At 56.6% G+C, this 115343-nt stretch carries 106 protein-coding genes and 1 pseudogene (1 of these 107 only partly in view); 56 read left to right on the forward strand and 51 right to left on the reverse strand.

Annotated elements, in window-relative coordinates:
- Positions 1 to 76: 76 nt before the first annotated feature.
- The 5 genes from SH410x_RS00985 (at position 77) to SH410x_RS01005 (ending at position 7041) form a co-directional block, all read left to right on the forward strand.
- The gene (locus tag SH410x_RS00985) at positions 77 to 2587 is read left to right on the forward strand and encodes an efflux RND transporter permease subunit (RefSeq protein ID WP_473673843.1); all 2511 of its coding nucleotides are present in this window, start codon (positions 77 to 79) and stop codon (positions 2585 to 2587) included.
- Positions 2565 to 3329: a C39 family peptidase gene (locus tag SH410x_RS00990; RefSeq protein ID WP_473673845.1), complete on the forward strand. Its 765-nt coding sequence runs from the start codon at positions 2565 to 2567 to the stop codon at positions 3327 to 3329. The genes SH410x_RS00985 and SH410x_RS00990 overlap by 23 nt, the downstream gene beginning before the upstream one ends.
- Before the next feature lie 124 nt (positions 3330 to 3453).
- On the forward strand, positions 3454 to 4926 hold the full coding sequence (locus SH410x_RS00995; RefSeq protein ID WP_473673847.1) for a RimK family ATP-grasp domain-containing protein: 1473 nt from the start codon (positions 3454 to 3456) through the stop codon (positions 4924 to 4926).
- A 4-nt stretch (positions 4927 to 4930) separates the two neighbouring features.
- Positions 4931 to 6238, forward strand: a complete 1308-nt coding sequence (locus tag SH410x_RS01000; protein ID WP_473673849.1) for a carboxylate-amine ligase — start codon at positions 4931 to 4933, stop codon at positions 6236 to 6238.
- Positions 6235 to 7041, forward strand: coding sequence for an N-formylglutamate amidohydrolase (locus SH410x_RS01005; RefSeq protein ID WP_473673850.1), 807 nt, complete (start codon positions 6235 to 6237; stop codon positions 7039 to 7041). Before SH410x_RS01000 ends, SH410x_RS01005 begins: the two co-directional genes overlap by 4 nt.
- Here SH410x_RS01005 and SH410x_RS01010 read toward each other — a convergent pair.
- From SH410x_RS01010 to nrdR, 8 genes and pseudogenes are all read right to left on the reverse strand, one after another.
- Positions 6934 to 7326 carry a Uma2 family endonuclease gene (locus tag SH410x_RS01010; RefSeq protein ID WP_473673852.1) on the reverse strand — a complete coding sequence of 131 codons (393 nt, stop codon included), beginning with the start codon at positions 7324 to 7326 and terminating at the stop codon, positions 6934 to 6936. The two genes, SH410x_RS01005 and SH410x_RS01010, sit on opposite strands and share 108 nt — an antisense overlap.
- 222 nt (positions 7327 to 7548) lie before the next feature.
- Positions 7549 to 7695, reverse strand: a complete 147-nt coding sequence (locus SH410x_RS01015; protein ID WP_473673854.1) for a hypothetical protein — start codon at positions 7693 to 7695, stop codon at positions 7549 to 7551.
- A gap of 31 nt (positions 7696 to 7726) precedes the next feature.
- Positions 7727 to 8473: a Bax inhibitor-1/YccA family protein gene (locus SH410x_RS01020; protein ID WP_473673856.1), complete on the reverse strand. Its 747-nt coding sequence runs from the start codon at positions 8471 to 8473 to the stop codon at positions 7727 to 7729.
- A gap of 387 nt (positions 8474 to 8860) precedes the next feature.
- Positions 8861 to 9244 (reverse strand): group I truncated hemoglobin, encoded by a 384-nt coding sequence (locus SH410x_RS01025; RefSeq protein ID WP_473673858.1) that lies wholly within the window; start codon positions 9242 to 9244, stop codon positions 8861 to 8863.
- A gap of 225 nt (positions 9245 to 9469) precedes the next feature.
- Positions 9470 to 15373: a DUF11 domain-containing protein gene (locus SH410x_RS01030; protein WP_473673860.1), complete on the reverse strand. Its 5904-nt coding sequence runs from the start codon at positions 15371 to 15373 to the stop codon at positions 9470 to 9472.
- A 185-nt stretch (positions 15374 to 15558) separates the two neighbouring features.
- Positions 15559 to 16689 carry an AAA family ATPase gene (locus SH410x_RS01035; RefSeq protein WP_473673862.1) on the reverse strand — a complete coding sequence of 377 codons (1131 nt, stop codon included), beginning with the start codon at positions 16687 to 16689 and terminating at the stop codon, positions 15559 to 15561.
- A gap of 215 nt (positions 16690 to 16904) precedes the next feature.
- Positions 16905 to 18071: an FtsX-like permease family protein gene (locus tag SH410x_RS01040; protein WP_473673864.1), complete on the reverse strand. Its 1167-nt coding sequence runs from the start codon at positions 18069 to 18071 to the stop codon at positions 16905 to 16907.
- Positions 18072 to 18178: 107 nt separating this feature from the next.
- Positions 18179 to 18625 (reverse strand): annotated as a pseudogene (gene nrdR / locus SH410x_RS01045) (transcriptional regulator NrdR); the annotation flags it as partial.
- Between the two features lie 143 nt (positions 18626 to 18768).
- Here nrdR and SH410x_RS01050 point away from each other — a divergent pair.
- From SH410x_RS01050 to SH410x_RS01090, 9 genes are all read left to right on the forward strand, one after another.
- Positions 18769 to 19452, forward strand: coding sequence for a PH domain-containing protein (locus SH410x_RS01050; RefSeq protein ID WP_473673866.1), 684 nt, complete (start codon positions 18769 to 18771; stop codon positions 19450 to 19452).
- A 40-nt stretch (positions 19453 to 19492) separates the two neighbouring features.
- Positions 19493 to 19894 carry a DUF4339 domain-containing protein gene (locus SH410x_RS01055; protein ID WP_473673868.1) on the forward strand — a complete coding sequence of 134 codons (402 nt, stop codon included), beginning with the start codon at positions 19493 to 19495 and terminating at the stop codon, positions 19892 to 19894.
- Positions 19895 to 20051: 157 nt separating this feature from the next.
- Positions 20052 to 20612, forward strand: a complete 561-nt coding sequence (locus SH410x_RS01060; RefSeq protein ID WP_473673870.1) for a hypothetical protein — start codon at positions 20052 to 20054, stop codon at positions 20610 to 20612.
- A complete protein-coding gene (locus tag SH410x_RS01065; RefSeq protein WP_473673872.1) occupies positions 20609 to 21508 on the forward strand; it encodes an HTTM domain-containing protein in 900 nt (299 codons plus the stop codon). Before SH410x_RS01060 ends, SH410x_RS01065 begins: the two co-directional genes overlap by 4 nt.
- Before the next feature lie 467 nt (positions 21509 to 21975).
- Positions 21976 to 23271 carry an aminotransferase class I/II-fold pyridoxal phosphate-dependent enzyme gene (locus SH410x_RS01070; RefSeq protein ID WP_473673873.1) on the forward strand — a complete coding sequence of 432 codons (1296 nt, stop codon included), beginning with the start codon at positions 21976 to 21978 and terminating at the stop codon, positions 23269 to 23271.
- 196 nt (positions 23272 to 23467) lie between these two features.
- Entirely contained in the window at positions 23468 to 24019 is a 552-nt protein-coding gene (locus SH410x_RS01075) for a DUF2760 domain-containing protein (protein ID WP_473673875.1), read from the forward strand.
- Between the two features lie 187 nt (positions 24020 to 24206).
- The gene (locus SH410x_RS01080; protein ID WP_473673877.1) at positions 24207 to 30290 is read left to right on the forward strand and encodes a hypothetical protein; all 6084 of its coding nucleotides are present in this window, start codon (positions 24207 to 24209) and stop codon (positions 30288 to 30290) included.
- Between the two features lie 245 nt (positions 30291 to 30535).
- Positions 30536 to 31183 (forward strand): hypothetical protein, encoded by a 648-nt coding sequence (locus SH410x_RS01085; RefSeq protein WP_473673879.1) that lies wholly within the window; start codon positions 30536 to 30538, stop codon positions 31181 to 31183.
- A gap of 643 nt (positions 31184 to 31826) precedes the next feature.
- Complete coding sequence (locus tag SH410x_RS01090) at positions 31827 to 32465, forward strand: hypothetical protein (RefSeq protein ID WP_473673881.1); 639 nt, start codon at positions 31827 to 31829, stop codon at positions 32463 to 32465.
- A gap of 73 nt (positions 32466 to 32538) precedes the next feature.
- Here the strand turns inward: SH410x_RS01090 and SH410x_RS01095 are convergent, their stop codons facing one another.
- The 16 genes from SH410x_RS01095 to SH410x_RS01170 form a co-directional block, all read right to left on the reverse strand.
- On the reverse strand, positions 32539 to 32766 hold the full coding sequence (locus tag SH410x_RS01095) for a hypothetical protein (protein WP_473673883.1): 228 nt from the start codon (positions 32764 to 32766) through the stop codon (positions 32539 to 32541).
- Positions 32767 to 32826: 60 nt separating this feature from the next.
- Complete coding sequence (locus SH410x_RS01100) at positions 32827 to 33093, reverse strand: hypothetical protein (RefSeq protein ID WP_473673885.1); 267 nt, start codon at positions 33091 to 33093, stop codon at positions 32827 to 32829.
- Positions 33094 to 33174: 81 nt separating this feature from the next.
- On the reverse strand, positions 33175 to 34314 hold the full coding sequence (locus SH410x_RS01105) for a helix-turn-helix domain-containing protein (RefSeq protein ID WP_473673887.1): 1140 nt from the start codon (positions 34312 to 34314) through the stop codon (positions 33175 to 33177).
- A gap of 85 nt (positions 34315 to 34399) precedes the next feature.
- Positions 34400 to 34807, reverse strand: coding sequence for a MerR family transcriptional regulator (locus tag SH410x_RS01110; protein ID WP_473673889.1), 408 nt, complete (start codon positions 34805 to 34807; stop codon positions 34400 to 34402).
- A 250-nt stretch (positions 34808 to 35057) separates the two neighbouring features.
- Complete coding sequence (locus SH410x_RS01115) at positions 35058 to 35333, reverse strand: hypothetical protein (protein ID WP_473673890.1); 276 nt, start codon at positions 35331 to 35333, stop codon at positions 35058 to 35060.
- Between the two features lie 1364 nt (positions 35334 to 36697).
- Positions 36698 to 36922: a hypothetical protein gene (locus tag SH410x_RS01120; RefSeq protein ID WP_473673892.1), complete on the reverse strand. Its 225-nt coding sequence runs from the start codon at positions 36920 to 36922 to the stop codon at positions 36698 to 36700.
- 1 nt (position 36923) lies between these two features.
- On the reverse strand, positions 36924 to 39119 hold the full coding sequence (locus tag SH410x_RS01125) for a tape measure protein (protein WP_473673894.1): 2196 nt from the start codon (positions 39117 to 39119) through the stop codon (positions 36924 to 36926).
- Between the two features lie 83 nt (positions 39120 to 39202).
- Positions 39203 to 39943, reverse strand: coding sequence for a head maturation protease, ClpP-related (locus SH410x_RS01130; RefSeq protein WP_473673896.1), 741 nt, complete (start codon positions 39941 to 39943; stop codon positions 39203 to 39205).
- A 2-nt stretch (positions 39944 to 39945) separates the two neighbouring features.
- On the reverse strand, positions 39946 to 40938 hold the full coding sequence (locus SH410x_RS01135) for a phage major capsid protein (RefSeq protein ID WP_473673898.1): 993 nt from the start codon (positions 40936 to 40938) through the stop codon (positions 39946 to 39948).
- Positions 40939 to 41290: 352 nt separating this feature from the next.
- The gene (locus SH410x_RS01140; protein ID WP_473673900.1) at positions 41291 to 41602 is read right to left on the reverse strand and encodes a hypothetical protein; all 312 of its coding nucleotides are present in this window, start codon (positions 41600 to 41602) and stop codon (positions 41291 to 41293) included.
- Positions 41603 to 41816: 214 nt separating this feature from the next.
- Positions 41817 to 42044: a hypothetical protein gene (locus tag SH410x_RS01145; protein ID WP_473673902.1), complete on the reverse strand. Its 228-nt coding sequence runs from the start codon at positions 42042 to 42044 to the stop codon at positions 41817 to 41819.
- A 40-nt stretch (positions 42045 to 42084) separates the two neighbouring features.
- Entirely contained in the window at positions 42085 to 42348 is a 264-nt protein-coding gene (locus SH410x_RS01150; RefSeq protein ID WP_473673904.1) for a hypothetical protein, read from the reverse strand.
- A gap of 776 nt (positions 42349 to 43124) precedes the next feature.
- A complete protein-coding gene (locus tag SH410x_RS01155; RefSeq protein WP_473673906.1) occupies positions 43125 to 44570 on the reverse strand; it encodes a DNA primase family protein in 1446 nt (481 codons plus the stop codon).
- On the reverse strand, positions 44567 to 45481 hold the full coding sequence (locus SH410x_RS01160; protein WP_473673908.1) for a hypothetical protein: 915 nt from the start codon (positions 45479 to 45481) through the stop codon (positions 44567 to 44569). Before SH410x_RS01160 ends, SH410x_RS01155 begins: the two co-directional genes overlap by 4 nt.
- Before the next feature lie 158 nt (positions 45482 to 45639).
- Entirely contained in the window at positions 45640 to 45942 is a 303-nt protein-coding gene (locus tag SH410x_RS01165; RefSeq protein ID WP_473673910.1) for a DUF1580 domain-containing protein, read from the reverse strand.
- 365 nt (positions 45943 to 46307) lie between these two features.
- Positions 46308 to 47534: a tyrosine-type recombinase/integrase gene (locus SH410x_RS01170; protein ID WP_473673912.1), complete on the reverse strand. Its 1227-nt coding sequence runs from the start codon at positions 47532 to 47534 to the stop codon at positions 46308 to 46310.
- A gap of 407 nt (positions 47535 to 47941) precedes the next feature.
- Here SH410x_RS01170 and SH410x_RS01175 point away from each other — a divergent pair, with 407 nt between their 5' ends.
- Positions 47942 to 48073, forward strand: coding sequence for a hypothetical protein (locus tag SH410x_RS01175; RefSeq protein ID WP_473673914.1), 132 nt, complete (start codon positions 47942 to 47944; stop codon positions 48071 to 48073).
- Positions 48074 to 48347: 274 nt separating this feature from the next.
- Here SH410x_RS01175 and SH410x_RS01180 read toward each other — a convergent pair whose 3' ends face one another.
- On the reverse strand, positions 48348 to 48635 hold the full coding sequence (locus SH410x_RS01180) for a hypothetical protein (RefSeq protein ID WP_473670512.1): 288 nt from the start codon (positions 48633 to 48635) through the stop codon (positions 48348 to 48350).
- A gap of 29 nt (positions 48636 to 48664) precedes the next feature.
- Between SH410x_RS01180 and SH410x_RS01185 the strand changes: the two genes are divergently transcribed.
- From SH410x_RS01185 to SH410x_RS01205, 5 genes are all read left to right on the forward strand, one after another.
- Positions 48665 to 48817, forward strand: coding sequence for a hypothetical protein (locus SH410x_RS01185; protein WP_473673916.1), 153 nt, complete (start codon positions 48665 to 48667; stop codon positions 48815 to 48817).
- A 96-nt stretch (positions 48818 to 48913) separates the two neighbouring features.
- Positions 48914 to 49120 carry a hypothetical protein gene (locus SH410x_RS01190; protein WP_473673917.1) on the forward strand — a complete coding sequence of 69 codons (207 nt, stop codon included), beginning with the start codon at positions 48914 to 48916 and terminating at the stop codon, positions 49118 to 49120.
- 679 nt (positions 49121 to 49799) lie between these two features.
- On the forward strand, positions 49800 to 49925 hold the full coding sequence (locus SH410x_RS01195; protein ID WP_473670516.1) for a hypothetical protein: 126 nt from the start codon (positions 49800 to 49802) through the stop codon (positions 49923 to 49925).
- Positions 49926 to 50571: 646 nt separating this feature from the next.
- Positions 50572 to 51810: a di-heme oxidoredictase family protein gene (locus SH410x_RS01200; RefSeq protein ID WP_473673919.1), complete on the forward strand. Its 1239-nt coding sequence runs from the start codon at positions 50572 to 50574 to the stop codon at positions 51808 to 51810.
- 168 nt (positions 51811 to 51978) lie between these two features.
- Complete coding sequence (locus SH410x_RS01205) at positions 51979 to 52554, forward strand: phosphatase PAP2 family protein (protein WP_473673921.1); 576 nt, start codon at positions 51979 to 51981, stop codon at positions 52552 to 52554.
- 1363 nt (positions 52555 to 53917) lie between these two features.
- Here SH410x_RS01205 and SH410x_RS01210 read toward each other — a convergent pair.
- Both SH410x_RS01210 and SH410x_RS01215 read right to left on the reverse strand, forming a co-directional pair.
- Complete coding sequence (locus tag SH410x_RS01210; protein ID WP_473673923.1) at positions 53918 to 54094, reverse strand: hypothetical protein; 177 nt, start codon at positions 54092 to 54094, stop codon at positions 53918 to 53920.
- 33 nt (positions 54095 to 54127) lie between these two features.
- Positions 54128 to 54811: a site-specific integrase gene (locus SH410x_RS01215; RefSeq protein WP_473673925.1), complete on the reverse strand. Its 684-nt coding sequence runs from the start codon at positions 54809 to 54811 to the stop codon at positions 54128 to 54130.
- A 201-nt stretch (positions 54812 to 55012) separates the two neighbouring features.
- Between SH410x_RS01215 and SH410x_RS01220 the strand changes: the two genes are divergently transcribed.
- The 6 genes from SH410x_RS01220 (at position 55013) to SH410x_RS01245 (ending at position 59851) form a co-directional block, all read left to right on the forward strand.
- Positions 55013 to 55651, forward strand: coding sequence for a hypothetical protein (locus SH410x_RS01220; RefSeq protein ID WP_473673927.1), 639 nt, complete (start codon positions 55013 to 55015; stop codon positions 55649 to 55651).
- An 86-nt stretch (positions 55652 to 55737) separates the two neighbouring features.
- On the forward strand, positions 55738 to 56220 hold the full coding sequence (locus SH410x_RS01225) for a hypothetical protein (protein WP_473673929.1): 483 nt from the start codon (positions 55738 to 55740) through the stop codon (positions 56218 to 56220).
- Between the two features lie 41 nt (positions 56221 to 56261).
- A complete protein-coding gene (locus SH410x_RS01230; protein ID WP_473673931.1) occupies positions 56262 to 56984 on the forward strand; it encodes a hypothetical protein in 723 nt (240 codons plus the stop codon).
- Positions 56985 to 57351: 367 nt separating this feature from the next.
- Entirely contained in the window at positions 57352 to 58542 is a 1191-nt protein-coding gene (locus SH410x_RS01235; protein ID WP_473673933.1) for an IS91 family transposase, read from the forward strand.
- Positions 58539 to 58670: a hypothetical protein gene (locus tag SH410x_RS01240; protein ID WP_473673935.1), complete on the forward strand. Its 132-nt coding sequence runs from the start codon at positions 58539 to 58541 to the stop codon at positions 58668 to 58670. The genes SH410x_RS01235 and SH410x_RS01240 overlap by 4 nt, the downstream gene beginning before the upstream one ends.
- A 197-nt stretch (positions 58671 to 58867) precedes the next feature.
- Positions 58868 to 59851, forward strand: a complete 984-nt coding sequence (locus SH410x_RS01245; protein WP_473673937.1) for a DUF1559 domain-containing protein — start codon at positions 58868 to 58870, stop codon at positions 59849 to 59851.
- Between the two features lie 86 nt (positions 59852 to 59937).
- On the opposite strand, the gene ltrA (SH410x_RS01250) is transcribed toward SH410x_RS01245, so the two are convergent.
- A complete protein-coding gene (gene ltrA / locus SH410x_RS01250; RefSeq protein WP_473673939.1) occupies positions 59938 to 61341 on the reverse strand; it encodes a group II intron reverse transcriptase/maturase in 1404 nt (467 codons plus the stop codon).
- A 1369-nt stretch (positions 61342 to 62710) separates the two neighbouring features.
- Complete coding sequence (locus SH410x_RS01255; RefSeq protein WP_473668591.1) at positions 62711 to 64075, reverse strand: IS110 family RNA-guided transposase; 1365 nt, start codon at positions 64073 to 64075, stop codon at positions 62711 to 62713.
- Positions 64076 to 64252: 177 nt separating this feature from the next.
- Between SH410x_RS01255 and SH410x_RS01260 the strand changes: the two genes are divergently transcribed.
- From SH410x_RS01260 to SH410x_RS01300, 9 genes are all read left to right on the forward strand, one after another.
- The gene (locus SH410x_RS01260; protein WP_473673941.1) at positions 64253 to 64681 is read left to right on the forward strand and encodes a hypothetical protein; all 429 of its coding nucleotides are present in this window, start codon (positions 64253 to 64255) and stop codon (positions 64679 to 64681) included.
- A gap of 939 nt (positions 64682 to 65620) precedes the next feature.
- Positions 65621 to 67105, forward strand: coding sequence for a group II intron reverse transcriptase/maturase (gene ltrA, locus SH410x_RS01265; protein ID WP_473673943.1), 1485 nt, complete (start codon positions 65621 to 65623; stop codon positions 67103 to 67105).
- 254 nt (positions 67106 to 67359) lie between these two features.
- Entirely contained in the window at positions 67360 to 67878 is a 519-nt protein-coding gene (locus SH410x_RS01270) for an Imm42 family immunity protein (RefSeq protein WP_473673945.1), read from the forward strand.
- A 122-nt stretch (positions 67879 to 68000) separates the two neighbouring features.
- Positions 68001 to 68510, forward strand: coding sequence for an SMI1/KNR4 family protein (locus tag SH410x_RS01275; RefSeq protein ID WP_473673947.1), 510 nt, complete (start codon positions 68001 to 68003; stop codon positions 68508 to 68510).
- Between the two features lie 460 nt (positions 68511 to 68970).
- Positions 68971 to 69387: a hypothetical protein gene (locus tag SH410x_RS01280; protein ID WP_473673949.1), complete on the forward strand. Its 417-nt coding sequence runs from the start codon at positions 68971 to 68973 to the stop codon at positions 69385 to 69387.
- 113 nt (positions 69388 to 69500) lie between these two features.
- A complete protein-coding gene (locus tag SH410x_RS01285; protein ID WP_473673951.1) occupies positions 69501 to 70094 on the forward strand; it encodes a hypothetical protein in 594 nt (197 codons plus the stop codon).
- A gap of 115 nt (positions 70095 to 70209) precedes the next feature.
- Positions 70210 to 71136: a hypothetical protein gene (locus tag SH410x_RS01290; RefSeq protein ID WP_473673953.1), complete on the forward strand. Its 927-nt coding sequence runs from the start codon at positions 70210 to 70212 to the stop codon at positions 71134 to 71136.
- A gap of 870 nt (positions 71137 to 72006) precedes the next feature.
- Positions 72007 to 72999 (forward strand): tyrosine-type recombinase/integrase, encoded by a 993-nt coding sequence (locus SH410x_RS01295; RefSeq protein WP_473673955.1) that lies wholly within the window; start codon positions 72007 to 72009, stop codon positions 72997 to 72999.
- A gap of 35 nt (positions 73000 to 73034) precedes the next feature.
- Positions 73035 to 74465 carry an IS91 family transposase gene (locus SH410x_RS01300; protein ID WP_473677446.1) on the forward strand — a complete coding sequence of 477 codons (1431 nt, stop codon included), beginning with the start codon at positions 73035 to 73037 and terminating at the stop codon, positions 74463 to 74465.
- 652 nt (positions 74466 to 75117) lie between these two features.
- On the opposite strand, the gene SH410x_RS01305 is transcribed toward SH410x_RS01300, so the two are convergent.
- The 10 genes from SH410x_RS01305 to SH410x_RS01350 form a co-directional block, all read right to left on the reverse strand.
- Complete coding sequence (locus tag SH410x_RS01305) at positions 75118 to 75519, reverse strand: hypothetical protein (protein ID WP_473673957.1); 402 nt, start codon at positions 75517 to 75519, stop codon at positions 75118 to 75120.
- A gap of 161 nt (positions 75520 to 75680) precedes the next feature.
- Positions 75681 to 76985: a phage major capsid protein gene (locus SH410x_RS01310; RefSeq protein ID WP_473673959.1), complete on the reverse strand. Its 1305-nt coding sequence runs from the start codon at positions 76983 to 76985 to the stop codon at positions 75681 to 75683.
- 11 nt (positions 76986 to 76996) lie between these two features.
- Complete coding sequence (locus tag SH410x_RS01315; protein ID WP_473673960.1) at positions 76997 to 77200, reverse strand: helix-turn-helix transcriptional regulator; 204 nt, start codon at positions 77198 to 77200, stop codon at positions 76997 to 76999.
- On the reverse strand, positions 77197 to 77574 hold the full coding sequence (locus SH410x_RS01320) for a hypothetical protein (RefSeq protein WP_473673962.1): 378 nt from the start codon (positions 77572 to 77574) through the stop codon (positions 77197 to 77199). The genes SH410x_RS01315 and SH410x_RS01320 overlap by 4 nt, the downstream gene beginning before the upstream one ends.
- Before the next feature lie 483 nt (positions 77575 to 78057).
- Positions 78058 to 80520 (reverse strand): AAA family ATPase, encoded by a 2463-nt coding sequence (locus tag SH410x_RS01325; RefSeq protein WP_473673964.1) that lies wholly within the window; start codon positions 80518 to 80520, stop codon positions 78058 to 78060.
- Complete coding sequence (locus SH410x_RS01330) at positions 80517 to 81047, reverse strand: hypothetical protein (protein WP_473673966.1); 531 nt, start codon at positions 81045 to 81047, stop codon at positions 80517 to 80519. Before SH410x_RS01330 ends, SH410x_RS01325 begins: the two co-directional genes overlap by 4 nt.
- On the reverse strand, positions 81044 to 81316 hold the full coding sequence (locus SH410x_RS01335) for a helix-turn-helix domain-containing protein (protein ID WP_473673968.1): 273 nt from the start codon (positions 81314 to 81316) through the stop codon (positions 81044 to 81046). Before SH410x_RS01335 ends, SH410x_RS01330 begins: the two co-directional genes overlap by 4 nt.
- 73 nt (positions 81317 to 81389) lie before the next feature.
- Positions 81390 to 81995 (reverse strand): hypothetical protein, encoded by a 606-nt coding sequence (locus tag SH410x_RS01340; RefSeq protein ID WP_473673970.1) that lies wholly within the window; start codon positions 81993 to 81995, stop codon positions 81390 to 81392.
- Between the two features lie 242 nt (positions 81996 to 82237).
- Positions 82238 to 83386 (reverse strand): tyrosine-type recombinase/integrase, encoded by a 1149-nt coding sequence (locus tag SH410x_RS01345; protein WP_473673972.1) that lies wholly within the window; start codon positions 83384 to 83386, stop codon positions 82238 to 82240.
- A gap of 701 nt (positions 83387 to 84087) precedes the next feature.
- Entirely contained in the window at positions 84088 to 84795 is a 708-nt protein-coding gene (locus tag SH410x_RS01350) for an IS110 family transposase (RefSeq protein ID WP_473673974.1), read from the reverse strand.
- A 95-nt stretch (positions 84796 to 84890) separates the two neighbouring features.
- Here SH410x_RS01350 and SH410x_RS01355 point away from each other — a divergent pair, with 95 nt between their 5' ends.
- From SH410x_RS01355 to SH410x_RS01370, 4 genes are all read left to right on the forward strand, one after another.
- Positions 84891 to 85307 (forward strand): hypothetical protein, encoded by a 417-nt coding sequence (locus SH410x_RS01355; RefSeq protein WP_473673976.1) that lies wholly within the window; start codon positions 84891 to 84893, stop codon positions 85305 to 85307.
- 161 nt (positions 85308 to 85468) lie between these two features.
- Complete coding sequence (locus SH410x_RS01360; protein ID WP_473673978.1) at positions 85469 to 86176, forward strand: hypothetical protein; 708 nt, start codon at positions 85469 to 85471, stop codon at positions 86174 to 86176.
- Positions 86177 to 86278: 102 nt separating this feature from the next.
- Entirely contained in the window at positions 86279 to 86692 is a 414-nt protein-coding gene (locus tag SH410x_RS01365) for a hypothetical protein (protein WP_473673980.1), read from the forward strand.
- Between the two features lie 40 nt (positions 86693 to 86732).
- Positions 86733 to 87191 carry a hypothetical protein gene (locus SH410x_RS01370; protein ID WP_473673982.1) on the forward strand — a complete coding sequence of 153 codons (459 nt, stop codon included), beginning with the start codon at positions 86733 to 86735 and terminating at the stop codon, positions 87189 to 87191.
- A 238-nt stretch (positions 87192 to 87429) separates the two neighbouring features.
- On the opposite strand, the gene SH410x_RS01375 is transcribed toward SH410x_RS01370, so the two are convergent.
- Together SH410x_RS01375 and SH410x_RS01380 are read right to left on the reverse strand one after the other, a co-directional pair.
- The gene (locus SH410x_RS01375) at positions 87430 to 87786 is read right to left on the reverse strand and encodes a hypothetical protein (RefSeq protein ID WP_473673984.1); all 357 of its coding nucleotides are present in this window, start codon (positions 87784 to 87786) and stop codon (positions 87430 to 87432) included.
- 79 nt (positions 87787 to 87865) lie between these two features.
- Entirely contained in the window at positions 87866 to 88153 is a 288-nt protein-coding gene (locus SH410x_RS01380; RefSeq protein WP_473673986.1) for a hypothetical protein, read from the reverse strand.
- Between the two features lie 529 nt (positions 88154 to 88682).
- Between SH410x_RS01380 and SH410x_RS01385 the strand changes: the two genes are divergently transcribed.
- The 13 genes from SH410x_RS01385 to SH410x_RS01445 all read left to right on the forward strand — a co-directional run bounded on the left by SH410x_RS01385 (position 88683) and on the right by SH410x_RS01445 (position 97818).
- Entirely contained in the window at positions 88683 to 89318 is a 636-nt protein-coding gene (locus tag SH410x_RS01385) for a hypothetical protein (protein WP_473673988.1), read from the forward strand.
- Between the two features lie 31 nt (positions 89319 to 89349).
- Positions 89350 to 89718 (forward strand): DUF1257 domain-containing protein, encoded by a 369-nt coding sequence (locus SH410x_RS01390; RefSeq protein ID WP_473673990.1) that lies wholly within the window; start codon positions 89350 to 89352, stop codon positions 89716 to 89718.
- Positions 89718 to 89909 carry a DUF2997 domain-containing protein gene (locus SH410x_RS01395; protein ID WP_473673992.1) on the forward strand — a complete coding sequence of 64 codons (192 nt, stop codon included), beginning with the start codon at positions 89718 to 89720 and terminating at the stop codon, positions 89907 to 89909. Before SH410x_RS01390 ends, SH410x_RS01395 begins: the two co-directional genes overlap by 1 nt.
- Positions 89910 to 89923: 14 nt before the next feature.
- Positions 89924 to 91408 carry an AAA family ATPase gene (locus SH410x_RS01400; protein WP_473673994.1) on the forward strand — a complete coding sequence of 495 codons (1485 nt, stop codon included), beginning with the start codon at positions 89924 to 89926 and terminating at the stop codon, positions 91406 to 91408.
- A 283-nt stretch (positions 91409 to 91691) separates the two neighbouring features.
- A complete protein-coding gene (locus SH410x_RS01405; RefSeq protein ID WP_473673269.1) occupies positions 91692 to 92636 on the forward strand; it encodes a hypothetical protein in 945 nt (314 codons plus the stop codon).
- The gene (locus tag SH410x_RS01410; protein ID WP_473673996.1) at positions 92633 to 92893 is read left to right on the forward strand and encodes a hypothetical protein; all 261 of its coding nucleotides are present in this window, start codon (positions 92633 to 92635) and stop codon (positions 92891 to 92893) included. Before SH410x_RS01405 ends, SH410x_RS01410 begins: the two co-directional genes overlap by 4 nt.
- Before the next feature lie 104 nt (positions 92894 to 92997).
- Positions 92998 to 93213, forward strand: coding sequence for a hypothetical protein (locus tag SH410x_RS01415; RefSeq protein WP_473673998.1), 216 nt, complete (start codon positions 92998 to 93000; stop codon positions 93211 to 93213).
- A 159-nt stretch (positions 93214 to 93372) separates the two neighbouring features.
- Positions 93373 to 93597 carry a MoaD/ThiS family protein gene (locus SH410x_RS01420; RefSeq protein WP_473674000.1) on the forward strand — a complete coding sequence of 75 codons (225 nt, stop codon included), beginning with the start codon at positions 93373 to 93375 and terminating at the stop codon, positions 93595 to 93597.
- Positions 93594 to 94637: a hypothetical protein gene (locus SH410x_RS01425; RefSeq protein WP_473674002.1), complete on the forward strand. Its 1044-nt coding sequence runs from the start codon at positions 93594 to 93596 to the stop codon at positions 94635 to 94637. The genes SH410x_RS01420 and SH410x_RS01425 overlap by 4 nt, the downstream gene beginning before the upstream one ends.
- A gap of 22 nt (positions 94638 to 94659) precedes the next feature.
- A complete protein-coding gene (locus SH410x_RS01430; RefSeq protein WP_473674004.1) occupies positions 94660 to 95178 on the forward strand; it encodes a hypothetical protein in 519 nt (172 codons plus the stop codon).
- Positions 95175 to 95870 (forward strand): ThiF family adenylyltransferase, encoded by a 696-nt coding sequence (locus SH410x_RS01435; RefSeq protein ID WP_473674006.1) that lies wholly within the window; start codon positions 95175 to 95177, stop codon positions 95868 to 95870. Before SH410x_RS01430 ends, SH410x_RS01435 begins: the two co-directional genes overlap by 4 nt.
- Positions 95863 to 96261: a hypothetical protein gene (locus tag SH410x_RS01440; RefSeq protein ID WP_473674008.1), complete on the forward strand. Its 399-nt coding sequence runs from the start codon at positions 95863 to 95865 to the stop codon at positions 96259 to 96261. Before SH410x_RS01435 ends, SH410x_RS01440 begins: the two co-directional genes overlap by 8 nt.
- Before the next feature lie 435 nt (positions 96262 to 96696).
- Positions 96697 to 97818, forward strand: coding sequence for a transposase (locus SH410x_RS01445; protein WP_473677447.1), 1122 nt, complete (start codon positions 96697 to 96699; stop codon positions 97816 to 97818).
- Positions 97819 to 98163: 345 nt separating this feature from the next.
- On the opposite strand, the gene SH410x_RS01450 is transcribed toward SH410x_RS01445, so the two are convergent.
- From SH410x_RS01450 to SH410x_RS01465, 4 genes are all read right to left on the reverse strand, one after another.
- Positions 98164 to 98586, reverse strand: coding sequence for a hypothetical protein (locus SH410x_RS01450; protein WP_473674010.1), 423 nt, complete (start codon positions 98584 to 98586; stop codon positions 98164 to 98166).
- The gene (locus SH410x_RS01455) at positions 98576 to 99643 is read right to left on the reverse strand and encodes an RHS repeat-associated core domain-containing protein (protein ID WP_473674012.1); all 1068 of its coding nucleotides are present in this window, start codon (positions 99641 to 99643) and stop codon (positions 98576 to 98578) included. The genes SH410x_RS01450 and SH410x_RS01455 overlap by 11 nt, the downstream gene beginning before the upstream one ends.
- Positions 99633 to 100724 (reverse strand): IS630 family transposase, encoded by a 1092-nt coding sequence (locus SH410x_RS01460; protein WP_473668492.1) that lies wholly within the window; start codon positions 100722 to 100724, stop codon positions 99633 to 99635. The genes SH410x_RS01455 and SH410x_RS01460 overlap by 11 nt, the downstream gene beginning before the upstream one ends.
- Before the next feature lie 84 nt (positions 100725 to 100808).
- Positions 100809 to 101255, reverse strand: coding sequence for a hypothetical protein (locus SH410x_RS01465; RefSeq protein ID WP_473674014.1), 447 nt, complete (start codon positions 101253 to 101255; stop codon positions 100809 to 100811).
- 460 nt (positions 101256 to 101715) lie between these two features.
- Between SH410x_RS01465 and SH410x_RS01470 the strand changes: the two genes are divergently transcribed.
- From SH410x_RS01470 to SH410x_RS01485, 4 genes are all read left to right on the forward strand, one after another.
- Positions 101716 to 102279, forward strand: a complete 564-nt coding sequence (locus tag SH410x_RS01470; protein WP_473670638.1) for a hypothetical protein — start codon at positions 101716 to 101718, stop codon at positions 102277 to 102279.
- Positions 102280 to 102527: 248 nt separating this feature from the next.
- Complete coding sequence (locus SH410x_RS01475) at positions 102528 to 103745, forward strand: DDE-type integrase/transposase/recombinase (protein WP_473670640.1); 1218 nt, start codon at positions 102528 to 102530, stop codon at positions 103743 to 103745.
- Between the two features lie 60 nt (positions 103746 to 103805).
- A complete protein-coding gene (locus tag SH410x_RS01480; protein WP_473670642.1) occupies positions 103806 to 104609 on the forward strand; it encodes an AAA family ATPase in 804 nt (267 codons plus the stop codon).
- Positions 104610 to 104655: 46 nt separating this feature from the next.
- Entirely contained in the window at positions 104656 to 104976 is a 321-nt protein-coding gene (locus tag SH410x_RS01485) for a hypothetical protein (RefSeq protein ID WP_473670643.1), read from the forward strand.
- Between the two features lie 250 nt (positions 104977 to 105226).
- Here the strand turns inward: SH410x_RS01485 and SH410x_RS01490 are convergent, their stop codons facing one another.
- The 6 genes from SH410x_RS01490 to SH410x_RS01515 all read right to left on the reverse strand — a co-directional run.
- Positions 105227 to 108151, reverse strand: coding sequence for an RHS repeat domain-containing protein (locus SH410x_RS01490; protein ID WP_473674016.1), 2925 nt, complete (start codon positions 108149 to 108151; stop codon positions 105227 to 105229).
- Complete coding sequence (locus SH410x_RS01495) at positions 108151 to 108444, reverse strand: hypothetical protein (RefSeq protein WP_473674018.1); 294 nt, start codon at positions 108442 to 108444, stop codon at positions 108151 to 108153. The genes SH410x_RS01490 and SH410x_RS01495 overlap by 1 nt, the downstream gene beginning before the upstream one ends.
- A 51-nt stretch (positions 108445 to 108495) precedes the next feature.
- Positions 108496 to 111606, reverse strand: a complete 3111-nt coding sequence (locus tag SH410x_RS01500; protein WP_473674020.1) for a type I restriction endonuclease subunit R — start codon at positions 111604 to 111606, stop codon at positions 108496 to 108498.
- Between the two features lie 149 nt (positions 111607 to 111755).
- Positions 111756 to 113441, reverse strand: a complete 1686-nt coding sequence (locus SH410x_RS01505) for an RNA/DNA-binding domain-containing protein (RefSeq protein ID WP_473674022.1) — start codon at positions 113439 to 113441, stop codon at positions 111756 to 111758.
- Entirely contained in the window at positions 113438 to 114808 is a 1371-nt protein-coding gene (locus SH410x_RS01510; protein ID WP_473674024.1) for a restriction endonuclease subunit S, read from the reverse strand. The genes SH410x_RS01505 and SH410x_RS01510 overlap by 4 nt, the downstream gene beginning before the upstream one ends.
- Positions 114805 to 115343: the end of a type I restriction-modification system subunit M gene (locus SH410x_RS01515; RefSeq protein WP_473674026.1), read on the reverse strand. 1204 nt of this gene lie beyond the right edge of the window; 539 of the gene's 1743 nt are visible here — the last part of the coding sequence; its start codon lies off the right edge, out of view — the gene reads right to left on this strand; its stop codon occupies positions 114805 to 114807. The genes SH410x_RS01510 and SH410x_RS01515 overlap by 4 nt, the downstream gene beginning before the upstream one ends.

Consider the following 115343-nt stretch of genomic DNA (forward strand, 5'->3'; position numbering starts at 1 on the left):
CGATAGGGGATCCGGTTCTGTGGGTAGGTGCCAGACTTCCATCCCATGATGGTCCATCAACACAGGTTGGAAGCCAATGCCACGTTTTTTTGTACCGACCTCGCGAAACCGCCCTGCTCTGCTGGCCCGATCGGCGGATTCATTTGCCACACGCCTCGCCGCCTGGCGGTGGTCGTTGATGGTGATCGGTTGCCTCTGTTTTATACCGCTGGCGTACCTGCAGTCCGGTTTGACGATGAATCGTTCGCTCTCGGCGATGTTCTCGCCGGAGGATCCAGCGATCTTGGATTACCAACGGATGCAGTCACGGTTCGGTGGCAATTTGGTCGTGATGTGGGTTTACGACGATGAGGAATTGATGACCGCCGCAGGGCTGGCTCGTAGTCGCCAGTGGACTGAGCGAGTCGAGTCGATCGACGGCGTCGAGGGTGTTCTGTCGATCGCCAAACTCGTCGATGCGTTTCATTATTTGCGACCATCCTTAGCGTCATCGTTTTTCGGCGAGGCAAGGTCCGAGCAGCCATCGGAGCCACTTTTTCGTCGTGATGACCCGGTCGCCACGCAGTTTCGAGAGCTCTTTGCCGGCTACACGCACAGTCCCGATGAAACGACCGCATCTATCGTCGTGATGCTGCGCGGCGATACGCTGGCCGAGCCCAGCCGAGTGAGCGAAACGATCGCTCAACTTCGCCGGCTCGCCGCTGAAATGCCGCCCTCGTCGGCGGCCCTGCTGGTGGGTGAGCCGGTGCTATTGGAGGATGCCTTCGATTTAATTCTGGCCGATGGACGGCGACTGGCCATCGGTACGATTGGGCTTTTGTGTCTCGTCATCCTGCTCACCGTACGAGACTTGCGAGTGGTCGCACTGTCGGCGATTTGCATTGCCTGGTCGACCGTCGCAACGCGAGCGTTGATGGTCTTGGGCGGCGTTGAGTTGTCGCTCGTGTCGACCATTTTGCTGGCCCTGATTTCCGTGATCGTGGTCGCTGCCATCATGCACTTGGGGACGAGAGGGAAATCGCTGTCCAAATCGATGGTCGAACGCTCCATGGCAGCCCGCGATCGAGCACCGGCCGTGTCGCTGACGAGGGTGATCGGAGCGCTGGCGATACCGATTGCCTGCACCTGCTTTACCGACGCGGCTGGATTTGCCTCACTGATGATCTCACACGTCCGGCCGGTTGCCGAGTTTGGTGCCATGACCGCGACCGCTGCATGCTGTGTCTTAATGTCGCTCGTGCTGTTCACCCCCTCGATACTGAGTCTACCGGGATGGTTGAGCGTTGGTGCACGCAAGGGCCCGCGGCGCTCCACTGAAACGGGCGTGGATGCGTCGCCGCTGCATCGGCTCCTGCTATGGCTCGCTCGCGGCAGCGTGCGATGGCGCAGGTCGCTGACGCTGACATCGCTCGTCTTCCTGATCGCCTCGACGTACTACGTGATGGGGTTGGAGACAAATTCCAGCTTCCTCGATAATTTCCGTCCCTCCAGCCCCATCGTTGGTGCCTACGAACGGGTGGAAGATCGTTTGGGGGGGGCTGGAGTTTGGGATGTTACCCTGCCCGCCCCCGCACGCATCACGCCTGAGTATCTGCAGAGCGTGCGTGATTTGGAAGAGGAGCTGCGGGCGATCGAGATCCCGCCAGACGACGATGGGGCCCGGCACGCTGGCGGCGTGCGATTGCGGAAGGTGCTCAGTCTGGCGGATGCCGACGCCGTCGCCGCGCAGGTCACGATGCTATCGTTTGCGCCTCCGGAGGTTCGCTTGGCGGGGATGCGAGCGGCGATTCCCGCGTTTGCCGAAGCGTTGTTATCCTTTCCGGCAGTCAATGAGCCGGCGCGGCCGCGCCGCATGCGAGTCATGCTACGGAGCGACGAGTCGCTGTCCGGTCGCGAGAAAACCGCATTAATGGCCGCGGTGAAACGCACCGTCGAGGCGGCGACAGCCCCCCCCTCGGGCGCCAATGAAACGCTTGCGGTGCCGACCGGTGACAATCAGGCCGGCGTTGCTGGCCAGGGCGTCGTGACGGGGTACTCGGTGTTGATGTCGCACCTGGTCGCCAGTCTGGTGCGTGATCAGTGGACGGCCCTCACACTCGCGCTGGCGGCGGTGGGGCTGTTGCTCCTCGTCGTCACCGCGAATTGGCGATTGACGATCGTTTCACTGATCGTCAACGCACTTCCCATCCTGGCGGTGTTGTCCTGCATGGGATGGTTCGGTGGGCAGCTCGATTTGGGATCGGCGATGATTGGTGCCGTTTCGATCGGTTTGTCGATCGATGGCTCGATTCACTTTCTCAGCGGCTATCAACGCCGTCGGTTCGAGGGCCACACCCCTGAGGTGGCAGCCACGCAGTCAGCGGCTGATTTAGGGGCCCCTATTTTACTGGCGAGTTTGGCGTTGGTGGTCGGTTTCGCGGTTTTGGTGACGAGTCCATTCGTGCCGACGGCCACTTTCGGGCTGCTTGTTGCCGCGACCTTGACTCTTTCAGCGATTGCGAATCTAACCTTGCTACCCGCCATGGTGGTATTTTCATCGGCGCCCCCATTGGAAGACCAGGTGAATGAAGCATTCCCTCGAACTTGAGATTCAAACTCAACCGACCAACACGAGTTGCGGGCCGACGTGTTTGGCGGCGGTCTATGACTATTGGGGCGCGGACGTTGATCTGGGGCAGTTGATTGCGGCCATCGGCGAACTCGAAAGCGGCGGGACGTTGGCGGTGCACTTGGCCTGCGACGCGTTGACGCGAGGGTATGACGTTGAAATGGTCACCTACAACCTGCAGTTGTTCGATCCAACCTGGTTTGACGCGGATGGCGAAATGTTATCGCGTGACGTGATGACCGAGAAATTGCAGGCGCAGTGGGCAGCCAAGCGAATGCGATCCGACGTGGATCAAGCGCGGTTGTTCAACGCCACCGAGGCATACCTCCAGTTCCTGAAGTTGGGTGGCCGCATCCGCATGCAACCACTCGATGAAAAGTTGATCGTCGACACGCTGGTTCGGGGGATCCCGATTTTGTGTGGGCTCAGCGCCACGTATCTGTATCACGAGCAGCGTGAGCGGACCGAGGAGATCGATGAAAACCGCGTCGAGATCCATGCCGACGATATCCAAGGCGACCCATCAGGACACTTTGTCGTGCTGCATGGCTACGATCCGTCGACCTCGGCGGTTTTGATCGCCGACCCGCTGCACCCCAACCCGATGGCGCCGACGAACAAGTACGCCGCGCCGCTCTCCCGATTGACGTCCGCCATTCTGCTTGGCATTGTGACGTACGACGCCAATATCATGACGATCGTTCCGCGGTCGGATTTTTAGAATCCTATCCGCAAAGGGGTCTGACCCTGTGGAGGCGAATCGACTTCATTGATTTCACGGCCTCACCGGAGAGGGTCAGACCCCTTTCCGGATAGGCTATTTGCTGGCAATGGTACCCTACTGAATGAACGCAATCCTGGTCGCCGAATCTGGCGATGATTGGTTGGGAAATTTTGACGGCGTCGAGACCGTCGATCCGCGAGACTATTTGGCCTCACCGGATCCAAATCTCCGCCGTGGGACGCGGGTGTATAACCTGTCTCGTTCGTACTCCTACCAGAGTATCGGCTACTACGTATCGCTATTGGCCGAAGCCCGCGGGCACCGTCCGATTCCTGACGTGCAATCGATCCAAGATTTGCATGGCACGGCTGCGGTACGAATCATCCCGCAGGCCTTGGAGGAGCTGATCGCTTCGTCGCTGAAGAACTTGACGGGCGACGAGTTCGTGCTAAGTGTCTACTTTGGGGCGAATTTGGCTAAGAAGTACGACCGATTATCGAAGGAGTTATACGGGGTATTTCAAGCCCCGCTATTGCGGTTCAAGTTCACCCGGCGAAGCAAATGGAGGCTCCGCCGAGCGTCGGCGATCTCGCTCAATGCGGTTCCCGAGAATCACCGTAGTTTCGTCGCCGAGTCGGCTCGCAAACACTTCGCCAGCCGCGCTACGAATCGCCCCAAACCCAAGTCGATGCGGTACGACATGGCGATTTTGCATAATCCCGAGGAGGGGGATCTCGCTCCATCGAGTGGTGCGGCGCTGAAGAAAATGGTCAAAGCGGCTGCCAGTGTCGGGATCTCCGCCGAGCTGATCACTCGCCAAGACGCCGGTCGATTGCTGGAGTTTGACGCACTCTTTTTGCGCGAAACCACCGCCGTGAATCATCACACCTACCGCATGGCCAGACGGGCGGAATCGGCGGGCATGATCGTGATGGATGACCCGCTGTCGATTTTGCGATGTTCCAACAAAGTCTACTTGGCCGAGTTACTCACCCGCGCCAAGTTGCCCACCCCCGAGACGTTTGTCGTTCACCGACGCAATGCCGAAACGATCGCGTCCCAACTGACCTTTCCCTGCGTTTTGAAACGGCCTGATAGTGCGTTCTCAAAAGGTGTCGTGAAAGCCAACGACGAGCAGGAACTCGCCGCCAAACTTGCCGAATTCTTTGCCGATTCCGAACTCGTGATCGCACAGCAATACATGCGGACCGATTTCGATTGGAGAATTGGCGTCTTGGATCAACGAGCAATCTTTGCTTGCAAATATCACATGGCTCGCGGTCACTGGCAGATTGCCAAACACGATGCCGCCGTGCAAGGATCACCACCGAAGTTTGGCAAGGCAGAAACATTCCCCGTTGAAACCGCACCACGCAAAGTTGTCGCCTTGGCAGTCAAAGCTGCCAATCTGATCGGCAATGGTCTCTATGGCGTCGATCTCAAGGAAGTCGATGGGAATTTTTTTGTAATCGAGGTCAACGACAACCCCAATATCGATGCGGGCGTCGAAGATGCGATTCTGCGGGATGAACTCTACCGCCGCATCATGGAGTCTTTCGTGCGACGTATCGAAGCAAACAAACAAGGCGGATGAACTGATGACTCTCGAGAAAATCAAAATGTTCGCGGCCTTTGGCATCGAGCTCGAATACATGCTCGTCGATCTGGAATCGCTCGACGTGCGCCCGGTCGCCGATGAAGTGCTCGCACAGTTGTCGTCGACGTCCGCGTTGGCGTCGGCGACGTCTGCGGGGCACGCCGGCCCAGCTGATCCGCTGCCGGTCGCCGTGGGTGCCTGTAGCGACGTCTCCTTGGGCGACGTCACGTGGTCCAATGAACTCGCTGCCCATGTGATCGAACTCAAGGTCAGCGAGCCGACGGCAAACCTCCGCGGATTGTCGTCGCGTTTCGAGTCGGCGATCAAGAACCTACGGCCAATCCTGCGCTCATCCGGCGTCCGCTTGCTACCCACGGGCATGCACCCGTGGATGAACCCACGGACGCAAACGGTCCTGTGGCAGCACGACAACCGGGAGATTTATCAAGCATTTGATCGAGTGTTCGATTGCCAAACCCACGGTTGGTCGAACGTGCAAAGTGTGCACCTCAACCTGCCCTTTGCGAGCGAAAACGAGTTCGCTCGCTTGCATGCGGCAGTTCGATTGGTCTTGCCGATCCTGCCTGGCCTGGCGGCGAGCTCGCCGGTGGTCGATGGTTCCTTGACGGGAAGCCTCGACTCGCGGTTGCAGCACTACGCTGCCCACTGCCGTGCGGTGCCTTCGCTGACGGGCGACTTGATCCCCGAACAGGTGTTTGATGAAGCATCCTATCGACGCGAAATATTTGCGCCGATCCAGCGAGATATTCAGCCACTCGATCCCGATGGCGTGTTCGATGTCGAATTCCTGAATGCCCGAGGGGCGATCGCGAGATTCGATCGTGGCTCGATTGAGATTCGCGTGATGGATGTGCAGGAGTATCCTGGCGCGGACGTGGCCATCTGCGCCGCCGTGATCGCACTGCTGAAAGAGTTGGTTGCGGAGAAATGCTCCTCGTTCGAGTCGCAGAAATCCATCACGACCGCCCTGCTCCGCAAGAGTTTCGATCGGGTCTGTATCGCTGCTGAAAACGCAACCATCGACGATCGCGTTTATCTCCGAGCGTTGGGCATCGAATCGCCATCGAGCACGGCGGGAGACGTTTGGCAGATCCTGCTCTCTCGCCTGCGCCGTAGCGACAGTGTCTTGGATGGACTCTTTGCTCCCCTGGAAATCATTCAACAACATGGAACGCTGGCGACGCGAATCACTCGTGCGCTCGGCCCCACGTTCACGCGTGAAGACATTCACGATGTCTATTCACAGTTGGCGGATTGCTTGGAAGTTTGGGAACCGTTTCAATCGTGAGCCCACCACGCCCGTTTCGGTTTGTACTCTCCTGTGAACATGGTGGTAACGATGTCCCGCAGCAGTATGCGTGTTTGTTCGATTCACCTGGCGCCAAGGCTTGGCGGAACAGTCATCGCGGCTACGACCCCGGGGCCTTAGCTGCAACGCAGCAGATCGCTAACTATCTAATCGCCCGTGACCTGCTCGATAGCGAGCCCGTCGTTGCAACGACGACGCGATTGTTGGTGGACTTGAATCGTTCGGCCGACAACCCGAGCCTATGGTCGAAGTTCACGTCAGGCCTATCGCAGTCCACCCAAGATGAGATTTTGCGAGAGTTTTATGAGCCGCATCGGCGGGCGGTCGAGCGTCTCAGCGAACGGGTCGTCGCCAATAACGAAGTCGCGATTCACCTATCCGTACATTCCTTCACACCGCGGATTCGAGGTCAGTGGCGACCACTGGAGATCGGTTTGCTGTTCGATCCGCAACGATCGCTCGAGGCAGAGTACTGCCAAAGCTGGGCGGCAAATTTTGAATCCGAGTTACCTGCTCCCCAGCGGCATCGACTGCGCTGTAACGAACCCTACGCGGGAACTGATGATGGCCTCACGACCTACCTCCGACGGATCTTTCCGGACAACGCGTACTGCGGGATTGAGATCGAAATCAATAACCGGTTCTACCGCAGGTCACCCGAGCACCAAGCGAAGTTAGTCGCCCGACTCTGCGAAGCGATGCCATTGGTTCGCATCCTCTGCACGGCTGGTATTCACTACGGCGAGACAATTGCGAGTGAAAGGTGCGGTGTCACTCAGTAAGCCCCTCGGTAACCTCCAAAATACGTTTCCGTCGAATGAGCCGCAATCATCGCAGATGCTTGCTTCTACGAATTCGCGATGGCAGCTGCTCTCGTAGCGACCGCCGGTGAGTCGATGATGAGTGACTTCAGATGAGTCGGGATCAATCACCATGTAAATCGCAACACCTTCGGATTCATACAACTCTCGCTTAGAGTGCAGATCGTTTTGCCGGGTTGATTCTGATAACACTTCGGCGATCAGTCCGGGCGGTGATTGCAAGTGCCGGAGCGGTAAGGATACCATGAACAATAAGTGACGGGTTTACCGTAGTGGATCTTGTTAAAGATCCTGTTCTGGATGGATCTTTGACAAGATCCACTACGCCAGTTATTGATCCCGCGTTCCTAAAGCCCCGCAGACAATCACGAGATCCGGTCTGACCACTGTGCACTCGTTGACAACCCAATCGAGTTCGGCAATCGCTTCGGCAATGTAATTTTGTTTCTCGATCCCCGAGCTGAACGCCTATGCCAAGCGGGTCGCTATCGTCTGATGACGCCCGAACGGGCTTGGGCTCATGGCGATCGCAAACCCGTTCCACAGTTCCCAATCACCTTGCCAGTGCTGGTCGTCGGCCGCGGTATCGTGAGCCAGTGATTTTTCGGCGGTCAAAGTGGAACTCCCTTTTACATGATTTTGCGGATCAATCGTTGCTGGAAAAACTCATCAAAATTCGCAGCACGTACCAGAACAGCAGTACGACGGATGCGAAAAGTGCCAGCGATGCGGCCACGTACTGGTCGGTGCGGTACTGATGGATGATGTTGGATGTATCGTAGAGAATGTAACCCGACGCCAGTGCGACCATCGCGGCGCTGAAGAACAGCCCCAGCGAGAACCCGAACAAGATTCCCACGACAATCACGCCCATCGCGACAAATCCCGCAATCGCCAAGTACTTGCCCCAGCTCGACAAGTCGGCACCGGTGAGGAACACAAATGCGGTCAATCCCAGGAAGCAGGTTGCGGTGATCGCGCCGGCCTTGATCGGCAAGCTGGGGTCACCGAGGACACGGATGCAAAGATAGAGCATCGGCAGCAAGATCACCGCTTGGGCGACCACATACAGGCTCAGTCCCAAGTACTGCATCGGTTTCGACGTATCGCTATTGGCCCACGTCCGCGCGACCCAGGACACGGCCATGAACGCGCCGAGCACCAACAGCCATCCCATCCCACCCATCATCCGGGCCACCATCGCCTCCATGGTGGCAGCGGGAACAACGGAAAACAGGACCGTTTCGATCGCGATCAGACCCAGAATCGCGACAGTCAAGTGTGCGTAAGTCCGACGGATAAAACCTACCCGGGCCTCGTCGAGCCCAAGTCCCACGTCGACAGCCTGATTCACGCTGTGAACGGAATACGGATTTGATTGATCGTATGACATCGGTGTCAGCTCTCTGGAAAGTCAAAAGCGGTCGTGCAAAACACTGGCCTCACACACGAGGCACAGTCAAGTTGCCCCCATGATAAGCTATTCTCAAAAGTCATAGCGACCCATTCTTTGTTCGAGGACAAAGATCCATGGGCCGAGCGGCAGCAGTGCGATATTGCCAAGATCGATGCGATCAGGGAACGGCGCAAACGCTTCGCCACTTCCTCCGCTCGTCGTGAGATGCGATCTAAAACAGATTCACAGGCCCTGCCCGGACCCGTTTACGGAGGGCCAGCAGACCACTGAACAAACACACCGACATCATCAGAACGAGGACGGAGGCCCGAGTGGGCGTCAAGTGTCCAGAACCTGATCAATCCAGAACTTTGCCTCGCGAACTCAACCGTCCGTGTTCGTGGTTCCTACGACTTTGTCCTTGGCCATGGAGAGCCGTGACAAAACCAGGTGAACATCAGCGTTCGCGACGCCTTTGGCTTCGAGCGCGTCGGCAAAGTGACCGCAGAATTTCGCGAAGTGCTGGCCCGTGATCCCGCGTCCTTTGTGAACCGCTGTCAGCTCAGCGCCGGAGTAGGATACCGGCCCATCCAAAGCCGCCACCAAAAACTCGTACTGCATTGTCTGCAACCGCTCCATCGACGTGTGTTCGAAGAACGGTGCCAACTCGGGATCCGCTAACACGCGGTCGTATAACTCCTTGACGAGAGCGGCCACCGCGGCTGGCCCGCCGAGTCGCTCCAGAAGGTCTTGTTCTGTCTCAGACATGCGTTTTCTTGAGTGTTCATTTTGATCGTTGACGGAGAACATCAGTTTAGCCCCGAGAGATCGCTTGTGAAATCCCATGGGCCGGCCACGATGTCGTCCGCAGTCGTCAGCCGCTGTCGCCTGCCGCAGGCGGCTGATCGCAAATCTCACGTAGGGGATCGGCAGTCCAGGGCTGCAGGATTTTTAACAAAATCCACTACCCTACGATTCCACTGTGAGAAAACACTAGCGGGCCAGGAACAGGCGTTTGGATAGCGTGGCCGGGGGCCGGATCGTGACGCTCGTTTGATCGTCTTCGTCGGGATCGTGGTTCCCTGAGGTGCTATCGATATCGAACTCGTTGGTTTCGAGCACTTCCACGTCGAACGTTTTCACCGTTTGGGTGTCAACGCGGAACGTCAGCGTGAGCTGTTGGCTGGTGTCGGGGGTGATCGTGCCGACTTGCCATTGCTGTGTCGCTGCGTCATAGACGCCCGCTGGGGACGCATCGAGCAGCGTCAGGCCCTCGGGAATCGTCACTCCGATCACCACGCCCGTGGCGTCGGAGATTTCTTGACCCGCAGCGGCGGCCAGCGGTGATATCGAGAGCGGCGCGGACGCTGTGGATCCGTTGTGCACGGTGACGGTGAGCTGCACGGTGTCACCGAGTTCGATTACCTCGGGGATTGCCGATGCCGAGACGCTGAGGTCGATCACTCGCGGGGTGACCTGGGCGCTCGCCATGTCGTCTTCACTCGGGTCGCCGTTGCCGGGCGTGCTGTTCGGATCGAGTTGATCAGCGGCGATGATCTCGGCGACGTTGGTCACGATGTTCGGCGTCGCCACACGGGCGCGGATTTGCAGCACGGCGGAACTGCCGGAGTCGAGTTGGCTGATCGTCCAGTGATTCGTGGAGGCGTCGAAATCGCCGGTCAGGGCGGTGATCTGTACGTCGGCTAAACCAACGGGCAGAGCGTCGTTGACGACGATGTTGGTGGCGGCATCGGGACCGGAGTTGTTGACTGTGACGAGAAACGTGATGATTTCGTTCTGGTCTGGGGTGGCGTTGTCGACGGTCTTGGTCAGCGACAGGTTGGCCTGTGCGATCGCGACGGTGACGGATTGATAGTCATCTTCGCCGGGACCGTTGCCGGGGGTGCTGTCGCGGTCCGGTTGGTCGGCAGCGACAACCTCAGCGATATTGATGATGCCATCGGCCAGGATCGCATCGACGTTGCTGGGGTCTGGAGTGACTGTCCCCCACAGCATCAGCTCGCGGGTTTCACCAGCGGGGATTTGGGGGATCGACCATGTTCCCGATTGCGGGTTGTACGTTCCACCATCGGACGGTGTCGCCGAAACGAAAGAGAGGCCGGCGGGCAATGGATCGGACACGACGACGCCGGTCGCGTCGGTGGGGCCATCGTTGCTAACGGTGACGCGGTACTCGACCGTATCACCCACGTTGGCGAGCTCGGTGTCACTGGTCTTGGTCAATGCGAGATCGATTAATTGCGGGATAAACGACACCGAGGCGTCGTCGTCCTCATCATCGCTGCCGTTGCCCGGAGTGCTGTCGGGGTCGAACTGGGAGCTTGCAACGATCTCGGCGTAGTTGGTCCGCGTGATCGCTGTCGGGCTGTCGTTGGCGTCACGGTCCACCGTGGCGGTGAGCGTCAGCGTGGCGGTGCCACCGGCGGCCAATTCATCAATGCGCCATGTTTGGTCGTCAGAGTCGTACGCACCCGTTTCTGTTTCGGCGCGAATGTTCGTCAAGCCGGGCGGTAGGGTGTCGAGCACGGCGATGCCGCTCGCAGCATCGGGTCCATCGTTTTGAACCGTCAGTGTAAACGTGACGTCGTCGCCGACATTCGGCGTGTCATCGTCGATCGTCTTCGTGAGCGACAAATCGGCGCTAGCGGGAGTGACCGTGACACTCGCTGTGTCGTCCTCGCCGTTGTCGAACCCGTTGTTCGGTGTGCTGTCACTATCGAACTGGTCCGCCGCGATGACTTGGGTCAGGTTTTCAAAGGGATCTGTAGCGATCACCGTGCCACGAATTTCCAAGCTCGCTGACTCTCCGCTGGCTAATGCCCCCACATCCCACTGGCCCGTTGTCGGCGAGTAGGCGATTGGTTGACTCGACGAAATGAACTGGAAACCATCGGGCAGGTTGTCGGCAACGACGACGCCGGTGGCATCATCGGGGCCGTCGTTTTGAACTTCGAGCGTGAAGGTCACTTCGCTGCCGACGGCCGGACGCAGCGGCGCGCTTGTCTTTTGCAACGAGAGATCAATCACTGGCGTGGACAGCGACGAGCTGGATTGGTCGTCTTCGTCGGGCAGCTGATTATTCGCAGTCGAATCGGGATCATCTTGATCGACGGCGATCAGTTCGGCGGTGTTCGTGAAGGTTCCCGCAGCCGTGACGTCGGCATTGATTTGCAGGGTAACACTTTGTCCCACATCCAGGGTCGCAATGGTCCATAACCCGGTGTCGGGATCGTATTCATGGCTGCCGTCACTCGGGCTGTCCGAGCTGTACGTCAGGCCCGACGGAAGCATGTCAGAGACAACGAGATTGGTCGCGATATCCGGACCCGCATTGTGGACGACAATTTCAAAGCTCGCCGTCTCGCCGATATTAGGTGACGGCGTGAGCGTGGTTTTCTCCACCGAGATATCCGCGATCGGGATTCGCACACTCACCGAGTCCTGGTCGTCTTCACCCTCGACACCGTTGCCGGGCGTGCTATTGGAATCGGTTTGGTCGACCGACATGACCTCCGCCGTATTGACCAGTCCCGTGTTGATCGGATCGTCGGCAGGGAGCCCCGCGACGGAATCGATCTGCCCGTCGAGCTGCAGCGTGGTCGACTCGCCGGCAGCGAGTGAAGCGATCGTCCACGTGCGGGTGCTCGTGTCGAACGCTCCGGTGGCAGGTGAATTGCTAACCAGCGTGATTTGGTCCGGCAGTGTATCGGCGACCACGATGTTGGTCGCCGTATCGGGGCCGCTATTGGAGAGCGTGATGGTGTAGCTGAAGATTTCACCGACGCGAGGTGTTGGGTTGTCGACCTGTTTGGTCAAGGACAGATTGATCTGTTCCGCCTGCGCGGTCGCTGACGCTTGATCGTCCTCGCCCTCGACACCGTTGCCGGGTGTGCTGTCGGGATCGGGCAAGGTGGCCGCGACAATTTCGGCAATATTGTTGATCGCGCCGCTCGAGGTGGCACGGAGCACAAGGGTCAGTGTGGCCGTTTCGGTGCTGTCGAGGTTGTCCACCGTCCAACGCTGCGTTATCGGGTCGTAGGTGCCGCCATCGGCGGTCGCATCGACAAAGGTCGCACCGTCGGGAAGCGGGTCCGAGACGACGAAAGCTCCGGATGAATCGGGACCTGAATTCGTTGCCGTAATCGTGAACGTGAGATCTTCACCGACGTTGGCAAGCGGATTCTCAATCGTTTTCGTGAGTGACAAATCTGCATTTGCCGGCGTGACGGAGACGCTCGACTGGTCGTCTTCGCTGGGGTCATGATTGCCCGGCGTGCTATCGGTATCAAATTCGTTGGCGGCCGTGATCTCGGCGGTGTTGCTGATCGGGGCAAGCAGGTCCGTGCGGGATGGATCGAGCATCACGTTGATCGCGATCGTACGTGTCTCACCTGCAGGCACCGTGCCAACGTTCCACACGCCCGTGTCGTCGGAGTAGTCTTCGTCCACGGTTGCGGACTGATAAATCAGTCCGTCGGGGATCACATCGGTGACCCTCACGCCCGTCGCATCGTCGGTGCTGGTGTTGGTAACGACCAAGTCGTACGTGAAGACTTGACCGGGAACGGGGCGTTCCGACGTCGTGGTTTTACTCAGTTCCAGATCGATCGTGACGGGGGTGAGCATCACCGAATCAATGTCATCTTCCTCGCCCGCGGCCCCTGCGGACCCATTGCCGGGCGTGCTGTTGGGATCGGATTGATCGGACGCGATGATTTCAGCCGTGTTGGTTTTTGTGCCCATCGTGGTCACCGCGGCGACCAAATTGAGCGTGACGGGCGTCCCCACCGGCACGTTCGTCAGCGTCCAGATTCCGCTGACCGGATCGTACTCGCCTGCGGTAGGCGTGTCCGAAACAAACGTTAGCCCCGCCGGCAGCAGGTCTTGAACACTGACGTTGGTGGCGGGATCGGGACCCGCGTTGTTGACCGTGATCGCGAAGGTCACGTTGTCACCAATGCTGGAGACCTGCCCCACGATCGTCTTGTCGAGCGAAAGATCAGCGATCTGGGTCTGGAAGGTGACCTGATCTTGATCGTCTTCGTCGGGATCGTTGTTATTGGGGGTACTGTTGGTGTCAAACTGATCGACCGCAACGACTTCCGCGACATTTGTGTAGCTGCCTGCCGCGGTGACCGTCGAGCTCAGGGTCAGTGTTGTGGATTGACCGGCGGCGAGCGAGGGGATGGTCCACTGCGCAGTGCTCGCGTCGAACGAACCGGAGGCAGGGTCGTTCGACGAGATCGTCAAACCGGTGGGCAGCGTGTCCTGAACGACGATGTTCGTGGCGTCGTCGGCCCCCGAATTGGTCAGCGTCAGAGTATAGGAGATTGGATCACCGACATTCGGTCGCGATTCTGAGACGGTCTTGTCGAGTGCGAGGTTGATCTGCGCCGCCGCGACGACTGCAGATGCTTGATCGTCTTCGTCAGGATCGGAATTGTTCGGCGTGCTATCGGTATCAAATTGGTCGGCAGCGGTTACCTGAGCGGTGTTGGTTTGTGGCGTGTTGCTGGTCAATAGCCCAGTCAGGTCGAGCGTGGCCGTCGCGCCCGCCGCCAAGCTCGGGATCGTCCATAGCCCCGTATCGGAAACAAACGAAGAACCCGCCGAAGGTTGGTCCGCGCTGTACGTGATCCCGGCGGGCAGCAGATCGGTCACGACCACATTGGTGGCTGTGTTGTCGCCTTCGTTAACAAGCGTTAAGCGGAAGGTGACCGGCGAGTTGACGTTGGGATCCGTCGTCACCAACTCCTTCGATAGGTTCAGATCGATCGGTGTGAAATTATCGAAGTCAGCAACCGGGATCACATTGGGGCCGATCGTGCCAATCAAATCAGCGAGCGCGTCATAGTTGGGGTCCGCAATGACCTCGAACTCGATCGCACCGACGTTCGTCAAGTCGGCGGGGCCACTCGCACCCGGCGCGACCGAAAACTGGCTGAAAGGCAGGAACTCGACCGAGGTCGGCTGCGTCGTCGTCTGCGGGATACTCAGCGTCGCGGTACTGACCAGGGTCAGCGTGTCACTGTCTCCATCATTCGTGTAAATCCGTACGACGGCAGACCCAGCGGGCAGATCGGCACCGATGACGAGTCGCATCCCGGCGGCGTCCCCGCCGCTGGTCAAGTCGACCGAGCCGAGACCGTCGTCGTCCACCACCGCGGGATCATCGCCGGCCCCGTCCCAAATCACCGCGCGTTGCCCGCCACCAAACCCATCCGAGCGGACCTGGAGCAGGTCCGGGGAAGCGGGGTCATTGACGACCAAGCTGATCGAGCCAATGTCGCTGGTCTTGTTGACCAACAGATCTCGCGAGCCGCCGATCGCTTCGGGGGCCGCCGCCGTCGACGTGACCGCGATCCCATCTTGTAAATCATCCGAGACGGTTTGGGTTTCGCCATCGAACCCATCGATCGTGCGAATCAATCGCCCGGCAACCTGCTCAGTCGTGATCGTGACCGCTGGCGAGACGGTTCGCTGAAGAGATTCGCCGTCCACGTCTTGAGCGGGCTGCAGCACGAAATACTGCCCCGCCGTCAGCCGCGCGAACGTATACTGGCCATCGGTGTCGGTCGTGGCAGTGGCTACTTCGCTATCGCCCGCATCGGGCTCAAATTGACCATCACCATCATCGAGGTACAATGTCACCGACGCGCCAGCGACTTGTTCGCCCGCTGTGAATCCATCGCCACTGACATCGACGAAAACCAAACCCGAGAGATTTGCGAGGTCCGTGCCCGCGGCCAGTAACCGCCTGTTTTCGAGCGGTTCCAAATGGAGGCGGCGACGGTAGTCGCGGCTCTCCCGGCTGCGCCGCCGCTTCGCGGTTGCTTTTGCGTGGGATTGGAGTTTCCGTCGGAGTTGATCCGTCATCGTCTGGGATTCCTAGTTCTCGCGGCCTGCGTGGTTAGTCCGATTAGGCAGGATAAGAGGATAGCATCGCCCAGGAAAGATGGCGAGTCGGCAGAGGCCGGGTGGAATGTCGAGGGGTAGAGCCCGCGCGTCGACCGCGCGTCGACCACCGCGTCACGCTTGTCAGCTCGACAGCGAGTTCCCCATCAGGCTTGGAGCTGGCTGATCCAGAGTCGCAGAAAGCGATCGGTGATGACGTAGGAGGATGCTTCCCGCTCGATCACGTCGCTGGAAACGAGCGATTGAGCAGCTCGCTGGGCATTGGAGGCGGTGCGAAGACCGTACTGGCGAGTGAAATCGGACGAGAACGGTTTGGGGGGTGCTTCGCTGCTGGCCAGCCCCCTCAGAAAACGCTGCTCGTTCTTGGTCAACGTCTCCCATAGGGTGACGTAGGCATGACTCTCCCGCCGCAATAGTTCGCTGACGGCTTGATCCAGGTGCGCCGCCTCGACGCTGCCGCCTGAATCGATCATCGACCAGAGCACGTGACATAAGTGTTGGGTGTAGAAGGGGTGCCCCTGCGTGCGATCACAAAGCTGAGCGATCAGCGGTTTGGGAAATGACTTCCTCGCATCGACGAACCGCTTGGTGATGAAGGGTTGCCAGTGCTTGGTCTCGATCGGTCCGATCGGATAATGCATCGCTGATCGGTACAATGGCCGCGATTGCTCCAAGAACATCGACTGCAAAAGGTGCTTGCGACTTCCCAGAAACAGATATGCCACATTTTTGTGATGCTGGATCGAGCTGCGAATTTGCCGCTCGGGAAGATCGCTATCGTACTCGGCAATCTGCTGAAACTCGTCGAAGACCATGACCACCCTTTTGCCACTCCGCACGGCCAGAGCTTCGGGAGCTGCCAGCACTTCCGTCAAGTCAGACTTCGTTGCGGTTCGTCCATCGATGCCAAACTCCACTTTGGGTTGGCCGGAGTTATCGAGCGAGACGCTCGGTCGCAGACGCCCGAAGAGTGCCTTGCCCAGCTCCAATATTTTTGTGGTGTTGGTTTCAGCGGCCATCGTGACGGCGCGGGCGGTCGCGGTTGCGAACGCAGCCGAACCATCGGTCGGCCATAGATCGACGTAAACGGGGATAAAATCCTTCTTCGCGAGCTTATCGAGTGCCCGCATCACCAGTGACGTTTTCCCCATCCGCCGCTCGGCGTAAACAAAGCACCGACCACTGGATTTCATCGTCTCGGTAAGGTCGGCAAGCTCCTCAACGCGATTGCAGAACTCACCATTGCCGACGACGCCACCATAAGTAAAAGGGTTCACCGCACCAGTCTCCTGTTGGAATTACGCAAACTGCGTTACGCATTATGCGTAATCTAGGCGTGGATTGCAAGCTGGCTGTCGATTCGGTGTCAATCGTTTGCTCAGGCGAGCAGCGGAAAAAGGGGCGTCTGCGATGAGTAGCCGAGTCTCTCCGAGACTCGGACGCAAGACTCGGGTGTAAGACTTAGACGCGAGTCTCGGAGAGACTCGCCTACTCAAAACAAGCTTGCCGGATCGGCTCGGACGAGTTTCCGCAGGGCCAACAGACCACTGATCAAGCACATCGAGGTAGTCAAGACGAGCACGGAGACGGCGCGATCCATCGTCAGCCGCATCGGTAGTCCGGAATAGTTTTCGAGTGCCCAGAACAAACTCAGCGTCACGATCACGGCGGGGACGAAGCCGAACCAGGACAAGAAAATCGCTTGTCGAACGACCACGCCGACAAAGTAGGAATTGGGGTACCCCATTGCCTTGAGCGTGGCAAACTCGGGCATCGCGTCTTGCAGGCTCGTGTACAGGATCTGGTAACAGATGATCACGCCGACGACGAATCCCATCACGGTACCGATGAAGAAGATCGCGCCCACGGGCGTTTGCTCGCTCCAGAACTGTTTCTCTTTCTGCGCGAGATCGGCGCGGCGAACCACCTTCCAGACATCGGGTGCTAAACTCGTCAAACGCTCGGCAACGGCAACCGGATCGGCTGCCTGATCAATCTGAAACATACCGACATCCACCACCTCCAGTGGTCGACCATTCCCGCGGACGGGAAAATACCTGGCGAACTCGCTTTCTCGAATCAGTAGCGAGCCTTCGTTGGCAAAGTCCGTCCCGATCGTCGCGCTGCCGACCAGGTCGATCCGTTTCCCCGCGAGCTCGACGGTTTGCGGCAATGGGTTGCTATCGCGGTCGAATTGGAATCCATACTGCGAGCGGGTTTTGCGGTCGATCAGAGCGGTTCCGGGCGGCTGCAGTTTCTGCCGCTGCTCGTGCAACCCGGGGATCGCCAACCAGCTAGGTTGGTTCGGCACCGAGATGACGCGAATCGGGCGAGCCCGCTGACCGGCGACGCGAACACGAGCCATCAAGCGTTCAATCAGCAGCGGCTCGGCGGCGGTCACGGCGGGATCGGACATGGCGCGGCGGAGCAAATCGCGTGGAAACCGCTGGTTCACCGGCAGCATGTACCGCGCCGTGCTGGTCGCCACGAGATCGCAATCCATCCACTCGATCAACTGCACGGGGCTGTCCAACAACGCGTTTCGAAACCCGTTTTGCGTGAACATCAGTACGGCGGCAAACCCGACGCCGGCCGACGCCAACAGCAACCGACGGGGTTCGTGGACGAGGTTTTTCCAGGCCAGTGGTGTGCGGCTCATGAGCCGTTTCGCTCGGCACGTGACTTGCGTCTGAATTTCTCTCTCACGAGCGAATCGTCCTCAGGGTCTGGATTGGCAGGTTCATATTCACTGCTGATACCCATTTTTTTTTCCAAACCGGAGATGATTTTCAAAAAGTCCGTGGCTCCCGAAAACTCACGGTACACGCTGGCGAAACGAATGTAGGCGACTTCGTCAACGTCCGCCAGAAATCGCAATACCACCTCACCAATCTTCTGAGCGGGAATCTCGAAGTCGAACTCGGAATAGATCGCCGCCTCGATTTGCTGCACGGTCGCTTCGATCGTTTCGCTCGCCACGGAGCGTTTCGAACAGGCCCGTTCGATCCCGCGGCGGATTTTTTCGCGATCAAAGGGCTCTCTCGTTTCGTCGCTCTTGACCACCCGCACGTTCAACGCCTCGATATGCTCCATCGTCACAAATCGTCGACCGCATTCTTGGCACACCCGCTTTCGACGCACCCGGTAGCCGGCTTGAGCGGATCGGGAGTCGAGAACCTTGTCGTTATCGGAATGGCAGAACGGGCAACGCATGGCGGCGGGGGCTAGAGTGGGAGAGGGGAAACGACAATTACAGGGAAAAATGGGAGGCTCACGATTTTCACCGCCCTGTGTTATATTCGATCCTGCCGTATTTCCCCATGGCAACACCGACCAATCAGGAAAAGCGACCTACCATGAGCGAATCAGAGCACCTTGACCCACCCGCTGGCGATCAACCTTTTGGCAGCGAATCACGCGACGCGGCGATGAAGTCCTCGTCTGCGGGCAGTCCGGCTGAATCTCCGTCGGCGGACGCGGCACGGCCCACCAAACCCGAATCACCCCGTGATCGGTTCGAGCGGCACGTCGCCAATAGCCGCGATTCGCTCGATGACCACGATCCGGAGGAGACATTGTGGAGCGGTGGCTACAGCCCTAAAGCCATGACGGGTTGGTGGATTGTGCTGAGCTTGGTGACCCTCGCACTCATCATCGCGTGTGTCATGTTCACCCAACTGGCGTGGCAATTAACGTTCGGCATCATCGTCATCCTGTGGGTTCTCGTCGCTGGCAACTACGCTCGCATGCGATTGGGGTACCATTATGAATTGACCAGCCAGCGATTTATTCATAAAACCGGATTGCTTAGCCGGCGCAGCGATCGGATCGAGGTGATCGATATCGACGACGTCAGCTACGAACAAGGCCCGGTGCAACGTATCCTGGGTGTGGGCACGATCCATATCACCAGTTCGGATCGCAGTGATCCCGAACTGAGTCTGGTCGGGATCGATAAAGTCAGTCAGGTGGCGGGATTGATTGACGATGTGCGGCGGAATGAACGCCGTCGCCGCAGCCTGCATATCGAATCCATTTGAGCGAAACACCTGTTTCATTTCGTCCGATACGAGCACAATCATGACCGCATGGTTTGTCCAGAGAGAAAACGATGAGCTCGGGCCGTTGCGGCCTGCCGACTTGCTAGCCCTGGTCCGTGAGGGCAGCGTGCATCCCGAAACAATGGTCCGTAAGGACGACTCCTCATGGTTCGCCGCCAGCGTGGTGGGCGGTTTGTTTGAGGCGGCGCGGCGGCCGACAATCGAACACTACTGCCCGCACTGCAACAATGTCCGCGTTGCCGCCCCGCCGACCACTTGCCCGAAGTGCGATCAGGCACTGACCAAGACACGCGAACGGATTATCGAAAATTCGCTCGGCAAGTCCCAAAGCCGCCCCTCGGACTCGGCCGCCTCGCAGGGGCCCGCGATGTCCGCTCGCCGCTGGCTGCAAAAACGAGTCGGCAAGGACAAGTCTTCCTAGGCACCCACACGGACGTCTTTTGTTTGTCCGCGTGCAACGGTTGTAGGAGCTGCCGCCGAAGAAAATGCCCTTGTTTCTCGGGTTTTGCATCGCTCGGATCAGGGCTCCGTAGGAAACTGGAGTGCTCCGCACCCATGCCCCCCGGACTTTGTGAATGATGTCTGCCGAATTTTGTAGCCCACCGCTTTGGATGCGCATCCGCCGGCGTTGCATTGGCGGAGGCTTCGCGGTGCTGGCGGTGTTCCTCACGGTCGATGCGATCCCGTGGGGCGTGCTCGCGAGCGACGGGCCGAAGCGATGGGTGGCCCGTACGATGCAACGGGTCGGCTTGGTGACCGGACCGATGGTCATGTTTACGCCCAACCCAATCGCAGACAATTCGTGGCTGTCGGCGAGTATCGGTTCCCAACCGCCCTCCGTCTCGCAGTGGGACTCTCCCAATTGGAGCTCCCTCGGCGCTGCAGAACGATTCATTCGCTTCCGATCGATCAACTACTTCAATCGGCTGACACTGGCCACCAATCGCGCTGGCGCCGTGGATTTTGCAGACTATTTGAGCCGCAATGCGATGTCGGACGACAACCGGCAGCCCCGCGTCGTTCTGTCCGCCAACGGGCTCAAAGTGATCGTCCCCAGCGAGGGCGGCGTTCCCACGGGCGACAGCGTGATCAGAATGCTCTACAGCGAAACGATCGTTACTTTGGATGCAACGCCGTGACCGCTTGGATTGTGCGTCTGAATCATGCCTACGAGCGATTCCTGTTCCGCTCGTGCAGTCCACTGACATGTGTACTCGTTCGGGTGACGTACGCGGCGTTATTGATCGTGTATGTCGGCGTCTGGATGCTCGATGGGACGAAGTGGTTCTCCGACGCAGGTGTGCTGCAGGCGGCCACGGCGCGAGGCCTCACGACCCCGCCACTGGAGTCCCTCTTTCAATGGATTCCCTCAACCCCTGCGATGATCAATGTCTGTTTGGGCATTTTGATGTTGCAGAGCGTGTGTTTGCTCTTAGGGGTCTGCTCGCGTTTCCAAGCGGCGTGTATTTTTGTCTGGTTGGTGTCCTTCCAGTCTCGCAATCCATTGATTCTAGATGGCGAGGATACGGTTTTTCGCGTGTTCGCGTTCTGTCTGATTTTCATGCCGACGGACTATGCATGGTCCCTGGGCAGACGATGGTGGCCTCCGTCTTCGCCAATCGATACCGTCGATCAAGCCTGGGGGCTCAGGCTCATTCAGCTTCAGATGATCCTAATCTACCTCTCAGCGGCGTGGAGTAAGCTCCTGGGCCAGACGTGGCGCGACGGGTCCGCGATGTTCTATGTCTACCAAATGGAGGACCTCTTCGGTCGTGGTCCGCTGCCGATGTCCCTGCTGGAAACCGAACCCATGGTCCGCATGGTCACGTGGGCGGTGCTGGTCGTCGAATCCGTCTTGCCGATCGCGTTGTGTTTTCGCCGCACTCGCCCGATCGCAATCGGCGTGGGCATCACGTTGCACCTGAGCATGGAGTACGCCATGCACTTGTTTCTCTTTCAATGGATCATGATCGTCGGCCTGCTGTCGTTTGTCGATTTGCGCCGCGACGGTCCGCAATCCACTTGTCGCGTTTGAAGCCGTTGGTTCGATATTGGCGATTGATCCGTCTACGCGGATTCTGCCAGGCAGTGAAAAGGGGCCCAGAACTGGGATGCGGCTGCCATCGCGGGACTGATCGGAAACGATATCTCGCTATTCGGCCCAACGTTCCGAATCGGCTTGAACTTCTAGGCGGCGACCGACCAAGCGAGGACAAAGGCGGCGTCCGGAGGGAGTACGGTGGTTTTTCTATCAATGAATCCCCGTGCGATCGAAGGGTGCTGTCGACGGTCTTGGGAATCCCCCTCGCTTGGCTCACCGCCTCGGGACCCACGGTGAATCCCGATGGCCCGGATTGCCCTGGACAAAAAACGGGCGGTTCCCCCCTACACGCGATGCACTCGTGCGTGCGACAATGACGCGATCACGCCGCGACTCTCACACCGGTGAATCTGCCTGCGCGTGTTACGCTGATTTTCCATCCCCCTTTAGCTCAGCTTGTTATGAGTGACACCTTCGACCCCGATTTGCCAAACATCGACGCTCCTGCGATTGGAACGCCTACGACCGACCCGGTCCCCGCGCCTTTCGAGGTGAAATTCGCGTCACGGGTCGATCGATTGCCGCCGTACATGTTCGGACGGATCAACAATTCCCTGTACCAGAAACGCCGCGCCGGCGATGACGTCCTCGATCTCGGGATGGGCAACCCCTCCGATCCGCCGGATCCCGTGGTGATTCAAAAGCTCACCGATGCGGCCGCCGACGTCAACAATCATGGCTACAGCAAATCCAACGGGATCACGAATCTGCGCCGCGAGGTGGCTAGCAAGTACCATCGCAAGTACGGTGTGAGACTGGACCCGGAATCGGAGATCATCTCCTGCCTGGGCAGCAAGGAGGGTTTCTCGCACATGTGCTTGGCCCTGATGGGGCCGGGTGACACCGCGATCATTCCGTCGCCGTATTTTCCTGTGCACATGTATGGCGTGATTTTGGCATCGGGCAATGTCGTTGCTCTGGACGTTGCCGATCCCGATAAATTCCTCAGCAATGTGGCCTACACGTGCGAGAATTTGACGCCACGGCCCAAGGTGCTGATCGTTAACTACCCACACAATCCGTCTTCGGCAGTGATCGAACCGGACTTCTTTGTCGAGGTTGTGCGGTTGGCCAAGAAGTACGGCCTGCTCGTGATCCATGACTTTGCCTATGCCGACGTTGCCTTTGATGGTTACGTTCCGCCGAGTTTTCTGGCCGCTCCCGGGGCCAAGGATGTCGGTGTGGAATTCACGACGATGAGCAAGGGATACAACATGGCTGGGTGGCGGGTCGGGTTCTGCGCCGGCAACTCTGAGATGGTGCGCGGACTCGGCACGATCAAAGGCTACTATGACTACGGGATGTTCCAAGCGATTCAGATTGCGGCGATCGTGGCCCTGCGTGATACCGAGGCCAATGTGCTGCAGCAATCAGAGATCTACCAAGGCCGCCGCGACGTCTTGGTCAACGGCCTGCGGCGATTGGGGTGGGACGTTCAGTCACCCAAAGCGGGCATGTTCGTGTGGGCGCAGGTTCCCGAGCCATGGCGCAGCAGCATGAGTACCATGGATTTCGCAATGAAGCTACTCGAAGAGGGGAACGTCGCGGTCAGTCCCGGCAGTGGCTTCGGCGCCGCTGGCGAAGGCTATCTGCGGATGTCACTGGTCGAGAACGAGCATCGTTTGCGGCAAGCCGTCCGGCAGATCGGCAAGTGCTTGGCCACCCCCAAAACGAAGTCGGAAACGGTCGGCAGCTAGTCGCGTGTTGATTTCATGAGCCGAGTCGCGTGAGCGACCGGGTGGCTCGCGTCACCCGATGCCGGACGGCATTCGGCTCGCCCTTGCCGGTCGAACGTCGACTTAATCAACAGCCTGCTAGAGGCCGTGTGCACAAAATAGTCGCCTTTCACGCCGCGAACGCTGCGTGGGACGACTCCAACACTGAGAAAATATCATGCGATTGGGATTAGCGCTGCGAGCGTTTTGGAAAGCTCTCTTCGACCGTGCCGTGGCCGAGCGGTTGGTGATCGCGTTGGATGCGCCGATTGATTCTCGGATCGAACAAAACGCTCCGCCGGCCAAGAGCGAGCCAGCCCCCAAAGCCCCGGCCAAGCCCCTGCCGGCTCAAAATCCAGCGATCACGTTGTTGGCAACGTTGCAGCGTGACGCCCGGTTGATCGATCTGATTTATGAGAATCTCGATCAGTATCAAGACGCCCAAGTCGGCGCGGCGGCGCGGCCCTGTTTGAAGCAGTGCCGGCAGTCGCTCGATCGCATTTTGAAAATCGAGAAATTGGTTGCCTCCAACGAGCAGGACACCGTCACGGTGCCGGCGGATGCCTCAGTCGCTCGTTTCCGCTGGATCGGTGAGTCGCCTGCGAGTGATGCAGCGACGGCCAAACTGGTGCATCCCGGCTGGCAGGCCACCGCGATCCAGCTCCCCCAGTGGAGCGGTCAGCCGGAAGACACCGAGATTATTGCCCCCGCACAGGTCAGCGTTTCGTAAGAGCGACTGCTTGCTCGGGACAATGGTCCCAAGCTACGGAAATGGCTGGATTGGCAACTGCCGGGGCAGACGAAAATAGAGGCGCGCAGATTTTTTGCCTCCACGGGCTCTGAGTGAGTAGGCTTGTTTTTTTGGCATTGCGATCGCCTGCCCATTTCCGCGCATTTTCGCTGCTCTTGGCGTCCTCATGGAATATCTGCTGCTCATCCTACTTGTGTGGGCTTTCATCACTGCCCTCGGCCATGCCTCCTGGCTAGCCGTGGCTGCCGTGTGGCGTCTCTTTACCGGGACGGGCACTTCGGGTGAGAGGAATGGCCAGCGCCAGCGTTCGGTTTCCGCAGGACGGCAGCAGCTAGGATTGCCGGAGACGAGGCAGCCACCGAGTCCGGTGAATGACATCGCTGCGTTTGAGCGGATGGTCGACGCGCTCAATGCCACCGCAGCGATCAAACCCGAGTCAGCGCAGAAACTGAAACAGCAGGCACGCAGGTTCGCGGGCGTCGCACGCGAGCCCGCCGTGTCGCCCACGCCAGCTCAAACGGCACACAAAGAGCCGCCTGCCGGCAAACAACTCGCCGCCGATGGTGAATCGATTGAACTCGATGAGTCATTCACAGCGGTTGACCCATTGGTGCTGGATCTGCCCGTGACGGTCCCGCCCAGCCCCGTTCCGGCTTTGGTAGCTCCCCGTGCGGCAGTTCCCCGTGCGGCAGTTCCGCCGCCAACGACTCCCCAGCGTGCGTTTTCGGAAGTCGTCGCGTCGTTCCTCGCCGAGCACAATATTCGCTGGGGCGAGCTGATCGCGGGGCTGCTGATTGTGGTGTGTTCGATTGGGCTGGTGGTCAGTCTGTGGAGCACGTTGACGTCCACGCACCGCGTTGTTCCCTCGTTAATTTTCATGTCCGGCGACGCGGCGATCTTCGCCGCTGGGCTATACACGATGCGGCGTTGGAAGCTGCGGCACACCTCGCGTGCGGTGCTGATCATCGCCACGCTGCTGGTGCCACTCTGTGTGCTGGCGGGGCTCGCTGCAGCCGGGGCGAGCGTGGATTCGGTGTCGTTGTTCTCGCCGTCGACCATGGCCGCGATCGTGATTGGCACGCTGGTATGCGGCTGGTTGCTATGGCAGGCTTCGCTGGCACTGGTCGGCCGGGGCAGCGCAGCGTCACTGACGGCGAGCGTCGTCGCAACAACGCTCTGTCTGCCACTTCTGCCCTCGGCGGCGCGGCTGCTGGGGGCGAATGCAGGCAGTTTCCTGTTTGTGCCGGCTGTGGCTTCAGCGATCGCAATGCTGATTCCCGCTCGCCATTACTGCCGCACTCGATCGGGCAGCGTGGTGGGAATGAAAGTGGGCCACCGATTCTGGAAGAACCACTGGCTGCGCCTTGGCATTGCCGTCGCGTCATTTGCGAGCGTCGTGGTGTATGCAGCGTTCTTGTATCAGCCCGCTGGTCGGGCCGCGTTCATTCAAATCGCAATTGCCACGATTCCCGTTTGGGTCGCCTTGGCCACGATACACACGATCTACTTGCAACGGATTCGAGAACAGAACAAATGGGCGACACACCGTTTCATAGCCACCGTGCTGGTCGTCGTCGCGAGTGCCGGCGTGCTGGCCATCTTGCCCGCTTCGATTGAGCGGGTGTCGTGGTTGTGGACACATGCGGCCGCCGTTTCGATCTCACTGGTTTTGACGAGGGGGCTGCTGCAAGGCAAGTTGAGGATACTCGCCGCGAGCGTACCACTCGGAATCGCGGCCATGCTGTCATCGCCCGCCTGGTTGGCCGGTGCGGACTGGAGTGATGTGCCGGTCTGGCGAACACTGCTCGGCGGCGAGCCACTGATGGTTGCGATCGGCTTAGCGATCCTCAGCGGTGTGGTGTGGGCGATACGATCGACGAAGGCTAACCGTCTTAGCGGCGAGGGCAACCGTCGCTCAATCCAATCCGCCGAGGTGGTGCTGGGCTTTTGGTCTGCGATCGCGGGCGGGCAAGCGATCGTGATGAGTGTCGCGCCAACGAGTTGGCTGGGGATGCTACCCATCACCGTACTGGCCGGACTCTTAGCAATCTTCACGGTAGCCGCTGCGGTGTTGGCGATGCGTGTTTCCCGCATCGTATGGCTGTCGGCGCTGACAGGTATGAGTTTTTGGATCACTTGTCTGAGCGTGATTCGCTGGAGCGAGGAGGGGATGAGGGTTGCCTATCACTCCATTGCACCGGCGATGTTGGGACTGGGGGGCTCGATGCTGGTGCTGGCCATTGTCTTCCGGGTGATCTGGTCCCTGCGCCGGCCGGCGAGTTGGACATCGGCGTGTCCAACGATCTCACGTTTCTCTGCAGTAGCCGCGGCGTCGGCGTGTGGGGTCGTTGGGACGCTGGCAATCCTGGCTGTGGTTGGGCATCGCGCGCCGTGGATTGCCGCACCGACCTGGGCAGCGGCCACTTGGTTGATCGCCGCCGCGAGTGCTGTGCTGTGCGCCGCCGCGATGATCGTCCACAATCGCAGCTATCTGCGGCTTGGCATGTTTGCCTCGGCGGTGACCGCCTTCTGTGGCCTGACCCATTTCCTGGGTGCCGAACTTTGGCAACTATCGTCGTGGGCGGAGGCGTTGTGGAGTTTGGCGGGGATTTTTGTCTTCGTGTCGGCAGGCTGGTTCCTGGTGCGTGAAGCGATCTGTTGGAAACAACCAAAATCATTGGCCGTTTTCGCGACGCGGTTGCGGATGCCAGATGGTTGGCTGCTGTTGGCGTCGCTTGGCCTGCTGAGCGTCGCAGTGGTGCGGCAATACGTCGCTGTCCTATGCGGCCCATTGGGAGCACCGCTCAATGCATGGTTTGATTTCAATCTGGGATCGGGGACCGGCTTGCTGCTTCGCTTGATTCTGTTGGCGGGAGCGGCGTGCAGCGTTTGGTTGTGGCACATGCGAGAACCGAGCCCATGGCTCCAGCGAGTTTTGGGCGTGCTCGGAGCGATCAGTGGATTGTTGCTGGCGATGGAGATCTCATGTCGGCTGACGGAGTCAACATCGATGCGTTTGGTCGGTGCCACAACGTTGGCGTCAGGCGGCATCTTGGCGTCTTGGTTCGTCGCAGGCTGGACCGGTCGCCTCCGACACGTTTCGCCGGAGCGACTGCGACTGGACCGCATGGTGGGCGTGTCGGCGATCGCGTTATTAATCGTTTGGGGGTCGACTGTCCTACTCTGGTCGAACTGGTGGTTACCCATTTCGACTGGATCTGCACCCGACCGCTGGAGCACACTTGCCGTAGCGAGTTGGTGGTTGGCCGCATCGTTAGGGTTGTTGGTGGGTCGCAGGGCATCGAGTCCTGGGCAAGATGCCAAGAGCACGTTGTCGGCGATGTTGCTGCCGATGGCAGTCGGCGCCAGCGTTCCGGTCATCTTTCCAACCCTCCCGGTAGTGTGGTGGCAAGCGTCCGCACTGGGGGGTGTTGTATGGTTGTTCCTGGCGTGGTTGAAGTGGCACGCGGATGCTTCGCCAGGCAACGAGTCGGATCGAGGTGCGGCGTTGTCACGGGTATGGATCGCCGGCGTTGGTATGGTGTCGGCGGCAGTGGCGTTATGGTTCGTCCTCCGTTGGCAGCATTCGCCCCGAACGGTCGCTTGGAGTCTGCCGCTCGGCGCGATCACGTCGCTGTTAGCGCTGCTCGTCTGCTGCCTCGATCGCTTGCGGTCAGTCAGCCTGCTCGAAGTCAATCGTTCGAGAGTATGGATGAATCTGCCGTTTTTGCCCGTGGTGATGAGCGGCCACATCGCAGCGGCGGTTGAGGCAATCGGTTGGGTCGCCGCGCCGCATACTCATTTGATTGTCATGAGTTGCGTCTTGATTGGCTGCATCGGTTCAGCGATCGTGGTCTGGCGAGAATCGCATCCACTGCATGCATGGCACGTCAGCATGCAGGCTCTCCTGCTGACCAGTTTCGTGTTCTACGATTGGTGGGAATCTTATCAAATCACCCGTTCATTGGGTGGCTGGCCGGCATGGATGGCGCTGGCGGGCTTGGTCACAGGCGCCGTGGCGCTCATGCGTTTTGCGCCCGCAAGAGAACCGAATGTGAGTCCCATACGATTTCACTCTATCGATATTTTGCCCCGTCTGCTCGGCTGGTTCATCGCTCTTGCCGGCGGCTGGATTCTGCTTGTTCATCCGGATCTTTCGTTCGCAAGTGAATTGGCGTCGATCACCTACGTCATGCTCTGGACGGGATCTTGTGTCACGCTTTGGCGGAGCGATCGATTGACCGCCCGCGGTGATCGTCAGGTGTTGCGAGCAGATATCGGCGTTTCAATGCTATTGCTACCGATGTTGGCAGTCAGTCTGTTTGCATTGGCGAGCGGGAGTGGTTTCCCCTCGCGACACGGTTTGACGCCGACCGCCATGAGCCTGGCTCAGTTTTTGATCATCATGGTGGTCGCCCTGTCGGCTTGGTTGCGTCCCAATGTGGTCCCCAGGTGGCCGTTGTCGATGTGGACGATATCGATGTCTCTGCTGGTAGGCGGTACAGCGGTGGCGGCAACGGGTGTGTCGCGATTGTTTGACGTTTCGTCGCAGCTGCTCACCGTCATCGCTGTTTTGGCTGCCGCCGTTTCAACGTCGATCATCGTTGGCGTGCTGCCATGGGCCGAGCGACTGCGCACGAGGCTGGCACAACGCATTCCACGCCGCAACGACGTGATCGCTAGCGTTGATCGAGTGGGCATCGCCACCGAACATGTCATTTTGGGACTCGCGTGCATCGGCAGTTTGGTTGCGTTCGGATTCTTTGCGGGCGGCGAGGATGCGAATCTGGTACGGGCCAGTGTGCTGGCCATTGGTGTGCTGGCCGGGGCTCTGTTCCAGTTGTCTGAGCAGACCTCGCCCCTCGGATCCGCGCCAGCGGAACGTCGCCGGTGGCTGTGCATCGTCGTCGGACTGTGGGCTGTCGCACTGATCGCTATGCTGGGCCAACCGCACGCGGCTCAATGGTTATTGAACTCGACGATGCGCCTGCTGATCGCAGGCGTGCTCGCGATCGGGGTGTTGGTGCTGGCCGTTCCGCGTTTACTGCGAGGATCTTTTGTCCAGCGTTGGCAACTCGCACTCCGCCGCGGCGGACGACTCGCCGCGTGGGTGACCGCCGCAGCGTTATTGAGCATGCTGGGATTGGAGATGATGTTCCGGCAAAGCGGCGTTGGGATCCCCGAAATTGGCAAGCCCTTGATCGTTGTGGTGGCGTGTTTGTTGGGAGGGCTGGCGTTGATGGCAGGAGTCATCGCGATTCTGAGTGGTCCCGGGTTCGCCAACACCTTGTCGGACCAAGGCGAGCAAACGAACTGGCTACGGATGGATGACTCCGCCCGGCGCCGGCTCTTGTATGCCGCCCAAGTCATTGCCGGTTTGACATGGTTGCATGTGTTTTTATGCCGCACGGGCATGGCCTTCTTGGGGCTCCGCCAGGTCTGGCCGTACCTCGTCATGGCCTTGGCGTTTGCCAGCGTCGGGCTGACGCAGTGGGCGATCCGGCGTGGTGACCGAGTGCTGTCCGATACCATGCGCGGCAATGCAATGTTTCTACCATTGATACCCGTGATAGGATTTTGGTTGAGCGGTTCGTACGCGGTAATCTTCGATTCGCAATCGTGGTCCTGGACTTTCTATCGCAGCGCGGCGTCGTACCAAGGGCTGCTGATTGTCGGTGCGATCTACTACGGAGTGTTGTCCGTGATGTGGAAGCATGGGCTACCGCGAATCGCGACCGTTGTGTTAGCCAATGCCGCCTTGTGGGTGACGTTGACGCAAACACCAGGCTGGGATTTCTTAACCCATCCTCAAGCGTGGCTGATTCCGCCCGCTGTATGCGTGCTGGCCGTTGCATATTGGCAGCGTGACCAGCTCGACAGGACCTTGGGATCGGCAATTCGGTACGGTGCCACTCTGGTGATCTACATCACCAGCACGGCGGACATGTTGATGAGCGAGATTGGCAGTTCGCTTTGGGGGCCCGTGATCTTGATCCTCTTGTCGCTAGCCGGCATGCTGGTTGGGGTGGCCCTCCGCATTAAGCCGTTTTTATACCTTGGAACGATCTTTGTTTTCCTAGGCGTGACGAGCATGGTATGGCATGCTGGTCAAACGCTCGAGGCGGTGTGGCCGTGGTGGGTATTTGGTATCACGACAGGTTTAATCCTACTGTCCGTGCTCGCAGGCATCGAAAAGCACCGAGACAAACTCCAACGCTGGTCCGACGAGTTAGCGAAGTGGGAAAACTAAGTCCATCCGGTTCCCCCGTAGGTTTCGCATTGATGGGGCACCTCACGATGGAATGCGGAGACGGCGCGAGAGGACCGCTTTCAACTGACCGTGAACCGAATCTTCTGTGATCCGGCGAAACGTGATGAGTTTGATGCGGTCGCGAGCCCCGTGGCCACAGGGTTAACAGCTCGACCTGCTTTTTTGCCGGCTTGCCTTCTCGGATCTGCTCGGCCGCGTTCTTTGCCTGGCCAATTAAGTGCTCGATGATTTGGTTGGAAGACGCGGTCAATACGGCCAACCAATACCTCGTTCCGCAAGGCGTCGCGAAGTCGCACTGGGACAAGTTGACCGGTGCCAAACGGTTCTATTTAAAAATGATCGACAAGGAATCTCGCGGGTTCAAGACGTTGGACAACTATCAGAACTTTGCCAAGGCGTTCAAGGTTCGTGATTTTCAAGAGTTCATGGCCCGCCACCGAGCCAATTCGGCGCGACTAAAAACCGCCGTTGAACTGGCTCGGGCAGAGATGGGCGAAGGATCGGAGCTGCACCAATCGGTTTTGCGAGCGGTCTTGTACGCGGTCATGGAATTGCCCGGCGACGTCGAACCCGACGTCGAACCCGACGATATGCTATCGCATCTGACCATGAATGTCCCCAACTGGTTCGGCGACATGAACCAACGGGAAATGGGCAGGGAGTTCGCCGTTTACTTGGCCAAGCGACTCGAAGAGCTTCGTACCGAAGAAGCCGCCTCGCCGAGGGTGCTGCGTGATTTGATTGGGAACCAACGAATTGGCTACCAATACCACAGCCTATTGCGATGCCAGGCAGAGACTTCCCGCCAGGCAGAGACTTCCCGCCAGGCAGAGACTTCCCGAAGAAATGGTAGCCGAACTGGCGCGCCGTAGCGGACGTGGTTGCCAGCAAACGGCCCGCGAAGATTGGCGATGGAAAGGACGGCCTATCAAGATGGTCGACGGGTTGACTTTGACGATGCCTGACACCGACGAAAAGTTGCTGCAAACATCGGCGGCAGTCGAGTTGCTGCCGGAGCTTCCGATTGGCACCAAGAGAACCGAGGCCGAAAGTTTCGTTGCCCCAGCGGTTGCCCCAGCTTCGTACAAAAGGAGTCAAAACGGGTCAAAATCTGACAAGATGGGAGTTTTATCTGACTCGGCAGGAACACCAAAAAACCCCGTAAAACACAGTGTTTTACGGGGTTCTGAGGAGTGGGCGATACAGAACTCGAATCTGTGACCTCTGCCGTGTGAACGTGGACAAAACACCCCGTAAGAAAACAGGCTTCGCAATGAAAACACCGCATTTCCCAACGAAAAGCAGCCTAGCAACGTGCAACAGCCGATGCAATAGTGGCTTTGATTGTGGTATTAGTGACGCAATTCGCCCCTTTTCCGGTTCATTTCTGGTATCTGTACCATTTATGAAATCGATCCGTTTATTGGCAGCCGCAAGCCGGGCTACGCTATCATTTCACAACTCAACTCGCGTCGCCGACCAACTCGCCTCCAAAGTCTCCCAGGGAATCTTTCGATGGATAGCAGTACAAACATCCCTTCGCCAAAGGTAATGGCCGAATTGCTTCGCCTTCAGAGATGGGCAGGAGGCGAAGCAGTGAAAGCGGCCCGTATTTTCGGTTTGGAACACGGGTTTGAGTCTGTGCTCAAAGCTGAAAGCGAATCCTTCGGCATCACTCGCGACGCCCAGCGCAAAGTTGAGGACATGTTTCAAGATGTCGAGAGTGGCAAGCAAGCGACCGACGGAGACGCGATCCGAGAACGAATGGAACGGGACGAAATCGATGAGATGGTGGCAGAACACGTTCTTGAGTTGTGTCGGCTGCAAAGTCGCTTCGTGGACGCAGTTCGAAAACTGACGGCTGGCGAATCATACTTTCCGCACCTGTCGCGGTCTCGTGCTCCCGAACGCGACTGGGTTGGCGCTCTTCACTACATCGAATTGGTTGATGGAACCGAGGGAGTTTACAGGAAGCTTCACGCGTGCTTCTCCCCATCGGTCCCAAGGGTCGGCGAGGTGATCACTCCAGAGAACGGATCGGCGATGCGTGTCGTTGAAGTGGAATACGTTATCTCACGACATGGCAAGTCTGAGTCAGACACATTCCCCGTGCTCACCCCTCACGTCTACCTCGAATGTGAGGCGGACGAATAGCCTATGGTTAATACCTACCCTGGCATGGGGTACTCGCTCGCCGATCCCTACCACTTACAAACTAACTCCCGCGTCATCCACCGCGCCCGTCAACCCCGTCACCGTCCCACGCTTCGAGCGCTATCCGGAACTCGTGACCGGTGACCAGTGACTTGGCGCCGAGTCGCTTGATCTTGCAGCCGATCCGCTCACACTGGCTCTCTGCGGATCTCGCCTGCTTGTACCCTAGTAGCAATGCGAGGGCCTTCGTCGTGTAGACGCAATCGTCGTGGATGATTCCATCGTGGGGCGTGTTGGCCATCGGTCTCTCTCCCTGGTTGTTGAACGAAATAGCTAGCTGCTTCCTGGTGGACACGTTTGGTCACCCCCGGTCACGTGCATCGAGCCCTGCAACGTATCCATCATAGAAGACGTTCCGGAATGCGGCGTAGATGAACTTATCGTCTTCGCCGTCATCGTCGCCAATTCCCTGGCCGATAACCCTCGCCTCGATCTGCTCCAGTTCGCGCAGGAATGCGGCGAAGTCTTCGGGGGTGACACGAGACTGGACATACTCCCGTCGCTCTCGCCAGATTTGTTCATCTTCTTCACGATCGCGCCGGTCGTCTTCGTCTTCGTAGGGGATCACTTTGCTTTACCTCTGCGGGTCGATCTCACGTGTTTGTAATGGCCTCATTGCTCCGCTGGATGATAGCCGTTGCTGCCCTGCTCACCCCATCCCCATCAGCGCCCGGTTGATCTCACGACGCCGTTGATAGATGCCAGTACCAGGAACACGTTTTGCCCTGAAATCGCCTCCTAACACGCTCGCCACGTTGCCCGGCTGAGATGTCGCACCATCGCCCCCAACGCTGCCAGCATTGACGTCAGGAGCCCGTTTTTGCTCTGGTTCCGACTTGGCACCTCGCTCTCGGTCGATGTCGTCCATTCGAGCACCAGCGGCAACCTCATCGGCACTGGCAAACCGCTCCAGCCCCGCAGCGGATAGCTTCCGGTAGGTGATCCCATCGGACACCCACTGCTCGGCGCCCTTGGCATGCCCACACTGGATAACCGACAACCGGATCGACTCGGCGGCGGATCGGTCGCGGCGGTCGGTCGCCTGGCCACGCTCACCGATTCGCCGGATAGCTTCCTCGTGATCGATCGGCGGGTCGGTCTTGCCGGTCAACCAATTCGATAACTGCCCCGGTTCCCATCGTTGTGGTTCTCGATGCCCACCGCATTCGATCCACAACTCGCGAACCACCTCGATGGTCATCCCTCGATCACGTGCCGAGTCGACGGCTTGGGCTGCTGTCTTCAATCCCCATCGGAACAACTCCGCCACCACCTCCGCCCATTCGTCTCGGTCGGTGGTGGCGTTTAGATTTGCGTTTAAGGTTACGTTTCCCATGTCACTATTACATGACGGACTTATCACAGTGACGCCTCCGTCATGACTCTTTGATAAGGTTGACTTATCAATTTGCGGTGACGACTGTGACTCTTTGACGTCACGATTTTCCGTAGCCCTGCCGATCAGTCGCACCGCCGTCCAATTGATTCGGTGATGATTTGACGACCACGGGTTAGGACGCTCGGACGTGATCAGGTCTTGCCCGATCAATGCGGCAATGGCACGGCTCACTGTGGCCACGCTGCAACCGATCTCACTGGCGAGCGTCTCCTGTGAAGCAAAACACCCGCCACCGCCATCACGATCGTCTATGACGCGTAGAACAGCCTTCTGCATCCGTCCCGATACTTTCACTGTCTTATGCTTCCAAGTGGGCAGTTCGAGCGTTCTGAGCGCGGCCAGTTGCTCGCCACGGGATTGTCCCGCCGGTCGGTTTTGTTGTTTGTCCATTGTTATTCATGGTTTGGAACTCATAAACGAGGAGGGGACCGGGCGACGATTGCCACCCGGTCGACAATTGCGAGATCAGACGAAATCAGGACTCATCGGCAGACGCATTGAGCATGTGCTGCATCACGGAAACGGTACTGAATCGACGATGCCCGCTCTCGGTCTTGGTCCCCTCGGCAATCTTGCCGTTGCTGGCCATCCGCTTGAGCGTTGTCGCTGGGATCTCAGTATGGGCGACCACTTCACCGATTCGGCGGTACTCAACCCGCAGGAACTTGATGTCATCCGCGTCGAGATTGTCTCCGTGCTGCTCGATGAACGCCTGGGCGGCTGATTGACCGATGCTTGCCCCTGGGCCCGCAAACGTCGCCTGCAGCTCCAGGGCCTTATCGAATAGCTGGATCTCGACCTCGATGTCGATCAGTGCTTTCCTCGCTTCGGCCTGCCTTTCGAGGAGCCCGCGATACTGCCTCAGTGTGTCTTGCATGCTCATTCTGTGCCCCTCCCTCTACGCCGAGTCTGTGTCGAGGTTGCTTTGTGCTCACTGAACCAGTTCATCACGTCGATTTTCCGGTAGATGCGTTCCTTGGGGGTCGTCCACCCTGGGATCTGGGTTCGATAATCGCGCTGAAACGTCGTCCACGAGATCGCGAACAGTTCCATAACGGCCGACTCGGTGACCATGCGATCATCGCCAGACGCAAAATCTTCCGGCAGTTGTCTCCTCGGTGGTTTCTTGGCCATCAGACTGCACCCCCAGTAACTTCGGCGGCGTTGTCCTCATCGATCCATGTTCGATCGTCATCGTCGTCATCGTGGCACTGAACCCACTCGCCACCATCCGCTGCGTAGACACGAGCGTCCGAATACGATCCACGGCCCAGGCTGGCGCATCCGGCTTGATCACGCTTGAGCGACTCGAACGCGGCCGACTCATCGGTGTGGCTGCTCACGAGCCCCCGCACGGCACCGTAGACGATGTGGGACGAGGAACTGGCTACCGTCTGATTGCCGATCATCGCGATGGTCTCAGGCCGGGTCGGTGCCTCTGGCTTGGGATTCTGCCTAGCACGGCGCGAACGGGCGTCCCGTAGCATTCGGTCGGCTTGGTCACCGGCTGCCGATAGCTTTCGAGAGCAGTCTCGGCAGACGTGTGCCGGCCAACAACAGCAAAGGGTTGCTCCGGGGGCTCCGCAGCATTCACATAGGTTTGACATTGGATGATGTCTTTCCACGCACCGCTTGGGCACGTGCATGCAACTGCCGCTCGATAAGATTAGAAAGCCGGCACAAACTCCGGCCCCTGGTCTGGGCTCCACCACCTTTGTGGCTTCAACGCTTCGATACCTAAACCGCGATTAAACGGATGGACTCATCGAGCGGCAGTTGCATTCCTGATTTGTCTTAGATGGTTTGTGCTGGTGTTGTCATCAACCGGGAGGAACTCGGCTGATCAAGTCTCGAATGTTTCTAAGCAATCGGGACGACCGGACAGATGTCATCAGTATTAGCCGACACCCATCGCCGCGTCAACCACGATTCCTGAATTTTGTTGCACGGAAACGTTTCCAGGCGAGGGACTTTGGCGATCTCGACAGCCTGTCTTGCGTTCGTGATTTGTTCAGCATGCTGAACGTTTTGTGGCAGTGACCGACGGGCGCTCGGTTTGGATCTGTTCACAATTGTGAACGTTTGCGGCAGTGACCGGACTGGCGTTCGCTCGTTATCTGTTTCCAATTGGAAACGTTTCCACCGCCTGGTGACTGGGCTCGGCGAAACTGTGTAAAATTGTTCTCACACACAACCCATCTTAACATTGGGCCTTGCCGTCCTGGACAGCCACCATTCCCGGTCATCGGCAGTTACGCCGTTGGTTCCGATCGAAGCAGCACTGGCAGCAACCCAAGATTCAGTCAGCGGCATGTTGACCACTGAGGATCGGTGAGCGGAACATCGACTACGTCTGTGACGCATGACCGACCGGGTTGCAGGCTGGCAGTGCCCGGTTTTGTAATGTCTGAATTCCCTCACCGTGTGCGATGGCGAATCGCTCCGGTCCTTCCACGGCTCCCACCGTGAGTAACCCCGTGTGAATTGTTCCACACGTCTGTCTGAGACTACCTTTGCCACACGCTGCCGTCTCTGAGGCTTAATTTTGTGCTCAGTGCCTTGGCTCGATCTAGGCTATCGTGTAGGATCACGCTATCTTGATTTGCTGTTAGCCGGGCGGGGGTCTCAACCCTTCCCGGCTTTTTTTATGATACAGCCACAAAAAGCTGAGTCAAACAGGTGTCCTATCGTCGGTGAAAATGTCCGGAATTCCGGTCCTTTTGGAAACTCAAACTGTGTACAAATTGTTCACAAAACCGCCAAGTGAATACGGTCACCAACTCTCGCGGATCTCAGCGGCGGCAATTTTGATTTGCGATGGTGTCGGCTGCCATGGTAACGCCTTGCCGGAACGATTGACCGGTAACAGCTGGCATTGATCAATACCAACTACCTCGCACGCTTCCGCCTCGCTCATGCCGTGATAGTGCATGAACGCCAACACCTCGATAGACCGGGTGATCTGCAGTTCTCGGGACTCGGTCTCAACCTCGGTCATCCTATACCCCATCAAATTGTTCTTGGCCTTCCAGGATCTCATTCGTCCGTGCGGCCGCGTCGATCTGTACCTGCCTCATTGCGATCTGTTGACGTCGCCATGCTTCTTCGCGGTCCCGTGTGCTATTCATCCGGTCGGCGAGCAGCTTGTACTCCTCACGCGATCCACGGGTGATAGACGGCGGTAGCTCAACCTTGATCGGTGCCGTTTTGCCTGCGAAGTCTTTCGATGCGTCCCTACGTGCCCTCGCTGCCAATCCCGCGTTGACCAACCCGGCTTGCTCCGCTGCGTTGATCTCTGCGAGCTTCTGCACCAGATTGTCATAGGGAGTCATCATCGACTTATTCAGCCCGTCACCGATCGTTTTCAGCCGTTGCTGAATCTGTTTCGCGTGATCCTCGGCTAGCTTGTTGCGGTCGGCTTCCTCTTGCTTGGCTTGCTTTAATGCTGTGTTCTCCTTGTGCATTTCCGCAAGTCGATCAACCTGGGTTTGGGTGTATCCCTTATTGAGCATGTCTTGCTCCTTGCGAAGGCGAACCATCTCAGCCGCGTATACAGTGCCCTCACGAAGTGCCACGTTTTGATCGCGGATCGACCGGTATTCCTTCATGTAGGAATCAAGCGCCTCTTTCTTCTTCGCCTGCTTTGCCGCGATGGTAGCGAGTGCGTTTTGCTCCTCGACCGCAGTAGCCTTGACCGCTTCCGCGTGTGCCTCTGCCTGGGCGGTTGCATCGGCTATCGTGGAGTCCTGTTCGGCGTAGGCAGCATTGACACCTCCTACAGCCCATGCGGCAAAGCCAAGCCCCGCAACAATCGACGCGATACCAACGGGCCCAGTCAGGGCTTTCAAGGTAATTTGTGCTGCGATCCATCCACGCACCGCCAGCACGATAGCACGAATAGCGCCGAGAACCTTGGGAACAATGACGATCATCGACCCGAACGCAACGACGCCGGCTAACACTTTCGCGTTGCCTTCGCTCATACCATCCTTAAAGCCTTTGACCGCAGACACAATGCTGCGAAGACCGCTTGCAGTGCCTTTGATCACGGGGAACAACGAGGTCAGCAATTCGGCGGCTAAAGTCTGTGCGTCGGTCTTGAGCAGCGTCAGTTGTCCGGCTGCGGTCCCTGCATACTTCGCCATGGCGTTGAAGTACAGCCCGCCCTCTGACGTTGCGCCCCTGATCGAATCCTCGACCATCTTGGTGGTGATCAATCCCTTGCTCATGTCATCGCGAAGCTGCGACATTGACTTGCCAGTCGTCTCAACCATTTTCTGTAACGGGTTGAAACCGATGTTGACGAATTGCAGCAAGTCTTGGCCATTAAGCCTTCCGTTAGCGCTCACCTGTGCCATGACCAACGATAGCGATTGTAGGCGTTCCTCGTTTCCGCCCGAAATGTCGCCCAGCATCTTCAGCATAGGCAATGACTGCTCAACGCTCATGCCATAGCCGAGCATCGTCTTAGTCGCCTTCGACACTCCGCGCAGGGTTAGCGGGGTGGACGCGGCGAGATCCTTCAACTCGGCGAATACAGCATTGCCTTTTTCGACGGAGCCCGTAAACGTCTGAAACGAGATCGCGGACGCCTCCAACTCCATCGCGAACGAAAACGTACTTTTGACGGCATGGAAACCAAGATAGACCGCCAGCAAACCCTTTAGTCGACCGACCAATCCACTGGTAGAATTAGCCGTCTTGGTTTGCGACGCACGAAGCCTATCGGTCGCTACTCGCCCTTTATTTGTCGCATCGGTGGCACCATTCGCCGCCGCCTTGAGTGTCGTATACTCCTCGCGCAATCGCTTGTTGGTGCGAAGGAATGCGTCTTGGGATACGTTGCCGTTTTGATACTCGCGGCGCAGTTCACGCATCTGTTGCGCTAGCTTGGTCGCCGGCGGGATCGATGCTTCCACAAGCGAGTTGACTCGACGCGTAACACCCGTAGATGTCGCAAGCTGATCATTGATCGCCTTTTGGGCTCGTGCGTATTCCGACTTCGAGATAGCCCCGGCCGCCATCACAGTATCGAGCGACTGGGTGGCTGCCTGCGCCTTGCCTGCAGCTCCAGCGGCAAACCGTAGCGACGCATTGACCTGACCAATGTCGCGGCGTGCTAACTTGGTTCCTGCGGCAAGCCCTGACGTATCGGCACCGATCTTGAGAACCAATGCGTTTAATGATGTGGCCATTTATATAATTCCGTCGGGTCATCGATGTACAAAAGGAGACGGAACGCCCCGCAGCAAGGCTACGGGACGCTCCACACGAAGATTCACAAGCCGAGAGACGCTAGCCTTAGGCGGTTCTTGGCGCGCTGCACGCTTCCGCTATCGCTGGATGCCGATGCTGTCGTCGTGCGGTTGCTGGCTGATCGCTTGCCCGCCTTGGGGTCGACAACTTCGTCACAAAACCCATGCAGCTTGGCCTCAGCGGCGCTAAAGACTGTGCCGTCCGAAATGCCGTCAATCCATTCGACAATTTGCTGGCGACTCTTGCCCGTCTTCTCTTGATAAATGTCGATAATGTGATCATCGATCGTATTGAGCCACTTGACCGCCGATAGCAATTCTTTTTGGTTGCCCATCGTCAAAATCATTGCCCTGTGGATGCCGAAATCAGACTGACGATACATCCGCAGCGTGTCACCAGCCAACGCGATAAACGACGCGGCCGAGTATGCCAGACCCTCGATCGTCACCGTTACGGTCTTGGGATGCTTGGCCAACGAGTTGAAGATCAGCAGCCCCTCATACACGCTTCCGCCTGGTGAGTTGATACGGACGTCGACGGGCTTGGATTTGTGCTGCTCAAGGAAGTTGACCACGTCAGCCGCGGAGACTCCATCGCCGTAGTAGTCCTGGCCAATCTGCTCGTAGATTTGGATCGTCACGCTCGATCCTTCATTCCTGAAATCGATCGGTAGACGATTGTTCGCGGCCGCATCCCGAACGCATCGCGGGGCTGCAGCTAGATTGATCGGCATGGCGTGCCGTCCTCGATGTGCGTATCTCATGATCACTCTCCCAACTTCAAGCCGACGAGTGCACCAGCGGGATCGTTGGCGTTGGTGCTGCCCTGATCCCAAACGCGGAAATCGGTTAGCTGCTTCACGCGAAAGATCGCCACATCGCGGACGCCGTCAACGATTGTCCGGTACTTGATCTCTTTGTTGAACCCAAACGCGGAGGCGAGATCCAAGTGGCCGAACACAGCCGGAACATCGCCGGTAGTGGCGTCGCTGCCTGGCATGCCGGGAACGAAATGGACCTTGTGATTGAGTAGCCACCCGTCCGCATCATCGGGGGCGACCATCGACGCGGACGACGCACCGAATAAGCGAAGGCATGCCATCGTGTAGAACGCTCTCGACATGAACCAGCGGGGCTTCTCGGATGCAAACTCGGGCAACTTGGCTTGGGTTTGTAGGAAGCTGCCGAGCGTTACCGCACTGGCCGATGCCTCGCCTGTATGGAGACTCGATGCCTTCAACGCGTTGCAAATTCCGAGAGTGAAACCGGAATCCTGGCTGCCATCGCCAGCGAACGCGTTTTGATCCTCTTTTGCCGACAACGCCACCGCTGCAGCGTCCACTAGTCGCTGTAGCAACCCCTGGGCATCCTCCTGCAAGTCCAACGTAACCGCGATGTCGACATAGTCGACGTTTCCGGCAAGCTCGACTGATCGCGTCGCGCGAATGTCAAGCTCCGGTTCACCCCCGCCACCAAACTGCGGTCGATGCTTGACGTACGGGACCAACGACTTCAGGATCGGGATAGACCACTCAAGCCCGGTCAGGTCGCGAGTCGTCGAGAACCGGCGGACGATACCACCCTTGGCTAGCTGGGTGATAATCTCCTCGCTCAGTCGCTCAGGTATCAGCGAGGAGCCAGGAACGCCCCCTGCATCACCATTGAGGATTTCGAGCAACTGAAATGAGTCCATCCGGTTCAACATCGCGTTGCATTGTTCGGCGCGATACTTGGCTTGTTCGTGGTCGATGGCTGCCATCGTGTGTTCCTGGTTTGCTAAAAAGTCTTGAGTGAGTTTGTTTGATTCACCTTATTGTTGCGGGATTAAAAATACTGGCAATGAAGTTTGTAGCACGCCTGCTAATTTGCTTTAGGAATCGCCTGTAGTCGCTCAATGAGATCAGCCTGTTGAGCGATTATCGCAAGTAGTTTTTCGCGTTCGCCGGTTAGTAGTCTCCTGCCCTCTGAGTCGATCCGAAAAGTACATTTGCCAGACGCGCTGCATGATGGACAGCGGAGGTACTGCCGCCGGATGCTGCCGACCGTGGTTGTGTTTTGCACTCGCATCCTGCCGATGCCGCAGTCTACGCATAGGTCGCCTGATTCCATCGTTATTTCCCCTGGTTCACGTTGGCGGTCAGCTGCCACAATCGGCGGGTCTCGTTGCCGGATAGAGTCACAACATCCAATTCCCACAACAACCATAAAATTCGGCGAACGGTCCGATCGGATTGCTTGTTGCCTGCGCTCGCCAGTGCGTCCATGATCGATTGAACGGTCCTAGGGCGGTCTGCATCGTCGAGCACTGCGTAAACGTCTAGGATGCGGCTGTGTGCCCCGCCCGGCCATACACTGTCAGGGATCACAATCTCCTGGCATCTCGTGTCACCTGGCGCGGGCTGTGGCGTGTTACTTTTGGTCATGGATTGCCTCGCTGATCGGGGTCGTAAAATTCATTTTGCTGCACGCGGGGTGAGAAACATCGATCGAAAGGTCGTGTTATGTGGTAGCCTAGAATAAACCCACCCCGGTGGGGGGGGGTATGCCCTGTGAGCCTCTGACGTGCCCTGTGCTGCGTCGTGCGTGAAACCCTACATCTCAGTCGCATTGCACACGCATCGACGCACACTGCATCGACTAGGCGTCCTCGCCGGTTAGTAGTCCATCGAGTCGGCTGATCACCAGGTTTTGTAATCGCTGCATCGATCGCATGGCCACTCCGCACGCCGATGTGACGATCGGGTCATCATCGAATAATTCATTCACGTCGCGGCACAAGTCCTTGGTAGCCTGGGTCATGTCCTCCAGGCCGGTCACTGCGGACGTGATACCACTCTTTAGTTCTTCTCGTTCTTGATCATTCATCGTTCGGTCTCTTTGGGTTAAGGGTGAAATACTCAATCAATCAGTCAGTCAGTCGTGGTCTCATGCCATGATCGATGTCGGGCGAGGCTGTGCGATGCCCCATGGCTTTGCTGTGTGGCACCGTGTGGTGGCTGTCCTGGGTGGTGGTGGTGGTGTCGGTCGCTGCTCGATGCCACTGGGCGCCCCGCAGTTCGGGCACCGCGTTGTCGAGACAATCCCACCGCAATACTCGCAACCTGTAGTTGGCGGTCTCGATGGGGTCTTCGGTGGTGGTGGTCCATTCCTCATTTGTTGTGCTCCTCATCGTTCGGGCTGGGTGGTGGTGTCGTCGTGGCCTGGTCGGTCGCAGGGACGCACGCAACGCATTTCAACCCGTAGGATCGCAGTGCACACTTCAGGAACGCTCTCAATGCTCTCAATGCCTGGTCATCGCTGTAGCATCGGTCTGCCCTCAGCGTGACGAGGTACGCTTGGCGATTGGGCTGGCTGCTCATTCGCTCACCCGGTACCCAATGAATCGCCCGCACTGCTTGCATGTAGTCCGGACCCATCCTGCCCGGTTGGGATCGTCAACATCGATGTAGTTAGCCGCGTTGTTATGCGGCGAGCAACTAGGTTTGACGTTGAGTTGCTCAGCGGCTTCGTCGTTTGACTTTGAAAGTGGGCAACTTTGCCCACTTACTTTCGACTCAGAGGGACCGCAACTTTGCGGACCCACCTTTGGCTCAGAAGCTCCGCCATTTGGCGGACCTACTTTTGGCTCAGACGATCCGCAATTTTGCGGACCGCTCTTTCCGATGCTGCCTGCCTCATCACCCGCCACCTCGATCAATGGTCCGCTCGGAACACCTAACCACCATGGAGTTGTCACCTCGCCGTGGACAGGCTGGGACAGGTGGACAGGCAGTTTTGCATTGTGCGCCATATACACGTTATTTTTCATTTCATAATCTTTTTGGATATTGCCTGTCTGCCTGTCCCAATGTCCGTTTCGGTACGTAAAACACGGTAATTCTTCTGGACAGGTAGACGTTCTCTTGCCTGTCCTAGCCTGGCCAAAACCTGGTTTGCCTGTCCCAATCATTGGATTTTGATCCCTTTGAGACAGGTAACACGTGCTCGACCCTCTCCAGTGGACAGGCTACTGCCATCGGTGCCTGTCCAAGATCGACCCCTTGTGACCTGCGGAAATGCGGCGGTGAGATCCTTCGAGAAGTTGGCGATTGCGGGTGACATTTTCGCACCTCGTGATTCGCCCCAACTCACAAACTCGCGATACAATTCACTCAACGTGACGCTGGCGCCTTCGGATAGCTCGCACCGCTCACGCACGAACTCGCTCACTGGCGACGATAGATCGTTCATTTGGTCGACGAGATCCTGCCCAGACTCTGGTTGTGTGAATCGACCGGCAGTGCGAAGTGCGATCCAGCCGCCAATTGCCCAGAGCAGGATGCCCTGACGCTCAGCGATTAGGTCGCGTGTTAAATGTTTGTCCTCGACCCCAAAGAACGAACGGGTCAACCGCAAGATCAGTAACCGACCGGCCAACGCACCAGACGCATCATCGAGACTCGGCAACTCGTTTGATACGATCGTGAACTTGGTCGGCAATTGCGTCGTCACCGGGTCGCGATGCTTGCGATCAATGGTCTGGGCATCCTCTCCGGAAATGGACAGTAACCGCTCAGTGGTCGCTGAAACATCTGAACGCTTCGACAATCGCGCATCACCGATGATCGCCGCCGACTTGCCCAACAGTGGAGCTAGACCGAAATTAGTGGCCAGTCCGCCGAGTGTTGGCGCACAACAATTACGTTCGCCGATAACTGAACGAACTACCCTCATGATCGAGCCCTTGCCGCCTCGCTTTGGACCGACCATCAGCATTATCTTTTGCTGTGATGTATCACACGTCAGCAAGTACCCTATCCATTGCCGTAGCAATTCGATCGATTGCGGATCGTCCGGCCACAACTCTCGCAGGAACGCCATCCATCGGGTCGGTGGCGGTGCGGCCGAGTCAAACTCATAATCAACCGCGGTGAAATTGAAATACGATGGCGTGGTCCGCACGATCGCCCCCGGTGACTGCTCGGCCAACAATCGCAAATTGATCAAGTGCGACCGTGTGGCAAACGTCTCCTCGGGCTTCCATGTCTTCGCGGCATTGTCCGCCCCATCGAGCCACACGGGCGGAGTGCGAATCGACAGGACACCACACTTTGCGGAAACGTTCATCAACACGCTTGCTACGTCACCGCTCCGGATCTTGCAATATCGACCTTGCAAGTGTTGAACCAGCGTATTTTTAACGTCGCTCGTGGTCAGTTCCTCATATCGACCGTTGAAGTACTTGAAGAACGATCCTTGCCAATTCCGCAGGGTCAACACACCGTCTTGGTACTGGCATCCCAAAAAAGCGTCTGCGGCGTCCTCAGGATTGCCCTTGTCGAGCCGCGAAGCCTGTCTCGAATGCCTCGCGTCCTGGTAGTGATCGCTGGGTTGCTGTGCTGTGACGTTCATTTCCACGCCCCCATCGATTCGTCAATCTCGCGGAAACACCGGTAGACAACATCATGGCATTGCTTGTTCGGCACCAATCCTTCCAAGCCATCCACCATCCGCATCATCGCGCCGTTGTGCTGCTTGATTGCCGCTTTCAACTTTGACGCCTGCTCAGCCTTGGTTGGCTCAGGTTTCCGCTCGGGCTGAGTGCCACGGGGTGGAAACGTTTCCACTTCCGACTCATCATCGACGTCTTTATATTCATCGTCTGATTCAAACCCAAGTGAAGCATCACCGGCATTCTCGCAGGGTGGAAACGTTTCCACTTGGGCGGCATCGCAATCGTCGACTTGCTCAGGCACCTGAGGCACATCGTCATGGTGATCATCGACGTCCACCAAAACCTCGTCGACGTCTTCGCAGGGTAGAAACGTTTCCACTTCCACCGCAGTCTCGGGTGCACGAACCTGATTTACGAACGTGTGGCTAACCGCACAAGTCTTTGCTATCTGCCGTGCCGACGCTTCCGGCCACGCATCCAACGCCATTTCCACCGACTTGCGTTTGTCCGCGTTGCTGCGAGGCAAACCGTGATCGGCGTTTGCGGAACACGCAGCGCGAATGCAATCGGCCTCGGTCTCACCGGGCTTCTCAATCGCCGGGATCGTCGTCATCCCCATGCGGCGTGCGGCTTCGATCCTGTGGAATCCATCCACCAAGAATCCGCCGACCATCGTGACGGGCGGGAACGGCCACCGGTCGCCATCCTCTTTCGCTTCGGTTGCGATCCGCATGTAATCCACCACGGTCGCCTCATCGAGCGCCACGCGGCTCTGAAACGCGGGATCGACTATGATTTGTTCTAACGGAATTTCGCGGCTTGTACTTGACCGCGGGTTCTTGTCGGCTATCATGTTTGAGTAATCCATTCAAGGATTTGTCGCTTTGTCTTTGCGGGACGTGGGGCGACGAAGAAAAGAAATTGAGATCCAGACGGCCTTCGCTTAGCGGCGTGGGCCGTTTGGCGTTTAATGGCAACAACGAAACGGCATAGCCTCCCCGCCGGGTAGCGAACCGCTTTTGCGAGTCACTGTGACCTTGCGGCAATAAACCTGGTCATCGCTGGGCGGGACGTCAGGATCATATTTCCGACGCGGACGTGCTCAAGTCTCACGCCGCCGACACCACGGGCGCACCAACGAGTGAGAGTGCTTTTCTCAATTCGCTTGCCCAGAATTGGCACAAGTTCGGCTCGGGCGACGGAAAGCGAAATAGGGTCCTCAGCGAGGATTCTGAGCTTTGACGATACTGCGTTCTTCGGTAGCGCTGGCATGAGAGGTTCTCCTGTGGAGTCCAGGAGACGCACCAACGACAAACGGGATGGTCGCATCCTGGACCATGGTTAAATGGTTCCAAGAAGCGTCCATCCCGCTAACTAGCCAGGATAAAGCACTTCGGTTTCGCAATTGTTACCAACTGCTAATAGTTATGTCTCACTGCCGTATGGTGCCTATCCCGCTAACGAGTTGGATAGAACACTTTGTCCTGAAAGCTTTAGTCTTAAGCCGTCAGTCGCGTGAGGCAGTGCCGTTTCACTGCTTGCGTCTATTGTTGCAAAAAATTTTTCTCTGTCAAGTCGCGCCGTGTCTCCGTCATGCATGGCATAAAGGAATCCAGCGTGGTCATTCCTGTAGGTAGTCTTAATATGGTCGCATCGTCGCCGACATTAAATCCTATCACCTTGCGACCATCGCACTACAGCTCTGGGGCAATCCTTGCTGCTTCCGTCGCTCGCCTTAATGACGTGCGTGCGTAATGCTCGGCCATCGCCTGTTTCGAGTGCCCTAACAACGCCTGGGTAAACTCGATGCCAAGTGCATCACATACAGCCGATGCGTTCGTATGCCTCAGCTGATACGGGAACCAGTGATCGACGCCTGCAGCAACAGCGGCCCGCTTTATCGCTCGTGCGTAGGTGTCCTTGTTGAATTGCGGGTTGTATTTCCGCTTCGGCTTCGACGGGTCTCGTGTCGACTTGCCATAGCCTGGCCGATCGCCCTGGTTCAGCGGTGTTTTGCGTTTCGCCGTCCGCTGCTCACGGTACCATCGCGCCGACTCCTCTGGCTTGAAACAGAACTCATCGGCATGACGTCCGACCACGTAGGGCTCAAGTGCTTTGCGAGCATGGCCGACGATCGGGATCGCGCGGGTCTTCTTCTTGTGAGTGGTCTTGTGTTTCGGTGGCCGATAAATCCAGTCGCCGCCATCGCTCATATCGATATGACACGGACACATGCGGAATAGCTCCGATGGCCTCATTCCGGTTGCCACCTGCAGCAACACCATTGCGCGGAGGGGCGGCGATAAGTGTGCTGCCGTCAGCCGGACCGATTCAAGCCCCACGGGTTCCACCGGATCGGACTCGGCCGCGATTGACTCACCTTCGATCAGCGGGTCGAGTGTTCGTAGCGCCAACACGACGTCAATCGGTATCAGTTCTCTCGACACCGCTTTGGCGAAGATCCGTACGATGTCGCTAACTTGACCGTTGACGTACGTGCGTGTGTTGTGCCGCCCCCTGCGGTTCGTGGTGGCAACCAGTAGCTCGCGGATCGCCTCCAGCTTTCGCGGCCCGAACTCCTTGGCTGGCGAATCTGCGTACTCGTCATCGATCGTATCGCACAGATTGTTAAAGCGTCCGAGTCGACTGGGGTCGTGCTTGTATCGTCCGCTGGCAAACGATCGGTAATTGGCAGTGACGAGCCGCACAGTGATCACGCTATCCGGATCGGGGCTTGTCTCGACCTCATCCGGAATGATCTGGCCGTTCCTGCTGTACTGGTCGCACAGCGAAAAGAAGCGTGCGTGACTTTCCGGCGAGTCGTACTCACCCAGGTAGAAATACCGCCCGTCGAGATATACTCGGGCTTGGCCAGATACGTGGTAAACGTAGTTCGGCCTGGTTGATCTCGGTCTCGCCATGCGTCTCGCTCCTAGGGGTTTCTGGTAGTCGATACCAGAAATGATAGAAAGCGGTCGCACAGCCTCTCGGCTGGTAACGGTCCAGATGGCCGTTCCGACCTGTAATTTACAGGGTTTTTCAACTTCTCAACAAGTGGGCGATACAGAACTCGAATCTGTGACCTCTGCCGTGTGAAAGCAATGGCGACGCTTCGGATGTCCCGCAAATTGCGGAGCAAATCGACGCGGGCGATCTACGTTGCCCCAGCGGTTGCCCCAGCGAAGGCACTTCGGCCACATCAAAGCCAGCTTCGAATGGAAGTAACGTTCCCCAACAACTCTCGTGGGAGCAGCTTCAGGAAGTGTCCACCATACAGAATCCTGTCTCAGAATATTTGCAGATGCTGAGCGACACCCATGGATGCTCAATGGCCCCGACTGAGCTCGAGCTTGTTTTCCTGCTCACCCGCTGGCAGAACCTGCCACAGCACATCCGGCAAAGCATCATGACGCTGGTTCGGTCGGTTGAAACTCCCGCAGCGAAGTGCGAGGTGTGGTGATTTAGGAAAAGTGTCAATCGCTTCAAGCCCATGCCCGAGCAATAACTGCCGCCGCTCACGGCGTATCCGATTTGGAAACCCAGAGCGTCGTACGTCCGCTCAAGGATCCCTTGAAACGAATGAAGTGGTGACTTCGCCCCAGTCGGCTTGGAACCCATTGCCAGGTGGATGGTCGATGGGAACATCAACTTCCTGCCGGGCGACTTCAACGTCAGCATCCAGCAGAACTCGGAATGGGCGACTAACCCGGTAATGCAGTCGTATATCTACCACTTCATCGGCAAGAGCAAGCCGTACATGAGGGAGTGCCAATTCCGCGTTCAAAGTCTGCATGCAGAAGACTTGTACGCAACTCGTCTCCGGCGGCTTGCTGGCGAAGTGTCCCGCGCTCGCGTACTTCGCCCAACTCGAAGCCTAGCTCAACCTGCACGATCTCCCGCAGTGGCAACTCTTCCGCGACTGCAAAGCGACCGCCACCGACGATGAACTTCGCACCTTCATCGAAACCAAAGGCATCCCGCAGTGCGGCTCGTGCCCGAACAAACGCACCGGATTCGTCCATCCCGATCCTCTGCAACGGAGTGCATTGCAATGACCACGCCCGGACCCTACGAACCAGACATGCCGCCGTATCCGTTTGTCCCGCCGTTTGATCCACCGGACGACGATCCACCTTACGAACCGGAGGAACCCGACGGCCCAATCATCCTGACGCCGCCGCTCGAACTACCGCCACCGGTTTAGCCGAACGACTATCCGCCCGGCACGCCCGATTCTGGCCCACGTCCGCCGTGGTGGCCTGAAGACTACGATTAGCCGCCGCGACCGGAAGAACCAGTCGTGATCGAATCGCCTTTGCCACCGCACATTTGGCCGCGACTTCGGCCGGATCACCCATACCACGTGCCGCCGGGGCATTCGTATCCAGACAACCTGCCGCCGGGTCACCTCGGCAAAGCCTACCCCGGCATGCTGGACTACCCGGTCGTGCATCCTGGTGACTGGGGCGACGACTGGCCCCGCTATCCCGGCATCCTCAACGACTAGCCGCCGAGATGCGCGGATGATGAAAGTTAGGATGCCCGGCAACTAGGTGAATGTGACGGCCGAAACACCTGGCACTGTGCGAGCGATGGCAACGACAAGGGCTCGGTCGTTGGCGTTCTCAGTCGAGCCGGAAAGTTGAATCGCTCGGTTCCCGAGATGGGCGACCGAAATCAGTGGAAATCCATAGCGACGAAGTGATCTTGCGACCCTTTGGGCAAGCAGGTCGGTTTCGTCGCCTTTTTTGTGCGCTGACGGACTTCTATCGCCCACGTTGACCGCCTTGCAGCCAGCTGGTGGGCGACGATCCATGGCCGCGTTTTGATTTTCCATCGTGTTTTGTAAATCCCGTTGCTTGTAGGTGGTGCTGGCCGCGGCGTCGTGCTTGGTCAGAATCTTTTGCGTAGTCGTTCGGCAGAGACGCCCTCGAACAGATGAGATTTATCGCCCTCTCCTTGAAAGGGCGAGATTCGTAGCGGTTTGTCACGCTTCTGGTAGCGGAATTCGTCAAAAGATTCGGCGATCCAGGTGTTTCTGTGGCCGAAAGTCACGAATGACTTCCATTACGAAAAATTTCGCGAGAAGGAACTGTGACACCGGCGCGTGTGAAACGTCCTTCAAGAGCGGGGTAGTATTTTGATGTCCCCGACGCTCCTCTTCAACTCGTACGGGAAAACTTTCCATGTTCTCGAATATCCGCGGATTTTCGATGATCGCAGCAATTGCTGCGGTGATGATGTCTGCCGCCGACGATGCCCAGGCTCAGTGTTCACGCGGTGGAAGCGGCGGCGGTGACTTCCTTGATTGACATTCGCTACCAATAACTGGATCGTGTGACCGACCATGGCATGTTGGATTTGCCGAAGGGCACCACGCTTGATGCGATTTTGAATCCATCACAATGAGGTTTCTTTGCTGTTCGCGTTGCATTGAGGGACGGTTTTCGTCCTTGCAGTGTATAGGGATTGCTACGCCGCTTTTTTTTCTCTTTTCGCGCACCGCCGAGGAAACGTCTCATGGCTTTCAAGCATCGGTACGGATTGGCTGGGTTTCTGATCTTGGCCCTGATCATCGCCCCTCAAGCAATCGCTCAGGATACAATCGCTGGCCGCGAGCTGTTTGAGCGGGAATGGGAATTCGTGGACCGTGCACCAGCATTCACGGAATTTGATTCAACGCATCTGGATCCGCAGTGGGGACATCGGGGACGCGGTCGAGGAATGGGGCGAAGTCCCCATCCACAACACCGCGACAACTCTCGAGAGTTAGCATCCACGCTCCCAGCTGATGGACTGGGGCCACTGCACAACGCGATCTCATGTGCAGCGTGTCACCCTGGCGGTGGGGCCTCGGGCGTGAATCACAATGTGACTCAGATCACTGTTGACCCGCGCTCGCCATTTCTTAGTCAACCGACTAATCGTGGTGGCCACAGAGATCCCGCAAGTTCAGTCATGGATCTCTTTCCGGGGCTGTTGTCCGGTAACTCGCTGTCGTTTAACACGGTCGTGCATGACCTTTCCACGCGGCCCGGTTATGAAGTCATTCGTCAACGTTTGTCCGTTGGAGTGCCCTCCGGTTTACAGCCAGAGTGGTTCAGTCCTCAAGAGCGAACGGTTGATGCAATCGCAAAGCAACCCGTGGTTGCCGGGAGATATGGAACGCTCGACTACTATCTCAGTCAACGCAACTCACCGCCGCTGCATGGCATGGGCGATATCGAGAAAATCTCCATGAACCGGTTGCGAGCCATCTCACTTTCCCAGACTCGATCATCCGGTGGTACCATCTCTGGCAGAGTGGCTGGGAAGTATGGCTGGCGGGGCCAAGTCAACACGTTGTCCGACTTTGTTGCAGGAGCTTGTGCAACAGAGATGGGGCTGAATGTGACCAGCATCGCTCAACAAGCCAATGATCCGGCAGATCCTCGCTACGTCAGCTTGGCATCCGATATTTCAACGAGGCAAGTCGCGGACCTAACGAGCTACGTCGCCGACTTACCAGCCCCAGCCAAGCAATTGCTACCTTTGGAGGACCGCAAACGAGTTCGCCGTGGAGAACGTGTTTTCAGCTCAGTTGGATGTGCCGCTTGTCACATCGCTGACATACTGCCAGCGCGAGGCATCTTCAGCGATCTATTGTTGCACGACATGGGCTCCGAGATGCAAGATCCATTCCCGGCTCCTGCGAACCAGTTGATTAGCACCAACTCAACTGGACCTGCGAGTCCTTACCAGAGTCAATACGGCGGCGGCGAAACATCCTCTTATCGTATCGGCTCTTCACCCAACCGTAGCGGGTCTCCGAACCGTCCTGGGCCACCGCCCAATCGCAGACGTTCAGCCCCGAGTGTCGTCAGCTCCTTGGTACCGGCGGGGACGCCTCAAGCGATTGCTATGGATTATCCCGAGCAACCGCAGTTTCCCCGCGGCGATGTCAGTCAGGCTGAGCTGAATGGTCGATACCGATTCTCTTGGGATGCTCTACAACGGGAATGGAAAACACCGCCGCTATGGGGAGTCGTGGACTCGGCACCCTATCTTCACGATGGTCGCGCCGAAACCCTGACCGACGCAATCCAATGGCATGGGGGCGAAGCGGATGAATCCAAGCGAAACTTTTTCGAGCTGAAAGAAGACCAAAAGGAATTGATGCTTGCGTTCTTGGAAAGCTTGAAGGCACCGTCGGACTGATCGCCCACTGCGGAATCCCATCGTCGAATGGTAACAGGATGATGTAACGTCGTGCGGTATGCTAAGAATCCGACCGAGCTGCGAGGGCGAGAGCCCCTATTTCGCTGGAGTGGCCGGGCCTCCCAGGTGGAACGATGTAGTCATCTAAATCCATGGGCGGTAATAGATGTGGATGAAGAAAGCATTGCTGCCGGGCAAGAGATCGGAGAAATCGCGCCGCTGGCGATCTCGATTTTGCGTTCGGACGACAGCTCGGATGATCCAGAACCCGATTGGGGCGAAGGAGGGCGTGTTGCTGATGGAACTGCGTCGGCGAACGGTTTTCCCGTCAATAGCGGAGCGACGGAATCCTTTGATTGGGAGCCCGATCCACTTACACCCTCCGAGTCCGGAGATGCCAGTTTAACGCTAGGTGCCTATTGGGGCGGAGTCACTCCGTTCTCACTTGATTCGGGAGATCTGTACCGCATCGGCGCACCACCGGAGCCGGGCTCGAATGAATACGTTGAAGACTATTGGATGGTGCAGGCTTTGGGATCATCCCCCGACACGACTGGTCGCTTGTCGAATCCGGACACAGGATTCATCAACTATTGGAGGTATGACGCAACACCGCTACTGGGAGCTCCGCCCAGACTTGACCGCCAGATCGCCGTGCTGGTCGCTCGCAATGAAGGTATCCGGGATGCAACGGATATGGCCCGATACCTCGCGATGATCAACACCGGGTTCCCGATGACATGAACTGGACGGGTGCAGAGATCAGGCCCTGCTGCCGTCTGTCGGCACTTTTGGATCTTTCACTGAAGCTGGCGGCTCAGAACGTGGTTCCTGTCGCCGTCACTGCGTCTGAGTCGATGGATCGCCTGCGGTCGATGTCTGTCGGCCAGTCGCTCAGGAATCTATCAGCAGACCGATGGGGCGCCAAAGACTCGTCGCCGTGTTAACGGCGAACCGACGAACAACTGAGCCGGGTTTAAAAGCCGGATTTTAAAACTAGCCGGACGATGTCGGTCGGCAATTAAACAACTTCGCTCGATCATGGCCGCGGACCGGTTGAGTTTCAATGGGTTGGCGACGGTGACACGTCATCGAGAAAGTCGGAGCAACCCGCGAGAGTATCGCCGAGCAGGCGATTGAGAGCGGATTTGGCCCAACGGCGAAGAAAGGAAGCAAGTGGCGACACTTTGGCCGCATCGAAGCAGGATCTTCCCGAAGTGGCACCGCCGCCTATGACGCGTGTTGCTATCTCCAAACGGAGCAGCGACGGACCGATTCGGTAGCTGAGGATGGTAGGTGAGGTGCACCAGTCCAATCCCACTTTTCAGGAGCTTGGGTAACTGCACATCACATCGTGACGCCCGTCGACGCTCCCCGGACAACATGCCGCAACCACCAGACCGATCAGCGACAGGTGCACCGTCGCGGCGAACCATGATGAAGCGACGTTCATGTTGTGGGGCAGGCAAACTTGTGGTCGGTGAGTGACAATGAATGCTGATCACACTTTTAGTCAGAGCCCTCGTGCGGCGGCGGAGCCTGCACATCCAGCCCTCGCCAACTGGTCCAGCTGCCGGTGTCGATGGCTGACGACTCAATTGAGGTGAATGCCTCAACGTGGTGCTTCCATTGACAATTTGAAACCGAATTGGCAATGGGCACGCCCCTGACCATCATGCGTCCGCGCATGCAAATCGCCGATCAGCTCAATGACAGGAAACCACTGCCAGTGTCGGCGGCGTCGCGACATTGCTGACGGGCGGTTAACTCAGGCCAAAATCCGAAACTATCCAGGACGTGCATCGAGGCGGTCTAGTCCACGGCGACCGTCATCTCGTCGTCAGTGTTGATGGCACACATGGGCAAATTTCTTAACATGACAGTTGCGACCGTCAATGCGTTCCGCAAAAAGCTTGACCCGCGGGCTCGCCTCCCTCATAATCATTGCCGCTGGAGCGATCGGTGATCTGCTGTCCTCTTAAATCGGCGATAACTCCAGCAGTGTCACCGACCGGACCGGAGGTGCATCCGGCAGTGAGGCTTCTAAAACCAGCTGGTTTAACAGGTCGCCTCGACGAAGGCAGGAAAAGAAATGAAACGCTAGGAATCAGAAGCGATTGTCGGGTATCGCGTCCTCGAGAAATTCGAAGACCGTTACCAATGCAATGAGGATGCTTGCTTTATCGCTGGCTCTCAGAGCAGCGCCGGTGCTTTTCTGATCAATGGACACGGCGACGCGAAGGATTGCCGGATCGACGAAGTGACCTTTGACGACATCATGCACGACTCTTGGGGTGCGTGTAAATTTCCGTCGTCTTCACATCGTTGTGTCCAAGTAAATGCAGGATCTCACGCATGTTCGTACCCGCTTGCCCAGGATGCACTCGTAAAGAATCAGCAGCGATGATTGCGCCTGCGTCTGCGTGCTCGCTGCCACCTGCCCAGTGACCGCCAGCTTGGTCAAAAACGACTCGATATCCCGTTCGTTGAACAGCGCCAGTTCCATGGACCCCACGTGTCCCATGAATCGCTTTACCCACCGCACGTATGCTTTCTCCGTCGCCATCGAGTAGTGCAGCACACGCATGTCGCCCCGCATCGTCTGAACCAGCACGGGTTCGGCAGGATCCATCTTGCCACGGATAATTGCCAATTCCTCCTCGGTCGGCGGTACCTCCAAGGCGAGGTTGCGTTCTGGCTTGCCCAATTGCGCGAGTTTCGCAAGGATGCTCGACAAATCTGGCTCGGAGCGTCCCAGCACCAAGTCGCGATAACACTCCAGAGACCTCACCGCCTGCCAACGCTGCCAAGCCGGAGCCCCCGCCTCCAACAACATGCGGGAAAATTGCAGCGTCGTTTCGCGATTGACAGCCAACTCGTTTACCAGGCCCTGGGGGAACGTCATCGCACACCGCCGCAGCCACTTCGGGAACCAAACCCGGTCGCTCTCCCCCACGCCATCGGCAGACGCCACCGCGATCTCAAATTTCAAAAGTGTCATCAGAATGATCCTTCGAGTTAGCGAGGTTGCTTTTGCGTCCCGAGAAGACTATCATCGACTACCACCACAGCGGCCTGCGGGATATTGGTCAAACACCCCAACTCACTCAGGTCGTATTGGCAAAATTCCCGAATACGACCCTACTGACAAGGGTTGAAACTATTGTTCTGGCAACTAGATAAAGACATGAAGAGCGACTACATGAATTCCACGAATGCTTTCAAATTACCGATGCGCCTTGTCGCAATCGTCACGTTTGTCGCCATTGGCTCTGATCTCTACTCTGCGGACGGTTGGTATTCTCCTGACTATGCGTCGTGGGGGGTCAGCAGGGGACCTGATATTGATGGTGCATCATTTGACGCGGACTTTCACTTTGCATACAAGGGACAGCACACGGACGATACGAATGGACGTCTGCTTACGCTACTGATTTCAACAAGCGAACGGAATCATCCAGATCTTGCGTTTAGTATTGTGCTGGCGGACCCAAAACAGCATGCTGAGCCTGTAACGGCACAACGCCGGACAGGGTATAGCGTTGTAGTTTGGACATTTGAATTTACGTTTAATGGCAGACCCTCGACAATAATTCATACGGTCAAAGAGAATGCACGGGGCGGCTTTACGGATGTCCTAGGCATTGCGAATCGTGCCATCAATCTGGATGAAGGGCGAATCATCGAAATCGGTACTATCGATGACGAAAACAAACTTGACTTGGTTCGCCAACGCCACCCAGCGGAGGATGAAGGCTTCTTCGTTGAGATGAAGAACGAATTTCGTCAGGATATTGAACGCTGGAACGCTTATATCGATGACGAATCGCCAGAACCATGAATTGCACCGAAGAACGCGAGCATGACGGTTGGCCATCACAACGATTTCCTCGCGTTCTCGGTGAATTCAACCGTTACCGCACCTAGATGCACGAACTACTCGTATCTTTTGAACACGATGTATCGAACACGTTAGCGCCAATTCGATCTGAGTGCGATTTGTGGTGGTGGCACCTTTTCGATAACGTGCCAACGTTTACCGACGATGAGACCGCCCTGAAATACGGTGACTACACTACTATTGCACCAACAGCTCGAGTTGGTCATCCAGGCTGGTGCTCCCGGTTTATCGATCACATGCAGGCACAACAGAACGCATACATTGCAATATTGGATTCCGAGTTCCCGATCGCTACGATTGAACGCATCAATGCAATCGATGAGAACGACCTACTGTTCATGTCGCCTGACGAACTTGGTGCCGTTTTGCCCGATGATGTGCCACTGGTTTGCCGCTTTTTCCATATGGCGTTTTACAGCCTTGTTTTTCGGTCCACCAAACATTCAAATCTCGTTAAAGCGTCTGTCCCACTGCTTGATACCGGCTGGGCACCAAACAAAATGCGGTAACCATGCCATGCAACGGAGCACGGCTTGCATGTTTTTTGACAATGGAAAATCAAACGTCCGTGCCCGCTGATGGCCAACGTTCGTCGACAAAATCGAATATGGAAGACGCTGCATCTATCGCGAAGTCAATCGCCCCCATACTCAACGATCTTCTTTGGGAACAGCCCTTCGTTGTCGAGGGGCGGCACGACGCAGGATGGTTCTGCCGGGAACACGCATTCATTACCAAGCTTGTGCTTGGACAATCTGGGCTGAAATGCGATATTGTTCGCGGCCAAGTAACTACTTACGTGGGCGGGAAACAGTGTTTTACCACTCGAGGAGCTGGCGCGGATCACGCCTGGTGTGTCGCGGACGAACTGATCCCACTCGACCTGAGCATGACGTTCCGCCACTTTCTCGGACACCCAGACCTCAATTCCCCCATCATTGGAGAAAAGACCAATGGTCCGTTCTCCATCGTCTACGGCATTACGGAAGACAATCTTCCATCGCCTATTGCAGACGCAATCTGTTTCACACCAGAACTCACTATTACAAGCAGTTGTCACGAACTCATTGACAACCCTGGTGGTCTCCTTCCAAGTGCCGAGTCGGCCCATGTCTCGCTCGCTATCGCCGCCTTCGTTGACATGTTGACTCGTGGTGAAATCGGAATGCCGTTCGACGACAGTGCGACACAAAAACAACGATTGCAAACGATTACTCAACTTATTCCAGACACATCGAATCGTCTTCATGATGCTATCCCGGTCGCCCTATAGTGACGCGACGAACAAAAACGTGAACCGGAGAACGGCGTCAGGTTCACAGGTATGGAAAATCTACCGGGCCGTTCCCGGTTACGCTTGGCGTTGTACTGGCCACGGAGAATCTTAAGGAATTTTACCTTTATATTGGCGAGTCGGATGTCTCTCGCTGATTGCGGATCTCAAACCAGCCACTCCGGAGCAACGTGTGGAACCCAGGGTCCAGGTGGCTGGCCGCATCCCTGCGGGCAGAAGGTTGGCATCCATGCCAACCAACAGTTATATTGATGAGCTTCGCTCGCTGTTTTTTCTTTTTTGGGATACAGGTGCAGGGAATGCATCAATCCCGTTGACGAGCTTGACGCTTTGGTAGGTGAGTCTAATGTCGCTCGACATGCAAACTCTTTTCACTCGGCATCTCGACGCTTTTACGTCAACAAGGAAATTGACGCCTGACATGCAGCACGCGGCATGGTGCATCATCCACTGCCGAACTCGCGAAATGGGCGGTCACGTTAACAGTTGCCCCGAAGGGCATTACCACCAAGTCGCTTACAACTCGTGTTTGCACCGGTGTTGCCCTCAATGTGCTTGGCTGCCTCGCGAAAAATGGCTCAATGGATGGAAGCAACGGTTGCTCAGCGTGCCCCATCATCACATCGTCTTCACGGTCCCACACCAGCTCAACCAACTCTGGCGTTACAACAAACGCGAGTTCGCCGACACGCTCTTCGCCGCCGCTTCGCAAGCACTTTCGCAACTGCTCGATGATCCACAGTATCTTGGCGGGCGACCCGGTATCCTGGCGGCCCTGCACACATGGAACCAGAAACTCGAGATCCACGTTCACCTGCACGTCCTCGTCACAGCGGGAGGTTTGAGCGATACGGGCCAGTGGATCACGCCGCAGAAGAGATGCCTGCTACCACGCAAAGTGTTAATGATCACGTTTCGGGGCAAGTTCAAAGCCATCCTGCGAGAGAAGCTCAATAAGGGCAAGCTACGATTGCCACCGAAGTTGACCCGCAACCAATTCTATACCTTGCTCTTCAAGCTCAGCGATGCGTGGAATGTCAAGATTCACGACGCCTACCGCGATGGCCAGAGCGTCACGACCTATCTGGCACGCTATATCAAGGGCGGCCCGATGGGCAACTCGCGATTGATCAACGAACAAGATGGGTACGTCAAGTTCCGCTACCGGCTCAGTGAACTCGAGGGCGGCGACGGCAAGCGTCAAGGTGCAATGCGGCTGCCCGTCAACGTGTTGCTAGCCCGTTGGTTCGAGCACGTGCCACCACGAGGCTACCAGTGCGTGCGAGGCTACGGGCTGTACTGCGGCAACCCGCATTCCAAACTGGCGATCGCGAGAGCAACGTTAGGCGAGCCCGCACTGTCGAGCGAGGGGGCAGCACCACCGAGTTGGCAGGAGGTCTGCGAGGCGGCTGGCATGGATTCAGCGTGCCGGTGCCCCAAGTGCGGTGCGATTCTGGTCAGCCACCATTCATTTCAGGCCGGGCGGTCACCACCTGCGGCCGCCTTTCGTCAATCAACTCACGGACAAGCCGCATGACGCGCTCTCAAAAACACCGCAGTGCGAAGCAAAACGCGACACCCAAGGAACCGAAGGTGCGCGCTGCGGAGGATGCGATATCAAGCAACGACGCCAAATTGCATTTCCACCACTGCCGGCGATGGTAAAACACTAAGCCCGTAAAGCCATTACTGAGCCGTTGATTCGCGACTTGCAACCGCCCATAGTGCCCAGTACAACAAAGTCGTTGCACCACGATTCGGCGGAACACGGTTTCGAGGGGTCAACTCAGCCTAGCCGAACGGGTGAACTTAAACGTTACCCGAAAGGATGCAGGCCTCAGCGTCCACCAAAGGTTGGACAAATGCGAATGGACAATCAATTGAAGCGACGCGGTCTGACGCTTATCGAGACGCTTGTCACGATAGCCATTGTGGGCATCATTGCCGCGATCCTGATCCCTGCAGTCCAATCCGTGCGTGAGTCTGCTCGAAAGACACACTGTCAAAACAACCTCAAGCAGACCGCGTTGGCTTTGCACGCTTTTCACAACACGAATGGCAATCTGCCTTCGCCGTATAACGGTACATCCCTATCTTATCCGCTCAATGAGACGGATCTACATCACATGCACTCGTGGCGTGCCGCCTTGCTGCCATACCTCGAACAGTCGGCACTACGTGATTCGATCGACTGGAACGTCCTCGCAACTGATGTGGAGAACAAATCGGTGGCTACGACTGTTGTCTCGCACTACGTTTGCCCAAGTGGGGCAACGCCTTCCGAGAACATGGGATGGACCTGGACACACCCATCGCAAAGCCAAGACGACAAGTATCGCGTGGTTCGTAGCGATTACGATGCGTTGGCAGGCGTTTGGGTTATTCCCGAAGTCCTTCCCAGCGATGGGCGGGACGGCGATACGCGGTATCTTCGTTGGGGCGTATGGGGGCTGCCGACTTTCGATAATGGAACGATAGATGGGGAACTGACTCGCTATCGGGAAGGTAGATTCAGAGATGTCTCAGATGGGCTATCGAACACAATCATGCTTATCGAACGCGGCGGACGCCCACTGCATATGGTGGATGGACGTCCAACCGTAAGCGCATTCCGACCAGACGCGGATTACGGCGGGCAAGATGGGTGGTCTGCAAGTAACTCGTTTTCCTGGCGGGTCAATGCCCGCGATGTCGGCGTGAACCATGACAATGAACAAGGCATCTATTCGGACCACGTTGGCGGCGCTTTTGTCGCATATGTCGATGGGTCGGTTACCTATCTTTCTGAGTCGATCGATATCCCCACGCTTGCAAAGATGATTGGGCAGTTCGATCGTGAGCCATGATACAAACGTTCGGGTAACCATGCCGATCGGGATAGGAGCCCGGTTGCCCGGGACCCCTCCCACACCACCTAGCATGCGGGGCCGCACTAGGCGGTTCGCCTCAAGGATGCAAGCGATTTCCAACGCTCTTCAAGATTAAACAAGCCCTCGGTAGTCAGGTACTCGATGGACAAGGCCCGCTGGACGCCGGACGTCATGGAAAGACGCCAGGCACCCTTGCCGCTCATCGCAAAGCCGCGAGCGACACGATAAGACAAGCCCAACGAAATCAGTTTCTTCAGTCGAGTCTTCGACTTCTTCCACTGCTTCCAGTAACAAGCTCGGACCCGTCGCCGAAGCCACTTATCCAAGTTTGCGAACGTTGTCTTGACCTGATCCAGTGCGAAATAGCCTAGCCAACCCATAGCATAAGAACGGAACTCCGCGTATCGCGATTTCATCGACACACCGCGGCTCTTACGAAAGATCTCCGCAATGCGTTTCTTGAATGTGTCGAGCTTCTTAGCACTCACGCGAATCTGGCCGCCGTAGCCACGAAACTCGTAGCCCACATACTCCAGCCCGTCCGTCTTGCGGATCGAGCTCTTGTCGCGGTTGACGGTCAATTTCAGTCGCTCATGTAAGAAACGTTCGACGCTCGCCGATACACGCTGTGCGGCGGCTTCGGACTTTGTGAAAATCACAAAGTCATCCGCATACCTCACGAACGAAAGACCCCGTTTCTCCAGTTCCTTATCCAAATCATCTAGATAGATGTTCGACAGTAGTGGCGAAAGTGGGCCACCTTGCATCGTTCCTTTCGTGCTGGCTTGGCATAAACCATCGACCATCACGCCGGCTCGCAAGTAGCGTCCGATCAACTTCAGCAGTCGTTTGTCGCGGACCTTGCGGGCCACGCGAGCCATCAATACGTCGTGTTGGACTCGGTCAAAGAATTTTGAAAGGTCCATATCAACGCATCGGCGACGACCACCGCGGATGATCTTCTGCACTTGCCGGACTGCATCTTGAGCCGAGCGATAGGGTCGGTAGCCGACACTTGAATCGGAGAACTCCGGATCAAAGATCGGCGTGAGGACTAATACAATGGCTGTTTGGATCACACGATCGAGCAAGTTTGGAATGCCGAGCTCGCGTGTGCCGCCATCGGGTTTATCGATGCTGACTCGTCGCGCCGCTGAGGGCTGATAAGTCCCATCGAGAAGTTTCTGTCGAACGCCTGACCAGCACGGAGCGATCCACTCGGGAAAGTCTTGGACCGTAATCCCGTCGGGCCCTGGGGCTCCACGGTTGGCCTTCACTCTCGCCCAAGCCATCTCCATGATGACATCGTCGACAATCTCCTCCATCAGTTCGTTGGCGTCATCGCCCAAGGCTGGCTTCTCGATGCCCGCCCCTGTCGAATCATCTCGCTGGATGTTTTGCGATGCGTCGCCGTCTTCAAACAATCGAAGTTGGCGACACGTTTCGTTCGGCGGTTCAGAGGTCATCGGTGGTTCGTTCCTTGTTTTGTGACGTTCAGTCCTTCCCATCTTCGCTGGTTTGCGAAGGCTCGGTACTACGACGTTTGCTGACTTCTCTTTGCACGGAAGTGCGTTGCCGCATCCGCCCCGCCTTTCGGGCAAGCCCTACTCACGGGTACGCATCGAGATCTCCCCAAATAAGGGACGCCTCGGGTTGATGTAATCGCACCGAGACACGTGATCTGTCCCTGCCCAAGTTCCTCATCTACCTCCGCTCTTTCTTCCGGTTCGGCTTCGCGGTCAGCAGCCCGCTCGCCTGGAGTCGTCGGCCTCGTATGAGGTTTCTGTTCGTAACCTGGCAGGTCTTGGCGAGAAGACGTCCAGCACGTGTGGTTCGCTGGCTTAACGATCGTCTTCGCAGGCTTCCTCCCCACGGTCTGTCACCTCGCCGCAGTTGCCCTCGCCTCGTACTGGCTTCTTATGAGCTATCCATCTGGTATGATGACTCCCTTCGAAGGAACCGGAACTAAGTACAGGGGACTTGCACCCCACAAGATCACGCCCATCGTTGGGCGTACTGCAACGGAGCCGGGCTTGCAAGGTTTTACGAATGGAAAGTCAATCGTCCCGGCCCGCTGATCGCTGCCGACTATGAAGTCCAAGGTTTGACAAGTGGTGTTGGGTTGTTTTTTGTCTTACTTCATTTTTTTCCGCTGGTGGAGGTGAGGTGCCGTTCGCCGGAGGCTTTTTTCGGTCGCTCGCCCGTTAGTGGCGACCGAAAAAAGGCGCAGGTGAATGGCACCGGTTTCCATCTCGGTTGATGTCGATCACGGATGCATCAACGGCTTCTGACACGAACGGGTAAGGAGCTGGATTAAACGACTATTCGAGGTGTGAACGCTCTTGGTCCTGGTGGGCCAACATGATTCATGATGGCGGCGTCCCCTCAGTTATCCTTGCACGGTTCCAGCCACTTGATTCGGACTGGCGACGTGTTTCGGCGAGCACTTGCCTGGAGGCTTCAATGAGCAGCAAGTGGTCTTCCTTCGGTACGGCACATTCTTTAGGGCGATGTGTCGGATAGTTCTAGCGATCCTTTGCAATGGATCGATCCTAAATCGAACGGTCCGCATCAACTTGGGTCGGTGCTCAGTACGGAGGGCAGGTCTGTTCCTTGGTGGTTCGTGTCGTGGGCTGGCAGCGGGCTCCTGGGGTGACCGGGTGGTGTTGACTGAAGGAATGACGATAGGGTTGGAGTAATGAGATGGTTTGAATGGTCAGCAGGTCCGATTCGTTACGCCGATGTCGAAGCATCAGGCAGCCGATACAGGTTGTCCTGGTGACCGGAAGATGAGAGCGGCGAGCAAGGCCGATTCGTTACGCCGATGTCGGAGCATCAGTCACGCGATACTGGCTTTCTTGCTCGCCGTGGCTTGGAGGTTTTCGTTTGTCGTTTCCCGTTTGTTTGAGAAGTGGACCGAGGCGAGCGCGTCGCCGGCGAGTTGGTCGCCTTGCGTTTGGAAGCGGTCGGCTTGGCAGATCCAGTGCTCGTTCTCTTCACGGGATTCTGCCCAGTTGTTTTTGAAGCACCCCTCTCGGCGGCCTCTCTCGCCGCGCGGGCTTCCTTGCGAAGACGACTTTTTCGCTGATCTGCATTCTCTTTGGGTTTCATGTTTTGCAGTGAGTCCTTGAGCCCCGTCGGCATCCTTCCGAACGATTCAGTGACCTGGATCATTTGCTTGGGATCCCAATCCTTTTCGTCTCGCAGCATTGCCCAGGCGATCACAGCGATCTTACGAGCCAACGCGATAGCCGCTTTCTTCTTACGTGTTTTTTGTTTGCCACAGATCCTTTCGTAGACGCCCTTGGCCCATGGGTTGTATCGCAGCGAGGCCCAAGCACATTCGACGAGGATCGTTCGTGCCAGTGGATTGCCACGCTTGGTAATGCGTCCGTTGCGATCCGTTTCGCCGGATTGATACTGCCGTGGAACCAAGCCGAAGTAGGCCGACACTTGTCGTCCGTTTTCAAAGCGGTGCGGGTCGTCGAGACACGCGACCAGGATTTCAGCGGTTCGTGGTCCGACTCCGGGGATCGTTTGGACTCGCTTGATGCGTTCGTCATTCTTGCCGATCGCTTCGAGCTTCTTGACGACACCAGTGAGTTGCTCGGTCAGCGAATCGAGGATGGTCAGTTCGATGTCGAGTTCTCCTTTCCAAAGCTCGTCAGGTCCACAGTCAGTCAGGGGTTTGCGAAACGAGTTGATGTGCTCGCGACCGGAGTACCAGGCTTTCTCGCCGGTTGCGATCTCGATCCCGTGGTTAACGAACCAAGCACGGATGGCGTTCTTGGTTTTGTTGATTCGTCCGTCGAGAGTCTTGCGGTATTTGACGAGCGATCGGAACTCACGATGTTCCAGCGTCGGTGTGTGAACGCCTTTGAGCTCACCCATGGCGGCCATGCGAGCGAGCTTGAGAGCGTCGTCCCGATCGGTTTTGCGTTTGACGTTGGCCCACCGCCAGGCTTCTTCGTTGGTGGAGCAGACGAGTGTTTCATGCCCTTGATGTTGTGCCAGATCATTGATCCATCCCGAGGGGCCGCAGGCCTCCATGACGACCAGATCGGCCTTGGTGTCGTGGAAGATGACACCGAAGTGTTCTCTCGTAGTGGGTGTCGTGACAAACTGCGTTTTGCGAGTTTTTGAGTCGAACAAGCAGCAAACGGAGTTGAATTTGCCGAGGTCAAGTGCGAGAATCTTCATGTGATTTCAGTTCATGTGTTTGGTGGGTGGAGTGAATGTGACCGGCAGTCGCAAGCTGCCGTGATCACGGGTTTGAGTCGCCAGTTTTTTAACGAATGGCTCCCACCCGTCAAACCTTGGACTTACATGGATTCTTTCCCCGACAAAATGGTGCTTCAATCTTTCGGGACTTAGCTCTTGGACGCACAACAGCTTGACTTAATCCAGCACGTATGTAAGCGACCGGGAATGTACGTCGCGCCCGGTACGCTCAATAGTGTTTACGCTTACTTGACTGGCTTGGATACTGCGACCGGATGCCTTACCGGTTTCCGTGAGTGGTTGTTGCCGCGATTTGACGACGGCAACAATCTTTTCTGGACTGGGATCGTCGACATGCTGCTTGAGTCGGAACAGGTTCAGGATGACGATTCTGTCGCGCGACTTGCCGAACTGATTTCTGAGTTCTACGACTATACACGTGAGGATCGCGGAACACGCCCCGACTTAACTCGGGTTTACGTTCGTTACCACGCTTGGTTGTTGAATCGCTCGTGGTATCATGATGGCCAACCCGGATACATTCCACCGTACGATGGAATCCGCGTTGATCGTCCTCTACCGTGATACAACATGCGGGGAACAATCGCGTGCACCCGAGTACGCGAGTCGGGCGGTCTTGAAATTGAAAATCCTTTGCGCGTACCGGGTGACGCGTTGCGTTATCGCACTGACTTGAGGTACTTATAGACGGTGAGAGAACCGTACGCCCCGCCGACCTCGTCCCGAGCTGAAAACGATCCAAAACAATGGGCCGTTCGTTGGCCGGTGCTTATGCTGCTTGTATTTGGTTTCGCACTTGTAGCCTACGCGTCGTACCGATCGGAGATCATGCTTGCGATCGTGGACATCGTCGCTTTCGGGGCGATCTGTGGATTGGTGATCGCATCTCCGCTGGTTACGTTATACGCTTATCTCACTGGACGATCGACTCGACGACTCCTGTGGTCCTCATACATGTTCCGATTAACCGTTTTCTTTGGTTTCGTTTCGGTCGCGACACTGTGGCTCTTGTTCACCAACGCGGACTTCCGATGATGGCCGCAATTTACAAACAACTTGCGATAACCATGCCGTGCACGTGCGGACTGGCAAGGTCTGATTGACAAGCGGGTGTGAATCCCGTCCGGGTAAGTGCTAGCCACACGCCCGGTATCGAGTGTTGCAGCCAACGTATAAGGCGTCACCGCCGAAGTCGTTGGTTGAAGCGTACACAGAAAGGTAGTGAGGGTGAATGGATCGCAGGTAGCCCTGTGACCGTGAACGGGATTAGCTCCGAAATTTTGTAACTGTTGAATCTGCCCAAGGTTTGTGCATGCCTTAAGGCAACATTGCTCACAGCGCTACCGGCAAGCTGTGAGTGGAGATCCGGAGTCGGCGCCCCGCTCGCGCTACACACCATGTCAATCAGGCAACCAGTGAGGCCCTGAGGTTCTTGATCGATTCGCGACTGCCGATCTCGATCGATCGAGTATGTCCTAGAAGTGGAATAAGCAACGAAGACAAATGACTTTCAGGGAATCGGACGATCCAGTAGTACCGCAGCGGCCCGAATGCCAATCGGGACGCGGCATGCCGAGTAATATCGGAGCAGGGAAGCGGATCGGGATGACACGCGGTCCAGACCGGGCACCGACCGTACTCAGTGACGGAGACTCGGTGCTAACTCGGCTGGATCGCATCTCTCAGAGAGCGAAGGCTGACCACGAAGGGGTTTTTAACAACCTCTTTTCGCTGCTCACTCATGAGCTGTTGTGGTATGCCTTTCGCCGACTCAAACGAGGCAAAGTACCTGGTGTCGATAACGTCACGGTGGAAGAGTACGAAGCAGATCTCGAAGCGAACCTTCGCGGTCTACTGACGCGACTCCATCGAGGCTCGTATCGCCCGCAGCCGAGCTTGCGAAAGAACATCCCCAAGGGGAATGGGAAAACGCGACCGCTCGGTATCGCTTGCGTGGAGGACAAACTTGTCCAACGCGCAGTCGTGATGATCCTGGAACAAATCTACGAAGTGGATTTTTACGATACTTCGTATGGTTACCGTCCAGGCAAATCTTGTCACGAGGCATTGTCGACGCTGGGAGGATTCATCGCCACGCGGAAAGTAAACTGGATCAGTGATGCTGACATCAAGGGATTCTTTGATAACGTGTCACACCAGCACCTCGAAGAGCTACTGCGACGACGCATTAGCGATCCGAAGTTGCTGCGGCTGATCGTATGTTTTCTGAAAGCAGGGGTGATGATCGAAGGCCGGTTGCAGGCCACCGAAGACGGCGTTCCGCAAGGAGCCAGTCTCTCACCGCTGCTCGCCAATGTGTATTTACATTATGTGTTGGATGAGTGGTTCGAGCGTGAAGTCAAACCGCGACTCAGAGGAGAAGCGGAAATCATTCGCTTCGCTGATGATTTTGTGTGTTGTTTTGAGCTCGAAACCGATGCGATGAGATACCAAGCGGTGTTGCCTAAGCGACTGGGCCGTTACTCGTTGTCAGTCGCCGAGGAGAAAACCAAGTTGATCCGGTTCGGACGTTTTGCGAGTCGCGATCACCAGCGACGTGGCGAAGGCGCGCCGAGCACGTTCGACTTCCTCGGATTCACTCATTACTGTGGCCTGTCGCGTGCAGGAAAGTTCAAACTGAAGCGGAGAACGTCAGGAAAGAAACTTCGTGTGAAGTTGATGGAGATGCGTCTGTGGTTTCATCATCAGCTCTCGACACCGGTCGGCGAGATGTGGCAAACGCTTAACATGAAACTTCGCGGTCACTATCAGTACTACGGCATCAATGACAATTGGCCGATGCTGATGGCTTACCGTAGCAAGGTTCGTCGGATGGCGAAGCGTCACTTGAGCCGTCGGAGTCAGAAGAGCTATGTGAACTGGGACGATTTCAATCGCTTCACGGAACTTCATCCCTTGGCGGGCCCGACCAAATTGAAGGACCTGATCGCGATGGACCGTGAGTTGCTGAGTGCGAGGGACAAGTGACATCTGGGAGCCGGATGCTGTAACGCGGCACGTCCGGATCTGCGAGGGGCCGAGGGTCAATGAGGCAAGGTTGAAATATTGTGACACCACAACGGGAAACCAGTGGCAAACAGTGAACACAAAGCATAACCTAAACCAAAGAGACCCCGGTCTACTCTCCCGAAGGACGGCTTGCGCGGATTTTGAAGTGGAAAATCTGTTGTCCGTCCTCGGTGACGGCTAGCGTTCTGCCAAAACCAAATCGATCCGCAAACATGCTATTTGGCAACCCCGATGATTTTGCCATCGAGGCAATGAGCGAATCCCATCTATCGGCACCTTCTGCCGTTTGGGGAAGGATGCGTGTTGTTTGCGACAAACAGATCTATGGCGACTATGAAAATCCACACTGTGGACTATATCCAGCATATTGTCAATTTCGCTGGTTCCGAGAAAACGTTATCGATCTCTGGGACGCTTCCTTCAATGGAATTTCCAATGCTGAACTTCACGATTTATTGGATCATGCAATTTACGGGGATGACGACCGGAACAGCCAAGAGATTGAACGCGATTCGATGCGTTATGGTCGCTTTAACTTTTTGACGAATTGGGGCGAACAATTCGATGGTTACAAATCATTCATTGTTTCACCAGTGGCGGGTACGCTTGCGATTCTGCGACGAGACGATCTTGGACTTTTGACTGTCGCAAATTGTTCGACGCAGGGATTTATTAACGCATCTGAGGAGTATCTTGATTGGTTTCACGCAGAGACAGATCGACTCACCTAAAGGATGGCAGAACCAATGGATTGCACGGGAGTCGGGCATCACGCGTTTTGGCAGATCAAACTTTTCACGGCCCGACCCAGTGAATCCAAACGTTATTTGACTGAGTTCTTGATTCCTAGCAAGTGACAATTTTGAAATGGCCATACGAGGGCATGCTGCAAATTGTGCGAGATGTTTTACACTGCGTCTTCGGCCTCGGGCACGGTTCGATCCGATCTTATCGCTGGAAATTTAACATTGCCTTTGTTAGTGGCGAACCGATGACAATACAAGAAATCAATGAACTAGAATCGTTCCTCTGTCTCCCTCTCCCGGTTTCTTATCGTGCATATTTGTCAATCGCTGGTAATAAAAGAGACTCCGGAGGCTTTCGTTCTTTCGAGACTTCTGACCTGCACGCAGAACATCTTCAGTCACTAAGATCACGTGGCGAAGAACTAATTGGATCATCACCTCAACGATTGACAACGCCGGACCGGGCTATATTTGTTTGCGAATTCGAGGGCTATCTTTGCTTTTACTTTATTGCCGATGGCATTACGAACGACCCAGCAGTATATTCGTTCTGTGAAGGCGACCACGAATTCAAGCTGGCTGATGAAAGCTTGACTCATTGGCTGGGCGGATGGTGATGCGTGCAAATAACAATCCCGTGAACCGGAGTCGCGTGTCAAGCGTTTTGGCGATGGTAAACTTTTTCGACGCGACCCGGTTACGCTGAACGTTACGAGATCAAGGCTCGTGCTGAAGGCCAGTGTTGTTGAAATGCCAAGTGTGCCCTGCGGGGCATCGACTCACGGGCGGGCGGTGACAACCAACGCCAGCCCTGCGGGGCACGAGTCAGCACACGCCCTGCGGGGCATCGACCAACGCCTGCCCTGCGGGGCATGGTCCGACGCCTGATCAACTGGTGACTGTGACTCAGTGCTCGTTGCGGATCGAAGACGTGGGTAAGCCTGTGGGCACTACGCTACACTAAACAACTCGTAACAATGCAATGATGACGGAGCGGCGTTGGTCGCCGTTGGCTCAGTGGTTGAGTCGCTCGCCGCCGCCCGCATATTGCCGCCGTTCTCCGATCGTAAATCTTGAATGTTCCGCTACACGATAACGATCACCGTCGTTGCTTGGCTACTCACCGTGCCCACGGGGTGCGGACCGACGGCACCGTCTGTAACGAATGGTCCTCCGGTTGTTTCATGGGACCATCTCCAAACCGAAAAATGGCGATACGAACTTCAGGACCCGAAACGCATCGCGAACTATTCCTTCGGCAACAATGGCGGCGTTCTTTGGACTGAAGGCACAAAGCACGGTGACATTCATGAGGTGGCCGCGCTAGGTGGGCAATGGTACATTGACGACGCTGGTGATCTGATCATCACGGACGAAAATCACTCGCAAGCATACCGAACGTTGCAACTTGTCTCTTTGACTGTGTCCGACGCGACTGTTCTAGACGCCGACACAGGCGTAACCGAACTGTATTCACGACGATACCGACCATGAATAAACGGGGAACCACGAAATGCACACGAGCGGCGAAGTCAAGTTGGTTGAAGTGGTGAGTAGTTCGTCGCCGCCGCGTGATTTCTACCGTTCCGCCATTGAAAGGATTCTTAATGCGTTTCACTGCCGTCTTGAGCCTAGCGTTATTGGTAAGCAATTGTCTCGCTCAAAGCGTTGAGGAGCTGGACACCAATGGCGACGGCGTTATTGACGAGTACGAAGTGCCTATTCTCCCCAAGCTTCTAGCGACAACGACCACTGCCGAACGTGAGAATGAATTGATCGACGGGATATATGTCAACGTTAGTGAAATCCAGGATTTCCACAGGTCGTTTCTTCAGGTTAAAAGTGGCAAGTTCACATTTTTTCTATTTAGCTGCGAGGGTGGAACATCAGAAGATGGAGAAATTCAGTTTGAACAAGGGTGGTTTCGTGCCGCCGACAAGTATTGGCACCCTGGAAAAATGAATGGTTGCGACATGCTTTGGCGTGATGATGCGTGGCTATGTTGGAAGAAAGAACGGAGACTCTACGACTATGGCATTCTCGTTCGTGTAAAGGAGAATGATCCAAAGCTCGCAATCAAAAACCCTCCTTCAGTTTACACGCTATATAATTCGAAAATGAAACCCACTATCGGTGAGTGGCGTGACCCGTTCGTGCATGGCGCGCGCAAGACGGTAGGCGATGAGAATGCGGAACCATAAATTGCACGGGAGCCGCGAGCTACCGTTTTTTAAAATGGGGCGTCCGATGTCGCGGCCCCGTGAATTTTAACGTTATTGCAACGAGCTGATCATCCCACCTCTGATTTGACCGACCATGGACGTCGAAACCGAATCCAATCTCATTCAGCAAGAGCATCGCTTCTGGCGGATTGTTTACAACTTTCTGACCAGAAAGGATCGGTTTCCAAACGCAGAGGACCCTCGTCGGTCCGCGTGCGTTAGTGCGTTTTGCTGGAACCTGTTCTTCTCACCGTCTTCGGTCGCTGCAACCGGTGGATTGATTGCCTTGCTGACGATAGGTCTCTTGTGGTGGCAAAACAAATTGTTGCAAGAGAACAACTCCCTGATAGCTACTTCAATCAATCCCGAGCAACGCTATGTGATCTCAGTCGCAGATGAGCTGGGTATCATCCGCACGGTCACGGAGGGTAATCAGAACACCATCGACACTCACCCGCTCGGTGTCGGAAGCGTCCTTTTACTCGACCTAAACGTTTCGTGTAGCGGCAGCAGTCCACTCGTAATTGAGCGGCTCGATGTAGAGCTGAATTTTTCAAATGGCGAAGAATCGCACGCTGTGCGATTCGTGCCCTATCCCACGGACAGTTTTCGGAAGGTGGTTCAACCTGGCGAGATTGCGATTCTAGACGCACGGCTAATTCCGGCAATTAAGACTGAAGATGAGATTCACCACTGGACCAACGAATCACTTAAGTCCGGCGAACTTCTTCTTTCCATCTCAGGTCGCGATGTAGTGGGAACGGAGTGGCGACTCGACGAGCGTAGACGCTTTTCTAAAGACCTCGTTAGATCAACGCCACCGGTTACGTTGGACTCAACCACAGAAGACCACCTGCCGAAACGGGACATCGAGATCCCCGATCATGTAGAATTTTCGCTTGACTTACCTGCGGGCAATCCGAATCGGTCGATTGGCTCCTTTTTGTTGTCGTACGGACTTGAGAAAAAGGGCAATGAAAACCGTCGCGTAGTTGCTCAAATGGCGCGTCAAGATCGCTAGCCGAACACCGGCGATAACCATGCCGTGAACCGGAGGACGGCATTGGGCGTTTGCAAATGGAAAACCAACTCGCCGTCCCCGGTTACGGCGACCGTTACGAGACCAAGCCGGACTGAAGCCGAATGTGGATGCAAAGCCAAGTGTGCCCTGCTGGGCATCGTCCGCAGTCTGAGTTGTGACAACCATCGCCTGCCCTGCGGGGCACGAGTCAGCACAGGCCCTGCGGGGCATCAACCAACGCCTGCCCTGCCGGGGCACTGTCGACGCCTGATCAATTGGTGACTGTGACGCAGTGCTCGTTGCGGATCGAAGACGTGGGTAAGCCCGCGTGTACTACGCTAGACTAAACGACTCGTAACAATGCGATGATGCTGAGCGGCGTTGGTCGCCTTTGGCTCAGTAGTTGAGTCGCTCGCCGCCGCCCGCATATCGCCGCCGTTGAACTTAATCGAATTGCTCCGGAGCAGAGCATGGGCGCAGCTTTCTGGTGACTGGCCGCATCCCTGCGGGTGGAGGGCTGGCATCCATGCCAGCCAAGAACTGATATGAGGAGTTGTGCTTGCTGTTCGCTTTGCTTTCTTTGGGATGCCGGTGGTGGATGTGTGTCGCCTCCGCGCAAGTAACTCCCAGCCAGAGCATGTCGAGACAGGCATCCTGAAGCAGTACCACTGAAGACGTCGAATGGGTGCGGATCAGGCCAAGGGCAACCGGTTCGGTTGTAGGGGATGTGAGCTACAACTATTTCTTCCGGTTAACGATTAAAGTGATTAAAGAGGTTGCGCTTTTTGTAACGGCAATTCTACTGGGTCTCCTACTTGGCCGCTCCCGCTTCGGGAACTGGCAAGTTAACTGCCTACTGGAATACCCAGCATGACTCCGTACCAAAAACGTCTTTGCCCACTCACACAGCGCCTCGCCGAAGACATGAAGATTCGCCATATGGCGGGCGCCACGATCGACGCCTACACCTACCACGCCAAGCGGTTTGGTGACTTCATTCAAAAGCCGCTGGACCAGGCAACCCCGGAAGACGTTAGAAGCTTCCAGCTTTACCTAATCGAAAACAAGAATCTCGCATATAGCAGCTTCAACCAAGCCGTTTGTGCGCTACGGTTTCTCTACACCCATTCGATTCGTGTCCCATGGCCGGTCTCCATGGTGCCGTTTGGGAAAAGTCCTAAGACGCTGCCTGTTGTGCTCAGCCGAAATGAAGTCAACGAGCTGCTCACGTGCACCGAGAACCTCAAACAGCGAACTTTTCTGACGACACTCTACGCGACGGGGATGCGGTTTTCCGAAGCAGCCAATCTGCGACTCGTCGACATCGACTCGCAGCGGATGCAAATTCACATTCGCCACGGCAAAGGAGGCAAGGATCGACAAGTGCCGCTCTCACCGAGACTCTTGACCGAACTGAGAGACTACTGGCGGTCCTACAAGCCGAGCATTCTCTTGTTCCCTGGCAACCTGCCGGACCGACCTTACAATCACACGTCGATTCTCAAGGCGATCAAGCACTCAGCCAGCATGGCGAAGCTTCGCAAACGCATTTCACCTCACACGCTTCGTCACTCCTACGCGACGGGACTTCTCGAGGCGGGCGTGGACTTGCTGACGATCAGCAAGCTGCTCGGTCACGCGAGCTTCGTCACGACGATGATTTATCTGCATTGCCGGCGAGAGCACATGATCTCGACGCCCAGTCCACTGGATTGGTTGCCGGTGAAACAACTGCCAACGTATCAACCACCGGCCGAGAACGGCAGGCCGGAGAGCAGCGCGTCTCCAAACTGCGAACCGGAGAAGACCGAACCGGAGAACAGCCAACCGCACAACAATCCGCCTGGCAATCCAGCCGAATAACGGCCGCGGCCGAGAAGCTCAGCGTAGCTCAAATCATTCGACTCGGTGCGGCTCAGTACGTCGCCGAGTACCGTGATCGCGGAGCTTGCTACAACGTGCAGAGTGTGTTGGCAAAGCTATCGCTGTGCCGCACCTCGGTGCTGGGCGGGCACAAGTATCAGTGTGACACGTGCGAGGCGACTTGTCATGTTTACAATTCGTGCGGTGATCGGCACTGCAATCAATGCAGCGGCAGCAAACGATACGACTTTGCCGAACGAGCTGGCAAGCTGCTGCTCGATGAAGTGGCTTACTACCAAGTCGTGTTCACATTACCGAGCCAACTTTCGCGGTTGGCGTTGAGCAATCGCGAGTCGCTCGCTGACTTGTTATTTCAATCGGCCTGGAAAAGCCTTCAAAAGTCGATCCGCAGTGAACAGGGCTATGATCCCGCGGCGATCATGGTGCTGCACACCTGGAATCAAAAGCTGGAAGCCCACTGGCACGTCCACGCACTTGTCCCCGGGTCGGGACCGGGCGTCGACAACAGTGGTTGGCAAATCAGCACGTCACCGGCAGGGGCCGACATCAGCGACAGCCATTACTTGGTCGACGCGATCAATATTCGCACCTCGTTTCGCAAGTTTGCGATCTCTCATCTGCAGCGATTACGCGTGCGTGGCGAGCTGAAGCTCGATACGGACAGTGAGTTTGGCGACTTGCGAGAGGATTCTGCCTGGGATTCGCTGTTAGCGCATCTTTCGTCCCTGGAGTGGGTCAGCTTTATCCAGCCACCGCCATCGGGATCGAGCGGCCCGAACGATTTGGTGCGTTACTTGACTCGCTACTTAACGGGCGGACCAATCAGCAATTCACGCATCGTCGCGGCGGATGAACAAGAAGTCACGTTCATGGCTCGCGAGGGGGCGAAACAGGGCGGCGAGTCGAAGCAGGTTCCGGTGACGCTTTCGACACTCGAGTTTGTGCGTAGTTGGTGCCTCCACATCCAGCCTGATCAACTGACCAAAACCCGATACTTTGGCGGTTGGAGCAATAGTCGCCTGGCGAGTTACCAGCAACGCTGCGCCGATGACATGAATGCGGCCGAGCTACCGTATGCCGCGGGCGCGATGGAGTTCCCACCCACTGCACCGGAGCCCAGCGAACCAAGATCGACGCAGCCAACGTGCCCGCGTTGCGAGCAGGCGACCCTGCGAGTGGTATCGACGACTCCGCGTCCATCTTGGCGAGAGATATTTTCACGTGGCAGCAAAACGATGCCAGCCTGGTACTCCGGTTCGTTGCAAGGATCAGATCGAGCGTTCTGGGACGGTGCCAATGGTGACGGTTTTTACGACTGGTACCTGAAACATCAGGTAGAAGGTGCATACGCAGTCGCGGCGGTGACGCTGGATCCAGTGAGTGCCCCAAGCAGCCAGCCAATGCTCCCAGGACTAGAATCTGGCAGTTACTACGCGATAGAATAGAGTTCGTGGTCGCCACCGCCGCATCACTCGGTACGCGAGCCCAGCAGTGTGGCGACAAAGTTCAACGCACGATCTATGCCATCCGTGAAACACGCGTGAAACGCTGTTTTCTTTATAGCTGAAACGCTGTTTCACGCTCGTAGTTTGTCGGCTGAAAAGATCGCCGAAAAAGACGGGAAAAAGTTTGCAAAGTGCGGTTAGTTTGGTGTCGCGACACCAGGGGACGACACCGAACCGATCATTCAACAGGCGACTCACCACAAGTGCCGCCCATCGCTGCCAGCCAGCCACCAGGTTTCGCCGCTCGCTCGCTTGGCTGGCGATTTCGACTCAGTAGCCGGGTTGTCGGCGGCGTCGCTTAGAGGGGCGATTCTGTGGCGTGCCTTCGTCGGTGGCTGACCGCCTTTCGTCGTCCGGTGAATTTCGCGATCCTGCGCAGCGTGCGCTCAGCCTTCGGGGAGGAAAGCATCGGTCGTCCGCTCAGCCTTCGGGGCTCATCGATGGCTGGCTTGTCACGCAGCCGGGCGGCCCGGACCGCAATTGCTTCACGCGCGATCTCATCCGGCAGGGGCAAGCCAGTCAGCCCTCGCCATTGAACCAGGGCGGCATTTCGACGATCCGGAGAGCACGACAACCAGCAAGTGCACCGGAGTCAGCCCGCGCCATTGAACCAGCTCGGCATTGTCACCGGGGAAAGTGCATCGCCTTCACAATCATCGTCGCCAGCTCCCCCGTCGTCCACTTCCTCGGTGATCGGCTCTGGCTCATCGTCGGCCATCTCGTCCCGCCATTGCTGCCAGCGGTTGCCGCTCGATTGATTGACGACCACGTGCCCGGCCCGGATTGCCTCAGTCGCGTGGATGATCTCACTGGGCAATGGCATGAACGCCAACGGCAGCTTTCTTTCAACGGCGGCCCTGATGTCGCAGCCCAGCAGCTCGGCGGCGGCCGAGTGCGACCATCCGCGAAGCATCACGAGGTGAAAGGCCTCCTCGCACCTCATCGTGGATGTGTGAGCGTCCAGGGCAGTCGCTTCATCGATGTGTTGTTCCATGTGATGTGTTACCGCGTCGTCGACGGCAAGCCAATAAGTGGTCCAATATCAAAACGAAAAAACCCGCTCGGGCACCACTGGCGGCAATTCAGGACCAGTGGCACCCGGCGGGCTTGGTGCATCGCCGCGATGATGACACGCGGCAGCGGCGATGCTTTGAATCAGCTTGGCTGCTCGATGCCGTCCAGGATGTGAAACGCGGAAGGATCCAGCACGGCAAAATCGCCTCTGAACCAAATTTTGAACAGCAATTGGTGGCGGCTGAAAGCTTCGTCGCCCTGTTCGGTGATTTCAATGGTCGCACCTTGACGCAAGCCCAGCACGAAGTTGCTGAAGTTGCCAACCACGATCTGCTCATCTGGCACGCTCGTGCTGTCCAACCCGGCAACCCCGCGAAGAACCGGGGGTGCATCCAGCCATCGGTCTTGCAGATCGACAGACATTCCGAGCGAGTGGCTGTTGTTCACGCTCAAAAGTGCCGCGGTTGGCTCGTGATCGTTCAGACGCACCGCCTTGGCACCCAAAGCCAGTTTTGCCCAATCGATCTCGCCCACGGTGTCGGTTGAATCAATGCCCGGCTGATGGAGGATTCCGCACGGCTGTTGAGCGGCTCCGAGTCCGTTGATTCCGAGATTGTCAATCACGGCGGCAAGTGCACGAAACAGTGTCAGCTCGATGACCGCTGCGGCGTTCGGTGCATCCTCGATCAATTCGCGGCTCGAACGGACCATGCAGCCGATCAACTTCGGCGTGATCGTCACGCGGCCCAAGGTGATCGCCGATTCCTTGAACTTGTCGTTCTCGAATTTGACGTCCATTTCGGGGTCAGCATCGACTTTGGCGATGTCCAGGCCAGCACCGTTCAAAGCAATCGTCCCCATACCGGCATTGACCAAAATCGATCGGGCGCGGGCCTTGTCGATCACTTGGCTAGCCAGGGCAGTTGGCAAGATGTAGCCCGCGCTCGTCGCGTTGCCACGGTCCAGGGCCGCACCGATGCTGGGCGGTGTGTATGCCGTTTCGCCCGTCACGAGAGCCCGCAAGTATTCCCCGGCAGGATGCTGGCAATCGCTGGGTTGCTCGCCAGTGCCGGGCAACCCAGCGAAACTTTGCCCCCTGCTGACGGAATAGTGCCGCTGGCCTTGGGCGTCAGTCAACACCGTGTAACCACGCGAGCGGCCGGGGTGTGGCAAGTGCTCGCCAATATTCTCACGGGCGGAAATCATGGAGGTGATCGACGCGATCTCGCCAAGTTTGGCTTGGTGCTCTCGCTCGTGATCGTCGTTCCATGCCGATTCGTTCACATCCAAACTCGCTTGCATCTCGGCGGCCAGCTTGCTCTTTTGTTCGCGAAGCTCCTTGATTTTTAGACCGCGATATTTTGAATTGAACGTGGGCGCGGGCTCAGGACCACCGACGTTAATAGGCGCTTGGGCGGTGGCTGCTGTGCTGTTGAAAAAACTCATTGTCTTGGCTTTCAAACTTGGGTTGGGGCTTCGTCGACGCCGCGCGGCATCGCTCGTAAATGGTCGGTGATCTCGGCCCGGGGCCAGCGAAGTGTTCGCCGGCTGAATCGCCTTGGTTGTGGAAGCTGGCCATCACGTGCCCAGTCCAAAACAGTTTGCGACGACACGCCCAGTTGCTCAGCAACCTCGGCGGTGGTCATCCAGTGAGTGCTCATCGAAGTGCCTCTGAAATTTGGGCGATGATGTGGTTTTCGATTTCGTGGAAAAGCCGCCGAAGTGAATCCGGCAACTTTTCAACGCGGGTGTAGGATCGCACGTCGATCAACGCGGCGGCCAACTCTGCAGCCGGCAAGATCGGCACCACGATCGTCTCCATGGGTGAGTGCTCGCCACGATCGCAAGCCACACGGCGGTTATGCTCGGCAGTGACAATCGAGAAGAGCCACGCCGGAAACTTGGCTGCCCGGCCCAATGAATCCATCGAGCGGTAGGACGCATCCCACGCGGCCCGTTTGATGCGAAGCAGGTCTTCGCACTCAACGGTGCCGATGGAAACGCGGGCGGCGGCTGGCGTCAATGTTGTGCTCATGTGCGAAATCTTAGAACAGCGGGTTGGCCGAGCGGGCCAACCTCTTTGAAAAGCGGTCGCTCGGCCATCTTTTTTTTGATTGGCTACGGCCCGTCATCCAGCAGCAAGCCAGCTCCAACGAATTCAAACCGGCTCAAAACTGGCCAATATCGAAATCGTTTTTTTTGACATTGCACGCGTGGGAGGGCATCAACGCTCGCCATTTTTTTTGAACGTCAGAATCCAGAGGGGGCTATGGGGGTGGCGGTGATCTCGATCGGCTCTCGTTGCTGCTCGTCGCTCAGCTCGCTTCAGACTGGGCGTGCTCGTCAAGTTCACTTTTTAACGAGCATGATCTCATGCTCGTTTCGCTGGGGGATGTCTGTGCTCGTCGTCGTCGTCCCCTATAGGGAACGACGACGAGCACAGAACCCCTGTTTCCTGTGCTCGTCAGATTCATGCTTGACGAGCACGAACGAGCATAACGAGCATAACGAGCAGGGTTCACAATGCCGCCTCTTGGGATGCAAACTTGGCGAGGATCAAACCAGTCAATTGGTGGTTCCTGGCGTCGGTGTATGACTGCTCGACGATGGATAGATCATTCAAAAGTTCCGCGATCGCAAGCCGCGTGACTTTTTGCGGATGCCCGGAACGATCCTCGATCCAGCTTTTCGACCTAGGCTCCTGCTCATTCGCGAGTGAGTGAAGTACACCGGCGCGGGCCTCGTGAATCTGCCGGGCCTTGGCGGCCAACTTCTTATTGCGGGCATCCCTGGCTCGCTGCTCGGAAACATCGTGGCCAGAGGCGATTTCGGCAGTCCATTCAGCCTCGTTAAAGACAACCCTCAGCAGTCCGGCCTGCTCATCGCGGCCACCGTAGACGACAGATAGGTCGTGCATCCGATCGAATGCGTAAGGAACGTTCCGGCCAATCAGCCACCAATTGCCCGCAGACTCGGCCAGTCCGGCCCCTGACAAGTCTTCTAGTGTCGGCTGCCCCATTTCCCGCGCGGCGGTTTTGACAATGTGGTGGGCGATAATCACGCTAGCTGGCTGGCACGCTTTCACGAATTGAATGATCGCTTCACCCATCTCGTTCATTTTGAACAGGTCGAGCCCTTGCAAACCGCGATAAAGCGGGTCGATGATAACCACCTCGATCCCGTGTTTCTTCACGTCACGTGTGATTGCCGCTTGATCCGCCACGCTCGGAAGCGATGGAAACTCGATCGCTTCCACGCGAAGGAATTCGGAAACATCGCTCCAGGTGAAGCCCCTCACGTCCAGGGCCCGCTTGATCCGCTTGCTTATCGCCCTGTAGTTGGATTCCCCTGTGATGAACAGCACCTTGCGACGTTTGGAAACGGGAAAGTGTCCAAGCCAGGGTGTGGTTGTCGCCAGCGATACCGACAAGTCAACCAATTGCGTCGTTTTCGTTGCCTTACTCGCTGCCCCGAAAACAGTGGGTTGATCGGCTGAGAAGATGCCATCGACAAGCCAGTCGGCTTCCATGTCGACGTACTTCGCCAACTCGCTGGCGTCGACACCGGCAAACGTGATGCCCAGTTTGCTCTTCGGTGCCAGCAGCTCGCCATCGAGAGTCATCAAAATTGTCTTGGATAGCGATACGGTTTCGGCTTTGCCTTCTGGCGAAACGAACCGCACCATACAACTATCGCCATTATCCGAAACGACTTTTCCAAGGTTATTCCGATCGGTGGCATTTACCTGCGTGCCAGGTTCGACAGCGCGAGCCTTTGGCACTATCGCAGTTGCTGTAGTTGTCGCCTGTAAGCGATCCTCTCGCAGCTTCACGCCCGTCTCGCCGGACTCCCGGGCCTTGCACATCCCTTGGGCCAATTTCCGCTCGAGCTCATGCTCAGACCACGGCGGCGAGCATTTCTGATTGTGCTCGAGCATCAACGGCCATCCCTCCTCGAACGATAAGCCAAACCGCTCGATTGTCGCGCCGACTTCCAGGGTTTTGTTTGATCCGTGCTCGCCTTCGACGGCACCGTCAAACGAGTCGAGATACAAGCGGCATCGCTCCACGATCGCAGGCGAGGAGGGGCGAGCCAGGTGGCTTGCCGTTGCTGCTGTTTTCGCCTTCGGCAGATCGGCCTTTGGTTTTGCAAACTCAGCCACAAGCGATTCGATTAACGCACGATCAACCACCTCGATCTCTTGGCCGTCATCGATAAACCACGCCTGCCGATGCGGGCGATCCTCATAGCCGTCGACGCCTGCCAGGTTTGAGCCTTTGCGTGCCCAGGTTCCGGCTACCTTTAGAATTCGGCTTGCGTTGTAGACGGTATGATCCACGTCTACTTTTTCGTCAGTGAATCGATCGCCGATCACTGTGAGAAACGACGAAACCAGCTCCTTGGCTTGCTCATCATTCGGCAGATCAACGCGATAAAGCAAGTACGCGCCATTGCCGCTCATACACCGCAGCGGCTCGGGCCAGCCACGGGAAGCAAGCCAGTTTTTTATCTCCCCCGCTGCTCGTGTCGCGGACCGATTCTCGGCATCGGTTGCCGATGTGCCGCCTTCTCGCTTCGGGTCAATGTCGATAAGTATCCATCGACGCGACACGATGTCGTGATCCTTGGCCGCGAACTTGACTCGTGGGGTGATTTCATTAGTAGACCGGCCTAGCAATCGATTTCCGTCAACGGGATTCAAGGAAACATAAATCCCTGGAGGATGCTTGCAACCAAAATACTTGATTTGCCCATTCGCTTTTTTGTGGTCAACGAAGTAGCCCGCAGCCGTCCCCTTAAAGTCGCTTCCCTTCTTTGCTGGGCAATCATAAATCCGAATTTCATAACATCCGTCTGGGTGCAGGATTGATAGAAACTTCTCAACGTCGTAGCAGGCAACGCCTCTCGGTTTCGCCACTTCGGCAACCGGCACGATCTCAGGTGCAGCGCATGGACACCATGCGGTAGTTGTTAGCCTCACGGGTGCACCCTCCGTCGGTTCCACTGCTTGGCGGATTCGGGCAGCCGGTCGTAAACACGCCGCGAAATTGCCACGCCAGTGTTTAGACTCTGATCGCTCGCTGCTTGGCGAAACCCGCAGCGATACGCGGCGACAATTAAAGCACCGTTCGAGACGTAGCCGGATTCCCCGCGAAGCCTCAGCCATCGCTCAATAGCGTGCTTGGCCGCGTAGGAGCTGATTGACGGGGATTTGATCTTTTTGTTGCGGGCAAGCCATCGCATTGCCAGTAAGATTTCCGATTCGCTGGGTGCATCCCCTTCGGGCCACTGGCGGCGAACGTCGATCAATCCGCATTCGTCGACGCGGTAGGTCTTGCCGTCGATGGCCTTGATTTTTGGGTACCGCGACCGACGTTTTACGATTTGCGATTGCCCGGAGCCGGCCACCGGTGTATCATCCGCTCGCCGGGTGTCAACACTGGCAACTTTTTTGAGGGGCTTCCGATTTTGCCGATCGGTGGCCCTTTTTTCGTTTTGGGTGCTCATGAGAACACCTTCTTGACGTTCGCGTCAATTCGCTGACGACGTGATTCACTGGCCTGCTTGGCTTGTGAAGTCTTGGCGGTCTCAGGCGTCATAAACGCTTCGAAGTCACAGCGGCGGATTGTCCATCGGGGGCGGGTGGCGGCGCTCGTGTTGACGGCGGGGAGGCGGCCCAGCTCAATCAGAGCGCGAACCTTTTGGGTTGTGATGCCCAATTCGCGGGCCACCTGGCCAGTCGTGAGGTACTGCGTTTGCCCTTGCTTCGTTTTCATAAAAAACCTTTCGAGTAGTGGTTAAGCACTCGAAAGGTAGGCAACACGTTTTGCAGGAAAAATAGGGAGAAAGTCAGTTCTCCGATTCTCCGATTTCGTTTTTACGCTTTCTGCCGGACGATCTTTTTTCTATTCTCCGATTGATTTTCTTGGCGTAGTACTTGATCTGCTTGGCTACTCGCTGGATCTCGTCTTGCCCCGGCTCGGCAGTGCCATTGATCGCAATGCAAACATCCCGCCACGTGACAGTGCTGGAGCTGTTCCAGAGCGTCAGGCCACGCTCGTTTCGATCGGTGATCAGATCGGGATTCAGGTCGGGATTCAGGTCGGCAACCGCTGGCGCCGGGGCTGCCGGGGCGTCAATCGCCGCAATGATCTTGCTGACCGGCATGTCCAGCAGCAGACTTGTGGAGCAGCCCAGACGCTTGCCGAGCCATCGCAGAACCGCCGTTTCCCGAATTGGCTCGGTGCCACCATCTGCGATGAATGCCGCGTCTATTTTCTCCATCGACTCGCAAGCCAGGTCATTAAGTGGACGGACGGCGGTACTGACTGCGCTTCGGCCATCGCCACTCACGAGCAGCTTCGCGGGGACGCTCTCCCAACGGTTCTCGGATCGGACGCCGGCCGCGAAGAAACTCCGTAGTGGGTAGGACGTCGCGTTGAAGTTCGATGTCACTTCAACCCGCGTCCTTCGGTGGCAATCATCCTTGCCACACCTTGGACAAATGCGAGGTGTGTTCGGGTCGTCAGGTATCCATTGGTGTTCGCATTGCTGGCATGAATCCAGGTGCTCGACTCGACTACTCATTATTCAGATTCCCACAAGTGAAAGATGGTCGCTGCCAGCCGCCGAGCGTCGTTGTGGGGCAACGCTCGGCGGGCCGACACGCGGGGAGCTACCCCGCTGGCGACGTGAGATTAGTTTATCGAAACTACAGCCGCCTCGGCACCATACAGCCATGCCCGCACCAATTCACACACGCGGCGGATCCGCTCGTCTGAGATACCTTGTAGGTATGTCGCGCCTTCGCCTTTGCCTTGGTGCCCCATGCAGTGGTTGATCGCTTCCAAGTCGCATGTTTCGCTAGCCACCGTGCGAAAGGTCCGACGCAAGTCATAGTGGTGCCCCTTGGTGACACCCGCGGCGGCCTTTGCCTTCTCCAGTCGGCTGGAAACCAGATCGACAGAACCAGTAGACTCAGCACGCGCCCAGGGCAAGCCGCGCAAGGTCAAGAGCAGCCGATTATCGTACTTCTGCCGAGCGGGCGTCGCTCGCTTGGCAACAGCGTCGGCCATCGCCTGCCGAGTCTCGGGCCACAACCAGACGCGGCGGTCAATGCCAGTTTTGTTTCGCGGGCAGTCAAGATACTCTTGGCCAGCTCGCCATTGACTTCGGGTGATCGCGGCAATGTCTGAGGAACCCATGCCCGCATTTATGCCGAGCAAGAGCACGGGTTTCAGTTCCACCGGGGCAGCATCGAGCACTTTCCGCAGATCCGCAGCATCCCATAGCCGTTTCCCCCTCGCAGTGGCTTCACGGCGTAGCAACCGTTTGGCTGGCGGTGTCAAGGTGTCGGCGATGTCGATTGATTTGATATGCTTGTGGAGCAGGCACCATTTCAGGAACGCGCGACACCTCGCCAGTCTCCCCTGTAACGTAGCTTGGGCAACAGCCCTGCCAGACTTGCCGATCGACAATGCCGAGCGTACGGCCTGCCATTGCGGAGGCGTCATCATGTCTGGCTTGGCTTGCCCACCGACGGCACCGATGACGATTTCCAACATCGCCTTGTAATCCTTGGTGTGATCAGCGCGGACGACACCACCTTTCACGCGGTCGCGACTATCGGCCAGATATAAGTTTGCCAACTCGGACAGCGAAGGCTTGCCATCGATTCGCGGCGGCTCGTAGCCGGCCAGCAGGTGATCCTTCTCATCGGCCCATCGTTTCAACGCGGCATCCAGATCAGTGCCGAAGTATCGCAGCTTGCCACGAATCTTTTTGGACCACTGGCGGTTAGAATGCAGGAATAGCGGGCAGCCTTTCGGGCGGTTCGGTTGAGCCATTTTCGGCACCAGTTTGTTAGTGAGCAGGAAGTGAAGAACCCGCCATGCTAGCAAATTGGTGTCGGATGGGGTGTCGTCCATGAAAAAATGACGCTATTCGGGGCGTTTTTCCTCTTTATAGTGTACGATCTATCCGCACGTCAGGCGAGCAGCCCAACCGACAAAGTTGAGCTTTTTCTACGCCTGACATGCGGATAGATCGCAATTCGTTATCGGATAGAAAATGGAGCATGATTGGATCGTTCGAGCGTTCTCCGATGTTCCACCAAAGCGGAATCTCCTGGCAGCTGCACATCTGCGTCATATGGGCGCTAAGGGGATCGCCTACGTGCCAACGCTCTTCCAGATGTGCCGTGAAATTCATGCGACTCCAGAGCCACGCCCCGCCGACTATGGATTTGTTCTTTCCGGCATGCGATCCGTGGGTGCTGTGCTGAATGCTTGTGGCTTTGACTCTACCGATGTGTTACACACCAAGGTCCTCAAGTGGACGATCGATTTAACGCAAAGTCAGGACAATGAATTTCGCGCTACTGGAATTTGGGTTCTTGGAGAAATTGGCGTACCACCGGAATCTGTTCGCACTCGGCTGATCGAAATGCTCTCCACTGAACGCCACAAAGGCGATCATCAAATCGCAACGTGCCGCTCTGTTGCATTTCGCATGCTCGCTAAAGTTGACCGCGAAACTGCATTGCAATTTACTGCGACCGATGCGTGCGATGAGTATATCGCATCAATGGACCACTGGCTTCAACGAAACGCCAGGAGACCAGAGAACCACTACGATTGGGGGCCTGAACTGAGGGCAGAGATTGCTTGGTTGCGCGGAGACGAAGACCGATAACCATGTCATCCACCGAAGGAAAGTTCGTCAGGTCCACAGTCAGCCAGGGGTTTGCGAAACGAGTTGATGTGCTCGCGTCCGGTGTGCCAGGCTTTCTCGCCCGTTGCGATCTCGATCCCATGGTTGACGAACCACGCACGGATGGCGTTTTTGGTTTGTTGATTCGGCCGTCGAGTGTCTTGCGGTATTTGACGAGCGATCGAAACTCGCGGTGTTTCAATGAGGGCGTGTGGACGCCTTTGAGTTCGCCCATGGCGGCCATCCGAGCGAGCTTGAGGGCGTCGTCACGATCGGTTTTGCGTTTGACGTTTGCCCATCGCCAGGCTTCTTGGTTGGTGGAGCAGACGAGAGTTTCATGCCCTTGATGTTGTGCCAGATCATTGATCCAACCGGAGGGGCCGCAGGCCTCCATGACGACGAGGTCGGCCTTGGTGTCCTTGAAGATGACACCGAAGTGTTCTCTCGTAGTGGGTGTCGTGACAAACTTCGTTTTGCGAGTTTTCGAGTCGAAAAGGCAGCAAACGGAGTTGAATTTTCCGAGGTCGAGTGCGAGAATCTTCATGAGATTTCATTCCATGTGTTTGGTGGGTGGAGCGAATGTGACGGGCAGCCGCAAGCTGCCCAGATCACGGGTTTGAGTCGCCAGTTTTTTAACGAATGGCTCCCACCCGTCAAACCTTGGACTTACATGGATTCTTTCGCCGACGCAATATGCTCCACTTCCGTCTTATCACTGTCGCGCTGCTCATTGCACTGCCTTTCATTGCGGGATGCGAAGCATCGCGGCAACCGGCTGCTATGTTGCCTCCGGATGACCGACAACCGGCTGCGACGTTGGTTCCGGATGAATCGCAACTGACTTCCTCCGATGCACTTTTGATCGCGAAGAAGACTGCGACCGAAAACGGGCTGCAACTCGAAGACTACAGCGCCCCGACCGTTGTTTACGATGATTCGCACGGCCAACGACAGTGGTGGGTGCACTTTGATGGAAAGCGGGAAATGTTTGGTGACCATTTTTCCGTGCGCATTACCGATGGTAATCGGACTGCAGAGGTGTTTCTTGGACGATGACCGATTCATCGGAGAATGCGATTTTGCAAACGCCAACTCACGATCAACGGTTGCGGCGAACCATGGGATTCAGCGGAGCGGCGGTGGTGCGGTTCTTGCTGACATCAAAGTCGTCTCCCGCCGCCCGCTGATCCCGAACGTTCTGCCATTGAATTGAAGACATGCCGCTGCCGCAGAGCATCCAACGTCGTGTCTCGCACATCGACGTCTTGATCGACGCCTTTCACGGTTCGGTCACGTATTGGCGATTCGCATCGGAAAGCGAAAAACGCTGGTCAACCGTCATGGCCCCAACGCAACCCCTGCTCATCGGCGAGGCTGACGCGCTCGATATTGATTCTGCCTGTGATGTCAACCTCTCCGCGCCTGACGGCGGAATCATTCACATTAATGGTGATCTGAACGCCGATCTGGAAACCGGAGGTTTCCACGAGGTCGTCATTCGTGGCAATGTGGCGAAAAATGCTACGGTACGTGCCAGCGGCTATCTTCACATTTATATTGGTGGTTCCGTTTTCGGCCGGATCGAATCAGCTGATAGTTCAAAGATTTGGGTGGACGGCGACTTCACGGGCTCGATTGGGACAGGCCATCCTTCGACTAATATCAACATCGGCGGCAACTTTTCCGCGACAGTTTCACCGCTTGACGATGGCTCACTCCTATACCTGTGCGTCGACGGATTCGCTACGCTCGAATTGATGTCATCGATCTCTGACATTGGGTACACTTTATTCCACGCAAGCGTCGGTTCGAGCGACTGCGAACCAGGGCTGTATCCAGATGGAGCCGGACGACGAGCAACTGAGACTGGCAACAGTTACAGTCGTTGGTGTGTCTTGTCACGCCGCAAAGAAGCAGAACGATGACATGCACGTGAGGACGGCTTCAACGTTTTCTGAAATGGATACTCTTCCATCCGTACCCCGTGTTGTCTGCCCTTTACCCGAGTGAAAGCAATGATTAGGGCGATGCACACTTTTCCGATTTGGCTTGTCTTCATCGGTCTTGCGACACCAATCGCGTTGCTTGCCTTCGCTTCGATCTCGCTTGCCCGCGAATCTTTTGCCGCCACCGATCCAGAACTGATCGACACGGACATCGTCACAGGACAAACCTACACCGACGATGGCACTGTTACTCGCACCTATTCCGTGAACATCCCAGGCTCTCGCAAAACCACCGTCTTCATTGGTCCGTTGGCTTTAACGTCTAACGCACGATCATGGGCCGGTTACTCGGCACTACTGGGGCTTCTGCTGCTTGGCATTGGGATTGGTGGGATGTTGCATTTCCCAACGCAAACGTCGGCTCCATTGATTCCGTCCGACTTCGCCACCGCTGGTTACGATGACGACTCTGCATCGGTCCAAGACGGTGGGTAAACATCCCGTCCGCCGGAGCCGGGCTTGCACGGTTTCACAAATGGACAATCAAATTTCCCCGCCCGGTGACGGGCACCGTTCCCTGACTGAAATCCGCATGACGGAAAATCCTTACTCGACTCCATCGCTAGACGCGTCCTCCGAAAAGACGAATTCGCTAGCTGCATCCACAACTTCGCCTTCTCTTGCTTCGATCGCTAAACCGACGTTTCTGGCATGGGAACGACTGCGACTCATCTTCGTCGTCTTACTGGGGTTACTCACGCTTCTACTCGCCGGACCCAATCTGACGAAACTGCGTACTCTTGTGCTTGTAGCCGAGGGCGCTATTGTTGCCAACGTCTGCTTTTTCGCTGGCCCAATGATCGAAACTTACGTTCGATGGCTTGGGTACGATCGCAGGTGGGTGCGATGGTTTCTTTTCGTGGGCGGAACGATGCTGACGGCGATGCTTGCCGTCGTTACGGTGGCGTCAGTCCTCCTGCCCGACCAAAAGTAAATCAAAGAGCGGGGAACAATGACATGCACGTGCGGACTGGCAAGGTATGTTGCCGAGCGGGTGTGAATCCCGTCTGGGTAAGTGCTAGCCACACGCCCGGTATCGAGTGTTGCAGCCAACGGATAAGCAGGCCGCCCGGGTTGTTGGTTGGAGAGCACCCAGCAAGGCAGTTTCGGTCATGTTGTATTGGACGCCTTTCATTGGTTTGATCTCACCGTAAGGACACAATGTGTCGTCGTCAGTGGGACACCGGAGATCTGAGACAGTGAACAGTAAAAGGGATCACATCATCGAATCGGCTGTGCAGAACCACTGAGTTGCACTTGAGAGCCTTGATCTTCCCCCGCTTCTTCCACGCGCGACAAAGAAGTACGAGCGGAACATCACTTGACTTGATCTTCATCGCGATCGCACCACCGCGTGATGAACCAACGATCACATCCGGTTGGTGCTCATCGAACTCCGCTTGTGCCGTTACGACCGCAGCATCGTCATCAGGTTTCGGATTGATGACGTCATCACCAGCGTTCTTGAGAAGCGTCGGTTTGATGCCACCGATTACGCTGTGCCAGCCGTGCAGGAAGAGGATTTTCATAGGGATCGTTGAGGCTTCACGAAAAAAGCACCAGCGGAACCCTTGAAAGCAGCATTGAGGTTGGTCAGGATGCGACTTGTCATCTCTGCGTTGCCTTCAAGCAAGCACTCAGCCACGATCGTTCTTCATCGCTAAGATTCAAGTTCCCTACTTCGCCTGCCACAACCGGATGTTGTGTATTCCATCCAATGTCGCCGCCACGCAGATATGATTCGCCAGTCTTTCGATCAGAAGTGTAAATCCACTGCTCGCCATATCGGTTCTCAAAATAGCCGACATACGTGTTGCCGTCTTGCTGGGAAACAATCGGAGGATCGCCGCTGCCGGCGGCGTGGTGATTGCGAATCGATAACAATGGATCAGACATAGAATCCCCTCTTTAAGGTCAGTGCAATCGGACGGAAAATGTCATGTTCGTCTACGGAACTCTCATTGACGAATCCTACTTCATTGCCGCACGCGACATCCATGCCTTTTTACTCTAATTGCTTCGGCCATTAGGCGTGCCTTCTTTCTCTGACGCTCCGGTTTCAGCCACTTAGTCTGAAAAGCCGAAAACAGCTTGATTAGCGTAGAAATCACGTAAATCCCGCGTCAGAAATCGAATTTTGGCGTTTTTGGTGTCACTATTAATTGGGAAGACTTAGATTTTCTGAGTCCCCGGAACCCCCGCCAAAGCCCCGTCGTTCAGTCATCTCACTCAGAGATGCCTGGATTGCGGGGCTTTTTTCGTTTCTATCCCATCGATTTTGAAGGAGACCCAATGGCCTTTGCCGTTCTGGCGGCCAGCAGCGTGCTGGTCGTGCTACTCACCCTGGCTTGGGCGAAGGAGATCCGACTCAGACGTGCTCTGCAGTCGCTCCTGGCCCGAGTCTTTTCCCAATGGAGAAATCCTCGTGAAGCAAACGAACCATCTTCAACGCGTCGCGATGTGCCTGACTCTGCTGATTCTCAGCGTCGCCGGGTGCAATGACTCATCTGACGAACGGCTTGCGGCGTTCGCTCAACAATCGATGGCCGAACAACGCATGCAGAACGAAAGGCTCGCTGATCAGTCCCAAGCCGTCGTCGCAGAAAGCCACCAACTCGCGGAAACCGCGAAGGAACTGGTCAAAAGCGACGCCGAAGCTCGTCGGGAACTGATCGCGGCCCAAACTGAGATGACTTCGCAGCTCAATGAGCAGCAGTCGGTCATCTACTCTGGCCATAACCAGCTGGAACAGGATCGTCGCGATATCGCATCGCAACGTCACCGAGATCCTATCATCGCAACGGTGATTCAGAACTTTGGGCTGACCGTTGCGTGCGTGCTGCCGCTCGTCGTCGCGGTGTTTGTGATCCGGCAAATGCATTTGCAGGAACCTGATCATGCCGCGGTCGCGGAGATGCTCGTTCTCGAAATGACATCGGATGAGCCAAGGTTGTTGCCGGGGCCTGCGTCTTGGCGTCCAGCGTTGGATCACGACGACGAGCAAAACAATCACGCATTGTTCAGTGGTGACTCGACGGATGACGTCGAGCCACCGATTTAACCATTTCACTTAAGCAAAGGAGACTCAATCCATGAGCCACATCGTGGAAATCAAAACGGAAGTCCGAGACGAGGTCGCAATCGGTTCCGCTTGCCGGCGTCTCAAGCTGGATCCACCCACGCGGGGCACCGTCAAGCTGTTCAGCAGCGAGGCAACCGGCGTGATCGTCAACCTTCCCGGCTGGCGATACCCGACTGTGTTCAACACACAGTCGGGCGAGGCCCGCTTCGACAACTACGGCGGCCACTGGGGCAAGCAGGTTCAACTCGATCGCTTCTTGCAAGCCTACGCCGTCGAGAAGGCGAAACGGGAAGCTCACCTGAAGGGTCACACCGTCACGGAGGTGTCACTCGCGGACGGTTCCATCAAGTTAACCGTCACGGTGGGAGGTGCCGCATGATGCCAACCATCGAAATCGTCGTCTCGCCCACGGGCCAAACGCAGGTTCAGACCAAGGGTTTTGCCGGCAGCCAATGCCGTCAGGCCAGTCAGTTCATCGAAACGGCACTTGGTCAACGCACCAGCGAGCAGTTGACCGCTGAGTTTCATCAGCAGGCCAATCAGTCGCAATCCAATCAACAACACCACTAGCAAGGAGATCAACCTTGAAACTCAATACCCGTCTCACGGAGTACGTGAGAGCTTGCTTTACCGGCATCTGGATCGAGTCCCACGAACACCAGGATGCCCTCACCGAAATCGCTCAGCTCTGCCGCGATCAACAGTGGCAACTGGCTACCTGGGACATTGAATCCGGCTTGAACGTTCCCGATCAACCGCAACAGGACACGATCGGCAACGATCCGTTGACCGCGATCCGGTCGATCAACGCTCTCGCCTCGCCTGATGGCACAGCGATTCTCGTGCTGCAGAACTTTCATCGGTTCTTGCAGTCCGCTGAAGTCGTCCAGGCACTGGCACGGCAGGTCGTGGCTGGCAAACAGAACCGCACGATCGTGGTCGTGCTTTCACCGGTGGTGCAGATCCCGACGGAACTCGAAAAGATGTTCGTCGTGATGGAGCATGACCTGCCCAACCGCCAGGAACTCGATGAGATCGCTCGGGGAATCGCCACTGAAGAGGGAGAATTGCCGAAAGACTCCGAACTTCAAACTGTGATCGACGCTGCGACTGGCTTGACTCGCATGGAAGCGGAGAACGCTTTCAGCTTGTCACTTGTCCGTCAGGAACGGATCACTGCCGATGCGGTTTGGGAAATGAAGACCCAAACGCTAAAGAAAAGCGGATTGCTTTCGCTATACCGCGGCGGCGAGGATTTCAGCAGCCTGGGAGGCCTGTCGGCACTGAAGGCGTTCTGTAAACGAGCCATGCTACAGTCGCACCGAGGCAACTCACGCAATCGACCGCGGGGCGTTTTGTTGCTATCACCGCCAGGATGCGGAAAGTCGCAATTCTGCAAAGCACTGGGAAAGGAAGTCGGTCGGCCCGTGCTCAATATCGATGTCGGCAGCCTGATGGGTTCACTCGTCGGGCAGTCGGAGGAACGCACTCGCCAGGCACTGAAAATCATCGATGCGATGGCGCCCTGCGTGGCGATGATCGATGAAGTCGAAAAAGCATTCGCGGGAATGAACGGCAGTGGAGACTCAGGCGTGGCATCACGGATGTTCGGCACGTTCTTATCGTGGCTCAATGATCACGAGTCGGATGTGTTCGTGGTCTGCACAGCCAATGATGTCTCCAAGCTTCCACCTGAGTTCAGCCGTAGCGAGCGTTTCGACGGTGTGTTCTTTCTCGATCTGCCCAGTCGTGAAGAGAAGGATGCGATTTGGGGGATCTACCGTGAGCTCTACGAAATCGATTCCGCCCAGAGTGCTCCCGATGACACGAACTGGACTGGGGCCGAGATCAAGTCCTGCTGCCGTCTGGCAGCGTTACTTGATCTGCCACTAAATCAGTCCGCGCAGAACGTGGTGCCGGTGGCGGTGACCGCGGCAGAGTCCGTGGGTCAACTGCGTTCCTGGGCGAGCGGTCGATGTCTGTCGGCCAGTCGCTCAGGCATCTATCAGCAGACCAACGGTTCGCCAAAGGCTCGTCGCCGAGTCAATAGAGAACCGTCGAACAACTGAAGTCCCTTTCTAAAATCCGGATTTTGAACCTAGCCGGACGGTGTCCTCACGTGGGATGCCGTCCGGCTGATCGTCAACTGGATGGCCGTTCGTAGGTCACGGAACTCGTCGAAGAAGGAGGCCATCAAAGCCGCATCGAGAAGTAGATTCGTCCCCAAGATTGCGACAGCAATCCCCGAACAACTAGCGACCGCTAGCTGTTCTTTCAACTCGTTTTTTGCCACCCCTGCCGGGAGTCGATCATCACGATCGGCTTCCGGCTTTTCTTTTGGAGATTTTTGACATGTCCACTGTCCTCGAAGAACCGACGTCCCAAAGCGTCACCACCTCCAGTGATCGTCTGCGGTCAACGATGGCGGCGGCCAGGCTCAGTTTCAACTGGCTCGGCGTTCGCAAGACGCTGACGTCCGAACAGAAGACTCAGGCTGCCGATTCCTTCGACGCTGAGTCAAAGTACTTGTCGGCGTCGAAGAAGCTGATCGATACGACCCACCCCGCGTACAAAGCGGTCACTTCGGTTCGATCGCGAGCGGTGTCGTACTGGAAGACGGTGTCGCTTCCCTATCCCGAACCGGGATTGCGGCTCATCAAACGTGAAACCATCGGTGACTTCGATTCGCAGATGGAAGTCTTTCGCGATGAGTTGGCTGTTGCCGTTTCCGAACTCGATCTGCATTTCGCTGAAATGCGTGAAGCCGCTCGTGACCGACTCGGCGACCTGTTTGACGTGAGCGATTACCCAGCAACTCTAGTCGATGAATTTGCGATCACGCATGACTTTCCGGCTGTTGAGCCGCCCAACTACCTACGGCAGCTCAACCCAGAAGTCTACGAGTCGGAATGTCGCCGTGTGCAGTCTCGTTTCGTGGAGGCCGTCGAGCTTGCCGAGCAAGCGTTCTTGGAAGAACTCGCAAAGCTTGTCGAGCACTTGACCGAGCGGATCGCTGGTCAAGAGGACGGCAAGCCGAAGGTGTTTCGCGACTCGGCGGTGACGAACTTGAACGAATTCTTCGATCGATTCCGATCTCTCAACATCGGATCCAATGAACAACTCGATCACTTGGTCAGCCAGGCCCGTGCGGCAGTGAGCGGCGTCGGTCCGCAGGAATTGCGAACGAGCGAGCAACTTCGCCAGAGTGTTTCTACTCGAATGGCGTCGGTGCAAGCTGGTTTGGATCAACTTCTGGTTGATCGTCCACGCCGTAACATCCAGCGACGACCTCGATGAGCGGTGACATGGAAATTGTCATCACGCCGAATGGAATGATGCGAACCGTGTACTGCGAAGCGATCGAGCTTCATAGACTCGGGAGCATCGAGATACGCCGTGGATCGCACGTCGAACCCACCGACGACGGCCAATGGATGGCCGACCTTTCACCCGTTGACGGTCCGATGCTCGGACCGTTCGACATTCGTAGTGAGGCACTCGATGCCGAACTTCAATGGCTCAACGAGCACTGGCTTTTGCCAGCGTCGAGTTAAGCCTTCAACAATCGATTTGTTTCTTTCCTAGCCCTCGCGACTTGGCACCATGCCGATCGACGAGGGCTTTTTCGTTGACATCTTCCAACTCAGGAACCATCCCAATGTTTCAAACAGAAATGTACCGCAACATCGCTCGTACCACCGGCGACTCTGTCTCCACCATCAAGCGTCTCGGCTTTCTGATCGCCAATCCCTCGCAGCCGATCAGCGATCCGGAAGCCGAACACCTCGGCCCCCACGTCATCGACTGGGACGAGTTCGAGGCCCACCAAGAGGACTTCGATGCGACCACATCATTCGATTTTGCAGCGTTGTAAACCGTACACCGGTTTCACCGTTGCAACCCACGACCGGCGGCACTCTGAACGTGTTGCCGGTCGTTCTTTTGTCCCACGCGGAACCCGACGGCGAAGACAACAACACGCGCCGGCGACGACCGCACATCTCCATCACAACAAACCCAGGAAACACAAACCATGAAAATCCTCTTTATCAACAACGACGGAGCCGGATTCGCCAACCACATCGACATCGAAGCCGATACGACGGTGCAATCTCTGTTCAACCAACGCATCGGTGAAGGCAGGGAATCGAACTATCTGATTCGCGTCAACCGCCAGCCTGTCTCGGCAGACCAAATTCTGGTCGAAGGAGACCGAGTCTCGATCACCCCCACCAAGATCGAAGGTGCCGGATCGTGAGCTGCTGTACTCCACAGAGCCGCCGCACCGTCAAGCGTGCGTGGCGGATGGCGAGACTCGTCAAGGCGGCCGTTGATCGTCATTGCCTCTCACACCCGAAGGTTTTTCAAACACCGACAGTGGACAGGGTGATGCGATGGCAGCGGATGATCTCGGTGGCTAAGTCGCGTCAATATCACGGTGCGGCGAGGGTCCTGACCAAGCGACTGCTCGATGCTTTGAACGATTTGCAACGCGAGGTCGACGCAGCTACCTGCGTGGCAGTCGCGTCGATGGAGTCATCACGCAGCGTGACGATCGCTGACATCATGGGCGACCTGCTGACGATCGTGACCGAGTTTCCGGGCTGTGATTTCGACGTTGCCAAGCAAACGATCCAAGTCACTACCGAAACTATTGAGCTTGAAAGCACTGAGCTGGGTGCCTTCCGAATCGAATTGGAGCTGCGGTACCTGGGTCAGTCATGCCCCTACCGCGTGGTCGCACTTGATCCCAACCCAGCGACCTGCTGTGACTCGACGACTCATCCGCATGTTCAGTCGGAAGTTCTCTGCGAAGGCGAGGGCCAGGGACCGATCAAACTGGCCCTGGCACAGGGGCGGTTGCATGACTTCTTCACTGTCGTGAACCAGGTCCTGCACACCTACAACCCACACAGTGCCTACACAACGCTTGGCGACTGGTCGGGTACTGAGTGTCGGGACTGCGGCAGCACGGTTGATGAAGACGACATTTGCTCGTGCGATCAATGTGACGGCCAGATCTGCAGCGGCTGTACGTGCTCATGCGATGGTTGCAGCGAAACCCACTGCGACGACTGCATGACGAAGTGCGAAGGCTGCCGAGACTCATTTTGCGGAAGCTGCATTTCAAGCTGCGACCGATGTAACAAACCCTTTTGCCAAGACTGTCTAACGGAGGAGAAATGCGATGATTGCGTTAACGAAGAAGAAGAGGAGTCGACGTCGGATCCCAGCGAGGAATCGTCAGTGCCTGCGGTTCACGCCCTACGCGTGGGCGAAGTTGTTGTTCCTGCGTGACCTGGGGAATACGGAGGTCGGAATGTTCGGGATCACCAGTCCCGACGATCTACTGCTGATCGAGTCGGTCGCGATGGTTCAGCAAATCTGCACGCCTGTTACCGTGTCATTCGATGATTCCGCAGTTGCGGACTATTTCGACGATCAGATCGACGAGGGGCACACGCCGGAAACGTGTGGACGAATTTGGCTGCACACGCATCCTGGCTCGTCACCGCTACCAAGTGGCACGGACGAAGAGACATTTCAGCGTGCCTTTGGCACTCCGGATTGGGCCGTGATGTTCATCGTCGCACGCGGCGGTGCCACTTACGCTCGCTTACGGATGAACGTCGGGCCGGGCTGCAACAAGCGGCTTGCCGTCGAAGTTGACTACGACACGGAATTCCCGGAGGCCGATCAAGATCTTTGGGAATCTGAGTACGAAGCGGCTGTCACGGTTCATGATCCGTTCACTCGGCGTCCGAGGGCACTGACCAGTGATCCCTTTGAGTGGCGGGACGACACCGGCTGGTGGGAAAGCGAATGGGTGGCATCTTGAATACCAACCAAGATCGTTTCGAGCGTCAAGCGAGTCTCGTTCCACGAGATCGTATCCGCGACACCAGCGTTACGGTGATCGGCGTCGGAGCCATCGGTCGTCAAGTCGCTCTGCAACTCGCATCGATCGGCGTCACGAAGTTGCAACTGATTGACTTCGACACCGTCGAGCTGACGAACGTCACCACCCAAGGCTATCGAGAAGATGAGATCGGGCAAGCGAAGGTCACCGCAACGATGCTGGAGGTCGAACGCATCGATCCATCGATCGAAATCGACTTCATCATTGACCGCTTCCGCTCAATGCACACCGTCGGTGACGTCGTGTTCTGTTGCGTCGACAGTATCGCGACTCGAGCAACGGTGTGGCGATGCCTTCAAAGGCGGATCCAACTGCTGATCGATACCCGTATGAACGGCGAGACGATTCGTTTACTAACGGCTGAGCCCAGAAAATCACGTCACTCGTACGAATCGACGTTGTTTGCCCAGGGTGACGCTCACGCAGGAACCTGCACGGCCAAATCAACGATCTACGCAGCATCCATTGCCGCGGGCTTGTCCGTGCATCAATTCACTCGCTGGCTCCGTGATATGCCACTGGACAGCGATTTCACCTTTAACTTACTCGCCAGCGAACTGAACGTCGCGGGCGAATTCACATCTTCCATTCAGGAGAACACATTTGCATAGTGCAATCACACTCGGCATTACGGCTGAAAGCTCAAATGGACAGTCAGGACCAGCAGTCCGAGTGTCCGTGCCCCTGGACAGTCAGGCGAGCAATGACGCGATTCTTGCTGCCGTCCGGCGTTGCCGGATGCTGGCGGAACAATCACTTCCAAGCGAGCCGCCGCAGCGGGGTCCCTCGCAAACAGCACCGACCGGTCACCAACCATCGGTGAAACGGTTTGCGACTGAAAAACAGATCAACGCGATCGCGGTCATGTCAAAGCGACAAGGCATCACGCTCGACCGCACGCTTCACGATCGGTTTGGTGTATCGGAACTCTCAGCACTGACCATCAGCGAGGCGTCCACGTTGATCGATGAGCTGAAGGGCAAACAACCCGCTTCGAATTAGCATTCAGTCCATCCCGACTCACGAACCCAGCCGGATCGTATCCGGTTGGGCATCGTGAGCTTTTTTTTAGCTATCCGGCAATTGTTCTTGGCAATAACTGATCGAGTTTGGAGTGCACTACAGGGTATCGGCCACGCAAGTTGGCATCCGCACGCCGTCGAAACGAGTCATCATCTGATCTCAGCCTCGTAACACCGCTCGACTATTCGCCTGTGGTTGCAACCGCGAGCTTCCGTTGCACAATCGCGAACTGCGAAACTTGTCACTCGCCGTTGACGAAGTACCTGCGGTCGCTAGGAAGCGAATTGATGCTGTCACAACGGAGCGACTGTCCTTGCACCAACCATTGAGCCCCCGACAGCCTGGACGCCGAAGGATAGAATAGGGACAGGCAATGAATAGTTGCCTACGATCGCGGATTGCATACCATTGCCGATGGTCTCGCTGCTCAAAACCGTGACGCTGATGGAGTTGATGAAGATGCCCAGGCAAGCTCGTGGGGAAGTGATCGATCCGAATGAGGTTCAGATCCTCCACTGTATCGAGAGGTGCGTCCGCAAGGCGTGGCTCTGTGGAACCGATCCCGCTACTGGAGAGTGTTTTGAGCACCGCAGGGGCTGGATTCGCGACCGAATGGAGTTCCTTGCATCGGCGTTCGGGATCGATTGCCTGACCTTTTCGATCATGAGCAATCACCTGCACCTGGTTCTAAGAAGTCGCCCGGACGTCGTCGTGGCGTGGTCGGACGAGGAGGTCGCCCAACGTTGGCTGCGACTGTTCCCCGCACGTCGCAACCCTGACGGCAGCCCCGCCGTGCCGACGAGACCGGAACTGAACATGATCCTGAATCAGCCGGCGGTTCTAGCCTCGCGGCGTCAGCGATTGTCTGACGTGAGTTGGTATATGCGCTGTCTCGCCGAGAATATTGCCCGCCGCAGTAACGCCGAAGACAAGGCTCGCGGCCACTTTTGGGAAGGTCGTTTTCGGGCACAGGTACTCCTCGATGAAGCGAGCTTGCTAGCGTGCGCGGCCTATGTGGATCTCAACCCAATTCGCGCCGCCATGGCGGAAACGCCTGAATCGAGCAAGTACACCGGAGCCAAGGATCGGATTGACGACTTGACTCAATGCTCCGATCGGACCCGCCCAAGCACCCATGACTGGGAGCGAAGCCGCGGTCGGCAGCACAGTGGTTGGATGAGTCCAATCGAAATTGACGAGCAGAGCGATCCCGTCGGGCCGCACCTGGATCATTCGGGCAGACGAGGCAGCCTGAAAGGTTTCCTAAGTGTCTCGTTGGCGAGCTATCTGGAATTGCTCGACTGGACAGGCCGTCAACTCCGCAGTGACAAGGTCGGTGCGATCCCCTCGCACTTGCAGCCGATCCTCACACGTATGGGCTTGGATACCCATGCCTGGTGCGACGTTGTGAGCCGATTTGGGCGGGTGTTCAAGCGAGCAGCGGGTAGCCCAGAACACCTCGCCGAGGAAGCCAGCCGTCGCGGTCAAGGTTGGCTCTGCGCCCGTGACAACCCACTCGGGATATCTTCGGCCTGACCGTCTTCGAAAAACCTCCCACTTTGATTCCCTCCGGGGTCGCTGCTGCGCCGATATTCGAGAATCGGATCAGAATCAGCCCGATGCCCGGTGGCGGCACTCTGCGAGGCCCCGATCGTAGTTAAATCGGCCGAAAAACAAGCCGCAGCCCGGACTGAAAAGTGGGTGGCCCTCTTTCTTTCACTACAGTCTCAATTCGGCCAAAAATGCGACATCAAAAAGGCCGGTAACAACTCACCTCACTTGGCTTTGCACTCGGAAAACTCAACCAAATCATCATTACCCTGAAGAGCGGCAAGTCAACACCTGAAAAGGAGCTATGTCCCCATGATTCTCACTGCTTTTTCAGTTATTGGCGTGCGTCCCCTTCTCTCCCCGCCCAAACCAGCAGATTGTCGATGGAAGACTCAATGAGACGATCACACCGACCGCTAAAAGCCCAAGCGTCGAACACAAAATTATCGCTAGAACGAAGTCATTGTCTCCATCACGTACGGCAGCTACTGAAATTGATGCAACACTCAGACTCAAGATAACGCCCCAAACCAATCCAAGCACTCGGGAAGAAGCTTCTCCACGCTCAATGCGACGTGAGATTGAGACACCGCCTATACCAAGTAGCAAGGTCACAACACCTGGAATCAAAATGTGGAAGCCTACAAAAATCCCCGTTGCAACCATTCCCAAGGAGAACAGCAGCAACAGTGAACCACCAACCGCCAACAATGTTGACGCACTCCGCACACCCAGGGGAGGATCAGTGTTCATCACTGACTTTTCCCGATGCAACTATTCCAACATCACCGACAAGATATGTCCCATTATCGGTGATTAGATTGTACACCTTTGGAACGACACGCTTTGGTTGTTCTCGATCCAACGAGACGCTCACTGTGCCTCCATCTTTAGTCAAATCAAAAGTCCGCAGAGTAACCATATGGGAAAGAACCCAATTTGCGCCGTCGAAAAGCGGGTGGCCATCGGTAACTTCGATGGAACTATTATTGCCCAACAGCAACGTGTTCAACTCAAAGTCCTGATCTTCGTGAATCAAAACTTCAACGACCAGGGTGAGCTCAATCTTTTCTTTCTCAACATCGAATGCCAAGACCTTATCGCCTTCGTTGACTGACTCGATATTTACTGCACCGTCGCTGGTCCAGACAACCGTGCCAGCTGCGAAACAAGGAAACATAGACTTTGGAAACACGACAGGTGGCTGCGGATTTGTTGCCTTTTCAGGATCGACCATCGCTTGAGCGCAAAAAGCTTGTTCAACCTGCCAAGCGGCATTTTCACAATCGGCTTGCCCGTCTGCATCGTTTGGATAACTCGCCGCACAGCCACTCTTTCGGGCATTGTAGGCATCAACGCATAAATCTCCGGCGCATTGCGGCCACTTATAGCACTTCGACCATGTTGGAACACATGCATCATGCTTCTTGCACGCCTCGTCCAACGCGTCGATTGGCGGGCCATTCTGCCCATTCAAGCTGAAGCCACAATAATTTCCATAGCCCCAGCCGAAGAATAGGCCTGTGGGATCAAGTTGGCCTAGCGGATCACTGCCAACGTACTGATACAAATTCGTGCGTTGCCGTTGAACATCTTCGTCGATGCTCATCAATCGACCACGCCCGAATTTCAACCGGTCAAAACGAACTAACGCATCCTTCGGGTCAATCGGATCTCTGGAGCTAAACCGACCCAGTTGAGCGTCGTACCACCGATTCCTGAAGTAATACAGCCCGGCATCCGGCGTCCACTCCCGGCTAGTGTACGTGTAGTGAACGGCGTAAGCACGTCGGGTGAATTTATTCGGCATAATTAAAAAGCGTAGGCATATACGACACTTCTCCAAACTCATTGAGTGTTTTCGTAAGTGTGTTTAGCAGTGTACTGAAGCGCTCCCAGGCGCCAGCGGGGAGCAGTTGGTACTTGAGTTTTTTCCAAAGCATTTCAATTGCATTCAGCTCTGGACTGTATGGCGGCAGATGGTAGATGTAGAGTCCTTTCTCTGCCCAGTCTTCCATGCGAGTTTGAAATGCTCCGCTCGTGTGGACTGAGGCATTGTCAAGGACCACAACAGTTGGACCGTCGATTGTTTGGCAATAATCATCGAAAATTGCAATCACCATTTCGCTGTTCACGTAGCCTTTGTGGAGATAGGTGTGGGTTTCACCGTCTTGACCCTGAAACCCAATCGCTTGAACGTTGCTGCCGTGTGCCCCGGTTACGGGTATTTCGTAGCGTCGACCGATCGGTTGCCATCCGTAGGGAACAACTCCTTTGAGCGAGAAACCCGCCTCGTCAAAGTAAACAACGTTCAAATCCGGTTCTTCGAGAAACTCGGCTAGCTCTTCCTTGGCCAATTGAAATTTCTTTTCATCCCGTTTTTGCCGCAAACTTCGACGATAACGTTTCCAACTCAGCCGAAACCGCCTCGCGTATTCTCGCAGAGTGGGTCGCTTGATTTCCTTGCCGGTTTTTTCTTTCAGCTCTTTCAGCACCTTGGCTGGTCGATTCGGGTATTTTCGAAGTAGTCGCCGGAGAGTTTGCTGCTCTGAGGCGTTGAGTATCGGCGGCGCACCGGGATGCTCGGAGTCTTCAAGTGCGTCGGGGCCGCCTTCTGAAAATCTGTCAATCCAACTGGATACCGAATCTCGATCCACGCCAAAGATATCGACAAGGGAACTTATTTCGTACTGTTGGTCGCTGAGTAAGATTGCGTGCGCACGAACTCGCGTATAGTGGCAATGATGACTTTTCCACATTTCCGTCAGTTGCTGTTTTTGCTCGACTGAGCCAATTTGTGCGAATTTTGTAGAGGGGCGTGCCATTTGAATCTCCCGGTTCGTGAAACAGGGAGAAACATGATGCTTCGCATAATCTCGACCATCGAGCATTTGCTAGCAAATCAGAAAGGATTCCCAACTCAACATGGGTGCAAAAAGCTTGCCAGTTATACCGAAATACTTACCCAGATGTGCTTAGCTGCTAACCGCACGCGGCGTGAAGTTAGCCTCGAAGACGCTCAGGTTACCGTACGGGTCGTACTCGTAGCGTTCTTGCACGCTACCTGAATCACTCACCACCGCCGTCGTGTTCCAGTTCGCATCGGCCAGGTAATACAGTCGCTCGGTCAAGAGTCCTCCCGACGGCGAGATGTCACGGTCGCGGAGTACGAGATCATCAATGTATCGCATCCCCCACACGTATTGTCGATGTGGCGTGTTGGAGGTGTCGACGTGTTCCTCCACGCACTGCCAGGCGTCGGTGAAGTAGTACTCACGCGTCCGAGCGAGGGTTCCCGAGGTGTACTCTTTGGCAGCGATCCGGAAGTTGCGGCCGTCGAACTGATTTTCCAGTAGCACGTTTGAACTGGAGTCGTCGACCAGCTTCGTCATCCGGTTCCACGCGTCGAACGTCGCCGTCATGGTGGCGTTGGTTCCAAGATCAGGTCGTGGGTTCGTTGTCGTGTTACCGTTCCTGTCGTAAACGGGAGTCGCCCAAATGTCGCTCGGCGTGTTGCTGATGTCGGTGATCTCGTTGACTTCGTTCGCAGTACGAGTTTGATTGAAATCCCAGGTGCCGTCGCCGTTCTTATCTGTTACCGACCTCGCTCTGATCGCATTTTACGGTCTTTTCCTGCCGAATTGTTGTCGTAGTCACGGACTGTTCTTACACCGGTAATTCGGTAGGCAGCAGCCCGCCGCCCGCAGACCAGAGCCTTGCCCCCCGCGCCTCGCAACCCGCCCCCTTCAACTAAATCGTACCCCGCCTCTCCCCTCGCCCCCCGACTCACTTTTCAGGCAGTCGGTTCGCGATCATTCGAATCCCTGACTCGACCAACTATCCTGCTGGACTTTTCTACTTCAAGTTCAAAAGCCAGCGCCCGTGCGAGCCAGAATCTTCCGCTCTCAAGCAGAACGTGATGAGTTCCTGCTGGAGCTCAAGCTCACCCAGTGCCCCCACTGCAAGAAAGTCGGCGCACTCAATCGCCATGGGTCCTTGCGCGGATACGACGAGAACAACTTCCGCCACAAATCTATCCGGGCACGAAGGGTCTTCTGTAGCAACCGAAATCAAGCCGCCGGATGTGGACGCACCTTCAGCGTGTGGATTGCTGACAAAGTCAAACGACTCTTTCTCAGTGCAGAGCAACTCTGGGCATTCCTCAACCAGGCCGCCGCGACCGGCAACAAACGCAAGGCATTCAAAAAGCTCAATAGCAGCATGAGCGATTCGGCACCCTATCGAATTTGGAAACGATTGCAAGATGCACAATCCGCGATTCGGACCGCACTGTCGACCATGTGCCTGCCGCCAAAAATCGATAGCTCACAGCCCAGCAACACGCCCGCTGAGAGCACACTCGCTCATCTGATCAAAGCCTTCGCTGGCCACACGCTCAATCCCATCGCCGCCTTCCAGCTCACACTGCAGACCTTCTTCATCTGACACGCTGCGGCCGCACCTCAGCAGGCCGATTCGGTCCGTGATCACACGGCAACCTGTCGATCCTGGCCAGCATCGTCTGCCTCGGATGGTCGATTTGCCATCGTAGCTCACGCTTGCGAAATTCTTTTTTCTGCTCGACAACACAACCCAACGATAGATCCACCGCCGACCGCACTTAGACTCGCCTGCGAATCGATTTCATGAATCGATTTCGTTCAATCAAAAGTCAAAAACCAGCGGAGCGGTCCATGAAACGACCATCGATCTACGTCAAAATGAAAGTCCTCGGAGCGATCGAAGTCGCCCCCGGAAAAACACGTCACGAGAGAATCCACAACGTCGCGGCGATGACGTTCCTGGACGACCAAGGAGACCCACACCAGTTCACCTGGCGGACCATCCAAACGTGGTACTACCGCTACAAAAACGACGGCATCACCGGCATGAATGCTTCACCGCGAGCCGACAAAGGCAAGCCACGCAAGGTCACGCCCGAAGAAGTTCTCGAAGCGATCAACACCGCGCTGCCGCACTTTGTATCTGCGAAAACGGGGCACAAGAGGACGCCCACCAAGTCAGCCGTCTATCGGTTCTGCATTGAAAAGGGACTCCTGCACGCTAGCCAGATCGCTCTGACCACGTTCTGCCGCTTCGTCCGTGAGTACGAATTACTCAAGGACGATCCAGGCGAAAATCGACGCCGACTCGCCTTCAGCATGCAGTACGCCAACCAACTTTGGCAGGCCGATACCATGTTCGGACCGCACATCGGTGGCCGGCAAGCCAAGCTGATTGGCCTGATCGATGACGCCAGTCGTGTGCTCTGTCATGGCGAATTCTTCTTCGAAGAGAACACCGATTCGATGATCAAGGCGCTTCGCTCGGCCTTCTACAAACGAGGCTTGCCCGAACAGCTATACGTTGACAACGGCTCGATCTACTGCAGCCAAGAGATCACGCTGATCTGCGCCCGCGTGGGCTGCATCCTTCGTCACACCGCCGTTCGAGACGCCGCCGCGAAAGGGAAAATCGAACGCTTCTTTCGTCGCGTGCGTGATCAATTTCTAATCCGCAAACTCGACCTCTCCTCGATCGACGCTCTCAACAAACAGTTCACTCACTGGGTCGAACACGACTACAACGCCACTGTACACACGACCCTCGGTATGAAGCCGATTGATCGCTTTGGTGTGGATCTTTCTCGGATCCGATTTCTCTCGCCATCGGAGGATACCGACGAGTTGTTCTACGCCGAGGCGACTCGCAGTGTCAAAAAGGACAACACGTTCAGCTTCCAAGGCGAGCGTTACGAAACTCCGATCGACTTGCGTGGCAAGAAGGTCACGCTGCGGCATGAGCGACATCACCAAGGTGTGGTCGTCGTCTACGAAAACGATCGACGCATCGGCAAGGCCCGGTTGCTCGATGCCGTCGCCAACGGCATGAAACGCCATAAAGACTCATAAATGCCCGGCAGCCAATCCACCGTGATCCAACTCCTTCTTTTTCCAAAAGTCCACCTCACCATGATCCGTTCTTACTTCGGCTTGTCCGAAAATCCCTTCGCGCTACGCGACATCCAACTACTACAACATCAGCAGGAAATCCATGACACGCTCCGAGTCCACAGCCAACAAGGCGGCCTATGTCTGGTCGTCGGCAGACCCGGCACCGGCAAATCCGTGATCAAAGAATCGCTCAAACGACTTCCCGAGAAAGAGTACTTGGTCGCCACGGTTGCACGCACACTGCACACCTATACCAATACAGTAAAAATCCTCTGTGAAGCGTTTCGGATTGAGTTTGAAAGCTCGGCGTTCAAGTGCGAACGCAAGCTGATCCAGCAAGCCTTCAGCCTCAATCGCAGTGGCAAGATGCTCGTCACGGTGATCGACGATGCCCATCTGATGGCGATGGATAACCTTCGCCGACTACGACTCCTCTTGGAAGATTTCCCGAAGAATCACAACCTGATTCTGGTCGGCCAGCCGGAGTTGCTCGCCGATCTGGACTTGGCGGTCAACCTGGATTTGAAAAGCCGGGTGACGTATTCGGTGATCACCAAGCGGTTGCACGACGATGTGATGCGCGCGTTTATCGAACGTGAACTCGATTCGATCGGTCTAGCGCACAGCACGTTCACTGCTGGAGCAACGGAGTTGATTATCCGCTCTGCCGATGGAGTGTTGCGCAAGTGCCGCAACCTGTGCTTAGCGTCGATGCTCGAAGCGGTCCGAGCCGCCGCTGGAACGACGATCGATATCGACTTGGTCAATCGCGTGTTGCTTCAACCGCACTGGCAAAACGAAGTCGACCTAACAGATTTTTAAGACCCAAAAATGCTCCCTCCCCTCCCTCTAACTCCAGGCTTCTGTTATGAAGATGACGAACGACTTACTCCGCGCGATCCGCAACGATCTACCGATGAAACTGACGATCGTTCGGCTCGGCCAGCACGGTCCGATAGCGAAACAAAGCGACGGCTACTTCCGTTTCCAATGCCCATCGTGCAAAGAACTTCGAGCGACCGTGAACCCGAAGAACAATCTCGCTCATTGTTTTAGCTGCGGCCAGAACTACAACAACATCGATCTGATGATGACGCAGGGCCACGACTTCTTGCCGGCGGTCGACATCCTGAGCAACTGGCTTGTGCAATACCAAAGCGACCTCGGCCAAAGAAAGTCTTCGGCCTAATCAGTCAATCGCATCGGCCCCCAGCCAAAGCTCTTTCAATCAGTGCGACCGCTTTGCCCAAGCGATCGCACTTTTTTAATGCGCTGAGCACACACGGCTCCGAGCACACACGGCTCCGAGCACAACAGGTTCGAGCACAACAGGTTCGAGCACAACAGGTTCGAGCCTCGACTCGGTCGCTCCTATCGCACAGCCCCGAAACACGCTCTCCAGAATTCTCAACAATTCGGCAAAAGGACCATTTCGGGCTTCAAATCCCTACAGTCACAATTCGGCAAAAAGTGCGACCGCAATTCGGTCGGTAACACTTATCCTGACGGAATTCTTTCCAGTTACCCGTCGGATCGAGCGTCCAGCATTGGGCGGAGTCGAGCGAAGTGATCGCGGTGTGCGTGACATTGAGCTGGCCACGTTGAGCGGACTGCAGGCGGTTGAGTCCGTCGTATGCGTACAGCCAGTCGTGTTCCCGATTGGGATCCGACGGGTTTTCTCGCCACGTGCGGTTACTGGCCCGGTCGTAGCCGTATTCAATTCGGGATAGATCGGTGCCTGCCGAGACATCTCGCCAGCGAACGTCTTTTACCCGACCGAAGCGATCCAGACCGCTGTAGATGTCGCCAGTGTCTGGGTCGGTCGACAGGGTTGGCGAGATCAGCGTGTAACGGAGATCGGCCTGCGTGCTGTCCTGTTGGACGAAGGTGCCAAAACCCAGGTATTCGTAGGCAGCCAAGACGGTGGAATCATCATCGATCAGGCTGGACACCTGGTTCAGTTTATCGGTGATCGAGCCACTGCTGCCGTAGTCGAGCGTGACTTCTCGCCCGTTGGGATAGAGCGTGGCGGTGGGACGCAGCACGTTCCCGCTGCCATCGGTGTACGACCGTCCCACGCTGGGTGTCGAGGCGGGGTTGACCGCGCCGCTGTGCGACTGGAACGTTTTCGTCACTTGTCCGAACCCATCGAACTGCCGGGTGATTTGATTCTCGATCGATCCGCTGCCGACCGACGGGTTATTATAACAGGTCACCGCCGAGACATTCCCGCGAACGTCGTAGGTTTGCTCCACGCGGCGGATCGTTCCGTCGACGCCTGCACCTAAGGTCGTGACTCGGTCTTGCGTCTGACGACCGAGGGCATCGAAGTCGTACTGGCGGGTCGTACCGTTTTGGTCGGTGAGACTGGTCCGCTGCGACTGGCGGTTATACGTGTAGCTGACGCTATCGGACGTGCCGGTTGAATCCGGGTAGATCTCACGACGAAGCAGGCTGCTCGAGGCGATCGCGCTGTCTGAAAGCGTGGTGCCGTAGATGTACTGCGTCACCTGATTGCCGGTGGAGGCGTTGACGGCGGTGAGTGTTTTGAGATCACCATCGGGTGTGTAGGTGAACTGCACGGTTTGGTTTTGATCATCCGATGCTGTGCAAGCAGTGCCGGTGCTCGAACTGGCCGGAGGATCGACGACGTTATCGATCGTCTCGATTTGACGACTGGCGGCATCGTAAATGGTCCGCGAAATCTTGCCGGCAGGGTCGATACTGTCGCGCAGTCGACCCGCGTTATCGTAGACTTGCCGGGAGACCAGGATCGTATCGCTGCTGGCGGGAATTGTGGCCGAACGGGTCAGGGCGGTGCCACCGTTGGTTCCATACTCAGCCGAGGCGATCATGCGGCCCACGGCGTCCGGGTAGCTCGCTGAGTACTGAACACGTGCATTCGGCGTCGCCGAGGGCGAGCCCAACTCACCGGTCTGGGCGGCCGAAGCATTGTGGTAGCGCTGCCGTGTGGTGGATTGGATCGAGTTTCCCGCATCGTCGTAAGCCATGTCCGTTTGCGAGAGGATCACGTCGCCGGTGACGTTCAAGGCGTCGGCATAGGTCGTGTCGTTGCCATAGCCGGTATACGAGTGGACCATCCAGCCCGTGCTGTCGAAGACCTGTTTGGTAAAGCGGCTCGAACCTCCCGGCATGGATTTGACCGGGTTGCCGACCGCATCGAACCAGGTATTGCTGGTGATCGGGTTGCCGAGCGTGCCCGTGTTGGGATCGACTGCATAGCCGGTGGACTGGTAAACCCGTCCCAGGTTGTCGTACTTGGTCGCATTTCGAGAGACCAGATTACCGCTGGCGGAAGTATCGTAGCGGTCGGACTGGATCACCCGGTTCAGGTTGTCATAGGTAACTCGCAGGAAGAGATCGAGCTCCCCGTTGGTGTCTACCCGGCGGTTGCGCCAGTCGTAGGTGAACGCGGTGGTGCGGGTGTTGACGCCATCGACGTAAGCGATCTGGCTGGTCAGGTTGTTGTCGCCCCCGTCATGGCCATGATCGAAGACAGAGCCGCTGAGCTGGACCATGTTGTTGCCCGAGGCACCGCCGCCGGTCGGGTCCGAGTCAGTGGCCCCAGTATCGTTGGTGCCCACGAAGATCGCGATGACGTTGTCGCGAACGTCATAAACACGTTGGCTGATCGTGCCGCCGGGGGAAATCTGCAGGTTCTGCCGCTTCTGGCTATCGTAGCCGTAGGTTGTCTGGTCGTAGTTGGTCCCACTGGTTCCTTCGCCGGAGGCCGGGATGGTGTGATAGGCGCGCATCGAAGAGACGTGGCAGCAGTCGGTGTATTGCCAAGTGGTCCAGCTCGTGAACGACGCTTGCGAGAACGTATCGGTGGGCTGCAGACGGCCCGAGGTTGATCCACGCGGCACTTGGATCTGCTCCAGAATATTCCCGCGTGCATCCCGTTGCTGGATATTGCCCGGGTTGATCAGCGTGTAGGTGTAAGCAGGTGCCGTTCCGGTGGCGTAGCCGCTGGCGGTCCAGGTCGCGTGCTCAGCATCTTTGTAAACCGTCCAGTGGGCACGTCGCACCGCAGTAGCCGTGCCGCCGATGTCGATGGTGTGAACAGGACCCAGTTGCTGGGTCGTGCGTCCCCGTGAATCGATCTCGTAATCAGAAATCAAGTGTTTTCCACCGCCGCTCGGTGTGCTCCAGCCCGCTGGCACGCCGGAGAGCAACGAGGTGTCGGCATCGTCAATTTGCTGCAGCATCGCTCCGAGAACTTGATCGTAGAGCATTCGCGTGATGAACCCGCGGGCGTCCATGGACCACGTCAGGTTACCCCGTTCGTCATAAAACTGCTTTTGAGTGGTCGGGGTATTGGGACCGTTCTGGGCTGTTGTCACTACTGGCAGCGTGACCGTTCGCTGCTTGACTTGGACCGTGTCGGCGTACCACTGGTAACCCCATTGCACTCGAAGACAACGTCATAGCCAGATGCGTCGATCTCCGACCGCAGCACTTCCACGGTCATGCCGAAGCGATAATAGACTTCCTGCAGAAGTTCGGAAATGAAAACGTGTTCCACCAGTTGCTCAAAGAATGACGACTTCAGGAACGTATCAGCGTGAGACGTGGGGCGTGTCAAAAACTGGGGCGGAGGCCGGTGCTGTGGGTTGGAAGGGTCTTCAGGTTGCATGGGAACTCCAGTGTGTTCGGCTTTCTCTTGTTCTATCGGTTCTTGTCAGGCTTACGCTCCGATCGCCCGGGATTTGAGTTTTTCGTACAGTCCCAGTTGATTCAGCATCAGACCTTTCAGGCTTTCGCGGATCTCGGCTGAGTTCAATGCTTTGCTGCTCAGGTCGACCTGCACATCCATCGCATCGATGATCGCATTCATAATCTCGTTGGTCAGATCTGGCGAGTTCGCGAATTGTTCTTTGGAGTTGCTGACTGCCTGTTGCTGTAGGACCGTTGACTCCAGGATCTTCTCATTAAGTGTCGTCGCGTGAGACAACTGGTCGCCGTCGGTCGTGTCTGTTCCGTAGATCTCATTCAGTTTGGAAATGATCTCGGTCAGATAGGCCGTCTGTTTTTCGCGGACCGTACCGCTGCCGATTTCTGTCAGTGGGTTCAGCTTGGGGGCGTCTTTGTCGGACAGCCCGAGATTCTGCTTGCCGTGATGGCTAAGTTTGTGGTGAGTGAGTGTGACTTCCGACAAATCCACGCCTTCCCGTTCGCGACCAAACTTCAATAGCCGGACCAAGTGCTTGAAGAAGATGGCCCGCTTCTCGAAGTCCGTGTTGCCATAGTCAAAGATCTGCGACAGAAACGTGTAGGCCCGCAGATACGTCGAGATGTCGCCACGAAACAGAATCAACGCATCCATCGCGTCCTTGGCCGCCTGGATCGCTTTCTCGTCCTTGTGTTCGACGGCTTCCGCATGAGCCGTCTTGGCCGCAGAAAACCGATTCAGCAATCGACCGGCAACCGGCGTGATCGCCGCCTCCAGTTGTTTCTGTTTCGAATTCGGATCGAGCACCACTGCGACGACGCGGTCAATTTCGTATTCGTCGTAGTAACCCAACGCATCCAGCTTCGTCCGCAGGTCGAGGATGATGTTGGGGTCGGTGGCGTCCGAAAGCTGGGCGGTCGTGAAATACGTTTTGAACGCATCGAGGACTTCCCCAGGTTCATTCACGAAGTCGAGCACGTAAGTATCTTCCTTGCCGGGATAACACCGGTTGAGCCGGGACAGAGTCTGCACGGCCTGAATCCCGGCCAGTCGCTTATCGACGTACATGCCGCACAGCAGTGGCTGATCGAATCCGGTCTGGAATTTGTTGGCGACCAACAGAATCTGGAATTGGTCATCCTTGAAAGCCTCAGCGATGTTGCGACCCTTCAGGTCCGAATTTAACGCCGTGCTGGTTTCCTTGAATGGTTCCGGGCCTGATTCCTTGTCGTTCACTTCGCCAGAAAACGCGACGAGAGTTTGCAGCGGGTAGCCTTTCTCCTTGATGTACTTGTTGATCGCCAATTGCCACCGAACCGCTTCCAGTCGGCTGCTGGTCACCACCATCGCTTTGGCTCGGCCTTCCAACAACGGAGCGACGGTTTCGCGGAAGTGCTCGACGACGATCTGGACTTTCTGGGCAATGTTGTAGGGGTGCAGCCGGACCCAATTCATCAGGCCCTTCACGGCGGTGCTGTGTTCGACTTCGGTGTCGTCGAATTCCTTGCCCGCGTTGGCCAGTTTGAATGCCAGCTTGTAGGTCGTGTAATTCTTCAGCACGTCCAGGATGAATCCTTCTTCGATCGCCTGCCGCATCGAATAGACATGGAATGGGGCGGGGAGATTGTCTTCGGTCGGTGGTTGCGTGGGATCAGGGCGACGACCGAACAGTTCCAGCGTCTTCGCTTTCGGAGTAGCGGTGAAGGCGACATAGGTGATCCCGGTATCAGCGGCACGGGAGGCCATTTGTGCGGTCAGGATGTCCTCGCTGCTGATTGCCCCGCCGTCTTCGAGTTCCTGTTGTTCTTCGGCAGACAGCAACATCTTCAGTTTCGACGCCGCTTCGCCAGTCTGCGAGCTGTGGGCTTCATCCGCGATCACGGCAAATCGTTTGTCCTGCGTCGCGGCCAGTTCACGCACGGCCTGCAACGCAAACGGGAATGTCTGGATCGTGCAGACGACAATCTTCTTGTCACCGGACAAAGCATCAGCCAGCTCGGCACTCTTGCTGCCCTGGTCGCCTTTGATAATCGCCACGACACCGGCAGTTCTTTCAAACCCACGAATGGCATCCTGAAGCTGTCCGTCGATCACCCGGCGGTCCGAAACCACCAGCACGGTATCGAAGACCTTCTTGTCATTGGCATCGTGCAGATCAGCCAGAAAGTGAGCGGACCACGCGATCGAATTGGTCTTGCCGGAGCCTGCCGAATGCTGGATCAGGTATTTCTCTCCAGCACCTTCGGCCAAGACAGCCTGCTGGAGTTTGCGGGTGGCATCGAGCTGGTGGTAGCGAGGAAAGATCAGCTTTGTGATCTGCTTCTTCTCGTCCTTTTCAGCCACCATGTAGCGACCGAGGATTTCCAGCCAGCCGTCACGGTCCCAAACCTGTTCCCAGAGATACGAGGTGCGGTAGCCATCAGGATTGAGCGGATTGCCAGACGCTCCGTGGTCGCCCAAATCAAACGGCAGGAAGTGGGTACCGAAGCCAGCCAGCTTGGTCGTCATCTTCACCCGGCTGCTGCTGACGGCGAAATGCACCAGAGCACCCGAAGGAAACGACAACAGCGGTTCCGCCGCCTGACCTTTGGGCTGCGGGTTGCGATCCTTCTTGTACTGGTAGACCGCGTCGTCGATGCTTTGGGTGTTGTCGGTCTTCAGCTCGACAGTGGCCACCGGAATCCCGTTCAGGAACAGCACTAGGTCAATGTTGTTCTCGTTGTGCAGCGAGTAACGCACCTGGCGAACAACTCGCAGTCGGTTGGCGGCGTACCGCTTCATGATGTCCGGGTTCATCGCCAACGCCGGTTTGAACTGAGCCATCCGCAGCGGCTTGCGAAGCCCCAGCACATCGAACCCATTGCGGATGACGTGCAGGGTTTCGCTCTTGTCGAGCGTGTCGCGAAGCCGTTTCAAGAGGATGGCTTCGACAGAGGCACCATGGTTCATTGCCAGCGTCGCCCACGCATCGGGATCGGTTACTTGCACCCAGGCCAAAACATCGGCAGGAAACAGAGCGAGCTTGCGATCGTAGTCGGCAGCGTCTTTTTCTGCGTACAACCAGCCGTGTGCCGCGAGGTGATCGCAGATGTCGTTTTCGAAGTTGATCTCGTTGTGGAGGCTCATCGACGCTCCAATTTTGAATCTCGTATTGCGTCAATCAAACCGCACTCACTTTCCTGAAACACCAATTCCACCGTGATTTGCAAGGAATTCACCGCCGTTTTTGCGTCGTTTTGCGTCGTTTTGCGTCGTTTTGCGTCGTTTTTGCGGCGTTATGCGTCATGCTGTTCTCCATCCTCTGCAGTTGGGCCGGGGTACCAAACGCCTGCCCGTCGCTGACCTTGAGGATGGGCTAGCCCTCGTCGTTTCAGTGTCTGCAACAGCGACTGAACGTGAGTTCGCGGCAATGATGGGATCACCTGGCAGAGTTCATCGAGTTTTGAGCCAACCGTCGCGTTCTCGTCGATGTGTTTCTTTAGGAGAGCCAAGTTATGCTCCCGGTCCAGACCCTTCTTCCGGGTGTAGGCACCGGTTTTCCCAACAAACTCGTAGAACTTCCGGGACAGGATGTGAGTCTGTCCCTTGCCTCGTTCAAGAATGCCGAGGTCAATTAGCCGAGCTACCTGTTTCTCAAATCCCTTCGGCAGCTTTTCACCACGTGCCGCCGCTGACATCAGCAGCCAGTCGTGCGTGTTGAAGAAAGCCGTTGTCTCTTTCGACACTTTTTCGACAAAGCTCACGAAAGCTGGATCCTGCACGGTTCCATGCAACGTCAGCCCGACCTGATACTGGTCCGTCCGAGCGAAGTCCGGCACCGGTTTGCTCTGCTTGATCTGCTCCTCGAAGATCAGATTCATGCCCTGACCGGATCGTTCCACCAACCCGCAGCGAGTCAGTATCTCGGCCACACGGCGATTTCGCGGGTTCTGTCGGTCGAGAATGTTCTCCAGCGTGATACCGACCGGCAGCCCACCTGGACTGTCAATCTCCAACCGTCGCGGAAACTGACGGATGAAGATGCTGCCGCTGAGCTGGTAGTTCCGATGACTGACGGCGTTCAGAATCGCTTCACGCACCGGACGCTCGCTGAACGTCGAAATCGGCGTGACAAACAAGCCTTCCTGAAAGTCCTGCTTGTCGTTTCGCAGATTGATTCGCGACCACAGTTCGTCGTAATACCCAAAGAAACCCTCACGATACTCTTTGCGATCTTGGGCCGGTCCGGACGCATCGCTTGACCGATATTCAAAGACGATTTCGGCCGCTGCCAAACGCCTCGTCACCGCTGCCGGTTTCCCGAACAGAATCAATGACGCGTAGTTCAGTTTGCCATCGGTAATCGCTTCGGCGTCTTCGAGCAGTTGTCCCAGACCGAGCGACTGCAACCGCTCCACCAGTAACGAGTCTTCTGCCTTCGCTGCTTTGGCCATCCACCGTTGGCGAAACGCTTCGACGGCAGATTCGTTTAGGTCATCCAGTGTCAGGCCGGAAACTGCGTCTGCCGTAAAGTCGTGTCCGCTTTCGGCAAAGATTGCACGCAGCCGGTCTTCGGACATCTCAACAAGGCTGTCTTCCTTCCGCATCCAGTAGCGGCCGTCGTATTTGATCGGAATGCCCACCGGTCGAGGTGGAATCGAGAAGGCCAGCACGCGGCTTTCGGCAGCACAATCCGGATGGTGGATTTCCTCGAAGTCGATCGCCAACGGGATGCGTTCACACAGTCCTTTGCGAGTGCGTTCGGGTTGGTCAAACGCTTTCGAGCCAACAATCTGTCGCGGGCGTTCATCCGTCACGCCTAGCACGATTCTGCCACCGCCTTCGTTGGCCATAGCGGAGCAATACTTCGCGAGTTCCTCAAAGTCGAAGCGATTGGTGGCCCGTTTGAATTCGAGTGTTTCACCTTCCTTGTCACGAATCCAATCTTCGAGTGCTGCGATCTTTGGCGAGGCGGTGCTCATGCTATCTCCTGATAAGCAAATTCTCGAACGTCGATCTTGCCGGTGACGGCTGCGGAGATGAGGGCGGTGCGGCGTTCTTGGAGAAGTTCGATGGCTCGTTCGGCTTCCGCTTCGAGTGAGTTTAGTCTCGCCGTCTGTGTTTTGACGTACTCAACGATCTTGTTCTGTTCCGCGACGTCGGGAGCGGCGAAAAACAACTCTGTTATCACAGACTGGGCAATGTTCTTCATTGAAGGACTCGCACCTGTTGCACCCTGTTCGATCGGCTCACGAGCAAGTTCGCACGTCAGAAAGAAACATAGGAATTCGGGCAGAAAGCGTGTTGATTCCATTCGCAAGCGGTAGAGCTTGTCACAGAGCATAAGGTTGGGATAGTCGTTGTCGGCAACGGCTGCACTGCCGACAAGTTCGATCGTGTTCGCCCGCGAGATCAGCAAGTCACCTTTCTCGATGCCCAGTTCTGGTTTGGGTGTAAGTTCGGGCGGAAGTGCTTTGTTCTCCTGATCATGGAACTTGCCGTAATTTACGCATCCGACCTTCAACACACCCCATTGCGATTCGTCTTCAACTGGCGTGATCTCGCATTGAGGACTCCAGCCTTGCTCAATCGTTTCAATCGCGTGCTTAATCCGCTGCACCTCCCAATGTTGCGGGACATCGCCGAGCCATTGGATGCCGGATGGTTTCATGGGGGCGTTGGGGTTCAGGCCTTTGGTGACCGCGTGACTGATGACCGCCTGACGCTTTTCCTTCAGCAACTCAATCAAACGACGCTGCTCCGACACCAAACCGTCGATCTTCGACGTTTCCACATCGAGGAACGACGAGATCGCCTTTTGCTCGTCGAGAGGGGGGCGAGTGATTTGCAAGTTTTCAATCACGTTCATCCCGATGTTTTGCTGTGTGCCAAAACTCCAGTTGAGTGTGACGCCTTCTTGGAAGTTGCGGGAACGCAGAAAGTTCAGAATGAACCTTGGATACGATTCCTCGTCGCAGCGAATTGCGGCCAACGGCGACCAGATACTAAACTCGCGGTCGTCTTCAACAATTGCAGTGGTGCCGGTACTCGCTCCCGACTTGACCATGTAAACATCGCCAACTTCCGGTTTGTATTTTTGGCAATAACGGTCGTGGTCGGTTTGAGAAATGAAGCCGCGAATCTTATCAAAATTGATTTCGCCTGATGAAACGGCTTCCGCAGAAACAAATGGGATTCCCTCGTCGATAAACTCGGGCGTTTCGTGTGGCCCATCTGTAACCGGCGTTGAAACGATGTGCTTGATGGCGGCAACATCCCAGTGCGATGGAACTTCTCCAAGCCAATCAACGCGGCTGTCTTTGTATTCGTCGTAGGGCCGAAAACTCATTGCGAAAGCTCTCCGATCATTTCGACGATCCGATCCGTCACCCCTTTCAATTCCGTGTCAATCTCATCCAACTCGCGGGGCGGTTTGAACACGTAGAAATGACGGTTGAACGGGATCTCGTAGCCGATCTTCGTCTTGTCGTGGTCGATCCATGCGTCGGGGACGTGCGGCACGACTTCTCGCTGGAAATACTCGTCCACATCTTCGCCCAGTGGAACCTCTTCGCTGTCTCGCAGTTTCGAGTCGGGCTTGGGCTGGCCTTTCCGTTTGCCTCGCGTTTCGAGAACGGGTTTGCCGTCTTTATCAAGCAGCGGTCGCTCGACGGTGATCGTCTGGTAGCCAAAGTCGGTAGTCTTGAAGATGCGGCTGATCGGCACGCCTTTGCTGGTGACCTTCTTGGCATTACCGAACAGACGTGTGATCTCGGAAATGTGTTCGTCGCTCAATTCCTTGCGTTTGCTGCCGAGAGACTTTCGCATCTTCTGCCACATCGCACTGGCGTCGATCAACTGCACTTTGCCCTTGCGGTGGGCGG

This window comes from Rhodopirellula sp. SH410 (assembly GCF_055811895.1).

What these genes read in the sequence shown, in the direction of transcription:
- SH410x_RS00985 (WP_473673843.1), top strand. Translation starts at nt 77, where the DNA reads ATGCCACGTTTTTTTGTACCGACCTCGCGAAACCGCCCTGCTCTGCTG.
- SH410x_RS00990 (WP_473673845.1), top strand. Translation starts at nt 2,565, where the DNA reads ATGAAGCATTCCCTCGAACTTGAGATTCAAACTCAACCGACCAACACG.
- SH410x_RS00995 (WP_473673847.1), top strand. Translation starts at nt 3,454, where the DNA reads ATGAACGCAATCCTGGTCGCCGAATCTGGCGATGATTGGTTGGGAAAT.
- SH410x_RS01000 (WP_473673849.1), top strand. Translation starts at nt 4,931, where the DNA reads ATGACTCTCGAGAAAATCAAAATGTTCGCGGCCTTTGGCATCGAGCTC.
- SH410x_RS01010 (WP_473673852.1), bottom strand. Translation starts at nt 7,326, where the DNA reads ATGGTATCCTTACCGCTCCGGCACTTGCAATCACCGCCCGGACTGATC.
- SH410x_RS01020 (WP_473673856.1), bottom strand. Translation starts at nt 8,473, where the DNA reads ATGTCATACGATCAATCAAATCCGTATTCCGTTCACAGCGTGAATCAG.
- SH410x_RS01025 (WP_473673858.1), bottom strand. Translation starts at nt 9,244, where the DNA reads ATGTCTGAGACAGAACAAGACCTTCTGGAGCGACTCGGCGGGCCAGCC.
- SH410x_RS01030 (WP_473673860.1), bottom strand. Translation starts at nt 15,373, where the DNA reads ATGACGGATCAACTCCGACGGAAACTCCAATCCCACGCAAAAGCAACC.
- SH410x_RS01040 (WP_473673864.1), bottom strand. Translation starts at nt 18,071, where the DNA reads ATGAGCCGCACACCACTGGCCTGGAAAAACCTCGTCCACGAACCCCGT.
- SH410x_RS01050 (WP_473673866.1), top strand. Translation starts at nt 18,769, where the DNA reads ATGAGCGAATCAGAGCACCTTGACCCACCCGCTGGCGATCAACCTTTT.
- SH410x_RS01055 (WP_473673868.1), top strand. Translation starts at nt 19,493, where the DNA reads ATGACCGCATGGTTTGTCCAGAGAGAAAACGATGAGCTCGGGCCGTTG.
- SH410x_RS01060 (WP_473673870.1), top strand. Translation starts at nt 20,052, where the DNA reads ATGTCTGCCGAATTTTGTAGCCCACCGCTTTGGATGCGCATCCGCCGG.
- SH410x_RS01070 (WP_473673873.1), top strand. Translation starts at nt 21,976, where the DNA reads ATGAGTGACACCTTCGACCCCGATTTGCCAAACATCGACGCTCCTGCG.
- SH410x_RS01075 (WP_473673875.1), top strand. Translation starts at nt 23,468, where the DNA reads ATGCGATTGGGATTAGCGCTGCGAGCGTTTTGGAAAGCTCTCTTCGAC.
- SH410x_RS01080 (WP_473673877.1), top strand. Translation starts at nt 24,207, where the DNA reads ATGGAATATCTGCTGCTCATCCTACTTGTGTGGGCTTTCATCACTGCC.
- SH410x_RS01085 (WP_473673879.1), top strand. Translation starts at nt 30,536, where the DNA reads ATGATTTGGTTGGAAGACGCGGTCAATACGGCCAACCAATACCTCGTT.
- SH410x_RS01090 (WP_473673881.1), top strand. Translation starts at nt 31,827, where the DNA reads ATGGATAGCAGTACAAACATCCCTTCGCCAAAGGTAATGGCCGAATTG.
- SH410x_RS01095 (WP_473673883.1), bottom strand. Translation starts at nt 32,766, where the DNA reads ATGGCCAACACGCCCCACGATGGAATCATCCACGACGATTGCGTCTAC.
- SH410x_RS01105 (WP_473673887.1), bottom strand. Translation starts at nt 34,314, where the DNA reads ATGGACAAACAACAAAACCGACCGGCGGGACAATCCCGTGGCGAGCAA.
- SH410x_RS01110 (WP_473673889.1), bottom strand. Translation starts at nt 34,807, where the DNA reads ATGAGCATGCAAGACACACTGAGGCAGTATCGCGGGCTCCTCGAAAGG.
- SH410x_RS01115 (WP_473673890.1), bottom strand. Translation starts at nt 35,333, where the DNA reads ATGATCGGCAATCAGACGGTAGCCAGTTCCTCGTCCCACATCGTCTAC.
- SH410x_RS01120 (WP_473673892.1), bottom strand. Translation starts at nt 36,922, where the DNA reads ATGACCGAGGTTGAGACCGAGTCCCGAGAACTGCAGATCACCCGGTCT.
- SH410x_RS01125 (WP_473673894.1), bottom strand. Translation starts at nt 39,119, where the DNA reads ATGGCCACATCATTAAACGCATTGGTTCTCAAGATCGGTGCCGATACG.
- SH410x_RS01130 (WP_473673896.1), bottom strand. Translation starts at nt 39,943, where the DNA reads ATGAGATACGCACATCGAGGACGGCACGCCATGCCGATCAATCTAGCT.
- SH410x_RS01135 (WP_473673898.1), bottom strand. Translation starts at nt 40,938, where the DNA reads ATGGCAGCCATCGACCACGAACAAGCCAAGTATCGCGCCGAACAATGC.
- SH410x_RS01140 (WP_473673900.1), bottom strand. Translation starts at nt 41,602, where the DNA reads ATGACCAAAAGTAACACGCCACAGCCCGCGCCAGGTGACACGAGATGC.
- SH410x_RS01145 (WP_473673902.1), bottom strand. Translation starts at nt 42,044, where the DNA reads ATGAATGATCAAGAACGAGAAGAACTAAAGAGTGGTATCACGTCCGCA.
- SH410x_RS01150 (WP_473673904.1), bottom strand. Translation starts at nt 42,348, where the DNA reads ATGAGGAGCACAACAAATGAGGAATGGACCACCACCACCGAAGACCCC.
- SH410x_RS01155 (WP_473673906.1), bottom strand. Translation starts at nt 44,570, where the DNA reads ATGAACGTCACAGCACAGCAACCCAGCGATCACTACCAGGACGCGAGG.
- SH410x_RS01160 (WP_473673908.1), bottom strand. Translation starts at nt 45,481, where the DNA reads ATGGATTACTCAAACATGATAGCCGACAAGAACCCGCGGTCAAGTACA.
- SH410x_RS01165 (WP_473673910.1), bottom strand. Translation starts at nt 45,942, where the DNA reads ATGCGACCATCCCGTTTGTCGTTGGTGCGTCTCCTGGACTCCACAGGA.
- SH410x_RS01170 (WP_473673912.1), bottom strand. Translation starts at nt 47,534, where the DNA reads ATGGCGAGACCGAGATCAACCAGGCCGAACTACGTTTACCACGTATCT.
- SH410x_RS01175 (WP_473673914.1), top strand. Translation starts at nt 47,942, where the DNA reads ATGGCCCCGACTGAGCTCGAGCTTGTTTTCCTGCTCACCCGCTGGCAG.
- SH410x_RS01180 (WP_473670512.1), bottom strand. Translation starts at nt 48,635, where the DNA reads ATGGACGAATCCGGTGCGTTTGTTCGGGCACGAGCCGCACTGCGGGAT.
- SH410x_RS01185 (WP_473673916.1), top strand. Translation starts at nt 48,665, where the DNA reads ATGACCACGCCCGGACCCTACGAACCAGACATGCCGCCGTATCCGTTT.
- SH410x_RS01195 (WP_473670516.1), top strand. Translation starts at nt 49,800, where the DNA reads ATGTTCTCGAATATCCGCGGATTTTCGATGATCGCAGCAATTGCTGCG.
- SH410x_RS01200 (WP_473673919.1), top strand. Translation starts at nt 50,572, where the DNA reads ATGGATCTCTTTCCGGGGCTGTTGTCCGGTAACTCGCTGTCGTTTAAC.
- SH410x_RS01215 (WP_473673925.1), bottom strand. Translation starts at nt 54,811, where the DNA reads ATGACACTTTTGAAATTTGAGATCGCGGTGGCGTCTGCCGATGGCGTG.
- SH410x_RS01220 (WP_473673927.1), top strand. Translation starts at nt 55,013, where the DNA reads ATGAATTCCACGAATGCTTTCAAATTACCGATGCGCCTTGTCGCAATC.
- SH410x_RS01225 (WP_473673929.1), top strand. Translation starts at nt 55,738, where the DNA reads ATGCACGAACTACTCGTATCTTTTGAACACGATGTATCGAACACGTTA.
- SH410x_RS01230 (WP_473673931.1), top strand. Translation starts at nt 56,262, where the DNA reads ATGGAAAATCAAACGTCCGTGCCCGCTGATGGCCAACGTTCGTCGACA.
- SH410x_RS01235 (WP_473673933.1), top strand. Translation starts at nt 57,352, where the DNA reads ATGTCGCTCGACATGCAAACTCTTTTCACTCGGCATCTCGACGCTTTT.
- SH410x_RS01240 (WP_473673935.1), top strand. Translation starts at nt 58,539, where the DNA reads ATGACGCGCTCTCAAAAACACCGCAGTGCGAAGCAAAACGCGACACCC.
- SH410x_RS01245 (WP_473673937.1), top strand. Translation starts at nt 58,868, where the DNA reads ATGCGAATGGACAATCAATTGAAGCGACGCGGTCTGACGCTTATCGAG.
- ltrA (WP_473673939.1), bottom strand. Translation starts at nt 61,341, where the DNA reads ATGACCTCTGAACCGCCGAACGAAACGTGTCGCCAACTTCGATTGTTT.
- SH410x_RS01255 (WP_473668591.1), bottom strand. Translation starts at nt 64,075, where the DNA reads ATGAAGATTCTCGCACTTGACCTCGGCAAATTCAACTCCGTTTGCTGC.
- ltrA (WP_473673943.1), top strand. Translation starts at nt 65,621, where the DNA reads ATGACTTTCAGGGAATCGGACGATCCAGTAGTACCGCAGCGGCCCGAA.
- SH410x_RS01270 (WP_473673945.1), top strand. Translation starts at nt 67,360, where the DNA reads ATGCTATTTGGCAACCCCGATGATTTTGCCATCGAGGCAATGAGCGAA.
- SH410x_RS01280 (WP_473673949.1), top strand. Translation starts at nt 68,971, where the DNA reads ATGTTCCGCTACACGATAACGATCACCGTCGTTGCTTGGCTACTCACC.
- SH410x_RS01285 (WP_473673951.1), top strand. Translation starts at nt 69,501, where the DNA reads ATGCGTTTCACTGCCGTCTTGAGCCTAGCGTTATTGGTAAGCAATTGT.
- SH410x_RS01290 (WP_473673953.1), top strand. Translation starts at nt 70,210, where the DNA reads ATGGACGTCGAAACCGAATCCAATCTCATTCAGCAAGAGCATCGCTTC.
- SH410x_RS01295 (WP_473673955.1), top strand. Translation starts at nt 72,007, where the DNA reads ATGACTCCGTACCAAAAACGTCTTTGCCCACTCACACAGCGCCTCGCC.
- SH410x_RS01305 (WP_473673957.1), bottom strand. Translation starts at nt 75,519, where the DNA reads ATGGAACAACACATCGATGAAGCGACTGCCCTGGACGCTCACACATCC.
- SH410x_RS01310 (WP_473673959.1), bottom strand. Translation starts at nt 76,985, where the DNA reads ATGAGTTTTTTCAACAGCACAGCAGCCACCGCCCAAGCGCCTATTAAC.
- SH410x_RS01315 (WP_473673960.1), bottom strand. Translation starts at nt 77,200, where the DNA reads ATGAGCACTCACTGGATGACCACCGCCGAGGTTGCTGAGCAACTGGGC.
- SH410x_RS01320 (WP_473673962.1), bottom strand. Translation starts at nt 77,574, where the DNA reads ATGAGCACAACATTGACGCCAGCCGCCGCCCGCGTTTCCATCGGCACC.
- SH410x_RS01330 (WP_473673966.1), bottom strand. Translation starts at nt 81,047, where the DNA reads ATGAGCACCCAAAACGAAAAAAGGGCCACCGATCGGCAAAATCGGAAG.
- SH410x_RS01335 (WP_473673968.1), bottom strand. Translation starts at nt 81,316, where the DNA reads ATGAAAACGAAGCAAGGGCAAACGCAGTACCTCACGACTGGCCAGGTG.
- SH410x_RS01345 (WP_473673972.1), bottom strand. Translation starts at nt 83,386, where the DNA reads ATGGCTCAACCGAACCGCCCGAAAGGCTGCCCGCTATTCCTGCATTCT.
- SH410x_RS01350 (WP_473673974.1), bottom strand. Translation starts at nt 84,795, where the DNA reads ATGAAGATTCTCGCACTCGACCTCGGAAAATTCAACTCCGTTTGCTGC.
- SH410x_RS01355 (WP_473673976.1), top strand. Translation starts at nt 84,891, where the DNA reads ATGGCTCCCACCCGTCAAACCTTGGACTTACATGGATTCTTTCGCCGA.
- SH410x_RS01360 (WP_473673978.1), top strand. Translation starts at nt 85,469, where the DNA reads ATGCCGCTGCCGCAGAGCATCCAACGTCGTGTCTCGCACATCGACGTC.
- SH410x_RS01365 (WP_473673980.1), top strand. Translation starts at nt 86,279, where the DNA reads ATGCACACTTTTCCGATTTGGCTTGTCTTCATCGGTCTTGCGACACCA.
- SH410x_RS01370 (WP_473673982.1), top strand. Translation starts at nt 86,733, where the DNA reads ATGGACAATCAAATTTCCCCGCCCGGTGACGGGCACCGTTCCCTGACT.
- SH410x_RS01375 (WP_473673984.1), bottom strand. Translation starts at nt 87,786, where the DNA reads ATGAAAATCCTCTTCCTGCACGGCTGGCACAGCGTAATCGGTGGCATC.
- SH410x_RS01380 (WP_473673986.1), bottom strand. Translation starts at nt 88,153, where the DNA reads ATGTCTGATCCATTGTTATCGATTCGCAATCACCACGCCGCCGGCAGC.
- SH410x_RS01390 (WP_473673990.1), top strand. Translation starts at nt 89,350, where the DNA reads ATGAGCCACATCGTGGAAATCAAAACGGAAGTCCGAGACGAGGTCGCA.
- SH410x_RS01395 (WP_473673992.1), top strand. Translation starts at nt 89,718, where the DNA reads ATGCCAACCATCGAAATCGTCGTCTCGCCCACGGGCCAAACGCAGGTT.
- SH410x_RS01405 (WP_473673269.1), top strand. Translation starts at nt 91,692, where the DNA reads ATGTCCACTGTCCTCGAAGAACCGACGTCCCAAAGCGTCACCACCTCC.
- SH410x_RS01410 (WP_473673996.1), top strand. Translation starts at nt 92,633, where the DNA reads ATGAGCGGTGACATGGAAATTGTCATCACGCCGAATGGAATGATGCGA.
- SH410x_RS01415 (WP_473673998.1), top strand. Translation starts at nt 92,998, where the DNA reads ATGTTTCAAACAGAAATGTACCGCAACATCGCTCGTACCACCGGCGAC.
- SH410x_RS01420 (WP_473674000.1), top strand. Translation starts at nt 93,373, where the DNA reads ATGAAAATCCTCTTTATCAACAACGACGGAGCCGGATTCGCCAACCAC.
- SH410x_RS01430 (WP_473674004.1), top strand. Translation starts at nt 94,660, where the DNA reads ATGTTCGGGATCACCAGTCCCGACGATCTACTGCTGATCGAGTCGGTC.
- SH410x_RS01445 (WP_473677447.1), top strand. Translation starts at nt 96,697, where the DNA reads ATGGTCTCGCTGCTCAAAACCGTGACGCTGATGGAGTTGATGAAGATG.
- SH410x_RS01450 (WP_473674010.1), bottom strand. Translation starts at nt 98,586, where the DNA reads ATGAACACTGATCCTCCCCTGGGTGTGCGGAGTGCGTCAACATTGTTG.
- SH410x_RS01455 (WP_473674012.1), bottom strand. Translation starts at nt 99,643, where the DNA reads ATGCCGAATAAATTCACCCGACGTGCTTACGCCGTTCACTACACGTAC.
- SH410x_RS01460 (WP_473668492.1), bottom strand. Translation starts at nt 100,724, where the DNA reads ATGCTCGATGGTCGAGATTATGCGAAGCATCATGTTTCTCCCTGTTTC.
- SH410x_RS01465 (WP_473674014.1), bottom strand. Translation starts at nt 101,255, where the DNA reads ATGACGGCGACGTTCGACGCGTGGAACCGGATGACGAAGCTGGTCGAC.
- SH410x_RS01475 (WP_473670640.1), top strand. Translation starts at nt 102,528, where the DNA reads ATGAAACGACCATCGATCTACGTCAAAATGAAAGTCCTCGGAGCGATC.
- SH410x_RS01480 (WP_473670642.1), top strand. Translation starts at nt 103,806, where the DNA reads ATGATCCGTTCTTACTTCGGCTTGTCCGAAAATCCCTTCGCGCTACGC.
- SH410x_RS01485 (WP_473670643.1), top strand. Translation starts at nt 104,656, where the DNA reads ATGAAGATGACGAACGACTTACTCCGCGCGATCCGCAACGATCTACCG.
- SH410x_RS01495 (WP_473674018.1), bottom strand. Translation starts at nt 108,444, where the DNA reads ATGCAACCTGAAGACCCTTCCAACCCACAGCACCGGCCTCCGCCCCAG.
- SH410x_RS01500 (WP_473674020.1), bottom strand. Translation starts at nt 111,606, where the DNA reads ATGAGCCTCCACAACGAGATCAACTTCGAAAACGACATCTGCGATCAC.
- SH410x_RS01505 (WP_473674022.1), bottom strand. Translation starts at nt 113,441, where the DNA reads ATGAGCACCGCCTCGCCAAAGATCGCAGCACTCGAAGATTGGATTCGT.
- SH410x_RS01510 (WP_473674024.1), bottom strand. Translation starts at nt 114,808, where the DNA reads ATGAGTTTTCGGCCCTACGACGAATACAAAGACAGCCGCGTTGATTGG.